Source organism: Bradyrhizobium sp. PUT101 (assembly GCF_052043945.1).
Taxonomy (GTDB): Bacteria; Pseudomonadota; Alphaproteobacteria; order Rhizobiales; family Xanthobacteraceae; genus Bradyrhizobium.
The window spans coordinates 4,131,529-4,243,921 of record NZ_CP197207.1 but is presented as its reverse complement, the minus strand read 5'-3'; the positions used below and the strand labels follow the sequence as shown (position 1 = coordinate 4,243,921).

The window sequence follows — 112,393 nt, the reverse complement described above, 5'->3', positions numbered from 1 at the left end:
CGGAGGGCATCCTGAAGCGCGAACTCGCCACCGGTGTGCCGATCATCTACCGGCTCAATGCGGATTCGACGGTGGCCTCGAAGCTGGATCTGGCGGGCTGATAGACGTTGTCATTCCGGGGCGCCCGAAGGGCGAACCCGGAATCTCGGGCTTCCCAGGTGCGCAATGGCGCACCATAGTTCGATGCTTCGCACCGCCGGGAACGACATCAGAAAGTCACTGCAGCCCCAGCTGTCCCGCTTCCCAGCCCAGCATCGCCTGCTTGCGGGTGATGCCCCAATGATAGCCGGTGAGCGTGCCGCTCTTGCCGAGCGCGCGGTGGCACGGCACGACGAAGGAGACCGGGTTCTTGCCGACCGCAGCGCCGACGGCGCGCGAGGCCTTCGGACTCCTGATGTTGCAGGCGATGTCGGAATAGGACACCGCGCGTCCCATCGGAATTTTCAGCAGCGTCTCCCACACCCGCACCTCGAAATCGGTGCCGATCAGGACCACGCGCAGCGGCTGGTCCGGTCGCCACAGCTTTGGGTCGAAGACGCGCGCTGCGAACGGCGCGGTGCCTTCGTGATCTTCCACATAGGTGGCCTTCGGCCAGCGCCGCGTCATGTCGGCGAGCGCCACCTTCTCCTCGCCGTGATCGGCGAAAGCGAGGCCGGTCAGGCCGCGATCGGTGGCGATCACGATCGCGGTACCGAATGGCGAGGGATGGAAGCCGTAGCGCAGGGTGAGGCCGGCACCGCCATTCTTCCATTCGCCCGGCGACATCGCTTCGTGGGTGACGAAGAGATCGTGCAACCGGCCCGGGCCCGACAGGCCGGAGTCGAGCGCCGCGTCAAGGATGCTGGCGGAATCCCTGAGCAGGTTCTTGGCGTGGTCGAGGGTGAGCGCCTGCATGAAGGCCTTCGGTGTGATCGAGGCCCAGCGGCGGAACAGATGGTGCAGCTCGTCCGGCGTGACGCCGGCGGCATCCGCCATCGCCTCGATGGTCGGCTGCGCGCGCCAGTTCGCCGAGATGAAGGCGATCGCCCGGCGCACCGAATCGTAGTCGCGCAACGCGGCGTTCTGGGTGCCCGGCTTGGTCAGGCGCTGGTCATGTATCGCGAGGGTCATCATGACCGGAATGTAGGAGAAGGGGTGGCTCGAAACCACCCGATTTCCGACTGTGCTCAGGTCACCGGATTATAGGTCGGGCCACGCCGAGCGGCGTTCAGGGCTCCGACCAACGCATTGTAAAAGCTTGCTTTTTCCTCAGGCCCGAGAAAGCCGGCGATGAGCAGCCGGCGGCCGCGCGAGATCAGATAGAGGTGCTCGATGCCGTATTCCTCGTCGATCTCCTGGTCGAGCCGGACCCAGAGCGGATTGAAGGTCCATTCCGCAACCTGGCCACGATGGCTGACGCGCCGCACGCGCAGTTCCGACGGCGTCACCACGATCTCCTCGCTGGCCCGCGCCGCGCGGAAATTGACCTTGAAGGCCCACCAGATCACCAGCACGTCGAGGCCGAAAAAGCCGAACACCGGCCAGGCGCCCATCATCAGGAAGGCGAGGCCGGTGACGAAGCTGACGACGCTCAGGAACAGCATCACGGCGAGAAAGCCTGTGCGGTTCAGCGAGCGGTGCGGCGTCAGCAGCGCGGAGAAGATCTGAGGCTCGTCCTCGCTTTCAGATCGCGCGCACTCAATTTCGTTGCCTGTGCTCATCGTCCATCAGTATATCCCGATCATGGCGAAAATCACCCGCAAGCCGGCCCCGCGTAAAGCGGCGGTGCTGAAGAAAAAGGCAAAACCGGTCGCGACCAAACCGAAGGCGCCCGCGAAAAAATCGCTCAGAGCCGCAAGACCCTGGACGCCGGCTGAGGTCCACGAGGTCTTCAGCCGTTTCCGCAAGGCCAATCCGGAGCCGAAGGGCGAGCTCGAGCACGTCAATCCGTTCACGCTGCTGGTTGCCGTTGTGCTGTCGGCGCAGGCGACCGATGCCGGCGTCAACAAGGCGACGCGCGCATTGTTCGAGGTCGCCGACACCCCGCAGAAGATGCTCGAGCTCGGCGAGGAGCGCCTGCGCGAGTACATCAAGACCATCGGCCTCTACCGCACCAAGGCGAAGAACGTGATCGCGCTGTCGGCGAAGCTGCTCAGCGAATTCGGCGGCCAAGTGCCGCGCACGCGTGCCGGGATCGAATCGCTGCCCGGCGCCGGACGCAAGACCGCGAACGTCGTGCTCAACATGGCCTTCGGCGAGCACACCATGGCGGTCGACACACATGTCTTCCGCGTCGGCAACCGCACCGGACTTGCGCCCGGCAAGACGCCGCTCGAGGTCGAGCTCGGTCTCGAAAAGGTCATCCCGGCAGAGTTCATGCTGCATGCCCATCATTGGTTGATCCTGCACGGGCGCTATACTTGCATCGCGCGCAAGCCGCGCTGCGAGGTGTGCCTGATCAACGATCTCTGCCGGTGGCCGGAGAAGACGGTGTGATTTAATGACCGTCATTCCGGGACTGTCCGAAGGACCGGGTCCGGAATCTCGAGATTCCAGGTTCGATGCTACGCATCGCCCCGGAATGACAAGGCGGGATTTGTGTTTTAGCGGCGCCGGGTTGAGGTGATCTCGTGAGTCAACAAGAACAGAACGCACCACCCGCACCGCCAGCCTCAGCGCCGAAGCCGACACAGCGGCCGGCCACGCCGCTCTGGGGCCGGCTCGCGATCCCGCTGTTTGCGGTCATCGTCGCGCTCGCCTTCGTGGCGCTGGCGACGCTGCGCTTCGACGAGTGGGTCGGCAATGCGGTGATCCAGACCACCAATGACGCCTATGTGCGCGCCGAGCTGACGCGTCTGTCGAGCCGTGTCTCGGGCGAAGTGCTCAGCGTGGGGATCACCGATTTCCAGCGCGTCAAGGCCGGTGACCTCCTGATCCAGATCGATCCTGCCGATTACGAGGCGCAAGTCGCGCAGGCCGAAGCTGCGGTCGCCGCGGCGCAAGCCGCGCTCGACAATCTCGCCAACCAGATCGAGCTGCAATATGCAACGATCGCGCAGGCGCAGGCCGCGCGGCTGTCTGCGGAGGCCTTGGAGGTCGAGGCACGGCAGGAGCAGGAGCGTCAGCAATCGCTGTCGCAGACCGAGTCCGGCACGCGCCAGCGCCTCGAGCAGGCGGTCGCCGCTTACGCCAAGGCACAGGCCGACGTGCGCGCGAGCCGCGCCGTGATCGCCGCCCAGCAGCACCAGCTCGAAGTCCTGCAAGGTACCAGGAAGCAGCGCGCCGCCGATGTCGAGGCGGCGAAGGCGACGCTGGCGGGTACGAAGCTCAAGCTTGGTTACACGAAGATCACCGCGCCGTTCGACGGCGTTGTCGGCGAGCGCCAGGTGCAGCCCGGCGATTACGTCAATATCGGCACCAACCTCATCAACGTGGTGCCGCTGCCCAAGGTCTATGTGATCGCGAACTACAAGGAGACCCAGCTCACACACGTGGTACCGGGCCAGCCGGTCGAGATCACCGTCGACAGTTTCCCGCGCGAGAAGCTGCGCGGCAGGGTCGAGCGCATTGCGCCGGCGACGGGTGCACAGGTGGCGCTGCTGCCGCCCGACAACGCAACAGGCAATTTCACAAAGGTCGTGCAGCGCATTCCCGTGCGCATTCAGTTCGATGATAACCAGCCGCTGCTGGCGCGGCTGGTACCGGGCATGTCGGTGGTCACCAGCATCGATACGAAGGCCGCGAATGGCCGAAAATGACGATGCCGGCCGCGAGCCGCTCTCGCGCGGCGGCGTCGCGCCGCAACCCCTGTTCGCCGTCGCGGCGGTGCTGCTCGGCTCGTTCCTCGCCAATTTCGACAGCCGGCTGACCACGGTCGGCCTGCCGGACCTGCGCGGCGCGTTCTCGCTCGGCTTCGACGAGGGCGCCTGGCTCTCGACCGCCGGCATCGGCTCGCAGATCTTCATCGCGCCTGCGGTGGCCTGGCTTGCCACGGTGTTCGGCCTGCGCCGCGTGCTCGGCATCCCCAGCCTCGTCTATGCCGCCGTCTCGTTCATCATTCCGTTCGTGCACGACTATCCGACATTGCTCGCGCTCAGCGTAGTGCATGGTCTCTTGCTCGGCACCTTCGTGCCGGCGACGCTGATGATCGTGTTCCGCAATCTGCCGATCCGCTGGTGGCTGCCGGCGATCTCGATCTATGCGATCCGCGTCGGCTTCGCGTTGGACACCTCGACCTCGCTCGTCGGCTTCTATGTCGACCATCTCGGCTGGCAATGGCTGTACTGGCAAGGCGTGGTGATCGCGCCCTTGATGGGCCTGATGGTCTATCTGGGCACGCCGAACGAGCCGGTGAACCGCGCGCTGCTGCGCGAGGCCGATTGGGGCGGCATGCTGCTGCTCGGCGCCTCGGTGTCGATGATCTATGCGGGGCTCGACCAGGGCAACCGGCTGGACTGGCTCGGTTCCGGCACGGTGATGGCACTGCTGGCTGGTGGCGCGGTGCTGTTTCTGGCCTTCCTCGTCAACGAGTCCCTGGTGCGGCAGCCCTGGGCACATGTCAACGTGCTGTTCTCGCGCAACATCGGCCTGGGACTGGTCCTGATCCTGCTCTACACGCTGACCAGCCTGTCCAATGCGTCGCTGGTGCCGAACTTCCTCGCCACCATCGCGCTGCTCAGGCCCGAGCAGAGCGGCCTCTTGCTGCTCACCTGTGGCGCGTTGCCGATGTTCGTGCTGGTGCCGGTCTCGATCTGGCTGCTGCGGCATTTCGATACGCGGACGGTGATCGTCGTGGGCTTTGCCTGCTTCGCCGCGGCGAATCTCTGGGGCACCCGGCTCAGCCACGACTGGGCGCGCGAGGACTTCGTCGGCATCGTGCTGCTCCAGGCGATCGGGCAGTCGCTCACCTTGCTGCCGTTGATCATCACGCTGCTCTCCAACTCCGATCCCAGCCGGGCCACATCCTTTGCCGCCTATATCCAGATCATGCGTCTCGGCGGCGCCGAGATCGGCGTGGCGCTGATGGGCACCTGGCTGCGCGTGCGGGAGCAGGTCCATTCTTTCTATCTCGGCCAGAACCTTGCGGTCGGCGATGTCGATGTAGTGGAGAGGCTGAAGCAGCTCGCCGATCACTTCGCCGCCCATGGCACAGGAACGGCGCAGGCGCGCGCGGTCGGCACGCTGGCGGGCATCGTGCAGCGCGAGGCCAATGTGCTCGCCTATATCGACGGCTTCTGGCTGTGTTTCTGGCTCGCGGTGATCGCACTCGGCATCGTCGCGCTGGTCTCCCGCGCGCCGACGGGTCCCTTCGCGCCGGCGCCGTTCGGCTTCGCCAGGATGCTGCTGCGAAAGTGTGGGGTGCAGGTGAGCTGAGTGCTATTCGTTGTCAAACGGGGTGTCTCCCCGTCGGGGAGAGGGTGAGGAGTTCACCGCACCTGCCGCGCCGGCTCGATCAGCTCGGGCCGCGGGCCTGATAGCCGCTTGTGCATGTGGACCATGAAGGCCATGCCGAAGATCGGCGTCGCCAGGTTGACGATCGGGATCGAGACGAAGGCGGCGATGAACAGGCCGGCGGTGAAGATGGTTGCGGCATGGTCGCGCCGCATCGCCTTGGCTTCCTCCGGGGTGCGGAAGCGCATCGCGGCGAGTTCGAAATATTCGCGGCCGAGCAGCCAGGCCGCGGCGAGGAAGAAGATCAGGAAACCCGCGCCGGCGAACAACACCAGCGGCAAGGCGACGAGATAGATCACAATCGTCAAGAGCGCGGTCTTGATGCCCTCGAGGATCGCCTGGCTGAACGGCAGCGCCACGCCGGGCCGCTCGGCCGGATAGTGCTCGCGCTCGACGATGTCGGCGACGTCGTCGACGAACAGGCTCGCCACCAGCGAGGTGATCGCGGGCATCAGGAAGATGCCGCCGAACACGACTCCCAGGCCCGCCGCGATCGAGACGATCCAGGACAGGACTTCGATCGATGAATGCCAGCCCGGTCCGAGCAGGCCTTCCAGCCAGACCTCGCCATTGGTCGCAAACCAGCTGAGGAGCCGCTGCAGGCCGATCGCCAGTACGGTGATCAGCACCAGCGCCAAGCCGACCGATCGCCACAGGATCGAGCGCATCGGCGGCGAGATCATTTGCGACAGCGCCTTGATGGCGGCATCCAGCATGGGGCATCCTCTCAGGTAGACTATCTGCGAGAAGTAGAGATGCAGGGCGGCTTCGGCAAGGCTGACTTTCCCGCCTGCGGCTTAACGCGCGGCCCGGACCCAGGCGCTTGCGGCGAGATGGCCCCGGCTCTGCGGCAGCACCGCTGAAGAAGCGCTGCGCCGCGTCCGGGGCACGAGAGCTACTGTCTACCCGTGCCTGTGCTTGCGCGCCTTCGCCTGCTTCCCTTCGCCGGTCGGAATCATCACCACCCGGCCGTAGCGCACGCCGCGTTCGGCGATGATGTGGTCGGCGAAGTGCCTGACTTCGGAGGCGCTGCCGCGCAACGCCGTCATCTCCATGCAGTTGTTATCGTCGAGATGGACGTGCAGCGTCGCCAGCGCGAGGTCGTGATGGCCGTGGAATTCCTGCACCAGGCGCTTTGAGAGATCGCGCGCGGCGTGGTCGTAGACATAGACGAGACCGGCCACGCATTGGCCGGTCTGTGCCGTGTCCTCCGTGCTCTGTTGCAGGCCGGCGCGGGCGAGATCGCGAATGATCTCGGAGCGGTTCTGGTAGCCGCGCGCCTCCGCCGCGGCGTCGATCTCCGCCAGGAGATCGTCCTCGATCGTGATCGTTATCCGCTGCATCGGGTCCTCTCCATCGGGCTACCGGGCTTTTGTAGCCTTTCCACCAAGGGGAGGCGAGGGAGTGTGCCAGTAGCTCACAGCCGCGTCGTGCGCAGGCGCAGCGCATTGCCGACCACGCTCACCGAGGACAGCGCCATCGCCGCTGCGGCGATGATCGGCGAAAGCAGCACGCCAAAGGTGGGATAGAGCACCCCGGCGGCGATCGGAATGCCGGCGGCGTTGTAGATGAAGGCGAAAAACAGGTTCTGGCGGATGTTGCTCATCGTCGCCTGCGACAGTTTTCGCGCCCGCACGATGCCGACGAGATCGCCCTTGAGCAGCGTGACGCCGGCGCTCTCCATCGCCACGTCTGTGCCGGTGCCCATGGCGATGCCGACCTCGGCGGCCGCCAGCGCCGGCGCGTCGTTGACGCCGTCGCCGGCCATCGCGACGCTGCGGCCGGCCTTCTGCAGCTTGGTGACCACCGCGCTCTTCTGGTCCGGCAGCACCTCGGCCTCGACATCGGCGATGCCGAGCCGGCGCGCCACGGCCTCGGCCGTGGTGCGGTTGTCGCCGGTCAGCATGATGACCCTGATGCCTTCCGCGGCGAGCGCCTTCAGCGCCTCCGGGGTCGAGGCCTTGACCGGATCGGCGATCGCGAACAGGCCGGCCAGCCGGCCGTCGACGGCCATGTTGATCACGGTGGCGCCGTCGCCACGGAGCCGTTCGGCCTCGGTGTCGAGCGTCTTGGTCTCGATGCCGATCGACGTCAGGTATTTTGCATTGCCGAGCACGATGGTCTTGCCGTCGACCCTGCCGGTCGCGCCCTTGCCCGTCGGCGAATCGAATTGCTCGACCTGGCCAAGCGTGAGCTGCTTCTCCTTGGCCGCGCGCACGATGGCGTCAGCCAAAGGATGCTCGCTGGCGCGCTCGACGCTGGCCGCAAGTCGAAGGATGTCGTCTTCCGCAAAGCCAGCCGCCGGCACGATCGCGACCACCTTGGGCTTGCCCTCGGTCAGCGTGCCGGTCTTGTCGACCACCAGCGTGTCGATCTTCTCCATGCGCTCCAGCGCCTCGGCGTTCTTGATCAGGACGCCGCCCTGCGCACCGCGGCCGACGCCGACCATGATCGACATGGGGGTCGCGAGGCCGAGCGCACAGGGGCAAGCGATGATCAGCACGCTGACGGCAGCGACCAGACCGAAGGCCAGCCGCGGCTCCGGTCCGAACCAGGCCCAGGCGCCGAAGGCAGCGAGTGCGACGACGATCACCATCGGCACGAACCAGCCGGAGACCTGGTCGGCCAGGCGCTGGATCGGCGCGCGCGAGCGCTGCGCGTCCGCGACCATCTGCACGATCTGCGACAGCAGCGTCTCGCGCCCGACCTTGTCCGCGCGCATCACGAAGCTGCCAGACTGGTTCAGCGTGCCGGCAATGACCTTGGCGCCGGTCTCCTTGGTAACCGGCATGGATTCGCCGGTGACCAGGGATTCGTCGAGCGAGGAGCGGCCCTCCAGGATGATGCCGTCAACCGGCACCTTCTCGCCGGGACGAACGCGCAAGGAGTCGCCGGCATGAAGCGTGTCGATCTCGACCTCGTGCTCGCTGCCGTCAGCATCGACGCGGCGTGCCGTCTTCGGTGCAAGCTGGAGCAGCGCCTTGATCGCACCCGAGGTCGCGTCGCGGGCGCGCAGCTCCAGCACCTGGCCGAGCAGCACCAGCACGGTGATGACGGCAGCCGCCTCGAAATAGACCGCGACCGCGCCCTCATGGCCGCGGAAGGTGGCGGGGAAAATCTGCGGCGTGACGGTGCCGAGGACGCTGTAGACATAGGCTACCCCGGTGCCCATCGCGATCAGCGTGAACATGTTGAGGTTGCGCGTCAGCAGCGACTGCCAGCCGCGAACGAAGAACGGCCAACCCGCCCACAGCACCACCGGCGTGGCGAAGACGAGCTGGATCCAGTTCGACAGCGTCGGATCGATCCAGCTGTGGGGGCCTGCGAGATGGCCGCCCATCTCCAGCACCACCGGCGGCAGCGACAGCACGCCGCCGATCCAGAATCGCCGAGTCATGTCGGCGAGTTCCGGATTGGGGCCGGTCTCCAGGCTCGCGACTTCAGGCTCCAGCGCCATGCCGCAGATCGGACAGCTGCCGGGACCGACCTGGCGGATCTCGGGGTGCATCGGACAGGTGTAGATGGTGCCCGCGGGCATCTCGGGCTCGGGTGCCTTCTCCTTCGCAAGATACTTGGCGGGATCGGCGGCGAACTTGGTGCGGCAGCCGGCCGAGCAGAAATGGAAGGTCTCGCCGTGATGTGTGAAGTGGTGCTTCGAGGTCGCTGGATCGACCGTCATGCCGCAGACGGGGTCTTTCACCTTAGTCTCACCGTGGTCATGGCCGTGATGATGGGCATGGCTGGAATGATTGCCGTGGCCGCCGCAGCATGAGGATGCCGCGGGCTTCGCCGCCGGCAGTGCAGCTTTCGTGAAACAGCCCCAGCCGGAATGGGTTTCGGCGTCGTGACGATGCTCGCTGCTGTTCATTGCCATGCTCCGGTCTTGTACCCTGGTCTTGCAACCCATACCCGGTAGGGGTATATAGACCTCATGCGCAAGGACATCAAGGCATCTGTCGGAAAACGTCTCGGCCGGATCGAAGGCCAGGTTCGCGGCCTGTCGAAAATGGTAGAGGAAGACCGCTACTGCATCGACATCGTGACGCAGATCTCGGCGGTGCGTGCCGCACTGCGCCGGGTCGAGGAGGAGATCCTGAAGGACCACGTCGCCCACTGCGTCGAGCATGCCATTGCGAGCGGCGACAAGGCCGACCAGCGCGAGAAGATCGCGGAGCTGATGGCGGTGATCGGGCGGGCGGAACGGTAATTCTCGTCGTCGCCAAAGCTCCCCGCAATCACGGGCGGGGTTGATACCTACGCAACTTTCTCACGTGCGCGACCTCGCCGTCGCGGGCGGTAGATCGCAAGCCTCTTCAGCAACGGGACATGGTCGGAGACCTTGGGGCGTTAAGCTGCCTTTGCGGACATGTCGCACACGGTCACTTCTTCAGCCGGAATCTCAGCCGGCGCCTCTTCGTCAATCGCCTCAGGAACGAGCGGCGGCGCCATGACCGTTTCTGGAAACACACCGAACGAGCCCGCTACCTCCTCGAGCGGCTTCTGCTTGTCGGCCCAGTGCAGGGCGGTGTAGTCGAACCCGTGCACGATGGTGGGTTTGACGACTTCGAAATAGGGCGAGATGTCGAAGTCGCGGGGCATGTAGAGCGAGGAATCGCGGATGTGCAGGATCTCGCGGCGGGCGGCGCGGCTGCCGGCCTTGGTGATCTTCGGCAGGATCGGATAGCGCACGGCATCGAAGGCCTGCGCGATCAACGCCGAGCAGATGATCTTGGTCGGGTCGCCCGAGCCGATCGCGATCATGCGCCGACGCCAGCGCTGCGGAATCGGCATCGGGAACAGATAGCGCATGAGGTCGACGATGTTCTTGGTGTCGTAGCCGAAGCCGATGCGGTTGATCGCATAGCGGCAGACCGTGGTGCGGTCCTCGTAGGACAGCCCGACCGGGCGGCAGAGACGGGTGTGATAGGGGAAATATTTCGACAGCGGCGCCGAGGTGACGCCTTCGCCGATATTGGCCTCGATCAGCACATGCGGCTCGCCGTCCGCCTCCTCCGCACCCGCGACCGGGCCAACATAGAGCGCGGCATGCGACCACGTCGACTGCGTCAGATATTTGATGATGCCGGAGATGCGGTTGTTGCCCTCGACCAGCAGCACGTCGCCGGGCTCGATGACGCCGCGCAGATGCTCCGGGTCGCTCGGCGTGAACGGCTCATAGCCCGGCACCTCCTTCGAGAGGTACGCGGCAATCAGCTTGCCGACTGAATCCAGGACCGTCCCCATGTCAAACTCCCCCCACGGCCTTTTCCGGCCGTCTTTTTCCCTTCTCTATCATGGTCGAAACGTGTTGCAATTCGGTTCATCACTCTGTGAGATCAAGCACGATTGATTCACCATGATGGTTGCCGTGCAACATCAGATACGGCAAGGTTCGCGGGCTGTTCCTGTACGCCGCAAGTCCCCGGAAACCATGACATGACAATCACGCGCCGCGGTTTCCTTTCGGCGTCGGCGGCCTTTGCGGCGATCCCGGTCCTGCGCGCATCCGCCGCGCCCCTGCCGCGCGAGGCCGACATCGTCGTGATCGGGGCGGGAACTGCTGGAATCGCCGCGGCGCGGCGCATCATGGCGACCGGCCGCAAGGTCATCGTGGTGGAAGCGGCATCGCAAGTTGGCGGCCGCTGCATCACCGACAGCACGACCTTCGACACGCCGTTCGATCGCGGCGCGCGCTGGATGTACAATCCAGACACCAATCCGATGATCCGGCTGGCGCGCAGTGTCGGGCTGGACGCGCTGCCGGCGCCATCGGGCCAGAAGATGCGCATCGGCCGCCGCAACGCACGCGCAGGCGAGACCGAGCAGTTCCTGGCCGCGCTGGTGCGCGCCAACCGCGCCATCGACGAGGCCGCGCGCGGCAAGCTGGATACCTCCTGCGCATCCGTGCTGCCGAAGGATCTCGGCGACTGGGCCGGCGCGGCCGAGTTCATGCTGGGTGCGAGCTTCGCCGGCAAGGACCTGAAGGAGCTGTCCGCGATCGACAAGGGACGCGCGCAGGACCGCAATGCGGCGATCGCCTGCCGTCAGGGCCTCGGCACTCTGATCGCCAAACTCGGCGAGCAGGCGCCGGTGGCGCTGTCGACGCCGGCAAGCCGGATCGCCTGGAGCAACCGCGCCGTCAGCGTGGAGACGCAAGCCGGCAAGATCGCCGCACGCGCCGCCATCCTCACGGTCTCGACCAATGTGCTGACGTCGGGCGCGATCAAGTTCGCACCCGACATTCCCAAGCGCACGCTGGACGCGGCCTCGAAGCTCACCCTGGGCAGCTACGATCGCATCGTGCTGCAACTGCCGGGCAATCCGCTCGGCTTGTCGCGCGACGATACCCTCATCGAGCAGAGCAATTCGACGCGCACGGCGCTCATGTTCGCCAATATCGGCGGCTCCTCGTTGTGCTCGATCGATGTCGGCGGCTCCTTCGGCCGCGATCTCTCCGAGCAGGGCGAGAAGGCCATGGCCGCCTTCGCGAAGGAGTGGATCACAAAACTGTTCGGTCGCGAGGCCGCTTCGGCCGTGCAGAAGACCAGCGCCACGCGCTGGAATGCCTCGCCCTATGTGATGGGCGCAATGTCGGCATCCGCGCCCGGCGGCCAGTTTTCGCGAAAGACCCTGGGCGAGCCGATCGGCAACATGTTCCTCGCCGGCGAAGCCACGCACGAGACGCTCTGGGGCACCGTCGACGGCGCCTGGGAAAGCGGCGAGCGCGCTGCGGATGCCGCCTTGCGCAAGATCGGCGCGCTCAAGGCCGAGCCGGCCGAAGTGCCGACGCAATCGACGAAGAAGCGGCGCGCGCCGCGGCAATAGGCAACAAAGTCGCAACACTTCGCGGGAACGACCCGCGGAGAGAGCTCAGCGCAACACCCCGTCCAGCACCGGCAGCCCGGCAATCACCGCCATCGCGATCAGCGCATAGCAAATGCCGCGAAACACCTTCTCGCTCGCACGGCCGAACAGAGAGGCGCCGAAGGCGACGCCGATCGCATAGACGGGACCGACGACCAGCGAGAGCGCCAGCGATTCGCGCGAAATCAGGCCTGTCGTCGCATAACTGACCATTGAGAAGAAATCCGACGCGCCGAAGAACAGCACGATGTTGGCGCGTGCGACGATCGGTGCGATCGGGCGGCCAAGCCAGTAGCCGACGATCGGCGGGCCGCCGGTCTGCGCGAGGCCACTACAGAAGCCGGAGAGGCCGCCGATACCGACCGAAAGCCAGGCGTGGTCCTTGCCCCGATAGCGCCAGCCCGACAGCAGCAGAAGCAGGAGCGCCGCGACGAAGCAGGAGATGATCCAGCGCGTGGTGACGGGCTGCAGCACGCTCAGGAAATACGTGCCGACGGGCACGCCGATCAGCGCGCCGAGCACGATGACCGCGGTGGCCCTGCGGTCGGCCTTCCGCCATGCGTCAGGCAGCAGCGGCGCGGCTGCGACGAAGTCGATGATGAGCAGCAAGGCCGCAACGAGCCGCGGCGCAGCGATGCTGCTCGCCAGCGGCATGAAGATCAGCGCCGAGCCGAAGCCGGAGAAGCCGCGCGCGGTGCCCGAAACGAAAGCGACGGCGCAGAGCGCCATCGCAACGGTGAGGCTGACATCCCTCGGGAGAAAGTCGGCGAGGCTCATGCTCCGTGCTTCTGGGGCATGAGGTTGTCCGAAAGCCGCTTCACACTTTTCGGCATCATGCTCGCAAAGTGCCGCCGGTCTTCTTCGTGACTTCGGCCACGATCTTGGCGGCGACAGCCTCGATCTCCTGGTCGGTCAGGGTCTTCTCGCGCGGCTGGATCGTCACCGCGATCGCGATCGACTTCTTGCCGTCATCTATGCCCTTGCCCTCGTAGACGTCGAAAACGTTCACGCCGGTGATCAGCTTCTTGTCGACGGCTTGCGCGGCGCGGACGATATCGCCGGCCTTCACGGCGCGGTCGACGATGAAGGCGAAGTCGCGCGACACCGGCTGGAAGGCGGAGAGCTCGATCGGCGGCTTGGCGCGGGTCGGCTTCTTCTTCGCCTCGGGGATGCGGTCGAGAATCACCTCGAACACCATCAACGGACCGTCGACGCCGAGCGCCTCGAGCGCGCGGGGATGCATCTCGCCGAAATGGCCGAGCACGTTCTGCGGGCCGATCTGGATCGTGCCGGAACGTCCCGGATGCAGCCAGCCAGGACCACCCGCCACGACCTGAAGCGCCTGCATCGGCGCACCGGCCGCAGCCAGCACCGCCAGCGCATCGGCTTTCGCGTCGAACACGTCAGCCTGCGCCGAGCCGGTCCAGTGCCGTCCGAGACCTTCCGAGGAAGCAAAGCCGCGGCGCACGCCGCTTGCCGCCATGAACTGGTCCTGCGGGCGATCGCCCTTGAAGATCTGGCCGACCTCGAACAGCGCGACATCGCCAAAGCCGCGATCGGCATTGGCCTGCGCGGCCGCGATCAGGCCAGCAAGCAAGGTCGGGCGCATGTCGGAGAGATCGGACGCGATCGGGTTCGCCACTTCGAGCTCGCGCTGGCCGCCGCCGAATAATTTCGCCGCGGGTTTTGCGATGAACGACCAGGTCACGGCCTCGACCATGCCGCGGCTCGCGAGCGCGCGCCGCGCGCGGCGGGTGCGCAGCTGCAGCGAGGTCAAAACGGATCTGCGCGCGTCCTCGCCGCGTTCGAACGGCGTCTCCGGCACCTTGTCGACGCCGAAGATGCGGACGATTTCCTCGACGATGTCGGCCTTGCCGTGCACGTCAGTGCGCCAGGACGGCACCGCCACCTTCACGACCGGGCCGGGGCCCGCCATCATGAAGCCGAGATGGGTCAGGATGCGCTTCATCTCGGCTTGCGGCACCTCGATGCCGGAGAGCCGCTTGACCTCGGTGACCGGAAACTCGATCAAGCGGTCATCGCCAAAGGCCTTGCCGACCACGACGGTCTCGGACGGCGTGCCGCCGCACATCTCCATCACCAGCTTGGTCGCGAGCTCCAGCCCCGGCACCATGAAGGCCGGATCGACGCCGCGCTCGAAGCGGTAGCGCGCATCGGAATTGATGCCGAGCTTGCGGCCGGTCTGGGCGATGTTGATCTCGTTCCACAGCGCCGATTCGATCAGCACGTCGGTGGTCTCATCATCGCAGCCCGAGGCCTCGCCGCCCATGATGCCGGCAAGCGATTCGACGCCGTGCTCGTCCGCGATGACGCAAATCGCGGGATCGAGATTGTAGGTGCGGCCGTCGAGCGCCAGCAGGCTCTCGCCGTCGCGGGCGCGACGCACCACGAGATTGCCCTTCACCTTCCTGGCGTCGAACACATGCAGCGGCCGCGCGCGGTCGAACGTCATGAAGTTGGTGATGTCGACCAGCGCGTTGATCGGGCGCAGTCCGATCGCGGTCAGCCGCTTCTGCAGCCATTCCGGCGACGGTCCGTTCCTGACGCCGCGCACGAGGCGAAGCGCGAAGCCCGGGCACAACGTGGCATCCTCGACCGTGACCTTCACCGGACAAGGGAATTCGCCCTTGATAGGCTTGATGGTCGGATCCTTGAACTTGCCCATGTCGGCGGCGGCGAGGTCGCGCGCGATGCCGTGCACGCCCGTGCAGTCCTGCCGGTTCGGCGTCAGATTGATCTCGACCACGGGATCGCCGAGCCCGGCCCATTCGGCGTAGGCAGCGCCGATCGGCGCATCGGCCGGCAATTCCATGATGCCGTCATGGTCGTTGGAGATCTGCAGCTCGGCCGCCGAGCACAGCATGCCGCGGCTCTCGACGCCGCGGATGGTGCCGACCCCGAGCGTGATGTCCTTGCCGGGAATGTAGGTGCCGGGCGGCGAGAACACGCTGACGAGCCCGGCGCGCGCATTCGGCGCGCCGCACACCACCTGCACCGGCGCGCCGCCGTCGCCGGTGTCGACCATGCAGACCCGTAAGCGATCCGCATTCGGATGCTGCTCGGCCGAGATCACCTTCGCGATGGTGAAAGGCTTCAGCGCCTTCGCCTTGTCCTCGATGTTCTCGACCTCGAGCCCGATCATGGTGAGCTTCTCAGCGAGCCTGTCGAGCGGCTCGTCGGTCTCGAGATGATCCTTCAGCCAGGAGAGGGTGAATTTCATGGCTGTGTGCCTCGGTTCTTATCGGTGGAGTTACTTTGGTCGGTGCTAATGTTCCCTCCCCCCTTGTGGGCGAGGGTTAGGGAGGGGGGTGAGCCGCGGGCCCCGGCAGAAGCTGCCTGGCGGATTGCCTCAACAACTCCTTCAAGGTTCGTCATCACCTGATCGTTGGTGAAGCGCAGAACCTGAAAGCCCTCGGCTGCGAAGAAAGCGTCGCGACGCTCATCCTTCTTCTGGCGTTCTTCGAAATCGTGGGATTCTCCATCGAGTTCGATGATGAGCTTAGAGGAGAAACACACGAAGTCGGCGATGTAGTTTCCGATTGGCGTCTGGCGACGGATGCCAACACCATCCATGCGGTTGGCCTTCAGGCAGCGCCACAGCAGTGTTTCGGCGCGCGTCATCGCTCGGCGAAGCTGTTTCGCCCGACTGCGCTGACGTTCGCTCACAACTGCATGCGGCATCCGCGGCTACCCCCCTCCCTGACCCTCCCCCACAAGGGGGGAGGGAACGGAGAGAGTCATTGTGTGGCCGGGCATCGCCATCACGAGCTCAGCCCTCCCGCAAGCGTTGGCACTTCCAGCGGCTTGAAGCCGTAATGGGACAGCCAGCGGACGTCGCTGTCGAACAGCTGGCGCAGGTCGGCGATGCCGTATTTCAGCATGGCGATGCGGTCGATGCCCATGCCCCAGGCAAAGCCCTGGTACTCGTCGGGATCGATGCCGCAGGCGCGCAGCACGTTGGGATGCACCATGCCGCAGCCGAGAATCTCCAGCCAGTCCTCGCCCTCGCCGAAGCGGATCTCGCCTTTGTCGCGGCGGCACTGGATGTCGACTTCCAGCGACGGCTCGGTGAACGGGAAGAACGACGGGCGGAAGCGCATGTTGATGTGATCGACTTCGAAGAACGCCTTGCAGAACTCGTGCAGGATCCATTTGAGGTGACCGAGATGCGAGGTCTTGTCGATGACGAGGCCTTCGACCTGATGGAATTGCGGCGTGTGGGTCGCGTCCGAATCGATGCGGTAGGTGCGGCCCGGGCAGATCACGCGGATCGGCGGCTTCTGGCTCAGCATGGTGCGCACCTGCACCGGCGAGGTGTGGGTCCGCAGCAGCATGCGCGAGCCGTCCTCCTTCGGATGGAAGAAGAACGTGTCGTGCATCTCGCGCGCGGGATGGCCTTCCGGGAAATTCAGCTTGGTGAAGTTGTAGTCGTCGGTCTCGATATCGGGACCTTCGGCGACCGAGAATCCCATGTCGGCGAAGATCGTGGTCAGCTCGTCCCAGACCTGGCTCAGCGGATGGATGCGGCCGGTCTCGACCGGTGCGTCGCGCAGCGGCAGGGTGACGTCGACGGTCTCGGACACGAGTCGCGCATCGAGCGCCGCGGACTTCAGCACGTCGCGCCGTGCGGCAAGTGCCTCGGTGACCTTGTCCTTGGCCTGGTTGATCGCGGCGCCTTGCGTCTTGCGCTCGTCCGGCGACATCTTGCCGAGCGTCGCGAGGAGCGCCGAGATCGAGCCCTTCTTGCCGAGGGCTGCAACACGCACGGCTTCCAACGCAGCCTCGTCGGCGGCGGCGGCGATGTCGGCGATGATCTGGGCTTGGAGCTGGGCAAGATCGGTCATGGCAATCCCTTTTGGCCAGGATGCTGAGCCGATGATCCTAGCCCGTCACACCCGGCATCGTGCCGGGCATCCACGTCGGAGAAGTGTGTTTGCGCGCCGGACGACGGCCGGGGCGGTAAAGCGCGAGACGCGCCTCCGCCCGGGCCATCACAAGCTGAATGCTGCGCAGAGCACGGTGGAAGACGGCTTACGCCGCCAGCGCAGCCTTGGCCTTCTCGGCGATCGCCTGGAACGCGGCGGGCTCGCTGATCGCGAGATCCGACAGCACCTTGCGGTCCACGGTGATCCCGGACTTGGCCATGCCGTCGATAAACCGGCTGTAGGTCAGGCCGAACGGACGGACCGCAGCGTTGATGCGCTGGATCCAGAGCGCGCGGAACGTCCGCTTCTTACGCTTGCGGTCGCGGAAGGCGTATTGCTGCGCCTTCTCCACGGCCGGCTTGGCGGCGCGGATGGTGTTCTTGCGGCGGCCATAGAAGCCCTTGGCGGCCTTGTAGACTTTCTTGTGCTTGGCGTGGGCGGTCACACCGCGTTTGACGCGAGACATGACAAAATTCCTTCAGAGATGACTTGGTTTTCGGATCGCCGCGGGATGCGCGGCGCGGCTGGCGGTGATCGTGGACGCGATCAGGCGTTCGGCAAGAAGTACTTCTTGACGTTGTCGCCGTCGGTCTTGAACAGCACGCGGGTGCCGCGGAGCTGACGGATCTGCTTCTTCGTCCGCTTGATCATGCCGTGACGCTTGCCGCGCTGGGCGTGCATCACTTTGCCGGTGGCAGTCACCTTGAAGCGCTTTTTGGCGCCCGATTTGGTCTTCAGCTTGGGCATTTGGCTCTCCTATGGCCGCAACAGAAATCCGCCCGTGAAGGCGGCTGGCCGTCTATAATGCTCGTTAGAGCGTTGATTGTGCTCAGGTTTTTGCGAACGAGCGCGAAACCCACACGAAACACCGCCACGGCAGCCCTTAATCAGCCGGGCGATGAAGGCTGGGCTTATGACAGAGCGGGAGCCAAATGGCAACGATGAACCGGCGGAACAGGCCCGGAGACTATCCGGTGTTGCCACCCTTTACGTCCCCAGCCGAGCCGCCTGGAGCAGGACCAAAATGGCCCATTTTTCCCGATCGCCGTCGTCTTTGACTGGTCTCGTCCGCCGGCGTCAACTGGCGGTGTTGGCCGTGCTCGCCGCCGCCATGCTGCCGTCGGCTGCCGATGCCCGCGTCGGCGGCTATGACGGCATCTGGAACGTCACCTTCGCCACCACGAGGGGCAATTGCAGCTCAGGCTACAGCGTCCCCTTCACCGTGACGGGCAGCCGCGTCTCGTCCGCCGGCGGCGGCCGGGTCTCGGGCAGGGTCAACCGCTCCGGCACTGTGGCGGTCCAGGTTTCCGTCGGCGCCTCTCATGCCAGCGGCGGCGGTCGGCTCGCCGGCAGGAACGGTGTCGGCTCGTGGAGGGGCATCATTTCCGGAGACCGGTGCAGCGGCACCTGGCAGGCGACGAGGACTTAAAGCGAGATGCGATTAGGATGAATCGTCATCGCGCTTTAGGTTGTTGTTTAAGCATGATCTTTTCGGAAAACCGCTACGCACTTTTCCGGATCATGCTTTAGCTGTCGCGAAGCGGACGGTGCGTTCCCTCCCCCCTTGTGGGGGAGGGCTAGGGAGGGGGGTAGCCCAGCAAGAGGTGCTCGTTTGTGACGATGCACCGCGGGCCGATCCGCGATGGAAAGAGTCCCCGTGTGGCACCCCCCTCCCTGCCCCTCCCCCACAAGGGGGGAGGGGAACGGCGAGAGCGGTGCTTTCGATCGCGATTCGACTTCGCGCCATCTTGCTCTGCACGCTAGCGCTCTCCACCTCGGAAAAACAAAACGGCCCGCCGGAGATCCGGACGGGCCGTTGAATTCTCAGTCCTAAAGCGCTTCGCGTCAGCGGGGCGCCAGCACCATCACGACCTGGCGACCTTCGAACCGCGCGTCCTGCTCGACTTTGGCGAGCTCGGCGACGTCGGTCTTGATCTTGTCCAGCAGCTTGGTGCCGATTTCCTGGTGCGCCATTTCGCGGCCACGATAGCGCAGCGTGATCTTGACCTTGTCGCCCTCTTCGAAGAACCGCTGCATCGCGCGCATCTTCACGTCGTAATCATGGTCGTCGATCATCGGGCGGAGCTTGATCTCCTTGATCTCGACGGTCTTCTGCCGCTTGCGGGCTTCCGCGGCTTTTTTCTGAGCGGAATACTTGTACTTCCCGTAGTCCATGATCTTGCAGACGGGAGGGCTGGCATTCGGCGAAATCTCGACCAGATCCATGCCGGCTTCCTGGGCCATCCGGATAGCGACGACTGTCTCGACCGTGCCCTTGTTGTCACCGGTCTGGTCGATCAGCTGGATCTGCGCATTGCGGATATCATCATTGATGCGCGGCCCGTCTTTGCTGGCAGCGGGCGGAGCTTTATTAGGACGGCGAATGGGTGGTTCTCCAAAGTTGTGAAAGAAGCGGCTATCTTGAAGGAAGATGCGTTTGCCGGCAAGCAAGTCGCTCATGCGGCGTGCGAAAAACCCTCAAATGCGAGGCATTTTGGTCACGCCTGAGCACGCAGACGACATAGACACCTTGCTTCTGTTCCGCAAGCGTCCCAAAGGGCGGCCAATGCAGCCAACGGGTTGCATCGCGGGACGCGCCCGGACAGCTCAAACCGCACAGCCAGAGTAAATGTTCCATGACCGATATAATTCCTGATGCCGTGCTCGACTTCGTCAATGTGGGTGAAGGCCTGTCCGCACGCCGGATCGCGGTACGCAGTCGGCGTGGACAGGGACCGGGGCTGGTCTGGCTGGGCGGATTCAACTCGGACATGAAGGGCAGCAAGGCCTTGGCGCTGGACGCCTGGGCCCGGGATCACAGCCGCTCAATGGTCCGGTTCGACTATTCCGGCCACGGCGAGTCCGGCGGCGACTTCGCTGACGGAACCATTGGACGCTGGCTGGAGGAGAGCGTCGCGGTGTTCGAGCGGTTTTGCGACGGCCCGCAAATCCTGATCGGCTCATCCATGGGCGGCTGGATCGCGCTGCTGCTCGCGCGCGAGATCAAGAAGCGTTCCGGCAAGGCGTCGCTGGCCGGTCTCGTCCTGATCGCACCGGCGCCCGACTTCACCGAGGAGCTGATGTGGAAGAATTTTTCGCCCGCGGTGAAGAAGGAGATCGAGACCGGGGGCGTCTGGATGCGGCCGTCGGAATACGGCGACGGCTCACCCTATCCGATCACGCGGAACCTGATCGAGGAGGGCCGCAAACACCTCGTGCTCGGCAGCGCCATCGATCTCGGCTGTCCCGTCCGAATCCTGCAAGGCGCGAAAGATCCTGATGTGCCGTGGCAGCACGCGTTCGCGCTGACGCACCGCCTGCCGGCCGACGACGTCGTGCTGACCATGATCCAGGACGGCGATCACCGTCTCTCCCGCCCGCAGGACATCGCGCGCATCCTTGCCGCGGTCGCCGAGATCGGGTGAAATCATCACCCAGCATTCGGTGTCATCGCCCGACTTGATCGGGCGATCCAGTATCCCAGAGACGGCTGTGCTTGAGTCGAGAAGCCGCGGCGTACCGGATGCCCCGGTCAAGCCGGGGCATGACAGAGAACGGGGAAGGAGAAACGCCAATGACCACAACCGCCATGCTGCGCGCCTTCTGCGACGCGGTCGAGCAGCGCAACGGCCGCGCCTTTGCCGAACTGTTCACCGAGGACGGCGTCTATCACGACGTCTTCTATGGCGCCTTCGAAGGCCGCGAAAAAATCGCGGCGATGATCGACGACTGGTTCTATCGGACGGCGACGGATTTCCGCTGGGACATGCACGATCCCGTCACCGACGGCACCACGCTCTATGCGCGCTACACCTTCAGCTACAAATCGACCCTGCCGGAAGCCAATGGCGTGCGGGCGATGTTCGAGGGCGTCGCGATCATGACGCTGCAGGATGGAAAGATCGCGAGCTATCACGAGGTCGCCAACACCGCGCCGGCGTTCGTCGATCTGAAGTTTGCGCCTGAAAGAATTGCGAAGATCGTCGGCAAGCAGGGCGCCGAGCTGAAGGCGCGGCCGGAGATGCAGCGGCATCTCACCTGATCGTCATTCCGGGGCGCGCGAAGCGCGAACCCGGAATCCATTTCGCCTTTTGGCCTGCGGTCCAATGGATTCCGGGTCTGCGCCTGACGGCGCATCCAGGAATGACGACCGGAGAGAGGCGCACGCTCCTACCGCTTCGACGGATTCGCCATCGGCTTGCGCTGCGCCAGCGCTGCCACGGTCGCGGTGCCGATCGGGCCATCTTCGTCATAGAGCCAGCATTCGCCGATCGCGACGCCGTCGGTGGCGTGGTGGTTCACGACTTCGAAGCCGATCCACTCCGTAACCGGCAGGCGGTGCAGATAGATCGTGACGTCGCTGTTGATGTAGCCGAGCCCCTTGTCGCCGGCATTGGCAAACGGGCTGGCGAAATCGGCGCCGGTTGCGACATGGACGAACGGCGTCATCGGCACGCCCGCAACGAGCTCGCGCACCTCGCTCATCCACAACCGGCGCGGCCCGAGCGAGCCCATCTGGCCGACGATCGGCCGCGTCGTCCATTTGCCGTTCATGCCGAGCCTGGGATCCGTGGGCTTGGGAATGTCGGCCGGCTTCGGCGCGTCCCAGTTCGGCGGCGACCAGACATTGCCATCAGGATTCTGCGTCTTGCGCAGCAGCTGACACGACGCGCGCGCCATGCTGACCCCGCCGGAAACGAACTCCGCTTCCACCACGCGGATGCGCATCCCATCGCGTACCAGCCGCGTCGTCACTTCAATCGGCTTGTCGATGGTCGGCAGCCGAAACATGTCGACGGTGAGCCGCGCCGGCACGAACTCAGGCCCGGAATGGCGTTCCTCGATGACGAAGCCGAGCAGGCCGACGATGACGCGCCCGTGCAGCGACTTCGGATCCCAGGGACCGTTGGCAACTTCCGTCGGGTGGAATGTCTCGCCGTCGCGGGTGAAGAAAGGCATGTTTGTCATGACGTGCGAGATTGCGGGAATGGATGAGGAAATCAAGGTCCTCAATCCTCATCCCGAGGAGGCGCGAAGCGCCGTCTCGAAGGATGCAGGCCCCCGCTGCTGCATCTCGGCCTCCATCCTTCGAGACGCGCGCAAGCGCGCTCCTCAGGATGAGGGTTACAGAGCGACTTGCCACTCGTCCCGCACGCTGTCGTCGTGCTCGTTGCTCGCCGCAGCAGACTTCATCGCATCAAACTCGGTGCGTTCCACCAATTGCCCCAGCGCCCACACCGCAGCACCACGTACCAGCGGACTCGCGTCATCCAGCAATCGCCGCGCCTCCTCCGCCAACGCCACCTCGCCCGAGTTGCCGATCGCAATCAGCACGTTCCGCAAGAAGCGGTCGCGGCCGATGCGCTTCACCGGCGACTTCGTGAACAGCGCGCGAAACGCCGCGTCGTCGAGCCGTGCCAGCTCGGCGAGCGCAGGCGCGCGCAATTCATCACGCGCCGCAAGCCTGGCCTCGCGTCCCTCCTGCGCAAACTTGTTCCAGGGGCAGGCCGCAAGACAATCATCGCAGCCATAGATGCGATTGCCGATGGCCTTGCGAAATTCGCGCGGGATCGGTCCCTTGTTCTCGATGGTAAGGTACGAGATGCAGCGTCGCGCATCGAGCTTGTAGGGCGCGGGGAACGCCGCGGTCGGGCAGATGTCGAGACAGGCCCGGCACGAGCCGCAATGATCGATCTCGGCGACATCGCGCGGCAGCTCCAGCGTGGTGTAGATCGCGCCGAGAAAAAGCCATGAGCCGAACTCGCGCGAGACGAGGTTGGTGTGCTTGCCCTGCCAGCCCAGATGCGCCGCCTGCGCCAGCGGCTTCTCCATCACCGCCGCGGTGTCGACGAACACTTTCACGTCCGACGGAACGGTCGCGACCAGCCAGCGCGCCAGCGCCTTCAGGCGCTTCTTGATGAGGTCGTGATAGTCGTCGCCCTGCGCATAGACCGAGATCGCCGCGCGCGTGGGCTGCTCGAGAATCGCCAGCGGATCGGAGTCGGGACCGTAATTGACGCCGAGCATGATCACGCTGCGAACGTCCTGCCACAGCCCGCGCGGATCGACGCGGCGCTCGGGGCTTGCGGCGAGCCAGTCCATGTCGCCATGGCCGCCCGATGCGATGAATTCGAGGAAGTGTTTGCCGGCACTCTCGATCGTGCCCGGCGCGGTGATGCCGATGCAGTCGAAGCCGAGCCCGCGCGCTTCATGCGTGAGCGCAGTACGGAGCTCATCAATGTCGATGCTGGATTTAATCACCGATGCATCCACACTCGTCATGGCCGGGCTCGTCCCGGCCATCCACGTCCTTGTGTAGCATTCACGAGAAGAGAAAGAACGTGGATGCCCGGGACGAGCCCGGGCATGACGATCCTCGTCAGAAATCCAGGTCCACGTAGGTCCGCGACGCCGGCACGCCGGCGAGCCATTCGCTGAGGAGCGGACGGAACGATGGGCGGGATTTCACCCGCGCGTACCACGCCTTTGCTGCGTCGTCCTCGCTCCATGGCACGTCGCCCAGATAGTCGATCGCCGAGAGATGGGCCGCGGCGGCGAGATCCGCGTAAGTGAGCCGGTCGCCGGCGAGGAAATTGCGCGTCTGCGCCAGCCAGCCGATATAGGCCAGATGATAGCGCACATTTGCCTTCGCCGCGCGCATCACGTCGGCCGAAGGCGGGCCGCCGCCGTTCTCCTCGCTCATGAAGCGCTTGTAGATGCGCTCGGTGACGAGCGGGTGCGAAGCCTCCTCGAAGAACTTTTCGTTGAACCAGGCCATCAGCCGGCGCACCTCGACACGTTCGCCGATCGTCTGCGGCATCAAGCGTTTCGGCCCCATCTCGGCACCATAGGCCTCGTCGACATATTCGGCGATGATGGCTGCGCCGGGGATCGGCGGCTGCTCCTCGTCGACGAGCACCGGCGTGGTGCCGGCCGCATTGAGCAGCAGAAACGCCTCGCGCCGCTCCCAGCTGCGCTCTTCGATCAGCTTCAGGTCAAGCCCGTATTCGCCCGCGATCAGGCGGATGAAGCGCGAATGCGGACAGAACGGATGATGGAACAGCGTAAACATGAAGCCTTTGACTATTTGATGGTGCTTAAGAATCCATCAATGTTTGTGCGGCGCCACACTAGGCCCTCAAAACCGCGAAGCAAGGTCGTGATTTCGTATTTTGCGATTGCGGCATGGGAACGAATAGGCGAGAAGAGCCCCGCTTTTCCAGCCGAAATGGACCGTAAATATGTCAGACGCAATACGGGCAGTGATCCTCGGCATCATCGAGGGTGTGACCGAGTTCCTTCCCGTGTCCTCGACTGGTCACCTCTTGCTCGCGGAGCGCTTCTTCCATCTCGGCGAAGGCGCGTTCTGGGATTCGTTTACGGTTCTGATCCAGTTGGGCGCGATCCTCGCGATCGTCGGGCTGTATTTCAGGAAGTTGTGGGACGTCGTGATCGGCCTGTTCACGGGCGATGCCGATGCGCGGCGCTTCGTGATCGGCGTGCTGGTGGCATTCCTGCCGGCCGTGGTCGTCGGCCTCGTCGCCGGCAAGTACATCAAGAGCCTGCTGTTCAATCCCTGGGTCATCTGCTTCACGCTGATCGTCGGCGGCGCTATCCTGCTCTGGGTCGACAAGCTCGATCTCAAGCCGCGCGAGCATGACGCCACCAGATTTCCGCTGCTGATGTATCTCTATATCGGCATGGCGCAGTGCGTGGCGATGATCCCCGGCGTGTCACGCTCCGGTGCCAGCATCGTCGCGGCGATGCTCCTGGGGGCCGACAAGCGCGCGGCGGCGGAGTTCTCGTTCTTCCTTGCCATTCCCACCATGATCGGTGCGTTCGCTTACGACTTCTACAAGAGCAGCGCCGAGATGACGATGGACCACATGAACATCGTCGCGATCGGATTCGTGGTGTCGTTCATCACCGCCATCATCGTGGTGAAGACGTTCCTGACCTATGTCACCCGGCACGGCTTCGTGGTGTTCGCCTGGTGGCGTGTCATCGTCGGCACGCTCGGCCTGATTGCGCTGGCATTGGGCCACTAGAGCATGATCCGGAAAAGTGCGCAGCGGTTTTCCGAAAAGATCATGCTTAAACAACAACCTAAAGCGCGATGACGATTCATCCTGATCGCATCGCGCTTTAGAGCAACAACTCGGTTGGTGCGCTCCCTCGGCTGCTTGCGGGAAAGGGCCGGGGAGAGGGGTGTCTCCGCAGAGAGACTGCCAATGAGGCGAAAGTCCTCATCGCCGCGACGCCATTGCCGAAGCTAAGCGTCGGCGTATTCGAGCACGGCCGCCAGAGGCGGCCTACGCCGTCCCGCAAGCAAGCGAGAGAAGCAAACCAGCCTCACACGCTCATGCGCTGGAACTGACCGGCGGCGCGGAAACGCCAGAGATATTGCGGGGCGATCGCTTCCAGCGAATCGGGGGTGATCCCGAGGCCTTCCAGCGTCAGGCCGGCCGCCTTCGCCGCCTCCGAGACGACATTGTCGCGCTCGAGCAGCGTGACCTGGTCCGGCGTCAGCTTGAACGCGCCCGGCGCGAATTGCAGGAAGGCGGCCTGGAAGCGGGCGAGGCCGAACGGCAGCGGGATCAGCATCCGCTTGCGGTCGGTGATCTCCAGGATGGTCTCGATGATCTCGCGCATGGTCAGCACTTCCGGCCCGCCGAGCTCGTAGGTCGCGCCGGCCTTGGCCTTGCCGTCGACGGCATCCGCGATCGCGGTGGCGACGTCGCCGACATAGACCGGCTGCATCTTCGTGTCGCCGCCGATCAGCGGCAGCACCGGCGACATCCGGGCCAGCGCGGCAAAGCGGTTGGTGAACTGGTCCTCGGGGCCGAACATCACGGAGGGGCGGAAGATCGTGGCGGAGGGCACTGCGGCCAGGACGGCGGCTTCGCCGGCCGCCTTGGCCCTGGCATAGCGCGACGGCGATTCCGCGTCGGCGCCGATCGCGGAGACATGCACCAGGCCGGCATCGGCCGCGGCCGCCGCCTTGGCGACGGTTTCGGCGCCCTTGGCCTGGACGGCGTCGAAGGTCTGCGCGCCACCCTCGGTGAGGACGCCCACGAGGTTGATCGCGACATGCGAATCACGCAGCGCCGCCTCGACCGAGGCCGGATAGCGCAAATTCGCCTGCACGGTGTGGACCTGTCCGACCTTGCCGGAGGGCTGCAGGTATCCGGCGAGTTCCGGCCGCCGTACCGCAACCCGGACCCGGTAATCGCGCTTGCACAGGGCCCGGACGACATTCCGGCCCAAAAACCCCGATCCGCCGAAAACCGTGACGAGCGTGTCCAGATTCGATGCCATGGGGGTGTCCGTTCCTGCGGAAAAGAGTGCGTCTTGTCAGGCTTTTATCGGGCCGGTTTGCGATGCGCAATCGGCATCCCGAACCGGGCCTCACGCATGAATTGACAACAGCGTCACCGAACCGTAGTAACCGCCTCCGTGCCCCAAACGGCATGCCCAGGTGGTGGAATTGGTAGACGCGCTGGCTTCAGGTGCCAGTGGCTTAACGGCCGTGAAGGTTCGAGTCCTTTCCTGGGCACCATTCTTTTGTGGATCGCAAACAGATCCAGATAGATAAGCCCTTTCAGAGTGTTGCGTTGGCATTGGGCCATGAGCCGAGAAAGTGCAGTGCGCGGCGTCTTGGGATCGTGCGTCTTGGGCCTTTGCCTCCTCATCGGTCCGTGTGCTTCTGCGAACGCCGCCGCAAGAGGGCATCACAAGTCGCGACATGTTATCGTTCGGCCGGGCCAGGCCGTGGTTCCAGTCTACGTCACTCCGAATGGTACGCGGATCTATCGCGACGACTCCGTTCCCGGCGGTCTGCGGACCGACCACGATGATCCTCCCGCCTATGACGATCCATCCAAGTTCGGCGGCGGCTGATCTGGCAGCCGGGCTGCTGTTGCGGCAAGGTGCCCTTCACACCACCCGCTTCCCCATCCGCTCCGCCACCGCCTTCTGCACGAAGTACATCATCACCAGCGTGATGATCGTCGTCGCGACAACGACGTAGCCGATCCGATCGAAATGGATCAGCGAGCCATCGGGCGCTTGCGCGATGATCGCGCCGGCGAGCACCGAGCCGAGTCCGCCGGAGAGCTGCTGCAGCGAGGCGCTGACCGCGCTGAACGAGCCGCGCTGGCTCGCGTCCGGGATCGCCGACATCAGCGCCTGCGACGGGATCATCCGCGAGAAGATGCCGACGAACATCAGGACGTTGACGAGGATCGCGGTCGCGAGCGAGACGTGGCCGAGATGTGTGTAGATCAGCACCATGACCACGGTCATCGCGCAGCCGAACACGAAGGTCGGATATTTGCCGAACGTGTCGCTGGCACGGCCGACCAGCGGCCCCGTGACGATGCTGAACAGGCCGGAGACGAGATAGATCGTCGGCAGATGCGCGATGTCGATGCCGAGATTGTGCACGGTGAAGGCGCTGGAGAACGGCATCAGCATGTAACCGCCCGTCGCCAGCAGCGTCGTGACGGCGAAGGCGAGCGTATAGCGCGGCTCTCCAAGCGTCGCGATCAGATGGCGGAACGCGTTCCTGTCCTGCTTCAGTTTCAGATGCGCGTCGACCGGCTCCATGACCAGGGCGATGATTGCGATCGCTGCGATCGACACCACCACGATCGCCGCGAAGCAGACATGCCAGTTCCAGTGGTTGGCGAGAAACAGCCCGGCGGGAATGCCGAGCACCTGGCTCGCGGCGAACGCCGTCTGGAGGAAGCCCATGACGCGGCCGCGCAGGTGCAGTGGAAACAGGTCGGTGACGATGGCGAGCACCACCGCGCCGATCACGCCGCCGAACAATCCCGTGACGATCCGGCCGAGCAGCAGCACATGGTAGGTCTGCGCGGCCGCGCAGAGCGCAGTGCCGAGCGTGAAGCCGACATAGAAGAACAGCAGCAGGCGCTTGCGATCGAAGCGATCGGCGAAGCCGGCGGCGAGAATCCCCGATAGTCCCGCACTGAACGCGTAGGCCGACACCGCGATGCCGAATTGCCCCGCCGTGATGTCGAGCGAGGGCATCAGGATGGCGCCGAGCGGCGACATGATGATGAAATCGAGAATGATCGTGAACTGCGTGAACGTCAGCAGCGCGATGAGGAGCGCCTGGTAGCGCGAGAAGCCGCGCTGGCGTTTGCCTTGGTCGTCGATCGGCGCTGCGAGCGTCTGTTCGGTCATTGGCACTTCATTCGTCGTGAGCGGGCGAGGGCGGGGAGGCCGGCAAGAGATAGGGTGCGCCGGGGCGAATTGCAGCGGGCTGGCCTGCAAACCTGCTCCGCCGGGAAGAGCAGCGGCTCATCATCTCGCCCGCCGTGGAGGATGTGAATCACTTTGATTGCGTCGCGACTGGCGCGAGAGCGCAGGGCGAGCCGATCCCTCCAGTCGCGACCATGGGATCACCGACCTGCACGTCATCGCCGCGATCTGACCGCCCGTAAGGCCACGGCCGCCGCTTGCGTGACCTGTCGCCAGTGGCTACATCGCGGTCCATCCGTTTAGCCTATGATATCGATGCACCGATTCGACCCGAGGTTTTGATACGCCATGACCGTACGTCTGCACCGCGGCGACCTGCCCGACCTGTCCCGCTACACCGGAGCGGTGGCGATCGACACCGAGACCATGGGGCTGAACCCGCACCGCGACCGGCTCTGCGTGGTGCAGCTCTCGCCCGGCGACGGCAGCGCCGACGTGGTGCAGATCCCCAAGGGGCACACCGATGCGCCGAACCTGAAGGCGCTCCTGGCCAATCCGGCCGTCACGAAAATCTTCCACTTCGCACGGTTCGATGTCGCGGTGCTGTACCAGACCTTCGGAATCATGACCGGGCCGATCTACTGCACCAAGATCGCCTCCCGCCTGACCCGCACCTATACCGACCGTCATGGCCTCAAGGACCTCGTGCGCGAGGTGCTCAACATCGACCTCTCCAAGCAGCAGCAATCGAGCGACTGGGGTTCCGACAGCCTGACCGAGCCGCAGCTCGCCTACGCCGCCTCCGACGTGCTGCATCTGCACGGCTTGCGCGAGCGGCTCGACGCCATGCTGGTCCGGGAAGGCCGCAGCCAGCTGGCACAGGCTTGCTTCGACTTCCTGCCGACTCGCGCCCTGCTCGACCTCCAGGGCTGGGCGGAAGAGGACATTTTCGCGCATTCCTGAGGCCCGGCGCGACGGTTAGCCTGAGGTTGCCGCCCCGTTTCGGACACTTTCGTAACGGCCTGTCGCCGGCTGCATATTCGGGCGGCGCCGGCTACAATGGCGCGCCCTCTGACCCGACAAGGCGAGCGATACTTCAGGAGCCCAGGCAAGTAGGAACCCAGGTGAATTCGGCCCAGAATCCCACCTACGACGCCGCGCTCGCGGCGAAGTTCGCCAGCGCGGCGCGCCACAGCCGCCTGGTGCGGATTCTGCGCGTCGCGGTGCCGGGCGCGGTGCTGTTGTCCATGGCTGCCATCGTCGGCGTCTCGATCTTCAATCCCTTCCGCATGCTGATGCCGAAGCTGCCGCTCGATTCCGGAAATTTGGTGGTGTCGGGTACCAAGATCACGATGGAATCTCCGCATCTGGCCGGCTTCACGCCGGACCAGCGGCCCTACGAGCTCTGGGCCAAGACCGCGACACAGGACATCACCGACCCCGACCATGTCGATCTGTCGGACCTGCGCGCGAAGGTGCTGATGGAGGATCAATCGACGCTGTTTCTCGATGCCCGCACCGGCCGTTTCGACAACAAGCAGCAGCAGCTCGATTTGCACAAGGACATCTTCCTGCGCACCTCGACCGGCTATGAGGCGCGGCTGAACTCGGCGTTCGTCGACATGGGCAAGGGCACGGTCTCCTCGGACGAGCGCGTCGACGTCACGCTGACCAATGGCACGCTGACTGCGGATCGCTTGCGAATTACCGAAGGTGGTGACGTCATCCGCTTCGAGGGCAATGTGGTGATGCATCTGGACAAGCTGGATGACCCGGCTACTGCTCAGCCCGCGCCGGTCGAGCCGACGCCGCCAGCGCCGCCGGTGAAGACACGTACGCCGCAAAACAAGTCCGCCAATTCAAAGTGATTTTCATGATCAGGTTTTTTCCGCGCAGCGAAGACAAGCGTGGCGCCATCCTCGGTGCGGCCGCGTTCGCCGCCGCTGTCGCGCTGGTCGCAACGGGCGCTGCCATCGCACAGAGCACGATGCAGGGCGTGCCCAACGCGATGCAGGGCTTCTCGCAGAACCGCGATCAGCCGATCCAGATCGAAGCCGCCTCGCTGGAGATGCGCGACAAGAAGAAGGAGGCGACCTTCGCCGGCAATGTGAAGGTCGTGCAGGGCGATACCACCATGACCTCGAAGACGCTGGTGGTGTTCTACGAATCGGGCGGCGACAAGCCCGCTGCGCCGCAGCCTGCTGCGAAGGGCACGAAATCGGCGCCGATGCAGTCGGCGACGCCGGGTCCGGGCGGCAGCTCCTCGATCAAGCGGCTGGAGGCGCGCGGCAATGTCGTGGTGACCCAGAAGGACCAGGTGGTGACCGGCGACACCGCCGTGTTCGACACCAGGACCAACCTCATCACCATGCTCGGCGGCTCGGGCCAGGTGGTTCTGACGCAGTGCAAGAACGTGCTGCGCGGCGACCGCCTGATGGTCGACATGACGACCGGCGTGTCACGTGTCGAAGCCGACAACGGCCGGGTGCAGGCGCTGCTGCCGCAGGGCGGCAGCAACGATTGCGGCCAAGGGGGACAAGCGGGACAAGGGGCCAAACCCGGCGGGGCGCCGCCTTTGCAATTGCCCGGCGCAAGTAAACAAAAGTAAATTCAATCACTTGTCTCGGATGCTCGCGATCCGAGGTTGAAGCTTGCCCGGCGAGACTGTATTTAGCGCGCAGGGCTTTCGAAGCGGGATCCGCCGCTTTTCGGGCGTGTTTCACTGGGCATGAGACATCCCTTCACTCATGCTGCAACGGCGAATCGAAAGGCCGGTGCGGCAGATCGCACGAATTCGCGCAGGATCGTCGCGAAAAGGCTGGAAGGCGGGATGGTCGATCTCTTCAGCATGTTCCGTCGGCGCCCCGCCAAACGCGGCCGGCCAGGATTTGCGCGTCAGGACATCACCGCGCTCGGTGACAGCGTCGGCGGCCTCGTGACCAGTCCTGTCAGGGACGCGCCGCCGATCGCCCGCGACCAGCCGAAGCGTGCGCCAGACCAGTTCCAGGGTGACTACCAGGCCGACTATCAAGTCGAGCCGCCGCGTCCGCAGGCCGTTCACCCGGTCAGGGCCGCCGCCAGGCCCAACGGCGCGGGTGGGCCGCAGCTGCTGAACCGGCCCGGTTTCCTGGCTGTGCATAGCGTGGAAAAGAGCTTCGGCAGCCGCCAGGTGGTGCGCGGCGTCAGCATTTATGTGCGCCGCGGCGAAGCGGTCGGCCTGCTCGGGCCGAATGGCGCCGGCAAGACCACCGTGTTCTACATGATCACCGGCCTGATCAAGGCCGACCGCGGTGCGATCGAGCTCGACGGCCACGACGTGACGAAGCTTCCGATGTATCAGCGCGCGCGGCTCGGCATCGGCTATCTGCCGCAGGAAGCCTCGATCTTCCGCGGCCTCACCGTCGAGCAGAACATCCGCGCGGTGCTCGAAGTGGTCGAGCCTTCGCGCAAGAAGCGCGAGCAGCAGCTCGATTCGTTGCTCGATGAGTTCAACATCACGCGCCTGCGCAAATCGCCGTCGATCGCGCTGTCCGGCGGCGAGCGCCGCCGCGTCGAGATTGCGCGCGCGCTGGCGACGCGGCCGAACTACATGCTGCTCGACGAGCCCTTCGCCGGCATCGACCCGATCGCGGTCGGCGACATCCAGGATCTCGTCCGCCATCTCACCAATCGTGGCATCGGCGTCCTGATCACGGATCACAACGTGCGGGAGACGCTCGGCCTGACCGACCGTGCCTATATCGTCTATGCCGGGGAAATCTTGACCGAGGGGACCCCGGATGAGATCGTTGCCGATCCGGACGTCCGCCGCCTTTACCTTGGTGAGGAATTCCGCCTCTAGCCCTTTTTTGCGTTTCGTCAAGACGTGTACATCGGGCTCGGACTAGGATAAGCAAAAATCGGACCAATTTTTTGGGAACGGTTCTTGCTTCATGGCGCTCACGCAGAGATTAGAGTTCCGGCAGTCGCAGTCGCTGGTGATGACGCCGCAGCTGATGCAGGCGATCAAGCTGCTGCAATTGTCCAATCTCGATCTCACGACGTTCGTGGAAGAGGAGCTCGAGCGCAATCCGCTGCTGGAACGGGCCAGTGACGAGGCCCCCGCGGGGGAGGGTTCTGCCGAGGCCGGGAGCTACGGCGATTCCGACGGTCAAGGCGAAGGTCAGGGCGAGGACGGCTTCGGCGGCAGCACTGAGGGCTTCGAGCCGGGCCAGGAAGAATGGATGAGCAAGGAGCTCGGCACCCGTGCCGAGATCGAGCAGACCCTGGATACGGGCCTGGACAACGTCTTCTCCGAGGAGCCCGCCGAGGCTGCGGCGCGCAACGCCCAGGACGCCGCGCCGACCACCTATACGGAATGGGGCGGCGGCGCCTCTGGTACCGAAGACTACAATCTCGAAGCTTTTGTCGCGGCCGAGACAACGTTGTCGGACCATCTCGCCGAGCAGCTCTCGGTCGCCTTCACCGCACCCGCCCAGCGCATGATCGGCCAGTACCTGATCGACCTCGTCGACGAGGCCGGCTATCTGCCGGCCGATCTCGGCCAGGCCGCCGAGCGTCTTGGCGCATCGCAGGCCGACGTCGAAGCCGTCCTCGCCGTGCTGCAAAAATTCGATCCGCCCGGCGTCTTCGCGCGCAATTTGAGCGAATGCCTGGCGATCCAGCTCCGCGAGCTCGACCGCTACGACCCCGCGATGCAGGCCCTGGTCGAGCATCTCGATCTGCTTGCCAAGCGCGACATCGTTGCCTTGCGCAAGATCTGCGGTGTCGATGACGAGGACATCGCCGACATGATCGGCGAGATCCGCCGCCTCAATCCCAAACCCGGCATGAAGTTCGGCTCGGCGCGCTTGCAGACCATGGTGCCCGATGTCTATGTCCGTCCGGGTCCCGACGGTGGCTGGCATGTCGAGCTCAACAGCGACACCTTGCCGCGCGTGCTGGTCAACCAGACCTACTATTCCGAGCTGTCGAAGAAGGTCGGCAAGGACGGCGACAAGTCCTATTTCACCGACGCGCTTCAGAACGCGACCTGGCTCGTGCGCGCGCTCGACCAGCGCGCCCGCACCATCCTGAAAGTTGCAACCGAGATCGTGCGCCAGCAGGACGGCTTCTTCACCCATGGCGTGGCGCACCTGCGGCCGCTCAATCTGAAGGCCGTCGCCGATGCCATTCAGATGCATGAATCAACGGTGTCGCGCGTCACCGCCAACAAATACATGGCGACCAATCGCGGCACGTTCGAGCTGAAATATTTCTTCACGGCCTCGATCGCCTCGGCCGACGGCGGCGAGGCGCATTCGGCCGAAGCCGTGCGTCACCACATCAAGCAGCTGATCGATTCGGAGGAGCCCTCCGCGATCCTGTCGGATGACACCATCGTGGAACGCTTGCGCGCTTCGGGCATTGATATTGCCCGCCGCACGGTCGCGAAGTACCGCGAAGCCATGCGCATACCCTCCTCGGTGCAACGCCGCCGCGACAAGCAGAGCGCCCTTGGTAACGTTCTCTCCACCGCATTGTCCGATCGCTCCCGCAACACCGAGCCGGCCTGATTGCGCCGACGCGAAATCGCGCTACTCTCGTCGTCCTTCGAGACCGATCCAGGCATGCGCATGATCCGGAAAAATGTGCAGCGGCTTTCCCTCGCGACAAACGCGGAGCGCGTTTGCGCGAAGATCATGCGCGAGGAGCAACTTCAGCGGCGATGACGAGTCATCGCAGCTGCTGCAACAAAGCAAGCGAGGCATCAAATGACTCTCCGGATTTCGGGAAAGAGCATCAGCGTCGGCGAGGCCCTGCGCGGCCGCGTTGCCGACCGCACCGACGAGGTGCTGCGCAAATATTTCGACGGCAACTATTCCGGCCACATCACGCTCAGCAAGGACGGCTTCGGCTTTCGTACCGATTGCGCCCTGCATCTCGATTCGGGAATCACGCTGGAGGCCGATTCGAACGCACCGGATGCCTATGCCAGCGCCGACCAGGCGCTGCTGATGATCGAGAGGCGGCTGCGTCGCTACAAGAACCGGCTCAAGGACCGCTCCGCGCGCAAGGCCCATGTCGCCTCCGAGGCGATGGCTGCGCTCGACGCCACCAGCTACGTGCTGGAAGCGCCCGGAGAGGGCGAAGAGGAAGTCACCGGCTACAGTCCCGTCATCATCGCGGAGCAGACCACGTCGCTGAAGCGGCTCTCGGTCAGCGAAGCGGTCATGGAACTCGACCTCAGCGGGGCACCCTGCATGGTGTTCCAGCATGGTTCGTCAGGCCGGGTGAACATCATTTACCGCCGGGCGGACGGCAATGTGGGCTGGATTGACCCGCCGGGGGCGAAGGCGGACGGCCAATCGCAAGGCTAGGCCCGGGATTCGGGCATGGTTCCCATCCAGGCCCTTAACAATGACGGGGGCAAAGCTGCACGCGGGAGTTGGCACCGGGATTGCGTTGGAGTAGAAGCCCCCCACATCTCGACCGGGGCTAAGTGCGCCTCCTGCTTCATGTTATTGACGCCGGCTCAGCTTGGTCTATCAAGCTGGCCAAATCGGAACCTGCGGTTTAATTCACCTCGGAAACCCTCCATGCCGATTACCGATCTGGTCGCACCCGAGGCGATTCTCCCGGCATTGAAGGTCAACAGCAAGAAGCAGGCCTTGCAGGAGCTCGCGGCCAGGGCCGCCGAGCTGACCGGGCAGAACGAGCGCTCGGTGTTCGAGGTGCTGCTGCAGCGGGAGAAGCTCGGCACCACCGCAGTCGGCTATGGCGTCGCCATTCCGCACGGCAAGCTGCCCAAGCTGGAAAAGATCTTCGGCCTGTTCGCGCGGCTCGATCGTCCGATCGATTTCGAGGCGATGGACGGCCAGCCGGTCGATCTCGTCTTCCTGCTGCTCGCCCCCGAAGGCGCCGGCGCCGATCATTTGAAGGCGCTCGCCCGCATCGCCCGCCTCTTGCGCGACCAGGACATCGCCAAGAAGCTCCGCGCCTCGCGCGATGCCCAGGCGATCTATTCCGTGCTCGCGCTGCCGCCGGCGACGGCGGCCTAGGCCACCGGGTCTCAGCATCGGATGAATCTCAGGCCCTGAGAACGCCGCCGGCGCGAAGGCGGTCGCGATGGGCATTAAGGAAAATATTAACCGTGCTTCTGGAAGGTCAGCTCATGGCCAGCCTGCACACCGTAGCTGATTCCGAGGCATACGACAGCGCGATCTGGAAAGCGCGCGGCGTCGGCGTGGAAACGCTTGCCAGAAACGTGATCCGCAGTTCGATCACCGTCAACGTGATCGCGTCGATGGGCGTCTTCAACCCCGCATTGCTTCCCGCAGAGTGGAGCTACGTGCAACAGGCCGTTGCGCTCCTGATGTGGATCATCCTGATCTACGCCAGTGCCTTCGTTCGCCCGCGCGTGAGAGTGCAGTGCAATCCCGATCTCATCGCGCTGGTCGCATTCTATGCTCTCGCCGTCGCTTCGGTTCTATGGACCAGCCTCGCCACCGCAGCGATCATGAAGAGCGCGGCACTTGCGGTGACGACCTTCGGTGCGTACTGCCTCATCACGCGCATCGACATCGACGAGATCGTCGGATCGACGGCGCTGGGGCTCTTCATACTGGTCGCCGCCTCGGCCCTGTGTGCGGTCTTCGTGCCCGAGATCGGCGTAGACCAGAGCTGGATGCACAAGGGTCAGTGGCAAGGAATATATGAATCGAAGCAGACGCTCGGCTTCATCAGCGCATATCTGATGTTCTTTGCCTGCTACCAGAAGATGACGGGGCAGGGATGGACCGCTTTTCTCGCGACGTTTCTCCTGGCATCGACGTGCGTCATCGCCTCGGAATCCCGTGGTGCCGGTGCCGTTGCCGTGGCCGCAGGTGCACTGCTCGTGACCTCGATGTGGTCGATCCGCTGCATGAGAGTTTACGCGGTTCTGCCCTTCATCATGTGCATCCTGGCCGCCCTGCTGATCCTGTATTTCTACGTGACGGGGTACGATTCCATCCATCTCGGCGAATCGACCGTCAATTTGACCGAACGGACCTTCATTTGGCAGTACGCCATCAACCATTTCGACGACGCGCCGCTGCTGGGCTTCGGCATCAACGGATTCTGGACGCGTCCTGCGATCTACGACTATTTCAACCAGAACCATGGCTGGGTGCTCGACAATTATCACAGCGGTTACATCGCGGTGGCGATTGAAACGGGATTCCTGGGATATCTGCTGTTCGCCGCCAGCGTTTATCTGTTTTCAGAGAAGGTCCAGTACTTGATCTCCACCCGGTCGATCGATCGCGGCCATTGCGCTCTCATCATCGGATTCGTCGTCCTGAGTTTCCAATCGAATTTCACGGAGACGATGTTCCTCCGCTCGACGATGTTCACGTCGGTGCTTCTCGTCGCGTTCTTCTTTGCGGTGTGCAGGCCGGTGCCGCAGCAATCCCTGTAGTGATGAAGGAGGAACGGATGAAGGCGATCTGCGCTCGCTGGCCGCTGGCGTTCGGTCTGGCTCTGGCGATCGCCGTGCTCGCAATCGGATCTCGGGCCGACGCAGCCGGCCAGGGCACCGCGCCGTCCCCCTCGAAATTGGGACGCGGCATCAACATCCTCGGTTACGACGGCATCTGGGAGGGAGGCCGGAACGCGCCATTTCGGCTGGACAACCTCACTGCGATCAGACGCGCCGGGTTCTCGCACGTTCGCATCAATTTCTTCGGCTTCAAGTTCATGAATCCCGGGAATCTGCTGGACGAAACCGTCTTGAGGCGGCTTGATGCCGTGATCGAGGAGGTGCTCGCCCGAAAGCTCATCCCCATCCTGGACGAGCACGATACCCATGTCTGCCAGCGCGACGTCTCCGAGTGCACCGAGAAGCTGAAGGCGTTCTGGACGCAGATCGCCGAGCGCTATGCCGGAAAATATCCGGCGCTTGTCTTCGAGGTCCTCAACGAGCCGGGCGGGCAGATGACGTCCGCCAGCTGGAACGCCCTTCTGAACGAGTGTCTCGGCATCATCCGCAGAACCAACCCCGGGCGGACGGTCATTGCCGCCGTTCTCAACGTCGATGACATGCCGGTCGAAGAACTGGTCCTGCCGTCGGAGGACAGAAACCTCATCGTGACGTTTCACTATTACGCGCCGATCCGTTTCACCCATCAGGGTGCGCCGTGGTCCGAAACGTTTTCGCGAGTAGGGCCGCTCGACTGGGGCACTCCGGAGGACGAACGAAAGGCGCGCGCCGATTTCGAGAAGGTGCGTATCTGGTCCGAACGGGAAAAGCGCCCGATTTATCTCGGCGAGTTCGGCGTGTACGAGGCCGCGCCAGCCGAAGCCCGGACGAGATATCTGTCGTTCGTGGCGCGAAGTGCGGAGCGGCTTGGCTGGGCATGGGCCTACTGGCAGTTCGACCATGATTTCGCAGCATTCGACAGCGCGCGTCAGACCTGGAAGCCTGACATCATGCGGGCGCTGATCCCGGCGGTGCGTTGATTATCGCCAGCGTCGGCTGCGCTGCTGACCAGGTCGGCACGCAAAGCAAAACGGGCACGCCTTCGCGTGAAGGCATGCCCGCTTGAAACTCTATTCGTGCGACGCTTGGAGCGCTCAGTGCACGCTCACCGCTTGCAGCTCGTTGCTCCAGGCATTGGCGACCGCGGCTTCGCGGCTGTCGGTCAGCATGATCGGCGTGCCGTCGGCGGCGTGGAGCGCGAACAGCTTGAGGCCCGGCGCAATCTTGGGTGCCTCGGGGAACAGGTCCGGCACGTCCTCGGATCGGATCTGTCTCACATAGGCGATATGGCCTTCGCCCAGGGTTGCCAGCGTCTCCGGAGAGACGTTCTTGGCTTCGTATTCGAACGCAACGTGACCTTCACTCATGGTCTCGACTCCTCTGGAACACTAAGCGGTCGAGTCCGCTACTCGTTCCATTATTCGTGCTCATTGATAGCGATTGTCTTAACGATCCTCTCCGGTTCTGGCCGGGCCAGATCGATCGACAGCAGCCCGTTCTTCAGATCCGCACCCAGCACCAGCATCCCCTCCGCCAGCACGAAGGTGCGCTGGAAGTGGCGCGCGGCGATGCCGCGATGGATGTATTGCCGGGTCTTGTCGTCCTGCTGCCGCCCGCGGATCACGAGCTGGTTTTCCTCAATGGTTACATCGAGTTGGTCGCGGGTGAAGCCGGCGACCGCCAGCGTGATGCGCAAACGCTCGGGCTGGCCGTCCGAACCGCCACACCTCTCGATGTTGTAGGGAGGGTAGCCGTCGGCGCCTTTGACGACGCGGTCGAGCACGCGCTCGATCTCGTCGAAGCCCAGCAGAAAGGGACTGGAGAGCGTTGGAACACGAGACATAGTTTACAAAGTCCTCGCAGAAGCGACTTTGGTGTTTCAGGGCCCGTCAAGGCACCCCTTGACCAGCAATATGGGAATATCCTCGTGGAGGTTCAAGGACGTAGCGGTGAGCTTGCACAGGTGTCATTCCCGCATGTGACGCAGTTTGCTTTCGCTCGATCGCTTCCACATCGTCGTGGCCGGGCCTGTCCCGGCCATCCACGACCGTTCTCTCGCGCGAGGAACGTGGATGCCCGGGACAAGCCAAGACCAGCCCGGGCATGGCGAGCTTCGCGGAGCGATTTATTCCAATGAAAACAAGCCCCCTTCTACTGTGCATGGGGTTGTTTTCGCGGTTTCGTCTGTCGGCCCCGCGGAACCGGTCAGGCCTCCAACCGCGTCCGCCCATCGCCGCTGAACAAATGCAGCTTCGCCCGCGTCGCGGCGACGCGGATTCTCGCGCCAATAGGTGGCGCCTCGGTCCCGGGGATGCGGACGATGATCTCGCCGGGCGGCAGCTCGCCGGGGGTGGCGGCGACGTGCTGCTCCTCGTGCTCGCGGGAGCCGTAGACGAAGGTTTCGGCGCCGACGCGCTCGATCGCTTCCACGGTGAGCGGCAGCGTGACGCCGCCGGCGGGCGTCTGATCGGTGATGACGAAGTCTTCCGGGCGGATGCCGAGGATGCCGGCGTCGGCCGCAGCGCTCCCGGCGAGCTGGGACCGGATCTCCTCGGGGCGCGTCGACATCAAATTCATCGGCGGCGCGCCGATGAAGGAAGCAACGAACGTGGTTGCCGGCTTCTCGTAGATTGCGAGGGGATTGCCGATCTGCTCGACCTGGCCGCCATTCATCACGACGAGAACATCGGCGAGCGTCATCGCCTCGAGCTGGTCGTGGGTGACGTAGATCGACGTCGTGTTGAGCCGGCGCTGCAATTTGCGGATCTCGACCCGCATCGCGATGCGCAGCTTGGCGTCGAGATTGGAGAGCGGCTCGTCGAACAGGAACACCTTCGGCTGGCGCACGATGGCGCGGCCCATGGCGACGCGCTGGCGCTGGCCGCCCGAGAGCTGGCGCGGCTTGCGCTCCAGCATCGACGTGAGCTCGAGGATGCGCGCGGCCTCGTCGACGCGGGTCCTGATCTCCGCCTCCGCCATGCCACGGTTGCGCAGGCCATAGGCCATGTTGTTGTAGACGCTCATATGCGGATAGAGCGCGTAGTTCTGGAACACCATCGCGATGTCGCGATCGGCGGGCTCGATTCCGTTGACGACGCGGCCGCCGATGTCGATCTCGCCGCCGGTGACCGTCTCCAGCCCCGCGACCATGCGCAGCAGCGTGGACTTGCCGCAGCCGCTAGGTCCGACCAGCACGCAGAACTGTCCGTCGCCGACATCGACGTCGACGCCTTTGATGGCCTCGAAGCCGCCGGGATAGGTCTTGCGGACGTTGCGCAGGGTGACGTTAGCCATGGATTGCACCGGCGAATAGCGAACAGGGAGTGGCGAATGGGGATTGGTCAAGACGCAAGGCGGACGCAGCGACCCCATTCGCTACGCGCCACTCACTATTCGCCATCTTCACTTTTCCGTCTCGACCAGTCCGCGCACGAACAGCTTCTGCATGACGACGACGACGAATACCGGCGGCAGCATGGCCAGCACGGCGGTCGCCATCACGATCGGCCATTCGGTCAGCGCGTCGGTGGTGGTGATCATCTTGCGGATGCCGATCTGGATGGTCTGCATGTCGTCGCGCGTGGTGATCAGCAGCGGCCAGAGATATTGATTCCAGCCGAGGATGAACAGGATCACGAACAGCGCCGCCATGTTGGTGCGCGACAGCGGCAGCAGCGTATCCCAGAAGAAGCGGAAGGGACCGGCGCCGTCGATGCGTGAGGCCTCCAGCAGCTCGTCCGGCACCGTCATGAAGAACTGGCGGAACAGCAGCGTCGCGGTGGCCGAGGCGATCAGCGGCAGCGACAGGCCGGCATAGCTGTCGAGCATGTGCAGATCGGCGACGATCTTGTAGGTCGGATAGATGCGGACCTCGACCGGCAGCATCAGGGTGATGAAGATCAGCCAGAAGATCGGCATCCGGAACGGAAAGCGGAAATAGACGATCGCATAGGCCGAGATGATCGAGATCGCGATCTTGCCGACGGCGATCAAAAGCGCCATCACCAGCGAGTTCAGCATCATGTTGCCGACCGGCTCGCGGGTCGAGCCGCTCGTGCCGACGAAGATCGTCTGGTAGTAAGTCTCGAAGAAATGACCGCCCGGCAGCAGCGACATCTGGCCGTTGGCGATCACCGCGTTGTCCTGCGTGGAGGCGACGAAGGCGAGATAGACCGGGAAGGCGACGATCGCGATCCCGATCCAGAGGATGATGTGGGCGACGTAGCGCCGGAAGCCCTCTTCCTCGACCATCAGTAGGTCACCTTGCGTTCGACGAAGCGGAACTGGATTCCCGTCAGCACGATGACCATGATCATCAGGATCACCGACTGTGCCGCCGAGCTGCCGAGATTGCCGCCGAGCAGGCCGTCTGTATAGACCTTGTAGACCAGCGTCTCGGTCGACTTGCCGGGGCCGCCCCGGGTCATGGTGTCGATGATGCCGAACGTGTCGAAGAATGCGTAGACGATGTTGACGACCAGGAGGAAGAAGATGGTCGGCGACAGCAGCGGGAAGGTCACGGTCCAGAACCGCCGCATCGGCCGCGCGCCGTCGATCGCGGCCGCCTCGAGCACGCTTCTGGGGATGCTCTGCAGGCCGGCGAGGAAGAACAGGAAATTGTAGGAGATCTGCTTCCAGGCGGCGGCGAGAATGATCAGGCTGGCGGCCTGGTCGCCGTCGAGCAGCGGATTCCAGTCGATGCCCAGGGCGCGCAGATAGCGTGAGAGCACGCCGAGCGAGGGATGCAGCATGAAGATCCAGAGCACGCCGACGACCGGCGGCGCCACCGCATAGGGCCAGATCAGAAGCGTGCGGTAGAGCATCGAGCCGCGCAGCGGCTTGTCGGCCATCACGGCGAGCAGCAGCGCAAACGACAGCGACGACACCGCGATGGCGAAGGAGAAGAAGAAGGTGCGCAGGATCGCCTCGAAATAGGCGGGGTCCTTGAACAGGTCGAGATAGTTCTCGAACCAGACGAAGCTCGTCGAGAGGCCGAAGGCGTCCTGGAGCAGGAAGGACTGGATCACCGCCTGCAAGGCAGGCCAGTAGAAGAAAATCAGGACGATCGCGAGCTGCGGCGCAACCAGCGCATATGGCAATAGCTTCGACTGGAAGATGGCTTGCTTTTGCATGATGCCCGCAGCAGCGGCAGGCCGGTTGTCCGGCCTGCCGCTTGTCGCCTTACTTCACGGCGGTCTTTTCGAACTGCCGCAGCATCGTGTTGCCGCGTTCGACGGCCGCGTCCAGCGCCTGCTTGGCGGTCTTCTTGCCGGCCAGCGCCTGCTCGATCTCTTCCGACCAGACGTCACGGAGCTGCACCATGTTGCCGAGGCGCAACCCGCGGGAGTTCTCCGTCGGCTCCTTGTTGGTCAGCTCGAGCAGCGGGGTCTCGAGATAAGGCTGGTCCTTGTAGAAGCCTTCGGCCTTGGCCTTCTCATAGGCCGCCTTGGTGATCGGCAGATAGCCCGACGATTTGTGGATATAGACCTGGCGATCCGTATCCGAGAGGAATGTCAGGAACTTCGCGACGCCCTTGTAATCGGCGGCCGGCTTGCCGCCCATGATCCAGAGCGAGGCACCGCCGATGATCGAGTTCTGCGGCGCGCCCTTCACGTCGGGATAATAGGGCATCGGCACCGCGGTGAAGTTGAACTTGGCCTGCGCCTTGACGTTGCCGAAGAAGGCCGACGAGGTCAGGTAGAGCGGGCATTCGCCTGACGTGAAGCGGCCTTCGCCGGTGTTGGTGCGGCCGGCATAGTCGTAGGTCTTGTCCTTCTGGAGCTCGACCAGCTTCTCGAGGTGCTTGACCTGGAGCGGGCCGTTGAACTGCAGCACGGTGTCGAAACCGTCGAGGCCGTTGGCCTTGCTGGCGAGCGGCACGTTGTGCCAGGCGGAGAGCTGCTCGAGATTGACCCAGGTGACCCAGGAGTTGGAGAAGCCGCAGGTGGGGTGACCGTTGTCGTGCAGCTTCTTGGCGGCGTCGAACACTTCAGGCCAGGTCTTCGGGATCGCGACATTCGCCTTCTTCAGCTCGTCGAGGTTGACCCACATGACGGTCGACGACGAGTTGAAGGGGAAGGACAGCATCTCGCCCTTCGAAGTCGAATAGTAGCCGGTGATCGCGGGCAGATAGGCCTTGGGATCGAACTTCTCGCCGGTCTCGGCCATCAGCTTGTAGACCGGCTTCACGGCGCCGGTCGCGGCCATCATGGTGGCGGTGCCGACCTCGAACACCTGCATGATGTGCGGCGCGTTGCCGGCGCGGAACGCCGCGATGCCAGCGTTCATCGTATCGGCGTAGTTGCCCTTGTAGGTCGGGATCACCTTGTAGTCGCTCTGCGCGGCGTTGAAGTCGTTGGCGAGCTTGACGATGACGTCGTTGTTGGCGCCGGTCATCGCGTGCCACCACTGGATTTCGGTCACAGCCAGCGCCGGCGAAGCCGACAAGCCGACCGTGAGTGCAAATGCGGCAGCCGCACTAATATGTCGAAGAGCCATCAAGAAACCTCCCTTGCCCGTCACTGAAGAAGCGCTTGCGCTAGCAGCACCATATGACGTTCACATGACTGTGTAAGCGGCCGAAACGAAAGCGGCAAGCGCTGGAAAAGGGAAGCCGTCAAATAGGCGAAGACGTGCGCGCGGCACGCGTGTGGTCGCGCCGCAGTGCGGCATCGTTGTGTGAGGCTGACGGTCAGGCCGCGGGCTCCAAACCTCTCGCGCTTGCGGGAGAGCTCGGCGCGCAGCGCCGGGTGAGGGCTTTATCCTCTGGGAGGCTGTCCCTTCGCGGAGACACCCTCTCCCCAGCCCTCCCCTCAAGCGCAGGGCCATCGCATGTGAGGAAACGCGGCGGGACACTCGCCTGCGGCCATCCTTCGAGACGCCCGCCTCCGGCGGGCCCTCAGGATGAGGGCGGAGTGTGCGGCAGCAGTTTCAACGGGCACTGATGCCACTTAGCCTCATCCTGAGGAGACCGCAAAGCGGTCGTCTCGAAGGACGAGGCGCTTGCTCAGGCCCGTCCGAAAGTCACATGCGATGGCCCTGACCGCAAGCGGGGGAGGGAGCGCACCTGCGGCGACGCCCGATCCCGGTCTTATCTCAGCGCTTCCGCTCGGGGCCGCAGACCGTGCCCTTCTCGACCATCGCGTCGATCTCGGCCTTGGAGTAGCCGAACTCGCCGAGCACCTCCGCCGCGTGCTGGCTGAATTTCGGCGGCAGGCGGCGCAGGCTCGGCTTTGAGCGATTGAGCCGGATCGGCGAGGCGACGCCCTTGTACCAGTCCTTCTCGATAATATCGCCGCGATAGATCGTGTGCGGGTTGGTTAACGCCTGGTCGATCTTCTGCACGGGGCCAGCGGGCAGGCCTGCCGCGAGCAGGCGATTGCACAGCGGCTCGGCTTCGTGCTGGCTGAACACCGCGGCAAGCTCGGCGCGCAGCAGCTCGCGATTGGCGATGCGGTCCTTGTTGCGGGCAAAGCGCGGGTCGGTGCCGAGTTCGGGCTTGCCGATCTCCTTGGCGAGCTTGCGGAAGGTGCCGTCATTGCCGACGCCGATGAAGATGTTGTCGGTCTTGGTCGGGAAGATCGCGTAGGGCACGAGGTTGGGGTGCTCGTTGCCGGTGAGGCTCGGCGGCTTGCCATGCATGAAATAGTTCGCGGTGTGCGGATGCATGATGGCAAGGCCGGTCTCGTACAGCGTCGTCTCCAGGAACTGGCCCTTGCCGGAGCGCTGCCGCTCCGACAGCGCCATCAGGATGCCGATCGCCGCATAGAGGCCGGTGGTGATGTCGACCAGCGGCACGCCGATGCGCATAGGGCCGCTTTCGGGAGAGCCGGTCGCCGCGATCATGCCGGTCATGGCCTGGATGATGGCGTCATAGCCGGGATTGCCGCCGCGCGGGCCGTCGGCGCCGAAGCCGCAGATCCGGCAATGCACGAGGCGCGGGAATTTCTCGCGCAAGCTCTCGTTGCCGATGCCCCACTTCTCCAGCGTGCCCGGCTTGAAATTCTCGATCAGGACGTCGGCCGTCTCCAGCATCTTGAGCAGCACCGCGCGGCCGCCCTCGGAGCCGAGGTCGAGACCGATCGAGCGCTTGTTGCGGTTGATGCCGACGAAATAGGCCGCGTCCTCCTCGTGGAAGGGAGGGCCCCATTCGCGCACCTCGTCGCCCGCGGGCGGCTCGACCTTGATCACGTCGGCGCCATGGTCGGCGAGGATCTGGGTGCAGTAGGGACCGCCGAGCACGCGCGTGAGATCGATGACGCGCAGTCCGCTCATGGCACCTAGGGCGGCTTCAGAACTCATGCCTTCGCTTCTCCTGTGTCGAGGTTCGGTCACAGGCCTAGCGAGGTTTGCCAGGAGCAGCAATGGCTCCTGGCGTAGGGCCGCATGCGCCGTCGCGCGTCAATGCCGCGGCGTGGCAAAACAGCGAAGCGGCCGGCCCGAGGCAGATCCCGGGGCCAGCCCATCCGCACGCCGGATCAGACGACCGTCAGGCGAACGTCGACATTGCCGCGCGTGGCATTGGAGTACGGGCACACCTGATGCGCCTTCGCGACCAGCGCCTCGGCCTCTGTGCGGGCAAGGCCCGGCAGCGAGACCGCCAGATCGATGTCGAGGCCGAAGCCGCCCTCGGAGCGCGGTCCGATGCCGACGGTCGAGGTGACGGAGGCGTCGGCCGGGACCTTCGGGCCGCCCTGCGAAGCCACGAACTTCATCGCGCCGATGAAGCAGGCGGCATAGCCGGCCGCAAACAGCTGCTCGGGATTGTTGCCGGCGCCGCCACCGCCGCCGAGCTCCTTCGGCGTGGTGAGCTTGACGTCGAGCGCGCCGTCGAGGGTCGCAGCATGGCCGTCGCGGCCGCCGGTGGCCTTGGCGCTGGTCTTGTAGAGGACGTTTACGGACATTGTGGTCTCCCTGGGTCTTGGGGTGGGGTGCGATCTTTATTGCAGGCAATTAGATTGCGCGCAATTGAAATCGCGATGCCTCACATTTAATTGTTCGCAATTGAATGTCCCGCCGACCGGCCCCACAATGCGACCGAACCTCGCGAGATTCTCAAATGGCCAGGAAACCATCGGCAGCGGACGCGCCGCTGCGGCTCGACAACCAGATCTGCTTTGCGGTCTATTCCGCCGCGCATGCCTTCAACCGCGTCTACAAGCCGCTGCTCGACGGGCTCGGCCTGACCTATCCGCAATATCTTGTCATGCTGGTGCTGTGGGAGCGCGACGACGTGCCGGTCAAGGACATCGGCGAGAAGCTGTTCCTGGATTCGGGCACGCTGACGCCGCTGCTCAAGCGGCTCGAGGCCGCCCATCTCGTCAAGCGCACCCGCTCGCGCGAGGACGAGCGCCAGGTGCTGATCGCGCTGACGCCGCAGGGATACACGCTCAAGGAAAAGGCCCGCGCCGTGCCGCAGTCGATTCTGGCGGCGTCGGACTGCTCGGTGTCGGAACTGGTCGCGATGAAGGACGAGATCGTCGCGCTACGCGACAGGCTCAATGCGGTGATTGGGGAGTAGGGCTAGCAGAGCCGCTTTTTCGAGAAGGCGCGGCCGGAGTGTGATTTGAGGTATTTCTCGAATGCCAAGGCCTTCAGCTTATCAGGGAAGGCGCAGTACCAGACCAGCTTCCACGGCACGAACTTGGCGGTGTGAGCGGATTTGCCGGCATTGTGCTCCGGAAGACGTCGCTTCAGATCTTCCGTGGCACCAATGTATTCCTGGTCGGGGAACTCGATGCTCCGGATGATGTAGACGTACCACATCGATGTCTCGCGGCTGGGTAGCCGGATGGGTAGCCGGATGGGAAGTAGAGGAAATCAGAATGTGAGACAGTCCGTCTTCGCCCTACGGGCTACGCCGGACACCACGCTTCACCCTTCGGGCTCCGCGCGGCTGCGCCACGCGTAGCCCGAAGGGTGAAGCGTGGTGGAGCCAGGCGGGATCGAACCGCCGACCTCTTGCATGCCATGCAAGCGCTCTCCCAGCTGAGCTATGGCCCCTTAGTCCTTCACCGGGGTGAACCTGGTTGATCACCCCAGAGCGGCGAGCCGAGCGACTCGCGCGGTGCACCCTTTTTCACAGATCAGGGCTGATCTCAAGTCTCTTCATCACCTCCGACGTCACCAATGATGTCGGTCACGTCCTCATCGCCCTCTTCCTCGTCGGCAATGAAGGTCGAATCATCGTCATCGTCGTCGTCGATGGTCTCGTCGACCTCGATATCGTCCTCGGATTCGGGCACGACGGCCTTGACCTTGCCGGTGTTCTCCTCGGCATCGGCCTCCTCGAGCGAGACCAACTCTTCGGTCTCTGCCGGCTCCGGCGCGGTGTCCTGGGCCATATTGCGGGCCTCGGCGCCGCGGGGCGCACGCGCAGGAGCGACCGGGGCGATCGGCACCACCTCGCCGGTATAGGGCGAGATCACCGGATTCTTGTTGAGGTCATAGAACTTCTTGCCCGTGGTCGGGCAAATACGTTTGGTTCCGAGTTCGGACTTGGCCACGGCAGGAATCCTGGGAATGTCTGAAAAAGCGGTGTTTCACTTGGCTAGTTGGCGGCCCGCTGTCAATAGCGCATTACAGGAGAAAGACATGCCCGTGACGAGGCGCGGACCATGTGGTACCTGCGCCGCAGCCCGGTGAGGGCGCATCCAAGGACACAATCTTGACCCATTCCGACCAACCGAGGCCGCTCAAGGCTCGCGCCAGCGGCCCCCTGACCGGGAAAGTACGGGTGCCCGGGGACAAGTCGATCTCCCACCGTGCCCTCATCCTGGGTGCGCTCGCGGTCGGCGAGACCAGGGTTTCGGGCCTGCTGGAGGGCGAGGACGTCCTCAACACAGCCAAATCCATGCAGGCGCTCGGCGCCAGGGTCGAGCGCATCGGCGATTTCGCCTGGAAGGTGCAGGGCGTCGGTGTCGCCGGCTTCGCCGAGCCCAAGGCGCCGCTTGATTTCGGCAATTCCGGCACCGGCTGCCGGCTGGTCATGGGCGCCGTCGCCGGCTGCCCGATCTCGGCGGTGTTCGACGGCGATGCCTCGCTGCGCAGCCGCCCCATGCGCCGGATCCTCGATCCGCTGGAAAAAATGGGCGCAAAAGTCGTCTCCGGCGGCGAGGGCGGCCGTCTGCCGCTGACCCTCCAGGGCGCGCGCGATCCGCTGCCGATCACCTACAAGACCCCGGTCGCCTCGGCCCAGATCAAATCGGCCGTGCTGCTGGCGGGCCTGGCTGCGCCGGGCACCACGACCGTGATCGAAAGCGAGGCCAGCCGCGACCACACCGAGCTGATGCTGAAGCATTTCGGCGCGGACATCACCTCGGTTCGGGAAGGCCAGCATGGCCGCCGGATCACGCTGGTGGGCCAGCCCGAGCTGCATGGTGCGACCGTCGTCGTACCTGCCGATCCCTCTTCGGCCGCCTTCCCCGTCGTCGCGGCGCTGATCACCGAGGGCTCCGATCTCGTGCTCTCCGACGTCATGACCAATCCGCTGCGCACCGGTCTGTTCACCACGCTGCGCGAAATGGGCGCCTCGATCGAGGAAAGCGAAGTGCGGGGCGATGCCGGCGAGCCGATGGCGCAGCTTCGCGTGCGCGCCTCGAAGCTGCGCGGCGTCGAGGTGCCGCCGGAGCGCGCGCCCTCGATGATCGACGAATATCTGGTGCTGGCGGTCGCAGCCTCCTTCGCCGAGGGCACGACGATCATGCGCGGCCTGCAGGAGCTGCGCGTCAAGGAATCCGACCGGTTGGAGGCGACCGCCGCCATGCTTCGCGTCAACGGCGTCAAGGTCGAGGTCTCGGGCGACGATCTGATCGTCGAGGGCCGCGGCCATGTCCCCGGTGGTGGCACCGTCGCCACCCACATGGACCATCGCATCGCGATGTCGGCCCTGGTGATGGGCTGCGCCTCCGACCAGCCGGTGACGGTCGACGACACCGCTTTCATCGCCACCAGTTTCCCGGATTTCATTCCGATGATGCGTTCGCTAGGGGCCGAGCTCTCATGATCATTGCCATCGACGGGCCGGCGGCCTCGGGCAAGGGGACGCTCGGCAAGCGTCTCGCCCACCATTACGGCTATCGCCACTTGGATACCGGCGTGATCTACCGCGCGGTGGCCTATTCTCTCATGCAATCCGGCCACGATCTTCGCGACGAGGCGGCTGCGGTGCAGGCCGCACTGGAGCTCGACCCCGAAAAGTTCGGCAATCCCGCGCTGAAGACCCAGAAGGCCGGCGAGGGCGCCTCGATCGTCTCGGCGATCCCAAGGGTCCGCGAGGTCCTGGTCAACTTCCAGCGGCAATTCGCCGCCGATCCGCCCGGGGCGGTGCTGGACGGCCGGGACATTGGAACCGTGATCTGCCCCCATGCCGACGTGAAGATCTTCGTCGTCGCAGACCCCAAGGTTCGCGCGCGCCGCCGCACCATGGAGGCCAGGGCGAGGGGCGAGGAGGCGGATGAGGCCGCCGTGCTCGCCGACATCATCCAGCGCGACGAACGCGACAAGAACCGGCCGATTGCGCCTTTAAAACCGGCCCCGGATGCTCACTTGCTAGATAACTCCCAACTGGATATAGAAGGCGGCGTCCGGGCCGCCATCGACATTATCGAGGCCGTCCGAGCGGGCCGGTCGCGGGGTTAAGCCGCAGCCGTCATTGGAGGAAGCGCCCGCTCCCGCCTCTTTGATGTCGATACCCTCGGTCCCTGCTTCAGGGGCCGGCGCGATCCAGGCTCCGGACAAAGATTCCACGTATCGAACGCGCGGGCCTCAGCCGGCCCGCTTCCGCCGTTCCGGTCGCAGGCCGGGGCAGCGAGCGGTCGCTCGAAGGTTTTGCGGACCTTCCGACACTGCGCGTGCGATGCGCCCACGAACCCAACGGCCGGCAAGACATCCGCAACTGGAGAACAAATGGCTTCGACTTCTGTTGATACCTATAGCCCCTCGCGTGACGATTTCGCCGCGATGCTCGACGAGTCCTTCGCAGGCGGCAACCTGCAGGAAAGCTCCGTCGTCAAGGGCAAGGTGGTTGCAATTGAAAAGGACATGGCCGTCATCGACGTCGGCCTGAAGACCGAGGGTCGCGTCGCGCTGCGCGAATTTTCCGGCCCCGGCCGTGAAAGCGATCTCAAGGTCGGCGACGAGGTGGAAGTATTCCTCGATCGCATCGAAAACGCCCTCGGCGAAGCCGTGCTGTCGCGCGACAAGGCGCGCCGCGAAGAGAGCTGGGGCAAGCTCGAGAAGGCGTTCCAGAACAACGAGAAGGTCAACGGCGTCATCTTCAACCAGGTCAAGGGCGGCTTCACGGTCGACCTCGACGGTGCGGTGGCGTTCCTGCCGCGCTCGCAGGTCGACATCCGTCCGATCCGCGACGTTGCGCCGCTGATGAACAACTCGCAGCCGTTCCAGATCCTCAAGATGGACCGCCGCCGCGGCAACATCGTCGTCTCCCGCCGCACGGTGCTGGAAGAGACCCGCGCCGAGCAGCGTCAGGAGCTGGTGCAGAACCTCGAAGAGGGTCAGGTCATCGACGGCGTGGTCAAGAACATCACCGATTACGGTGCGTTCGTCGACCTCGGCGGCATCGACGGTCTGCTGCACGTCACCGACATCGCGTGGCGTCGCGTCAACCACCCGACCGAGGTGCTTTCGATCGGTCAGACCGTGAAGGTCAAGATCATCAAGATCAACCACGAGACGCACCGCATCTCGCTGGGCATGAAGCAGCTCCTGGACGATCCGTGGCAGGGCATCGAAGCCAAGTACCCGCTGGGTGCCCGCTTCACCGGCCGCGTCACCAACATCACCGACTACGGTGCGTTCGTCGAGCTCGAGCCGGGCATCGAAGGCCTGATCCACGTCTCCGAGATGTCGTGGACCAAGAAGAACATGCATCCCGGCAAGATCGTCTCGACCTCGCAGGAAGTCGACGTGCAGGTGCTGGAAGTCGATTCCGTCAAGCGCCGCATCTCGCTCGGCCTCAAGCAGACCATGCGCAATCCGTGGGAGGTCTTCGTCGAAAGCCACCCGACCGGTTCGGTGGTCGAGGGCGAGGTCAAGAACAAGACCGAGTTCGGCCTGTTCCTCGGCCTCGAGGGCGACGTCGACGGCATGGTCCACCTCTCCGACCTCGACTGGAAGCTTCCGGGCGAGCAGGTGATCGACAACTACAAGAAGGGTGACATGGTGAAGGCCGTGGTGCTCGATGTGGACGTCGAGAAGGAGCGTATCTCGCTCGGCATCAAGCAGCTCGAAGGCGACCCCTTCGCCGAGCCGGGCGATGTCAAGAAGGGCGCGGTCGTGACCTGCGAAGTGCTCGAAGTGAAGGAGAGCGGTATCGAGGTGAAGATCGCCGGTACCGATTTCTCCACCTTCATCAAGCGCTCCGAGCTCGCGCGTGATCGCAACGACCAGCGCGCCGAACGCTTCGCCGTCGGCGAGAAGGTCGACGCCCGCGTGATCCAGTTCGACAAGAAGGCCCGCAAGGTCCAGGTGTCGATCAAGGCGCTCGAAGTTGCCGAAGAGAAGGAAGCCATCGCGCAATACGGCTCTTCCGATTCGGGCGCGACGCTCGGCGACATCCTGGGCACCGCGCTCAAGAACCGCGACAGCAAGTAAGCGAAACGTCCGTTTTGCTGCATCGAAGCCCCGGCTCGCGCCGGGGCTTCTTTGTTGCGGTCTCCACAAACTCTGCTGTCGCCCCGGACAAGCGCAGCTCCTGACAATGCGCAGCGTTGTCGGGAGCGGAGCGCAGATCCGGGACGGATACCCACAGGAAGTGGTTTGGCGAAGACTCCGAGTGGGCGTCTCGCGTCACACGCCTCCCTGGGGTTTTGGATCCCCGCGTTCGCGGGGAGGACGACGGAGTTTTGTGGCGACTTGCTTGCCCTCACGAAGCCTTGTTTTCTTCAAATTGCACCGCAATTGATGTATCCAGATAAGCCAATGGTCACGCTGTGACGGCACAACGCGCCCGGCCTTTCATTTGGAGATATTCCGATGTCGCTCGATTCGGACATCATCGTCGATCGCCGCAGGATCCGCCGCAAGCTGACGTTCTGGCGTGTGATGGCCGCGCTAATCGTGATCGCGGCGATTGCGAGCTTTGCGCTGATCGCGACGCCCGGAGCGCGCGGCACCTTCGCGTCCGCCGGCTCGATCGCACGCGTTCACATCGATGGATTGATCCGCAGCGATTCCGAGCGCACGCAGGCGCTGGAGCGGCTTGAGAATTCGCGGGCCGCCGCCGTCATCGTTCACATCAACTCGCCGGGCGGCACCACGGCCGGCTCCGAGCAGCTCTACGACTCGCTCACCCGGCTGAAGGCGAAGAAGCCGCTGGTCGTCGTCGTCGAGGGCCTCGCCGCATCGGGCGGCTACATCACGGCGATCGCGAGCGACCACATCATCGCCCAGCAGAGCTCGCTGGTCGGCTCGATCGGCGTGTTGTTCCAGTATCCCAACGTCTCCGAGCTGCTGAAGACCATCGGCGTCAGGGTCGAGGAGGTGAAATCCTCGCCGCTGAAGGCAGCTCCCAACGGTTTTGAGCCGACCAGTCCCGAGGCGCGCGCCGCGCTCGATGCGCTGGTCAAGGATTCCTACGCCTGGTTCAAGGGAATGGTGAAGGAGCGGCGTGGCATGGATGACACGCAGCTCGAAAAAGTCGCCGACGGCCGTGTCTTTACCGGGCGCCAGGCGATCGATCTCAAGCTGATCGACCAGATCGGCGACGAGAAGACGGCGGTGACCTGGCTGATCGAGCACAAGGGCGTCAAGAAGGGGCTTCCGGTACGCGATTACAAGCTTCAGCCGCGCTTTGGCGATCTTACTTTCCTCAAGACGGCCGCCGCCGTGACGCTGGAAGCGCTCGGTTTGGGCTCGATTGCGCATCAGATCGGCCAAACCGGCGTCGCGCAGGCGGTCGACCGGCTTGGAATGGATGGAATGCTGGCCCTGTGGCAGCCGGCCGCATCAAACTGACTGGAGCAGGCGAGTTCCGCGAGGTTTTCTCGTGTGGCGAGTGCCGGCGCAGCACGCTTTTTCGGCATTTGTCACGTATTTTCGCGACGCTCAGCCTTGATTTAGCGTCTTGACAGATCACGGTATTTTCACGGAAATGGTCATCCGCACGCTTCCGGGTCCTATCTCTCGATGATCAAATCCGAACTTGTTCAGCGTATCGCCGAGCACAACCCGCATCTGTACCAGCGGGATGTCGAGAACATTGTGAATGCGATTCTCGAAGAGATCGTAGCGGCCCTCGCGCGCGGTGATCGCGTCGAGTTGCGCGGCTTCGGTGCCTTCTCGGTCAAGCACCGCCCTGCCCGGGCAGGGCGCAATCCACGCACCGGCGCCCATGTGCCCGTCGATCAGAAGAGCGTTCCATTCTTCAAGACCGGCAAGGAAATGCGCGAGCGGCTGAACCGCGACCATCCGGATCCGGGCGCGGCAGACTAAAGCGCGATGTGATCGCGCTTTAGTTTATTGTTTGAGTATGATCTTTTCGGAAAACCGCGGCACACTTTTCCGGATCATGCTCCAGGGCCGGCATCAGGGTTTTTCGCGGTCGCGAGCGATGCGGCCGCAAGCTTGATTCAAGGCGAGCGAAGCGAGATGCGAAAGTTCCTAACCGCGCTGATCGTGATTCCGCTGGGCTTGATCCTGGTGGCGTTTGCCGTCGCCAACCGGCATTTCGTCACGGTCTCCTTCGATCCCTTCATTTCCGACGACCCGTCACTATCGATTACCTTGCCGCTGTTCCTGCTCCTGATCCTGGCGGCCGCGCTGGGCGTCGTGGTCGGCGGCTCAGCCGTCTGGTTCGGCCAGTGGCACTGGCGGCGCGCGGCGCGCCGGAATGATGCGGAGGCCCGGGCCGCCCGGGCCGAACTGGCTGATCTGCGGGCCCAGGCGGCCGCGGCCAGGCCCGAGCCCCAGCGCCTATCCGCTCCCTCCGGGGTGGGCCTGTACGGGCCCATCGGGCGAGACAAGCAGCGCGCGACGTTGTAGAAGCGGCCCCGACCGAAAGCCCCGTTTTCCGGCCGCGGACCCGCGGCCTCCATCTGCTTGAGACCATGTCCCTGCTCGTCAAAATCTGCGGCCTGTCCACGCGCGAGACGCTTCAAACGGCGCTCGACGTCGGCGCCGACATGGTGGGGTTCGTGTTCTTTCCGCCGTCGCCGCGGCATCTCTCTCTGGAGGCGGGGCGCGAACTCGGCCGCCAGGTGAAGCAGCGCGCGCTCAAGGTCGCGCTCACGGTCGATGCCGACGACGCCACGCTCGACAACATCGTGGACGCGCTGTCGCCGGATATTCTCCAGCTCCATGGCAACGAGAGCGTGGCGCGGCTGCGCGACATCAAGCAGCGGTTCGGCCGCCCCGTGATGAAGGCGGTGCCGGTCGCAACATCAGCCGATCTCGCCGTGCTGCCGGGCTATGCCGCCGTCGCCGACAGCATTTTGTTCGACGCACGCGCGCCGAAGGATGCGACGCGGCCCGGTGGCTTAGGGGAGCCCTTCGACTGGCACCTGCTGGAAAACCTCGATCTGAAACTGCCCTACATGGTCTCGGGCGGACTTCACGCTGACAACGTCACTGAAGCCCTCCGTGTCACCCGCGCCGGCGGCGTCGACGTGTCCTCCGGCGTCGAAAGCGCCCCCGGCGTCAAGGATCCCGAGATGATCAAGGCCTTCATTCGCGCCGCGCGCGCCAGCCAAGATACAAGTCAAGAGTTGAGTGTCCGATGAACGTCGCCAAACCCAATTCCTACCGCAGCGGCCCCGATGAGCGCGGCCATTTCGGCATCTTCGGGGGCCGCTTCGTCGCCGAAACCCTGATGCCGCTGATCCTCGATCTGGAAAAGGCCTACACCGCCGCCAAGGCCGATCCGGCCTTCCAGGCCGAGATGAACGGCTATCTCAAGAACTATGTCGGCCGGCCCTCGCCGCTCTATTTCGCCGAACGCCTGACCGAGCATCTCGGCGGCGCCAAGATCTACCTGAAGCGCGAAGAGCTCAACCACACCGGGTCGCACAAGGTGAACAATGTGCTCGGCCAGATCATGCTGGCGCGGCGCATGGGCAAGAAGCGCATCATTGCCGAGACCGGCGCCGGCCAGCACGGTGTCGCCACTGCAACGTTGTGCGCTCGCTTTGGTCTGGAATGCGTGGTCTATATGGGCGCCGTCGACGTCGAGCGGCAGCAGCCCAACGTCATCCGCATGGAAATGCTGGGCGCGAAGGTGTTCCCGGTGCAGTCGGGCACGCGCACGCTCAAGGATGCCATGAACGAGGCGCTGCGCGACTGGGTCACCAATGTGCACAATACCTTCTATTGCATCGGCACGGTCGCAGGTCCGCATCCCTATCCGACGCTGGTGCGCGACTTCCAGTCGATCATCGGCAACGAGACCAGGGCGCAGATGCAGGAGGTCGAAGGCCGCCTGCCGGATTCGCTGGTCGCCTGCATCGGCGGCGGCTCGAACGCGATGGGCCTGTTCCATCCCTTCCTCGATGATCCCACGGTCGAGATCTTCGGAGTCGAAGCGGCAGGCCATGGGCTCACGCAACTGCATGCGGCCTCGATCGCGGGCGGCCGTCCCGGCGTGCTGCACGGCAACCGCACCTATCTCTTGATGGATGCGGACGGCCAGATCCAGGACGCGCATTCGATCTCGGCCGGCCTCGACTATCCCGGCATCGGGCCCGAGCATTCCTGGCTGCACGAGGTCGGCCGCGTGAACTATCTCTCCGCGACGGACGACGAGGCGCTCGCCGCGTTCCAGCTGCTGTCGAAGCTCGAAGGCATCATCCCCGCGCTCGAACCCGCGCACGCCATCGCCAAGGTGATGGAGCTCGCGCCGAAGCGCGCAAGAGATCACCTGATGGTCGTCAATCTCTCCGGCCGCGGCGACAAGGACGTCCCGCAGGTCGGCGACATCCTGAGGGGCAAGAGCAAGTGAGGCGGGTATCGCACTCTCTTCACCTCTCCCCGTCGGGGAGAGGTCGGCTGCGCAGCAGCCGGGTGAGGGGTCTGCCCGTTCACTCGAACCTCAGTGATGTCTCGATAAGCTCCAGGACGCCTTCGAGATTCTCGTACACATCGGTGTTCGAGACGCGCAGGACCAGGAAACCACAGGACTCGAGCAGCTTGGTTCTGGCATCATCGCGCTCAATCTCGGATGGGCTGGAATGCGTCACGCCGTCGACTTCAATGATGAGCTTCCTGTCCAAGGTCACGAAGTCGACGACATATCTGTCGATCGGATGCTGGCGGCGAAACTTCCAGCGGGCGAGCTGCCGGTTGCGCAGCGCTTGCCAAAGCTTCGCTTCGGCGCTCGTCTGCGACTCGCGGAGCCTTCGCGCTCTGGACTTGAACCGCTCCATCCCCCTCACCCGGCTGCTTCGCAGCCGACCTCTCCCCGGAGGGGAGAGGTATAGCACAGCGGCCGCGAAATCATGACCACGCGTATCGACACCCGTTTTGCCGAGCTTGCGAAGCAGGGCCGCTCGGCCTTCGTGACCTTCCTGATGGCCGGCGATCCTGATCCCGCGACCTCGCTCGAGATCATCAAGGCGTTGCCGAAGTCCGGCGCCGACGTGATCGAGATCGGCATGCCGTTCACCGATCCGATGGCCGACGGCCCGTCGATCCAGGCTGCGGGCCTGCGCGCGCTCAAGGCCGGCATGACGCTGAAGAAGACGCTCGAACTCGTGCGCGGCTTCCGCAAGGACGACAACGCGACGCCGATCGTGCTGATGGGCTATTACAACCCGATTTACATCTATGGCGTCGACAAGTTCCTGGTCGATGCGAAGAGCGCGGGCGTTGATGGTCTCATCATCGTCGACCTGCCGCCGGAAGAGGACGACGAGCTCTGCCTGCCCGCGATGAAGGCCGGCCTCAATTTCATCCGCCTGGCGACGCCGACGACCGACGACAAGCGCCTGCCGGCGGTGCTCGCCAACACCTCGGGCTTTGTCTATTACGTCTCCATCACCGGCATTACCGGTGCGGCGGCCGCGGACTCCACAGCCGTGAGCGAGGCGGTCGCCCGCATCAAGCGGCATACAAAACTGCCGGTCTGCGTCGGCTTCGGCATCCGTACGCCGGAGACGGCGCGCGCCATTGCCTCGCATGCCAATGGCGCGGTTGTCGGCACGGCACTGGTCGATGCGCTCAAGAACAGCCTCGATGCCGAAGGGCGGGCCACGGCCAAAACCGTCAACGCCGTGGCTGAGCTGACGGCGGCCCTGGCCCAGGGCGTCAAGGGTGCGCAACAGGCGGCCGAATAGGTCATAATTCCGCTGCCAAGGCGGACGACACGGCGGCTTGCCGGGCAGAGGCCGGGCCGCCATATATCTCTTCAGGCGATCCGCGAGGCGGGTTCGCACATCGGAGCAAACCATGAACTGGCTTACCAATGTGGTCCGGCCGAAGATCCGCAACATGCTGCGGCGGGAGACGCCGGAGAATCTGTGGATCAAGTGTCCGGATTCCGGGCAGCTCGTGTTCTACAAGGACGTCGAGGCCAACCAGTTCGTCATTCCCGGCTCGAACTACCACATGCGCATGGGCGCGGTGGCGCGTCTGAAGTCGATCTTCGACAACGAGACCTGGTTCGACGTCGCGTTGCCCGATGTCACGCCCGACCCGCTCAAGTTCCGTGACGAGAAGAAATATGTCGACCGCATCAAGGATGCGCGGGCGCGGACCAATCTGAACGATGCGATCAAGGTCGGCTATGGCAAGCTCGAAGGCTCCGCCGTCGTCGTCGCAGTGCAGGATTTCGACTTCATGGGCGGTTCGCTCGGCATGGCCGCGGGCGAAGCCATCGTGCGCGGGATGGAGCTCGCGGTCGAGAAGAAATCGCCGTTCATCGTGTTCGCCGCATCGGGCGGCGCGCGCATGCAGGAGGGCATCCTGTCGCTGATGCAGATGCCGCGCACCACCGTTGCGGTGCAGATGCTGCGCGAGGCAAAACTGCCCTACATCGTCGTGCTGACCAATCCGACCACCGGTGGCGTCACCGCGTCCTATGCGATGCTGGGCGACGTGCAGATCGCCGAGCCCGGTGCGCTGATCGGCTTTGCCGGTGCGCGCGTGATCGAGCAGACCATTCGTGAGAAGCTGCCGGAAGGGTTCCAGCGTGCCGAGTACCTCAAGGAGCACGGCATGGTCGACATGGTCGTGCATCGTCACGAGTTGCGTCCCACCTTGGCGCGGCTCTGCCGGCTGCTGACCAAGGCGCCGGCGCTGGAAGGCGCATCGAAATCAGTGCAGCCGGTCGCGAGCCCGGCGCAGATCGTATCGGCCGTCGAGACGGCGCCGGCTGCGCCCCACGCGTGAACGCCTCCTCTGACAGTGCAAAGACACCGCTCGGCGAATTGATCGGGCGGTTGTCGGCCCTGCATCAGAAGCGCATCGATCTCGGGCTCGAGCGGATGCACCGCCTGCTCGAACGGCTCGGTCACCCCGAACGCAAGCTGCCGCCGGTGATCCATATCGCCGGCACCAACGGCAAGGGTTCGACGCTGGCTTATCTGCGCGCGACGCTGGAAGCTTCAGGTCTGAGCGTCCACGCCTATACCTCGCCCTATCTCGTCCGCATCAACGAATGCTTCCGGCTCGGCCGCGTGGGCGGCGGCGTGCTCGTCGGTGACGACGAGTTGCGCACCGCGCTTGAAGAGGTCGAGCGCGTCAATGCCGGCGAGGCCGCGACCGTGTTCGAGTTGAAGACGGCTGCCGCCTTGGTTCTGTTCGCGCAGAACCCGGCCGATGTGGTGCTGCTCGAAGTCGGCCTCGGCGGCCGGCTCGATTCGACCAATGTGGTCGATGCGCCGGCGGCCTGCGTGATCGCACCTGTCAGCATGGATCACATGGATTTCCTCGGCGATACATTGACGTCGATCGCCGGCGAGAAGGCCGCGATCGTCAAGCGCGGCGTGCCGGTGATTTGCGCCGAGCAGATGCCGGAGGCGATGGCCGTGATCGAAGCACAGGCCAAACGCATGCGCGCGCCGCTGTTTGCCGCGAACGAGAGCTGGCACGTCAATGTCGAGCGCGGGCGTCTGGTCTATTCCGATGATCGCGGCTTGATGGATCTCCCGGCGCCGCGTCTGTTCGGCCGCCACCAATTTGCCAATGCCGGCCTCGCGATCGCGACGTTGCGAGCGGTCCCGGCTTTCAAGGTCAACCACGCCGCGTTCGAAGCCGGCATCGTCGGTGCCGAATGGCCGGCGCGGATGCAGCGCCTCACCTCGGGCGAACTGCTGTCCTGGGGTCCGCAGGGTTCCGAGATCTGGCTCGATGGCGGTCACAATGCGGAGGGCGGGCGTGTCGCTGCGGCGGCGCTCGGCGATCTCGAGGAGCGAGTGTCGCGGCCGCTGGTGGTGATCGCGGGCATGATGGCCAACAAGGACGCGCAGGGCTTTCTCGCCAATTTCGCCGGCCTCACCCGTCATATCATCGCCGTGCCCATTCCCGACACCGAGAACGCAATGCCGGTCGATCGCCTCGCGGATGCCGCGCGCAGCTTCGGCATGCGAGTCGAGACCGTTTCCGGCGTCGAAGCCGCGCTGCGCGCCTTGGCGAAGCTCGCCTACGAGGTGCCGCCGCGCATCCTGATCACCGGCTCGCTGTATCTCGCCGGCCACGTGCTGGCGATCAACGGCACGCCTCCTGCATGAGTTTCGGTGTCCCGGACAGCGCAGCGAAGCGGAGCGCTGACCGGGACCCAGCGGCACATGGGCCCGGCTCTGTAGCGCACCGCGGACGACGCGCTGCGCTGCGTCCGGGGCACGAGAGTGAGGATGATCATGCGTTTCGCCGCGATCGCCGACGTCCACGGAAATTACCTCGCACTGGAGGCCGTGCTCGCCGACATCCGCGCGCATGGCATCACGGACATTCTCAATCTCGGCGACATGCTGAGCGGCCCGCTCGATGCGCGCCGGACGATCGAGATCCTGATGCTGCTCGATGCCGTACATGTGCTCGGCAATCACGACCGCTATCTGCTTGACCGTCCGCCGGAGAAGATGGGTTCGTGGGATCGTCCCGCCCATGCACAGCTCGATGCCGTGCAGCTCGACTGGCTGCGTGCGCAGCCGATGACGCGCGTGTTCCGTGAGCGGGTGTTTCTTTGCCACGCGACGCCCGGCAGCGATGAAATCTATTGGCTCGACACCGTGCATCCCGACGGCGCGGTCGCGCTGTCACCGCTCGATCGCATCGAACAATTTGCACAAGGGATCACGCAGTCGCTGATCCTGTGCGCCCACACCCATCTCGCCCGTGCCGTGCGCTTGCGCGACGGCCGGCTGATCGTCAATCCCGGCAGCGTCGGCAGCCCTGGTTATCGCGACAAGCATCCATTCCCGCATGTCGTCGAGGCAGGCACTCCCCACGCGCGCTATGCGATCCTCGAGCTCGTCGACGGTGGCTGGCAGGTCACCTTCCGCCATGTCGCCTACGATCACGAGGCGATGGCCGCGCTGGCGCGGCGCAATGGTCAGCCGGAGCTCGCGAACGCGCTTGCGACGGGATGGATTGGATAGTCACGCTCGTGTCCCGGACGCGACGCAGAGCCCGGGCATGAGCGAACATCACTTCAACAGCTTCATCGGGTCGGCCAACTTCTGCTTCAACTGCTCGAAGCGGCATTGCCGCGGCGCCTTGTCGGGGCGCCAGCGCAGGATCGAGGTGCCGTGGCGGAAGCGGTCGCCACTGAAATGGTCGTAGCAGACCTCGATGACGAGCTTCGGCTTCAGCGGACACCATTTCGCCGAACGCTCTGTCGACCAGCGGCTCGGCCCGCCCGGCGCATTGCCGGTGAAGCCGGGCTCGCCGATCAGCGCCTCCAGCCGGTCGGTCAGGGCAGGCTTCTCCTCCGCCTTGATGGCCGAGGTGAAGCCGACATGGTGCAGCAGGCCCTCATCGTCGTAGAGCCCGAGCAGCAGCGAGCCGACCACGTTGCGTCCGGCGATCTTGTTGGTGGCGTAGCGGAAGCCTCCGACCACGCAATCGGCGCTGCGGAATTTCTTGATCTTCTGCATACCGTCGCGATTTCCCGCCTGATAGGCCAGGTCGATGCGCTTGGCGATGACGCCATCCGAGCCGCCGCCGGATTGCGCGAGCCATTTCCTGGCCGTGGCGTAGCTTGCCGTCGCAGGCGAAAGCCGGAAGATGCTGCCCTTGAGATGGGACTTCGCAAAAGCTTCCAGTGCCGGCCGTCGCTCGCGAAGCGGCGCCTTGGCAAGCTGCTCGTCCCCGGCCGTCGCGAGCAGATCGAAAACGAGGTAGAGCGCGGGCGTCTCTGGGCGAGCTTCTTCACCCGGCTTGCGGCAGGATGAATCCGCTGCAGCAGTGCGTCGAACGAAAAACCCTTGCCCTGCGGCACCACGATCTCACCGTCGAGCGTGAAGCGATCGGCCTTCAGCTTCAGCGCGGCGGCAACGATCTCGGGGAAATAGCGCGCCAGATCCTCGCCGGATTTCGAACGCAGATCAACGTTGCCGCCCTCGCGCGACAGCAGGCAGCGGAAGCCGTCCCACTTGGGGTCATATTGCCATTCCCTGCCGCGCGGAATCTCGTCGACCGAACGCGCCTCCATTGCGACGAGAGAGCTCGATCTTCGGACGCGCTTCGCGGGAGGAGCTGGCAAGGGCGGGGCTCGTCATACGCTGAACACGTCCCATCAACGCAAAACGGCCGGCTTTCGCCGGCCGTTTCCGAAAATAAACCTGGAGGTGGATCAGACCGCGGAGGTGATCCACTGCTGCAGCTTCGCCTTGGGCGCCGCGCCGACCTGGCGGGAGGCCATCTCGCCACCCTTGAAGATCATCAGGGTCGGGATCGACATCACGCCGTACTTGGAGGCGGTCTTCGGGCTCTCGTCGACGTTGAGCTTCACGATCTTGACCTTGTCGCCCATCGCGCCGGCGATTTCGTCGAGGGCGGGCGCGATCATGCGGCAGGGGCCGCACCATTCGGCCCAGAAATCGACGACCACCGGGCCGTTCGCCTTGAGCACTTCGGCTTCGAAATCGGCGTCGGAAACCTTGCTAACGGCCATTGGGAGTACCTCACTCGGTTGAAAGAGAATCGGCGCGACCTGGAATCGCGCCCCGGATCATGTGGTCAACCTATGAACGGCTCCTTGCCGGGTCAAGGACGCTCACACCGAGATGAAGGGATGCCAGCGCCGCGTCCAGCGCGGGGGCCGAAATCTCCATATATTCAAGGGCCTCAGTCCAAAGCAGGACGGCCCTGACAGGCTTTCTGGGATAGAGCCGCGACAGCACCGCCCGGTACAGCGCAAGCTGGCGGACATAGGCCGCCGGCGCCTCCGCGGCGCTTCTGGGGGCCGCTTGGTTGGTCTTGAAATCGACGATCAGGACCTCGTCGGGTCGAACGACCAGCCGGTCGATCTGCCCCGACACCAGCGCCGGGGTGCGGCCCGGTCGTCCGAGTCGGCCGGCGATGGCAACCTCCGCCCGGCTTCCGGCGGCAAAGACCGGGGCGAAACGCGGGTCAGTGATCAAGGCGAGCACTTTGTCGGCCAGCGTAATGCGGTCGGCCTCCGGCCAGTCCGAGGCATTGCGTGCCATGAAGCCGAGCGCCGCCTCGCGACGGCGCTCAATGGGGATGTCGGGCAGCGATTGCAGCAGACGGTGCACCAGCGTGCCGCGCTGCAGCGCCAGGGCGCGCGACTGGATTGATTCGCCGGTCCGCACGCTGCGGCCTTCCTCGGCAGACTGGCCCGAGGGGCGCACGGGATCGTCGTCGATGGTCTCGCACCGTGCCGGCGTCCGCAGCCAGTCCGGCAGCACGACCGATTGGTCCCGGGTCGCCGCCGGCGTGCCCAGCACCGCGACATCCTCCGGGCGGGCGAATCGGGTGACCTTGCCGAGCGGCGTCTCGATGATCTGCCTGTCCAGGCCAGAGCCGCCGAGACCGGTGTCGACCAGATCGTACCAGCTCAGCTTGCGGACCGTCTTCATATTGCCGGGCATGCAGCCGCCGACGATCAGCCGGTCGGCCGCGCGCGTCATCGCGACGTAGAGCAGGCGGCGATATTCGTCCTCGGTCTCCTCGAGCATCGCCTTGCGCGCCTCGACGACAGGCTTGGGATCATCGGCCTTGCGCCCGGCCCAGACCACCACCTCGCCGCCATTGCCGCGCGGCACATGGATCAATCGCAGCCGCTGCGAGTCCGAGGGCGAGGACGTGGTGTCGACCATGAACACGACTGACGACTCGAGCCCCTTGGCGCCGTGCACCGTCATCACCCGCACCTCGTCGCGCGAGATCTCCATGTCGCGCTTCACCTCGGTGTCGGCCGAACGCAGCCAGGCCATGAAGCCCTGCAGTGAGGCCGGCGCCTTGCGCTCGTAGTTCAGCGCCAGCTCCAGGAATTCGTCCAGCGCATCGTTGGCCTCAAAGCCGAGACGGCGCAGGATGCGCGCCCGCCCGCCGTCGCCGCCGAGCAGCCAGGCATAGAAGGCGAACGGCGTCTCCTCGCGCGCACGAATCTCGCAGGATTCCAGGCGTCGCAATGCCGTGGCGAATTTCTCGCTTGCGGCTGCATGCTCGCCGAGCGCGCGGCGCAGCGATCCCTTACGATCATGGGCCAGCTGAAACAGGTCGTCGTCATCGAGCCCGAACAGCGGGCTCTTCAACGCCACCGCGAGCGCGAGATCGTCCTGCGGCAACAGCAGCGCGTCGGCGAGGTTCATCAAATCGATGATGGCGATATGCTCGGTGAGCTTGAGCCGGTCGGCGCCGGCGACCGGGATGTTGGCGTGCTTCAGCGCCTGGATCACGGCGTCGAATGCGTTGCCGCGCCGCCGCACCAGGATCAGCATGTCGCCATAGCGCAGGGGGCGGCGCTCGCCTTCGTGCCCCGTCAGCGTACCGCTCTCGACCAGCCGCTTGATCTCGGCCTGGATGCGGCGGGCGAGCTTGACCTCGGGACTGGTGACGGCGACACCGTCGAATGGCGCACGCCAGCCCTCGATGTTCTGCTTGTCGTCCGCGACTGCTAAGTCCCAAAGCTCGATTACGCTCGGGCCTGCATCGGCGAGCGCATTGTGTACAGGATAGGCTTTCTCCGCATGGATGCTGCGATAGATAGTCTCTTCGCGAAAGACATGATCGACCGCATGCAAGATCGCTGCGCCCGATCTGAAAGAGTAATTGAAAGAAACCGGATCGAACTTCAGCTTGGCAGCCTCAAACTTCCTTCTGAGATCATAACGGCGTCGATCGAACTCTCGAGGTTGTGCGCCCTGGAATGAGAAGATCGATTGCTTCTCGTCGCCAACCGCAAAGACGGTGCGGTTCAGCCCCTCGCGCGCGCCTTCGCCGGCGGTGAATTCGGAGATGATGTGCGCGACGATGTCCCATTGGCGCGGGCTGGTATCCTGCGCCTCGTCGATCAGCACGTGATCGACGCCGCGGTCGAGCTTGTAGTGCACCCAGCCCGAGGAAATGCGGTCGAGCATCGCCAGCGTCTTGTCGATGAGGTCGTCATAATCGAGCAGACCGCGCTCCTGCTTCTCGCGGCGGTAGTTTGCAGCAGCGGCGGTCGCAATTCGCAGCAGCGCCGCCGTGCGGTCGCGCACGGCTAACGCGCGGCGTTTCTCGATCAGTCTGTCGAGTCGCCGTGCCTCACTGTCGAAGAGATGAGCAACGGAAGGATGATCTTTGCAAAATTGCTTCGTCAACAACGTCTTGCGCGGTTGCTTCTTTTCATCGGTTAGGAACACGCTGAGATAGGCATCAACTTGCGCACTCCCCGACAACGCCTTCGCCAACCGTAAGCAATCGGCTTGATCCTTTTCAGTCTTGTTCCCATCGCCAAGCGCAAAGGCGATCTCGTCCCAGCGCGCGCGCGGCAGAAACGGGCCGTCCAGAATCTCCGTCTCGACATCCTCGATGCGATCGCTCGTGTCGACGCCCAGCACCGCAGCCATCTGCGCGGCAGCGGCTTCCGCGTTGCCGGCCTCGTCGGTCCAGGCCATGAAATGATCGCGGCTGAGGCACGCTTCGCGCACGACCTCCTTGAAGGTGACATCGGCGGCGCTCGCCATCGCGGTCAGGAGCGCGCGTCCGGTCACGCTCTCGGGGTCGCGCGCTGCCTCCAGCAGCACCTTCAGATTGGCGCGCTCCATCATGTCGGTCTGGTCGCGCTCGTCGATCACGGCGAAGCGCGCCGGCACGTTGGCCTCGAACGGAAACTGCTGGAGCAGGCGGGTGCACAGCGCGTGGATGGTCTGCACCTTCAGCCCGCCCGGGGTCTCCAGCGCGCAGGCGAATAGCTTCCGTGCCTCGCGCCGCAGCTTTGCGCTCGGATGCGGGATGCCGACGGCGCGGATCGCGGCATCGAGCCCGGCATCATCCAGCGTCACCCAATGCCCGAGCGTGGTGAATACGCGCTCGGCCATGTTGGCCGCAGCGGCCTTGGTGAAGGTGATGCAGAGGATCTTTTCCGGCGGCACGCCCGACAGCAACAGGCGGATCACGCGCTGCACCAGCACATGGGTCTTGCCCGAGCCGGCATTGGCCGAGACGAAGGCCGATGCAGTCGGATCGGACGCACGCGCCTGCCGCGCGCGCACCTCGTCAGGGATGGGACGCGGCGCCTTCACCATTCCTCGATCCCCAATCCTCCGGCGGCGGACCATTCCTTGATCCGGGCGAGATCGTCATAGGTGCCGTAGCGGTTCGCCCACATCGGCAGGTTCAGCGAGGTATAGGCCTGGTTCTCGTCCTCGAAGGCACGGATCAGCGCTTCCAGCTTGGCTCGCGCTTCGGCTGCCGCGGTGTCGGGCGGCTGCGGCTCGTCGCCTTTATTGACCTTGAGCTGGAGGATGCGCTCTTCCCCGGCCGGATTGTTGCCGCTCAGGCGGACATAGACGAGCTGGCTGACCGACGAACCGGCATCGATGTCAGGGAAGCCGCCTTCGCGCAGGATCGCGGCTTCCAGCGTGAGCTGCGGTGACAGGCCCATGCGAACCTGCTTATCGCTTGGCGGCTGGCCGGTCTTGTAGTCGAGAATGGCGTAGCTGCCGCCCTGGCGGCGCTCGATGCGGTCGGCCCGCGCGGAAAGATAGAAAGTGCGCGCGTTGTCGAGCGGGATCGAGATCTCGCCCCGGGTCTCGGCCGTGATGGCCTCGATCGCGTCGCGCCGCGCCGTCTCCCATTCGCCGAACCAGCGCGCGATACGCTGGAAGCGTGGCCACCACAGCGCCCGCGCCTCGGGGCGCTCCATCAGCGGCGCAAAATGTTTCTCGCCGATCGCACGCAGCACGCGCGCGGGATCGTCGGGCAGATGTGCGGCATAGGTCTCGGTGAACTCGCCGAGCGCATCGTGAATCGCCGAACCGCGGTCGGCAGCCGAGAGCGGCATGTCGACGGGATCGAGCGCATCGAGCCGCAAGATGCGTTTGGCGTAGATCGTATAGGGATCGCGCAGCCAGTCCTCGATTTCGGTGACGGACATCTTGAGCGGCCGCGTCGCGCGCGGCGGCCGCGGCTCCGGCTGCTTGATCGGTCTGACCTCGTCGGGCTGGTCCAGTGCGGCCGCGAATCGCACAAACTTCTCGCCGGCGCGGATCGCCGTCTTCCAGAGATCATCGCCCGCGACCGCCTCCAGCCGGTGCAGGAAGCGCGAGGCCACCGCCGGTGCGCCGCCGGCCTTGGCGGAATGGGTGAGGATCACCTCGTCGCCGCCGAGCAGCTGCGCGAAGTCGTGGGCGGAGAGGCCGATGCGTCGCTCCGGCAGGTCGAGACCCAGCTCGTGCCGCATCGGCCGGCTGAGCCAGGGATCGATGCGCGGCGCCGGCGGCCAGACGCCTTCGATCAGGCCGCCCACAATGATGCGGTCGGCCTGCATCAGCCGCGATTCCAGCGGGCCGTAGATCTGCAAGCGGGCGCCGGGTCTGTCGCGCCGCCGCACCGCGCGATCGCCGAACGCCGTCTGGAAGACGTCGGGATAGTCGGGCAGCGGCACCATCAGCCCGCTGGCCGTACCGCTGCGCAGGAGATCGTCAAAGGCGCTGGCCAGCGCGAGACCATCGCGATCCTCGAAGGCGAGCGGGATGCCCTGCTCGTCGCGCGACAGCTCGATCATAGTCTCGCGATGGCGGTGCGCGAGCTCGGCGAAGTCATACGGTTTTGAAGAGGCCAGGCTCTCGATCGGCGCCAATGCACCTTGCAGGACGTCGACCAGCGCCTGGATACGATCGAGATCCTCTGGCTTCAACCGCGCACGCGGCTCCGCGCGATGCAGCGCGGAGACCTCGCCGCGCCCCAGCTTTGCCAGCTCGTCGCGAAAGCGGATGAATTCGCGCAAGAGGCCGGCGGTCCGCGCCGGCGGGCGCGTGCCGCGCAGCACCGCAAGCTCCAGGCCTTCGATCGCCATTTTCCACGCGCCGGGCGCGCGGCCGAGCCGGCATAGCGGATGTTTCAGCATCGCCAGCAATGTCGGCGGCTCCAGGCCCTTGGTCGCCGCCTCTGCCGCGAGACGAGCAAAGGTGCCGGCCGAGGTCTCCATCAGGACATCGCCGCCGGAATCGTCGAAGGCGAGGTCCCATCGGGTCAGCGCCGCCATCACCCGCCGCGCGAGCGCGCGGTCGGGCGTCACCAGCGCCGCCGATTTGTCGAGATGTCGCGCCTCCCGCATCGCAATGGCAATCGCGAGCGCTTCCATTTCAGGGTTGGGGGCCTCGACGACTGCGAGATTCTTCATGCCGCCGGCGATCTTCGCGGCGATGTCGGGCTGCTTCAGCCGGTCGTGCCAGACTTCCGTGCTGGCGGAGGGCCGCATCGATTCGGACGCGAGCAGATCGCGGCCGCTGTCCGCCGGGGGCTGGAGAATGTCGACGTCGCTGCGCTTGATGCCGAAACGATCCAGCAGCGCGTGCATGGCATATTGCGGATGGTTCGAGGCCGGATGCTCCGCGAACTTTCCGAGCGAATCGCGCACGCCGCCGATGGTGCGCCAGGCGTCGTCGTCGAGATCGGTGTCGAGGCCCGGCAGCACCACCGCGCCATGCGGCAGCGACGCGACTGCGTGCAAGAACTTCGCGGTGGCCGGCATCGAGCCGGTCGAACCCGCCGCGATCACCGGCCCGTTCGGATGCGCGGTCAGCCGTCTGGCTTCCGCCGCGATCAGGAGATCGCGCCGCGCGGCCGGCTCGATCCGGTTGATCTCGGCGAGATGCCCTGGCCAGGCCATGCGCGCGATGCGCAGGAATTCGAGCGAGTGCTGCCAGTAGCGATCGAGTTGGTCGGGCACCAGCCCGTCGAGCGCGCTCCAGTCCACGCCGCGCGTGACCATGTCGTCGATCAGGCGCGCGAGATCGGATGCAAGCGCCAGCGTCGAGGCTGGCCCGCCGACCACCAGCGGCGACAGCACCGGGCCCTTGGCCCAGGCGGCGACGAGCTGCGCCAGTGTGAGCCGTCGTTCGAGCTCGCCCAGCCGCGGCGGAATGTCGAGCGGCGCCGCACCGGAAAACTGCTCGCTCTCGCCGGCGAAAGCGAGCTCGTCCTCGTCGATGTCGCCGAGCGCGACGATGCGCGGCAGCACCACTGCGTCCGCCTTCATCTCGTCAAGGAAGATCTCACGCACGACGCGCATCGCGCGCCTGGTCGGCAAATACAGCGTGGCATCGGCCAGCCGCGCCGGTTCCTCGCGCGCTTCGAAGCCGTCCACGAGCCGGCCGTCGAGCAGGGCCGTGACGACCGTGCGCAGAAACGGAACTGAGATGGGAACGCTGAAAACGCGCATGAGCCGCCTGATTCGAGAATCAGGGCAATATAGGGAGGCAGCGTCAAATGGTCATGCGTTGGTGCGGGGTCTTCCCCGCTGTTCGCCAGGCTGGACAGGTGTCATCATCCGCGAAGGCGGATGATCCAGTATTCCAGAGGCGATGGAGGTTGACCCGAGAGGCCGCGGCGTACTGGATGCCCCGCCTTCGCGGGGCATGACAGCATGGCCCTACGCCACGCTCTCCAGAAACGCCTCTTCCGCGGCGTGCACGGCATCCGGCGTGCCGACATGCATCCAGACACCGTCGAGCCGCAGGCCGAACAGCCGTTCCTGCTCGTTGGCGCGATCGAACATTCTGGTCAAAGAGAACTCACCCTTCGGCGCGTCGGCGAAGATCGACGGCGACATGATCGCGGCGCCGGCATAGACGAACGGAACGACCTCTTTTTCCTTGCGCTTGCGCAGGGCGCCGTCGGGCAGCATGCCGTAATCGCCGCGGCCGCCATAGCCGATGCTGGTCGCGGTCGGCGCCATCAGCAGCAGGATATCCATGCGTGCCGGGTCGAAATTTTCAGCGAGCCGCGTCAGGTTCGAGCGCACACCGTCGATCCACAGCGTGTCGGAATTGACGTGGAAGAACGGCGCGTCGCCGAGCAGCGGCAGTGCCTTGACCACGCCGCCGCCGGTGCCGAGCACCTGGTCGCGCTCGTCAGAGATGGTCACGCGCGGATGCTGGCGCGAAGCGACGTGATTGATGATCTGGTCGGGCAGGTAATGCACGTTGACCACCGCCTCGGTCACGCCGGCCTGGCCGAGCTTGTCGAGCACGTGGTCGAGCAGCGGCTGGCCGGCCACCGGCACCATCGGCTTCGGCATCTTGTCCGTCAGCGGACGCATGCGCAGGCCAAACCCTGCGGCGAGCACCATGGCTTTGGTCGGTTTGGCGGGCATCCTTCGCTTTCTCAGACCATTCGCATTCGCAGCAATGCTACCACGAGGCTCGATCAGCCGCATCGCATCTCGACCGCCTTAACCACCCGCCGTGACGGTTGTACGACGGGTGTTGCCGTCACGCCCCAATGGTCGCGGAACGCGCCCTTTTCTTCTTGTCACCGAGCTTGAGGAAATTGACGCCGATCTGGTCGCCATTGACCCAGGCAAGTTCGCAACGCCGGTACGCCAGCCCGGTGGACGACAGCAGGAGAAAGAATTCCTTCAGATGGAGCCCTTCCACCGAGCCGTCGATGGTCAGCTTGGCGCCGCTCTCGGAGACGTCCTCCATGGTGCAGTCGCGCCGCCAGGTGCCGTCGATTCCCATCACCTGGGCCGGAAGCCCGCGTTCGAAAACAACCCGGCCGTTGCCGCGCTGGTCCGTCTGTACCGCCATCTGTCCTGCTCCAGCCCCGTAATCATCCGGCTGTCTCGCTGCCAGAATACCGACCTCTTGGCTAACGGCCGGTAAATCGGGCCCCAAATCAGGCTTGAGACGCCCCTTGGAGCGGTTCTTGGGACGGTTCTTGGGGCGGCGGGACGTTGGCGAGATACCAGTTGCGCAAGGCGCCGAGTGCGGGGTGCGCCAGCGAGCGCTGGAGATAGGTCCAGATCCGCGGCTGGTGGCGCAGATAATGCGGCTTGCCGTCACGGCGGTTGAGGCGGGCGAAGGTGCCGAGCAGGCGCGTGTTCCGCTGCGCCGACATGATGGCGTAGAGCTCGGCAAAGCCGGCCGCATCGAAGCTCGTGTCCTGCGCGCGCCGCGCCTTGATGTAGCGCGACAGCAGCGTCAGCTCGATGTTCTCGGGCACGTCGATGCGGGCGTCCTGGAGCAGCGACACCACGTCGTAGGATTGCGGCCCCAGTACGGTGTCCTGGAAGTCGATCACGCCGACGCGCGCGATGCCCGTGCGGTCCGCAAGCCAAATCAGGTTTGGCGAATGATAATCGCGGATGATCCACGTCTTCGGCGCGGCCAGCGGCTTCTTCAGCAGCTCGCGCCACATCGCGAAGAATTCCGCTCGCTTGTCGTCGTTCAAGGGCGCGTTGCGATCGGGCAGGTACCATTCCGGCATCAATCCGATTTCGATCAGCATCGCCTCAACGTCGAAGACGGGGATCTCGTAGGTTTTCCTGTCCAGCGGCAGCGTCTCCGGCAGCGCCTTGCCATGCAGCATCGCCAGCGCGTCCGTGGCGGCTTCGTAGCGCTCGGCAATCGGCCGTGGCGGATCGCCCTCGATCACGCCTTCGCTGCCAAAGTCCTCGGTAATCAGGAAGCCATGATCGAGATCGGAGTGATGGATCGCGGGCGCGGAGATTCCCTGCGCGCGCAGGCCTTCGGCGATCGCGACGAAGGGTTTGACGTTCTCCGCGAGATGCACCGCGGCGCTGTAGGACTTTCCGTTGTAGAGAGCCGCGCCGTCCGGCCGCTGCGGAAAGTTCATGAGGATGACGATGCCGTCGTCGCGCAGCAGTCGCGCATAGGAGCGGGTCGAAGCATCGCCGGCCATGCGCTTGCGCGTCGCATCCATGTAACCGGATGCGTCGAGGAATTCCCGCAGCGCTTTCAGCCGTGCGACTTGCGCGGCGCCCTTGCCATGGCCGGTGACGTCGGCGGCGCGTGCGTTCGATCCCAGCGCCGGCCGGTGCGTCAGCGCGATGTCGATGCGGTCTTCAGGCATTGCCGACGGAGCGCGTTCGGGCCATTCGATCAGGACGAGCGTGGCATCCGGAAGCGGCGACAGCCCGATCTCCTCGAGCTCGCTCTCGTCCTCGACGCGGTAGAGATCGGCATGCACCACCGGGAACGGCGGCAGCTCGTAGCCCTGCACCAGCGTGAAGGTCGGGCTCGGCACCTCCAGCGTCTCGTCGCCGGCGAGGTAGCGGATCAGGCTGCGTGCTGCCGCAGTCTTGCCGGCACCGAGATCGCCGGTGAGGGTGATGACGTCACCGGGGCCGACCAGCAGCGCGAGGTCGGCCATCAGTTGCGCAGTGGCCGTCTCGTTGTGGAGCGCGACGGAGAATGTGGTTGGTTCCGTCATTCGGCGGCGTCGCGATGCGCCGCCTGGTCGGTCGGGAAATCACAGATCACGACCGTGCCCCGGCCGACGATCGAATCCACCCGCACCTTGCCGCCATGCAGCTCGACGAAGGAGCGCACCAGCGACAGGCCGAGGCCGGCGCCGCGGTGACGCGAGCCCTGTGAGCGGCTTTCGAACCAGTTGAACACCTTGTCCTTCATGTCGGCAGGTATTCCAGGTCCCGAATCTGTCACGGTGAAGACCACGCTGCGTTCGGTACGCCGTGCGCTGATCCCGACGGTGGAATCCTGTGGAGAAAACCCGACGGCGTTGGCCAGGAGGTTATAGAGCACCTGCACCACGCGCTTCTCGTCGCCGGTGAAGTTGCCGACATCCGGCGCGATCTCGACCTTGAGGCGGATGCGGTCGGTGGCGAGCCGGTCCTGGATGCCCTCGGCGGCGAGCTCGATGGCCTTGCTGACGTCGACTTGCCCGAGTTCCAGCTTCATCGCGCCGGCGTCGATCGTGGCGAGATCCAGGATGTTGTTGGTGAGCGCGAGCAGCGCGTTGGTCGATTTGGTGACGTAGTCGAGATATTCGGCCTGCTTCGGCGTCAGCGGCCCGGTCGAGGGATCGCTGAGGAAATGCGCAAAGCCGATGATGGTGGTGAGCGGCGAGCGCAGCTCGTAGGAGACGTGGTGGACGAAATCCACCTTCATCTGGTCGGCGGCCTCCAGCGCCTCGTTGCGCTCGCGCAGCGCGCGCTCGACATTCTCGGTATCGGTGATGTCCTGGAACGTCAGCATGGTGGCGCCGTCGGGCAGCGGCCGGATCATGCCGTCGAGCACGCTGCCGTCCTTGCGCTCCAGCTTCAGCGGCACGTCGGCGCGGTTCTCGATCGAGGTGATGGCCTCGCGGATCTGGCGCCAGACCACGGGATCGTCGTAGAGCTGATGGCACCAGCCTTCCACCGTCTGGATGTGCGGCTCGTCGCGCATGGCATCGCTGGAGAGCTTCCACATCCGGACGAAGGCCGGATTGAACAGCTGCGCCTTGCCGTTGCTGCCGAACACCGCGACGCCCTCGGCGAGGCTGTCCAGCGTCTCGCGCTGAACGCGGATCAGGCCGTCGAAGCGGCGGGCGAGGTCGAGGCTTTCGGTGACGTCGTCGAACAGGTAAGTGACGCCACCCTCGGGGTTCGGCGTGGTGACGACCGAGAGCGCGCGGCCGTCAGGCAGGAACCAGGTGTCCTTGGCGGTCTCGACCGCGCGATAGGCTTCGTGCAGCTTGGCTTTCCAGGCGCGGAAATCCGGCTGCTCCGGCAGCTTGCGCGCGGCGCGAAGCTGGTCGAGCACGCTGGATTCGTCAGGGTTGGCGTCGAGGAAGGTGCGGTCGAGGTCCCACAGCCGCCGATAGGAATCGTTGTAGAAGGCGAGGCGGCGCTGGCCGTCGAACACGGCAACCCCGGAGGAGAGCTGGTCGAGCGTGCGGCGGTGCGCCTCTGCCATTCGCACCAGCGCCGACCTCAGCGCATCCGCCTCGCTGGCATCGATCGCGACGCCGACGCTGCCGCCGCCCACATTGATGGCGCGCACGTCGTACATGCGCCGCTCGCCGCCGATCACGATCGGCAGCCGCGAACTGAAATTAGTCGCGTCCTTCAGTCCCCGTTCCATCGCGGTGCGGTTGGCACTGTCGAGCAGCTCGAGCTTGCGCTCCTGGGCGTCGGTGACACTGTTGGCCTCGGTGGCGCGCACATAGGCCGGATTGGCGTAGGTCAGCGCCCCGTTCTCGCCCTTGGCCCAGATCGGCCAGGGTGCGGCGGCGGCAAGGCCGCGCAGCATCTCGGTCTCGTCGGAGAGCGCCTTGTAGCGCAGATTGGTCTCGGCCAGATCGCGGCGCAGTCCCGAGAGCTCGCGAATCCGGACTATGGCCTGGCCGCCGATGGCGCGGCCGATCGCTTCCAGCGTATGGCCGTGCGCAGTGGTCAACGTCAGCTGGAACCCGTCGCCGCGATCGCGCAGGGCGTCGACCGCATGGTCCATCTGGAGCGCGGGCTCCGGGGGCAGCCAGGTTCCGAACGCCAGCACGCGCTGCGGGGAGGAGTCGCGCGGCAGCACCATGGAGATGTCGCCGGAAATCTGAACGCGGTTATCGCCGGCCGGCCAGGAGATCAGGATTTGCGGTTCGGCGAACAGCAGCGCGCCGAAGCGGTCGGCCTGGAGCTGAAGTTCCCCGATCCGTGCGCGCAGCCGCGCCTCGTTCTTCACCAGGCGCACCCGCGTGCGCATCAACAGGATCGCGGCCACGACCGAGAAGCCGAGCAAAGCCAGCGCGGTGGCGAGCACCGCGAGTTCCTGCCGGTTGAAATCCAGCAGGTTGGAGAGAGTGTCGATGAGATCGGCGGCCCTGGCCGGGGCAGCCGGCAGCAGCGCCGCAAGAGCGCTCCCAATCAAGCCGCTGCGCGCCAGCGACGTGCACGACAGCAGCGTCCGACGCATCGACACGATCACGCCTGACATACCTGCCCCAAGACCGCACGAATTTGCGCGCGGCGACCCCCGTCGCGCGCGAATCAAAAGACAATACCCCCACCGTGACTCCGCCGGTAAGAGTCCAGATCGTGAACGCAAAGGCGGCCAGACAAAAATGCCGTGCGCGCGGTTCCGGGGTCACGTGGTTCCTCGCGATGATTCGGCTGGGATTGCCGTGCGTTAGCGCGTCAGGCGAATTTTCCTGCCGCGATGAACATGTGCTCCCTCTCCCGCAAGCATGCGGGAGAGGTCAACTAGCGGCCGGTCGAGCCGAAGCCGCCGGCGCCGCGATCGGTCGCCGACAAGGTCGCCACCGGAACCAGCGCAGCCTGCACCACGGGCGCGATCACCATCTGGGCGATGCGCTCGCCGCGCTTGACCACGAACGGCGCCGCGCCGTGGTTGATCAGGATCACCTTGATCTCGCCGCGATAGTCCGCGTCGATCGTGCCCGGCGAGTTCAGCACGGTGACGCCGTGCTTGGCCGCAAGCCCCGAGCGCGGCCGCACCTGCGCCTCGTGCCCGGCGGGCAGCGCGATCGCAAGGCCCGTCGGCACCAGCGCATATTGGCCGGGCGCGAGCGTCATCGGCTCGTTGTCCGGAACGGCTGCCATCAGGTCGAGGCCGGCGGCCTCCGCCGTCTGATAGGCCGGCAACGGCAGGCCGTCGGCATGGGCGAGGCGTTGCAGTTCGACCGTGACCTTCGTGCTCAAGGTGCCGTCTCCAGGGATTTGTCGGTCGCGTGTCTGGCAATGTGTGCGACCAGTTCGATGGCGACCTGTTCCTTGGTCATCACCGGCCAGGAATCAACTGCAATCTCGCCGTCCTTGGCACCGTTCTTGCGGCTGAGGAGGTGGACGGTGTTGCGGTCGCCGCCCATCACGCCGGTGGCCGGCGACACGTCGTTGGCGACGATCCAGTCGCAGCCCTTGCGCGCGAGTTTTGCTTTGGCGTTGTCGATGAGATGTTCGGTTTCGGCGGCAAAGCCGATGACTAGCGGCGGGCGCTTGTCGGTCAGCTTCGAGATCGTGGCGAGAATGTCGGGATTCTCGACCAGTTGAAGCGGCGGCATGCCGGCCGAGGTTTTCTTCAGCTTCTGCTCGCCTTCGTTGGCGACGCGCCAGTCGGCGACCGCGGCAGCGAAGATCGCGATATCGGCGGGAAGCGCGGCCTGCACCTGCTCCAGCATCTGCCGCGCCGATTCGACGTGCTTCACCGTCACTCCGGGTGGATCGTCGAGGTCGACCGGGCCGCTCACCAGGATCACCTCGGCGCCCGCGGCCTGCGCGGCAGCGGCGATGGCAAAGCCCTGCTTGCCGGAGGAGCGGTTGGCGATGTAGCGCACGGGGTCGATCGGCTCGTGCGTGGGACCTGCGGTGATCAGCACGCGCTTGCCGGCGAGCGGCCGCGGCACTGGCGGCCGCAGCAGCCGTTCGGCGGCATTGGCGATCTCGATGGCTTCCGACATGCGACCGATTCCGGCTTCACCCGCTTCGGCCATTTCGCCCGAGTTCGGGCCGATCAGCACCGCGCCGTCGCGCTGGAGCGAGGCAACGTTGCGGCGTGTCGCCGCGTTGCTCCACATCAGCGGGTTCATCGCCGGCGCCAGCAGCACCTTGCGGTTGGTGGCGAGCAGGATGGCGCTGGCGAGATCATCGGCATGACCGTTCGCCATCTTCGCCATCAGGTCGGCGGTCGCTGGCGCCACCACGATCAGGTCGCAGTCGCGCGCGAGGCGAATATGACCGGCGTCGAACTCGCTCTGAGAGTCGAACAGGTCGGTATAGACGCGCTCATGTGAAAGCGCGCTGACGGCGAGCGGTGTGACGAATTGCTGCGCCGCCTTGGTCAGCACGCAGCGGACCTCGATGCGGCGCTCCTTGAGCCTTCGGATCAGGTCGAGCGACTTGTAGGCCGCGATGCCGCCCCCGATGATCAGGGTAACGCTGGCCTCGGGGAGGGCGCCGGTGCGCTGCGACGCCGGGACGGCGGAGGGCGCAGGCGGCACCGCAAACGGCGTCAGCGGCTCCTCGCGGCCCTCGATCAGCTCCCGCAGGATGACCCGGACCTCCTCCTCGACCGACCTGCGGTTCCTGGCCGAGCGCAGCCGCAGATAGGTTTTGACGGCATCGTCGAGCTTGCGGATGGTCAGGCTTGCCATGACGCCCCTCCAACACGGAATGATAGCGATGCTATCACTCGCGTGATTGCAGTGCAATCATAGATTCCGGACGGCGATCAGGATGCCGATGAAGGTCGCGGCGATGATCCACAGCGCCACGGTGCGCCAGCGGTTCTTGCGGCCTTCGCTGCGCCCCATGGCCACGATGCTCTCCGGCGACAGCTTTATGCCCTCGCGGGTCATGGTCTCGAGCTGCTCGAGGACCTTCACTGATCGCTCCGCGATCTCCGGCAGGCGCATCAGCACGCGCGCGATATCGCCGGTCCCGGCGAGCGCACCCTGCACCCGGCCGATAGGGCCGAGATTGCGCTCGATCCATTCGCGCACCACGGGGTCGGCGATCTTCCAGATGTCGAGCTTGGGATCGAAGCCGCGGGCCACGCCCTCGACCACCACCATGGTCTTCTGCAGCAGGATCAGCTCCGGCCGCGTCGTCATGTCGAACAGGCCGGTGACCTCGAGCAGCAGCGTCAGCAGCCGCGCCATCGAGATCTCCTCGGCGGTGCGGTTGTGGATCGGCTCGCCGATGGCGCGGATGGCTTGGGCGAAATTCTCGACCGAATGGTGCGCGGGCACATAGCCCGCCTCGAAATGCACCTCCGCCACGCGGCGATAGTCACGCGTGATGAAGCCGAGCAGGATCTCGGCCAGGAAGCGCCGCTCCCTCATCCCGAGCCGGCCCATGATGCCGAAATCGACCGCGACCAGGCGGCCGGCGTCATCCAGGAACAGATTGCCCGGATGCATGTCGGCGTGGAAGAAGCCGTCGCGCAGCGCGTGCCGCAGGAAGCTCTGGATCACCTTGCGGCCGAGGTCGGGCAGATCGACCTGCGACTCAGCAAGGCGCTTGTGGTCGTTCAGCGCGATGCCGTCGATCCACTCCATCGTCAGCACGTTGTGCGTGGTGCGGTCCCAATCGACGGTCGGCACGCGAAAATCGGGATCGTCGCGTGTGTTCTCCGCCATCTCGGACAGCGCAGCCGCCTCCAGCCGCAGGTCCATCTCCATCGCGACCGAGCGCGACATGGTGTTGATGACCTCGATCAGGCGCAGGCGCCGCGCCTCGGCCGAGTAGGCCTCGGCCTTGTCCGCGACGAAGAAGAAATCCGAAAGGTCGCGGCGGAAGCGCGCGGCGACGTTGGGCCGCAGTATCTTCACGGCGACCGACTTGCGGATACCGTTGCGCAACACCTCGCCGCGATGCACCTGCGCGATCGAGGCGGCCGCGACCGGCGGGCCGAAGCTCGCGAAAATGTCCTTCAACGGCCGCTCCAGCGACGTCACGATGGCGGCCTCGGCCTCGGCCTGCGGAAACGGCGGCAGGCGGTCCTGGAGGCTTTCGAGGTCGCGCGCCATGATGACGCCGACCACGTCGGGACGCGTGGCCAGGAATTGTCCGAGCTTGAGATAGGCCGGGCCCATCCGCGTCAGCGCACGCGCAATCCGCGGGCCGTGCTTGGTGCCGCGGCGTTCGACGAGGCGCGCCAGCTTCAGCGCGAGCTGTCCCGGGGGCGGCACCAGGCTCGGATCGACCGAGCCGAACACGCCCTCACGCGCGAACACGAACGCAGCGCGGATCAGGCGCGCAATGTGGGTGAAGGCAGAGATCACAAACGCCAGCCCGAATGCAGTGCCACGATGCCGCCGGAGAGTGTCTGCCAGCTGACGCGGGAAAAGCCGGCCTCGCGGATCATGTCGGCGAAGGCGGCAGGCTTCGGAAACTTGCGGATCGATTCGACGAGATATTGGTAGGATTCGGCGTCGCCCGTGACCATGCGGCCGAGCGGCGGGATCACCTTGAACGAGAACAGATCATAGAGCTTGTCGAGGCCGGGCATCTCGACGGTGGAGAACTCCAGGCAGAGGAAGCGGCTGCCGGGCTTGAGCACGCGATAGGCCTCGCGCAGCGCCAGGTCGATCTGCGGCACGTTGCGAATGCCGAAAGCGATCGTATATGCGTCGAAGCTGCGATCGGCGAAGGCGAGCGCTTCGGCATTGCCTTCGACGAAATCGACCCGGGTGTCGAGATGCCGCTTGGCGGCGCGTTCGCGGCCCACGGCCAGCATGTCGGTGTTGATGTCGCAGACGGTGGCATGGAAACCCGCACCCGCGGCCTTGGCGGCGCGGAACGCGATGTCGCCGGTGCCACCGGCAACGTCGAGCAGCGCGAACGGCCGGTCGCCCCTGGGCGGGTCGAGCGCCGTGATCATGATGTCCTTCCAGACCCGGTGCAGGCCGCCGGACATCAGGTCGTTCATCAAGTCATAGCGCGACGCCACGCTGTGAAACACATCGTTCACCAGCGTCTGCTTGTCCCCCAGGGGAACGTCCTTGAAGCCAAAATGCGTGGTTTCGCCCGGCCGATCCATTACTCTACTCCACGAGGCGGACCATAGCGCGCCCGCCGCAATGGCGCTATCACACCGCCCTCATAAGGTGAATGCCTGACCATGCCTGAATTGCCAGAAGTCGAGACCGTCCGCCGCGGGCTTCAGCCGGTGATGGAGGGCGCGAAAATCCTTGTCGCGGAGGCCCGCCGGCCGGACTTGCGCTTCCCGTTCCAGCCGGACTTCGTGGCCCGGCTCAAGGGCCAGGTCGTCACGGGCCTCGGCCGCCGTGCAAAATATCTCATGGCCGATCTCGCCTCCGGCGACGTTCTGCTGATGCATCTCGGCATGTCGGGCTCGTTCCGTGTCATCAAGCCGGGCAACGACACTCAGCCCGGCGAGTTTCATTATCCGCGGGCCAAGGATTCCACGCACGACCACGTGATGTTTCGGATGTCCTCCGGCGCCGACATCGTGTTCAACGATCCGCGCCGCTTCGGCTACATGAAGGTGATCGCGCGCAATGCGCTCGAAGACGAGCCGCTGCTCCGCGGGCTCGGACCCGAGCCGCTCGGCAACGAATTCGACGCCGCGATGCTGGCGCGCTCCTGCGCCGGCAAGACCACGAGCCTGAAGGCTGCGCTGCTCGACCAGCGCGTCGTGGCAGGGCTCGGCAACATCTATGTCTGCGAGGCGCTGCATCGCTCGCATCTGTCGCCGCGTCGGATCGCCGCGACCTTGTCGACGAAGAAGGGCGAGCCAGCGGACCATGCCAAGCGATTGGTCGGCGCGATTCACACCGTATTGAACGATGCGATCAAGGCCGGCGGCTCCAGCCTGCGCGACCATCGTCAGACGTCAGGCGAACTCGGCTACTTCCAGCACTCGTTCAAGGTCTACGACCGCGAAGGCGAGAAATGCACGACGCCGCGCTGCGGTGGCACGGTGAAGCGCTTCACGCAGAACGGCCGGTCGACCTTCTGGTGTCCGAAATGTCAGAAGTGACGTTGTCACCGCAGATGAGCGCAAAGCCGCAGCAGGAACTACTCCTCCATTGCGAGCACAGCGAAGCAATCCGACCGGCCTGATGGCCGGATTGCTTCGGCGTTTGGACGCTTTCTCCGGATGGCGATGAAGCCCGTCTGGCGGCTGAGCGATCGCTCCGCTCAGGACGCCAATGTGGTGGTCTCGTCCGCGGCAAGGCCAGCGGCGACGTGCAACATGCCGTCGGCGGCCGACATCACCTGGTCAATCAGGACATTGGTCGGGCCTTCGAGCTCCAGCCGGGTCTCGATCCAGCGCCAGAGGCCGCGGATTTCGTCCGCCGACTTGCCGTTCGGCGCAAATTCGCTCACGGCAAGACCATTCGCCAGCGCGTCCTGATGATCGTTGCGCATTGCGATCAGCGGACGTGCGAGCACGTCAGCGAGGTCGAGCGCGGCTTCCTCGGCGAGGGTGCTGGCGGCGTTGTCGATGCGCTGGCGACGGATCGGCGTCTGGTTCAGCACGAAGCTGTACGGCCGCTTCCAGGCGCGTGCGACGCTGAGCGTCGAGGCGGTCGCCTCGATGTCGGCGACGCTCGGGCGGGCCGGGATCAGGCAGAGGTCGGAATGGCGGATCGCGGCGGTGGTCGCGGCGCTGAGACCGGCCGCGGTGTCGACGATCGCGAGCTGGAGGCCGCTGTCGGCGAGCATCTTCAGGCGCGGCTCGATGTCGGCGGCGTGATAGACCGGTTCGACGACGAGATCGTCCGTGGTGCGGCGGCGTTGCCAGTTGGACAGGGTGCCCTGCGGGTCGGTCTCGATCAGGCGAACGGTGAAGCCGGCCTGCTTGGCCGCCAGTGCGAGGCCGGCGGCGAGGGTGCTCTTGCCACTGCCGCCCTTTTGGGTGGCCAGTACGATCGTGTGCATTGAAGTTCTATCCTTTGGAGTGTTGGGTCAGGAATGCGCCACGCGAACGTGCATCGCTTCGCGATGCTGAGCTCTTCTCGCTCAGGACGTGCCGGCCCGATCCAAAGGGGGATCGCGGAGGTCCGAATCAACAATTGTGATGGTGGCAGAATTGGGAATGTCAGCTAATCCGTACCAATACTGGACCCGTAGTCGTGCGTATGATGTGCTCGCCGCCGTAAACAAGGACGAGCGGCATGAGCGGAAACTGGCGCGATCGGACGGTAACGACCTTTGAATGCCAGAAGATGCCGGCGGTCTCGAGCCGTGGCATGGTGGTCAGCAACCACCCGCTCGCCTCCAGCGCCGGTGCCGAGATGCTGGCGGCCGGCGGCAACGCCATCGATGCTGCGATCGCGACCCTGTTCACACTGACGGTGGTCGAGCCGATGATGGTCGGCATCATCGGCGGCGGCATGGCGCATGTCCGTCTCGCCGATGGGAGTCACCGTTTCATCGACGGCCAGAGCACCGTGCCCGCCACGGTACGCGACACGACCTACACGTCCAAGCCTGGCTCGGCTCATGACGTGTTCGACACCGTCGGAGACGAGAACCTGAACGGCTCGAAGGCGGTCGCGGTGCCGGGCGCGCTGAAGGCCTGGTGCGAGACGCTGCGCCGGTTCGGCACTATGAGCCTCGCCGACGTCATGCAACCCGCGATCAAGCACGCCTCGCGTGGCTATGCAGTGACGCCTTACTTGCACGAATGCATCAGCGAGAGCGCCGCCGAGATGCGCAAGGACAGGCCGATCGCGGCCATTTTTCTGCCGGATGGCGAGCCCCTCAAAGTCGGCGAGCGCGTGGTGCAAGCCCAATATGCGGACACGCTGCAGTACATCGCCGATCACGGCGAGGCCGCGCTCTACGAGGGGCCGCTGGGAGACATCCTCGTCGACTACATGGAGAAGACCGGCGGCTTCATCCGCCGCAACGATCTCATCAGTTACAAGACCGTCGAGCGGCAGCCAATCCGCGCCGACTATCGTGGCTGGACGATCTTTGGTCCGCCGCCGCCCGCCGCCTCAGGCGTGCACATCGCGCAGATGCTGAACATCCTGGAGGGCTACGATATCGGCGGCCTCGGCTTCGGCACGCCCGAGACCATCCATTATCTCGCCGAGGTCCTGAAGATCGCTTTCGCCGACCGCGCCGCAGCCAGCGGCGACCCCGACTATGTCGGTGTCCCCGTGGAGAAGCTGACTTCGAAGGCCTATGCCGAGGAACGCCGCCGCGCCATCGATTCAGGTCGGGCGCAAGCCTGGGGCGCCGGCGTCTCGCAGCTCGAAGGCGCTGACACCACGCACATGACCGCGGCAGACGCGTTCGGCAATGTGGTCGCGACCACGCAGACCATCAACAATCTGTTCGGCGCCAAGATCATGATCCCGGGGCTGGGCGCCATCGCCAACAACTATATGAACCTGTTCGACCCGCGTCCGGGCCATGCGCTGTCGCTGGCGCCGGGTAAGCGCGTGACGACATCGATGTCGCCGGTGATGGCGCTCAATGGCGGCAAGCTGCGCTATGCGCTCGGCCTACCCGGAGGAAAACGCATCTTCCCGAGCGCGATGCAGGCGCTGGTCAATTTGATCGACCACGGCATGAGCCTGCAGGAGGCGGTCGAGGCACCGCGGGTGTGGACCGAGGGCAATGCGCTCGAGGTCGAGCAGACCGTGCCGGAGAGCGTCCGCGTGAAACTTGCCGACATGGGCCACCGGGTCCAGCCTGTCGCGACGGTCGCCGGCGGCATGAACGGCATCGCCTTCCACGACGATGGAACCATGAGCGGCGCCGCCTGTTGGCGCGCGGACGGCACGCCGGTCGGAATTTCGGGCGGGCTTGCGCGGAGCGGCATCAGGTTCAGGTTGGGCTAACCGAGCAGTCACGAGGACGGTGCGCTCGGACGTCGGATGCAATTGACGTCGTCAATCGCCCGCGGGGTCGCGACCATGAAGGCAACGGTTGGCCGTTTTCGAGCCGCCGCGCATTTTTCGAATAATTGCGTCTGCCGGTGCAAGGTCGCTGTCGCATATGCAGCCCGATCCACCGCGGATGACGACATGAGCCCGGCAATGTATGCTGCGGAAGGCTGGCAGGGGGCGTCGATCAACGTCTCAGTAAGGCTGTGCGTATGGGCAGGGATATAGGCAGCGACTTCTTGGCCGGCGGAGGCGAGTTGGGCGCTTTGACGCGAGCGTTTGACTGGTCGAGCACATCCCTGGGCCCTCCCGAAACCTGGCCCCAAAGTCTTCGAGTTACGGTGCGGCTCGTTCTGACCTCGCGGCACCCGATGTTCATCTGGTGGGGGCCGGAACTCATCCAGTTCTACAACGATGCATATCGCGAGACGATGGGGCCGGAAAGGCACCCAAGCGCTCTGGGGGCCCGCGGCCGCGAGTGTTGGGCTGAGATCTGGGACATCATTGGTCCTCAGATCGAGTACGTCATGTCCGGCAAGGGAGCGACCTGGAATGAGGACCAGCTGGTGCCGGTCACTCGTCACGGGCGTCGCGAGGACGTTTGGTGGACGTATAGCTTTGGCCCAATTGATCTTGAAGGCAAGGTGGGCGGCGTGCTTGTCGTCTGCAGGGATGTCACGTCCGAGCATATGGCGAGGGAAGGGCTGAACCTCATCAACGAGGAGCTGAAGCACCGCGTCAAAAATACGCTTGCAGTGTTGAGCGCGGTAGCCGCCCAGACCTTTCGCGACCCGACGAGCAAGGCGGCTCTCGAAAAGTACCAGGCACGGCTGGGCGCCTTTGGACGCGCGCAGGACCTGCTGACCGCGTCAAATTGGGCGGCCGCGCCGCTCCACGATGTGATCCGCACCGCTCTTGCACCTTACCGGACAGGCGAAGGCCGCTTTACGGTCTCGGGTCCTCCACTCGTCGTGAAATCTCGGCAGGCGCTTGCTCTGTCCTTGGCGCTCCATGAGCTTGCGACCAACGCTTTGAAGTATGGCGCTCTGACCGTAGCGGGAGGCCGCGTGTCAATCACATGGACGGTCGAGCATCAGGATGGCGGGTCAAAGTTTGTTTTCGTCTGGGAGGAGATTGACGGTCCGTCCGTGTCGAAACCCGTCGGCGTAGGTTTTGGCTCCAGGCTTATTGCCCGGGTGTTGGAAGACGATTTCAGCGGTTCCGTTGACGTTTCGTATGGCTCGGCCGGATTTATATGCCGTCTGACGGCCCCCCTCGAAAATCTCGAACCTTCGCCAAAAAGCAAGTGAAAGCTTTCATGAGGTGCGTGGCTCGACAAAGGCCTTGCGTGCCACGCCGCGTCCGGATACGCGCCTACTTCCTCACGCAGATCACGCGGACGACGGCGGCCTTTGCATCCGTCGACGTGCCGTTTGGGGTGACGGCGTTCGCCTTGAGAAAATTGTGCAGGGTCTCCGCCGAGACCATGAAGGCCTGCGACGCCGGTATCGACGTCGCGGGGCCCGCGACCATCGCCGGTTTCAGCAGCACGATGCCCGCGAACTTGCCGTCGGCGTCGATGGCCGGGCTGCCGGAGAATCCGACCGCGGGCGAAGGCGACAGCGCGAAATTGCTGCTTGTCGCCGGCGTCAGCGCAGCCTTGACGCTCGACACGCCGGCCGCGCCGCCCTGGCTCTGCGGATCGGCGATGCCGACGATGTCGACATTCGCCTTCGCTGCGCCGCCGGCGAGGCTGAGCGGCTTCAGGGCGCGGGCGCCGTAGATGTGCAGGAGCGCGAGATCATGCTCCTTGTCCTCGGCGAGGCGGTCGGCGTTGCCATGACCGGCGATCGTGATCGCGAGGCAGCCATCGGTGACGAGGCGGTCGGTGACGATCGCACCGTCGTCGCTGACGACGATGCCGGTGCCATATTCGACGGTCTTGCGCGGCGGCGGCCCGGCTTGCGGTCCGGACGGAAATGCATCGAATGCGCTCGACATCGCGATCACCACCGGCTCGACCGTGTTCTCGGTCGCCTGGTCGTAGAGGATCGTCATGGTGCGGACCTCGTCGCCCTTGAAGGTGCCACGCACGTAAAATTTCTTCAGGCCCTGCAATCCCGACAGCACGAAGAAGTCGGGCTTCACCACGGTGTAATCGACCTTGCGCCCGGACGGCTCCTTCTCCAGGTCGGCGAGCTTTGCCGAGGTCGGGTTCACCTCCTTGCGCCGGCTGAGCAGCACCTGCACGGTTCCGGTCGGGGAGGTCCATTTCGAGCCGTTGGCGTCGCTTGCCTGCTGCGGCACCAGCCTGGTGGGAATGCCGAGCCGGGCGCCGCTGGTCGGCTCCGTCACGATCTTCCAGCCAACGCTGTCCTGCTTCTTTCGCGCCGCCTCGGCGAGCGCGGCGCGCTCCTGCGGATTGAGCACGCCGGTCGGCTTGCCGCCCTTGGCCTTCTGGTACTCCTTGATGGCGTTGACCATGCGCTCGCTGACGTCGCCGGTGATGGCGCCGTTATATTGGCCGACCCAGGCGAGGTCGGACTGGAGCGACAGCCGCTGCGCTTTTGCCATGGCATCGGCCGTCGCCGACGGCGTCTGCATTGCGGGAGGCCGGACCGGAACGGTCTGAACCGTCTTCGGGTTGGTGCCGGGGACCCGTGGCGCCGTCATCTGGGCGTGCGCGCCTGTTGCGGCCGCGAACATCAGTGTTGCCGCAAGCATCGATCTCATGACAAATCCAGCCAGCCCATTGAACGCCATGCCATTGAAGCACATCTCGTTGGTCGCGAACAATGTTGGGCTGGTTCAGGTTTGACAGGAGCCACGAACCCAAGTCCTCATCCTGAGGAGCGGCCTCGAGGCCGCGTCTCGAAGGATGGCCACGGGCGAGATCGGGGCCTTCATGGTTCGAGACGCGCGTTCCGCGCTCCTCACCATGAGGAGTGAGAGGAATGTAGGACGATGCTGAGCACGGACGAACTCGAACGCTATGCCCGCCACATCGTGCTGCGCGATGTCGGCGGGCCGGGCCAGGCTGCGCTGAAGCGGGCCTCCGTGCTGGTGATCGGCGCCGGCGGGCTCGGCGCGCCCGCGCTGATGTATCTGGCTGCCGCCGGCATCGGCACGCTCGGCGTGGTCGACGACGACGTCGTGTCGTTGTCCAATCTGCAGCGCCAAGTCATCCACACCACGCCCGACATCGGCCGCCACAAGGTCGAGAGCGCGGCAGAGCGGATCTCGGCGCTCAATCCGCATGTCCGCTTCGTCGGTCATGCCACCTGGCTCAACGCCGACAATGCGCTCAGCCTGATCGGCGGCTACGACCTCGTGCTCGACGGCTCCGACAATTTCTCGACGCGCTATCTCGTCTCCGACGCCTGCTTCTTCGCGAAGCGGCCGTTGATCACGGCGGCGCTCGGGACCTTCGACGGCTCGCTCACCACCATCCGCGCGCATGAGACGAATGAGCAGGGCGAATTCAATCCGACCTATCGCTGCCTGTTTCCCGAGGCGCCGCCGCCCGGCACGGTGCCCGCCTGTGCGGAGGCCGGCGTCATGGGGGCGCTGGCAGGCGTGCTCGGTTCGATGATGGCGCTGGAGGCGATCCGCGAGATCGTTGGCTTCGGCGACGGCCTCGTCGGCCGCCTCCTGATGATCGATGCACGCGCGATGCGCTTCGAGACGCTGCGCTACGGGCGCGATCCCGCCAATCCGCTCAACGGCGACGGGCCTGTGATCAGCGATCTCGGCGCCCATCGCACCTGATTGCCGTCGTTACCTCGTGGCCGGCTTCTCGCTGTCGAGATGCGCCATCTGCTCGGCCGTGTAACGCGTGCCGGCAGCGACATCGGGCGGGAAGGCTTTTGCCAGCGCTGCGAGATGCGTTTGCGTCAGCGTCACCCTGGTTGCGCCGAGCGCTTCGTCGAGACGGTTGCGGGTACGGGCGCCGACCAGTGGCACGATCTCCCGGCCCTGCGCCGCCACCCAGGCGATCGCGACTTGCGCCGGCGTTGCGCCGACTTCATTCGCGACCGCGCGTAGAGAATCCACCAGCGCGAGATTGGCGTCGAGGTTCGCGCCCTGGAAGCGCGGCGTCATCAGCCGGTAGTCCTTGCCGGTCTTGCCCGAATCCTTCGACCAGTGACCGCTGATCAGGCCGCGCGCCAGGACACCATAGGCGGTGATACCGATGCCGAGTTCGCGGCAGGTCTTGAGGATGTCGCGTTCGATGCCGCGCTCGATCAGCGAATATTCGACCTGGAGATCTGCGATCGGATGCACGGCATGCGCGCGGCGGATGGTGTCGGAGCCGACCTCGGACAGGCCGATATGCCTGACGTAGCCGGCCTTCACGAGATCGGCGAGGCCGCCGATGGTGTCTTCGATGGGAACGTTCGGATCGAGGCGCGCCGGACGATAGATGTCCACATAGTCGGTGCCGAGCCGCTGGAGCGAATAGGCGAGGAAATTCCTGGTTGCGGCCGGCCGGCAGTCCATGCCGGTGAAATCGCCGGCGGGGCCGCGTAGCGCGCCGAACTTGACGCTGATCTGCACCTTTTCGCGTGAGACGTTCTTGAGCGCCTCACGGATCAGCATCTCGTTATGGCCCATGGCGTAGAAATCGCCGGTGTCGAGCAGCGTGATGCCGGCATCGAGCGCCGCATGGATGGTGGCGATGCTCTCGCCGCGATCGGAAGGACCATAGGCGTCCGACATGGCCATGCAGCCGAGACCGAGGCTTGAGACGGTGGGGCCGGTTGAACCGAGTGTGCGTTGTTCCATGATGGCTTCCTCGAAAGGCGGCAAGCTGATTGCGCCGCGTGACGAGGCTGGATATGCGTCTGCTCGATTGGGCCGATAAGATGGACAATCCAGAATGGCTTGTTCACATTGGTGAACAATGGCCGAGCCTGACCTGCGCGATCTCGATATCTTCGTGGCGGTCGCCCGCACCCGCAATTTCCGGCGTGCGGCGGTCGAAATTCGCGTGTCCGTGTCGAGCCTTAGCCAGCGACTCCGAGGTCTGGAGGAGCGCCTCGGCGTCCGCCTGGTGAACCGCACCACTCGCAGCGTCGCCCTGACCGAGGCGGGCGAATTGCTGCTGTCGCGCGTTGCGCCGGCGTTGCGCGATGTCGGCGATGCCCTGGATCAGGTCCGCGGTCTGCGCGAGGTCGCCTCGGGCCGCCTGCGCATCAACGCACCGCCGCCGGCGGTCGATCTGGTGCTGGCGCCGATGGTCGGGTCGTTTCTCGCGGCGCATCCGCAGGTCGATCTCGACATCGTCTCCGAAAGCGGCTTCGTCGACATCGTCGGCGCCGGCTTTGATGCCGGCGTGCGCTATGGCGAACACCTCGCGCAGGACATGGTGGCGATTCCGCTGAGCGGTCCGCAGCACTATGCCGTCGTCGCCTCGCCTGCTTACCTCGCGCGCCGCGGCAAACCGAAGCATCCGAAGGATCTTCTCGATCATGACTGCATCCGCGCCCGCTACTCCAGCGGCGTCATGCACGATTGGGAGTTCGAGAAGAACGGCCAGATCGTGAAGGTCGATCCGCCGGCCAAGCTGATCTCGACCAATATGGGCCTTGCCATGCGCGCCGCGCTCGACGGCGCCGGCATATGGGCGACGCTCGACGGCTATGTCGGCGATGCCGTGAAATCGGGAACGCTCGTCAGGCTGATGGAAGATTGGTGCGAGCCGTTTCCCGGACCGTTCCTGTACTATCCGAGTCGACGCCAGGTGCCGCCTGCGCTTCGTGCGTTCATCGATTTCGTCGCGGACTGGCGCAAGCGCGAAGGGCGCAGGACGTAAACCTCAGAGCATGCTCGGCAGCACGCGGTCCGGCGGCTTGTGGGCGTCGAGGAAGGTGCGGATGTTGATGATCACCTTCTCGCCCATCTCGACGCGGCCCTCGATCGTGGCCGAGCCCATATGCGGCAACAGCGTCACCTTGCCGGCCCTGGCGAGCCGCACCAGCTTCGGGTTGACCGCGGGCTCGTGCTCGTAGACGTCGAGGCCGGCGCCGGCAATCTCGCCGCCTTCGATCAACTTGATCAGCGTGTCCTCGTCGGTCACCTCGCCGCGCGCGGTGTTGACGATGTAGGCGTCCTTGCGGATCAGCTTCAGCCGCCGCGCCGAGAGCAGATGATAGGTCGCCGGCGTGTGCGGACAGTTCACCGAGATGATGTCCATCCGCGCCAGCATCTGGTCGAGGCTTTCCCAATAGGTCGCGCCAAGCTCTTCGGCGATGACAGGAGCGACGGGACGGCGGTTGTGATAGTGGATCTGAAGGCCGAAAGCGCGCGCGCGGCGCGCCACCGCCTGGCCGATGCGGCCCATGCCGATGATGCCCAGACGCTTGCCGCCGATGCGGTGGCCGAGCATCCACGTCGGCGACCAGCCCGCCCAGGGCTTTCCTTCGGTCAGGATCGAGGCGCCTTCGATCATCCGCCTGGGCACTGCGAGGATCAGCGCCATGGTCATGTCCGCGGTGTCTTCGGTCAGAACCTTCGGCGTATTGGTGACGGTGATGCCGCGGGCATGGGCGGCCACGACGTCGATATTGTCGACGCCATTGCCGAAATTGGCGATCAGGCGGAGCTTGCAGTCGGGCTGGTTCACGATATCGGCGCTGATGTGATCGGTCACGGTCGGAACCAGCACGTCGGCGGTGCGCGCAGCTTCCGCGATCTGCTCGGCCGACATCGGCGCGTCCTCGAGATTGATCCGCGCGTCGAACAGCTCGCGCATTCGCGTTTCGATCGAATCCGGCAGCTTGCGCGTCACCACGACGAGGGGCTTTTTCTTCACCGACATGTCCTGCTCTCATGAGGCGTCGCGGGCCGCCTCTGTCGCCAAAGGCAGGTCGTTGAGGCCTCATTAACCCGGTTGTTCGACACTGCCCTTGCCGTGTCCGTCCCCGGCGCTTCCTCCAAGCTCTCCCGACATTTCCGGCCGGAAAATCGGGGCAAACTGGTTGTTCAAGTGCCCGTCCTCTCTAGCAGAAGGCCGGGCCAAGACAAGAACCACGGGCCAAGGGTTGGAACCCGCGTGGGGCGGGGAGAAGGGGCAGACGCGGCAGGGTTTTGGAGTTCGGGGTGAGGATCCGGTTTGGCCGGGTCTTCGACAGGAGACGGGTTGATGGCGTTGGGGCGTTTTTGTTCGGTGATGGCGCTCGTTTGCACCTGGTTGAGCGCCTCGGTCGGCCCCTCGCATTCGGCGAAGGATAATGGCCCGCAGACCGCCAGCGGTTTGCCCGTGCCGCGCTATGTCAGCCTCAAATCGGATCACGTGAATGTCCGCGCCGGCCCGACCAAGGACAACGACGTGGCCTGGGTCTACACCCGCGCCGGCCTGCCGGTCGAAATTACCGCCGAGTTCGAGAACTGGCGCCGGGTGCGCGATTCCGAGGGCGCCGAGGGCTGGGTCTATCACTCGCTCCTGTCAGGTCGCCGCACCGCCGTCGTCACCATGAAGCACAAGGACGACCTCGCTCCGATCTATGATCGGCCCGATCCCGACAGCGCGGTTGCAGCAAAGCTCCAGGCCGGCGTCGTCACGCAGGTGAAGAAGTGCGCCGCAAGCTGGTGCCGCGTCATCGGCAACGGCTTCGACGGCTGGATCCAGCAGGAGCGCCTCTGGGGCGTCTACTCGGACGAGCAGGTGAACTGACGCCGTAGGCAGAAGCGCAAGCTGCTGCCCCAGCCGTCATGCCCGGGCTTGACTAGGCTCGACCGGGCATCCACGCGCTTCTCGCCTGGTCCCAAAACGTCGATGGCCGGGACAAGCCCCGGCCATGACGATCAAATCAGCAATGTCGGGAATGCTTCAGCGCTTCTTGCGCAGGCGCACGACCATGTCGATGCGCGCGATCTCATAACCTTCGGGCACCTCCGGCATCTTGGACAGCACCAGATGCGGGTCCTCGATATCGACCAGCTCGTGGCTGTTCTCGAGGTAGTAGTGATGGTGGGTGGTGACGTTGGTGTCGAAATAGGTCTTGGTGCCGTCGACACTGACCTGGCGGAGCAGGCCGGCATCGGTGAGCTGGTTCAGCGTGTTGTAGACGGTCGCCAGCGACACCGGGACCTTGGCCAGCGTGGCTTCCTCGTAGAGCATTTCAGCCGTGAGGTGACGTGCACCCTTGCCGAACAGCAGCCAGCCGAGCGCCATGCGCTGGCGCGTCGGACGGAGCCCCGCGGACTGGAGCATTTCGTTGACGTCGTGCCACGGGCAGCCGGTCAGGGCCGGCTGGCGGCCGGACAGGAGGGCCGCAGCATGGGCGTCATCGTCGTGATGGGACGCGGTATTCTCGGTCATTTCCAGATTTCGGGCACGCGTGAACAATATCTCTCCGTAACATAAGAAGAGAAAGATGCAGATGCAAGTTTCTCGCAACTAGAGACGTTCTAATCAGGCTTGGAACCGGTGGTGGAGCGCGTCATTTTACCTTCATGGATGCGCTTTGCCACCCGAAATGGCCTGTGTTAGAGAGCGCGCGGTTCCGCCTTAGCCGATTTTGGTGCAGCCGGGCATGGAGGCTCGGTTCGCAGTCCATCCGGGGCTTGCGCGAGTCGCGGCCGACGGTGGCAATTGGCGTTGCTGTCCGATCGAGACGGGGCCCATTTTCGCCAAGGAACGCCGCTCAATCGGGATTGAACAGAGGCTCTTGAATGCTGAACAGGCGCAACGGTTACGACTACGAAGATCTGCTGGCCTGTGCCCGCGGCGAGATGTTCGGCCCGGGCAATGCCCAGCTGCCGCTGCCGCCGATGCTGATGTTCGACCGCATCACGGAAATCACCGACAATGGCGGCGAGTTCAGCAAGGGCCTGGTGCGCGCCGAGCTCGACGTGAAGCCTGACCTCTGGTTCTTCGGCTGCCATTTCAAGAACGACCCGGTGATGCCCGGTTGCCTCGGCCTGGATGCGCTGTGGCAAATGGTCGGCTTTTACCTCGGCTGGATCGGCGGCGAAGGCCGCGGCCGGGCGCTCGGCCTGAGCGAGCTGAAGTTCGGCGGCCAGGTGCTGACCGACGCCCGCAAGGTTGTGTACAACATCGATATCAAACGCGTGATGCGGGCAAAGCTGGTGCTCGGTATCGCCGACGGGTGGCTTTCGGTCGATGACCAGATTATTTATCGCGCCAAGGATCTGAAGGTTGGCCTGTTCAAGCAGGGCACGAGCCTGAGCTGAGCGCATCACCAAGAAGACAACGATTGAGGCGAGGCTGTCATGAGGCGGGTTGTGGTCACCGGAATGGGCATCGTCTCGTCCATCGGAAACAACACCCAGGAAGTGCTTGCGAGCCTTCACGAGGCGAAGTCGGGCATTTCGCGGGCTGAGAAATATGCCGAGCTCGGCTTCCGTTCGCAGGTGCAAGGCGAGCCCACGCTCGATCCTTCGACGGTGGTCGACCGCCGCGCGATGCGTTTCCTCGGCCAGGGTGCGGCGTGGAATCACGTCGCGATGGAGCAGGCGATCCAGGATTCCGGCCTGTCGCCCGACGAAGTCTCCAATATCCGCACCGGCATCATCATGGGCTCCGGCGGTCCCTCGGCGCGCACCATCGTCGAAGCCGCCGATATCACCCGCTCCAAGGGACCGAAGCGCGTCGGCCCGTTTGCGGTGCCCAAGGCGATGTCCTCCACGGCCTCCGCGACGCTTGCAACCTGGTTCAAGATCAAGGGCGTGAACTATTCGATCTCCTCGGCCTGCGCAACGTCGAACCATTGCGTCGGAAATGCCTACGAGACGATCCAGATCGGCAAGCAGGACATCATCTTCGCCGGTGGCTGCGAGGAGCTCGACTGGTCGCTGTCGGTGCTGTTCGACGCCATGGGCGCGATGTCCTCGAAGTACAACGACACGCCGGCCACGGCCTCGCGTCCCTACGACCTCAACCGCGATGGCTTCGTCATCGCCGGCGGCGCCGGCGTGCTGGTGCTGGAAGAGCTGGAGCATGCCAGGGCGCGCGGCGCGCGCATCTATGGCGAGATCGTCGGCTACGGCGCGACCTCGGACGGCCACGACATGGTCGCGCCGTCGGGCGAAGGCGCCGAGCGCTGCATGCGCATGGCGATGTCGACGGTGAAGACCAAGGTCGACTACATCAATCCGCACGCGACCTCGACACCTGCCGGCGATCCGCCGGAGATCGAGGCGATCCGAAAAGTGTTCGGCGTCGGTGAGAAGTGCCCGCCGATCTCGGCGACCAAGGCGCTGACCGGCCACTCGCTGGGCGCCACCGGCGTGCAGGAAGCGATCTATTCGCTGCTGATGATGAACAACGGCTTCATCTGCGAGAGCGCGCACATCCAGGAGCTCGATCCCGTGTTCGCCGACATGCCGATCGTGCGCAAGCGCATCGACAACGTCAAGATCGGCACCGTGCTGTCGAACTCCTTCGGCTTCGGCGGCACCAACGCCACGCTTGTGTTCAGCCGGCTGGATGCGTGACATCATTGTTGGCGCACTGTTGATTTTTTCGTCATGGCCGGGCTCGTCCCGGCCATCCACGTCTTGGCTTTAGGCGTCGAAGGCCGTGGATGGCCGGGACATAGGCGAGCGAAGCGACGCCGTCCTTCAGACGGCTATGCCCGGGCATGACGACAGCGGAAGGTGATCGTGAGATGGAAGGATTGATGAAAGGCAAGCGCGGTCTGATCATGGGCATCGCCAATGATCATTCCATAGCCTGGGGCATGGCGAGGACGCTGCATGCCCACGGCGCCGAGCTTGCCTTCACCTTCCAGGGCGAGGCTCTCGGCAAGCGCGTCAAGCCGCTGGCGGAGCAGCTTGGCGTGGATCTGGTGCTGCCTTGCGACGTCGAGGACATCGCCAGTGTCGATGCCACCTTCGCTACGCTCCGCGAGAAATGGGGCCGGCTCGACTTCGTGATCCACGCGATCGGCTTTGCCGACAAGAACGAGCTGAAGGGCCGCTACGCCGACACCAGCCGCGAGAATTTTTCGCGCACCATGGTGATCTCCTGCTTCTCGTTCACGGAGGTCGCAAAACGTGCCGCCGAGCTGATGACGGAAGGCGGCAGCATGATCACGCTGACGTTCGGCGCGTCGGAGCGCGCGATGCCGAACTACAACGTGATGGGCGTGGCCAAGGCGGCGCTGGAAGCCTCCGTGCGCTATCTCGCCGCCGATTTCGGACCGCGCGGCATCCGCGTCAACGCGATCTCCGCGGGCCCCATCCGCACGCTCGCCGGCTCCGGCATCGGCGAGGCGCGCGCGATGTTCGCCTTCATGCAGAAGCACGCGCCGCTTCGTCGCGGCGTCACGCTCGACGACCTCGGCGGCTCGGCGCTTTATCTGCTGTCGGATCTCTCCGGCGGCGTGACCGGCGAGATTCATTATGTGGATTCCGGCTACAACATCATCCTGATGCCGCGGCCGGACGATCTGAAGACGCCGGACTAACCCGCCGCGATCTTCTCCGCGCGCTGGAACGCCGGCCGCGCCATGCAGCGCGCCAGATAGGCGTCGAAGGCCGGGCGCGACGGCACCATCTTGAACAGGCGTACCGCGAAATTCAGGCCTGAGCCGACCGTGATGTCGGCGGCGGAAAATTCTTCGCCGAGAATCCACGGTCCTTTCTCAAGCGCGGCTTCCAGCACGTCGAACACCTGCGTCGCACTACCCCACGCCGCGGTCGAGGTCGGGATCTCGATCTTGGTGAAGATCTGGATGATGGCGGGCTCGATGCAGCCCGGCGAGAAGAACAGCCATTGCAGATAGCGCGCGCGGCGCGGGTCGGTCACCGCGGGCGCCAGTTTCGTCTCGGGATAGCGGTCGGCGATGTAAGCGCAGATGGCTGCGGCTTCCCCGAGCGCCGCGTCGCCGTCGGTCAGCGCCGGCACCTTGCCCATCGGATTGATCTTTAGAAAGACCGGCGTCTTCTGCGCGCCGGTCGAAATATCGGTCAGCACGCGCTCGTAGGGCAGGCCGCTCTCTTCCATCAGCCAAAGCGTCGTGAACGAGCGCGAGCGGGGAGACCAGTAGAGCTTGATCATGGCGAGGAGCCTCCTCAACGTGGAGCGCGACGAGGCTCATTCATCGCCTGTCCGCCGTGAATCCGCAACGTACATGTCGCAATGCATGGAGGTGATGCCTTGCGACATCTTGGTCGACTGGACCACGACGGCGAGTCGCTTAATCTTGCTTGAGGTAGCCGGGGAGAGTCCGGTCGAGCCTTGCCGCAACGAGTGCCCGGGTCCTTTCTCGCAATGTCGCATTGCTCGCTGCGGCGGCGGGAGGATCGGGAAACTGCGAATTGTCGAGCTTGGTGATCGGATCTTCCGTCAGCCTCATGCTCTCCGCGAGATTGGAGCCGAAATTCGCGAAATGCCGGTTGATCTGTTCATAGCTCCTGCCGTCAATCAGGTTGACCGCAACATTGGCGAACAAATGCGAATGTCTGGCGAAAGAGCCGAGGCCCCGGCTGTAGGCGCCGATGCCGTCCAGAACCAGGCTGGTGCCTTGCAATTCGGTCTTGTACCGCGTCACCACGAGATAGCGGTCGCAATTCGCATTGGAGGTGATGTTGCGAACGATGGCCGGTAAACGCTCGCTCGGATCAGGGAAGAGCCTGGATTTTGGATTGTAGAATGGCTCGAACGCTCCCTTGGGGTAGCTGATCTTCCTGATCGACGGATCGGCGCCGCTTGCGGCACGCACACGAGCCAGCGGGATGTCGTCAAGGCTCCAATCGTCGATCGGAATCTCGTTGAATTCGGTCTCGAACACCGTGAGGCCGAACTTCTCGACCGAGAACCGACCGCCGATCGCTGAAATGACGCCCAGGCGGCAAGGGCCGGTCTCGATCGCTGCCGGTTGCCTCGTGGCCGCATTGGCCTTCGCTGCATTTGGCTTGGAGGCGGGTTTCTTGACAGCCGGTTTGCCAGGCGCGGCAGGAGCCGCCGATGTGGGGACCTCGGCCCATCCAGTGGCAGTCAGGCACGATGAAGCGAGGATGCCGGCGACGATGAAACGACAGAACATGATCGGGGAATGAGCGGTCGATAGTGTGAGAGTTGCAAAACTAGAGCGTGTAAGCGGCGCCTGCAAGCGTGACGCGCGGCTTCAAGCTGCCCTCTTCCACCGGTAATATTTCATTATGAACCCATTCGACGGCTCGATCTCTTCCTTCTCGAATACAAAGCCCTCGCGCTCGTACCAGCGCCAGGCCTTTTCGTTCTCGCGCACGCAACGCAGGTACATTTCATCGGGCATTTGCGTCCGCGCAAACGCGAGCAGTCGCCGCCCGAGCGAACGCCCCTGATAGTCGGGCGCGACGAAGAGCATGTCGAGATAGAGCTTTGGCACATGCAGTGCCAGCATCGCAGCGATCGTGCCGTTGTCGTCGGCGACGAACAGGCTCCAGCCGTTCGCGATCTCGCGCCTGATGCGCGCACGCAGGTTGGCCAGCAGGAAGTCGCTTGTCTCGGCAAGCCCGGTCGAGGCCCAGCTCTCCATCCAGACGCGGCCGACCTCATCATACTCGTCTGCGCGGGCAGGGCGGATGACGGGATGCGGCATCGGAGCTAGGCCCGCTGGCTGCGCACGCTCTGACGCGCGCGCACCTTGCCGGCCGACAGGCAGACCACCTCGGAGATCTGCAGCAGCTGCCGTGCCAGCGGGCTGGTCTTGCGCCAGACCATGCCGATGGTGCGCGACGGCTCGGGGTCGCGGAAGCGCGCCACCGAGACCGAGGCCGATCGCGTCTCCACCGGCACCGCCATCTCCGGGATCAAGGTGACGCCGATGCCGGCGCTGACCATCTGGACCAGCGTCGAGAGTGAATTGGCGTCCAGCATCTCGCGCGGCGGCGCCGACTGCATGTTGCAGAAGGAGAGCGCCTGGTCGCGGAAGCAGTGCCCCTCCTCGAGCAGCAGGAGCCGCATCTCGCGCATCATCTCGCGCGACGGCACCGGTGTGCCCTCATCCACGCCAGGCCGCACCAGCAGGAACTTCTCCTCGAACAGAGCAACCTCGGTGAGCGAGGGCTCCGAGACCGGCAGCGCCACGATGGCGGTGTCGAGCCGGCCTTCCACCAGTTCCTGGATCAGCCGGGGAGTCATGGTCTCGCGCACGCGGATATCGAGCTCTGGATGCATGCGCGTGAGATTCTTGGTGATCTTGGGCAGCAGGTAAGGCGCGATCGTCGGGATCATGCCGATGCGCAGGCGGCCGGCAAAGCGGTCCTGCGAGGCCCGGGCGAAATCGCCGAGTTCGTCGACCGAGCGCAGGATCTCACGGACGCGCTGGGCGAGCTCCTCGCCGAACCGGGTCAGCGCGACCTGCCGCGCGCTGCGCTCCAGCAACAGCCCGCCGAGCGTCTCCTCCAGCTCCTTGATTTGCATCGACAGGGCCGGTTGCGAGATGGAACAGGATTCGGCGGCGCGGCCGAAATGGCCATGACGCGCCAGCGCATCGAAATACCGGAGCTGGCGCAGCGTCACATTTATCATAAGAAAATCCTATCGCAGCGATCACTAAAGTCAACTTCCCCTGATGGGACGCGGCGCTTAGAGTGGTTCTACCTGGTCAAGGGCGCGAGTTCGACGCCGCCAGAGGAGGTATTCATGGACGACACTTCGAAGTGCCCGTTTTCGGGCGGAAAACCCACGCGTACAAACCGCGACTGGTGGCCAACGCAGCTCAACGTCGAGGTCCTGCACAAGAACTCGGACAAGTCCGATCCGATGGACAAGGGCTTCGATTACGCCAAGGAGTTCAAGTCGCTCGACCTGAATGCGGTCATCAAGGACCTGACCGCTCTGATGACGGACTCGCAGGAATGGTGGCCCGCCGACTTCGGTCACTATGGCGGCCTCATGATCCGCATGGCCTGGCACAGCGCGGGCACCTACCGTATCACCGACGGCCGCGGTGGCGCCGGCGCCGGTCAGCAGCGCTTCGCGCCGCTCAACAGCTGGCCCGACAACGCCAATCTCGACAAGGCGCGCCGTCTGCTCTGGCCGATCAAGCAGAAATACGGCCGCAAGATTTCCTGGGCCGATCTGATGGTGCTCGCCGGCAACGTCGCGCTGGAATCGATGGGCTTCAAGACCTTCGGCTTCGCCGGCGGTCGCGTCGACGTCTGGGAGCCGGAAGAGCTCTATTGGGGTCCGGAAGGCACCTGGCTCGGCGATGAGCGCTACAGCGGTGAGCGTCAGCTCGCCGAGCCGCTCGGCGCGGTGCAGATGGGCCTCATCTACGTCAATCCGGAAGGGCCGAACGGCAAGCCGGATCCGGTCGCTGCGGCCAAGGACATCCGCGAGACGTTCGCCCGCATGGCGATGAACGACGAGGAAACCGTCGCGCTGATCGCCGGCGGCCATACCTTCGGCAAGACTCACGGCGCCGGCGATCCGTCGCTGGTCGGTCCGGAGCCGGAGGCGGGTGCAGTCGAGGATCAGGGTCTCGGCTGGAAGAGCAAGCACGGCACCGGCATGGGTGCCGATACAATCACCGGCGGTCCGGAAGTCACCTGGTCGCAGACGCCGACGAAGTGGAGCAACTACTTCTTCGAGAACCTCTTCAACTACGAATGGGAGCTGACGAAGAGCCCTGCCGGTGCCCAGCAGTGGAAGGCCAAGACTACCGAACCGGTCATTCCCGACGCCTTCGACAAGTCGAAGAAGCACGTACCGACCATGCTGACGACGGACCTCTCGCTGCGGTTCGATCCGGCCTATGAGAAGATCTCGCGCCGCTTCCTCGAGCATCCTGATCAGTTCGCGGATGCGTTTGCCCGCGCCTGGTTCAAGCTCACCCATCGCGACATGGGGCCTGTCCAGCGCTACCTCGGCCCGCTGGTGCCGAAGGAGACGCTGATCTGGCAGGATCCGATTCCGGCTGTGAACCACGAACTGGTCAGCGAGCAGGATATCGCCTCGCTGAAGACCAAGATCCTGGCTTCCGGTCTCTCGGTGTCCGAGCTGGTCTCGACCGCATGGGCGTCTGCCTCGACGTTCCGCGGCTCGGACAAGCGCGGTGGTGCCAACGGTGCGCGCATTCGTCTCGCGCCGCAGAAGGACTGGGAGGTGAACGAGCCGGCTCAGCTCTCCAAGGTGCTCGGCAAGCTCGAAGCGATCCAGAAGGACTTCAATGCGTCATCCGGCGCGAAGAAGGTCTCGCTGGCGGACCTGATCGTGCTCGGCGGCACCGCCGCGGTCGAGAAGGCCGCCAAGGATGCCGGCGTCGACGTGAAGGTCGGCTTCACGCCGGGCCGCATGGATGCCTCGCAGGAGCAGACGGATGTGACCTCCTTTGCACCGCTGGAGCCGCGCGCCGATGGCTTCCGCAACTACATCGGCAAGCGGCATCAGTTCATGCATCCTGAAGAGGCTCTCGTGGACCGCGCCCAGCTCCTGAGGCTCACCGGTCCCGAGATGACGGTGCTGGTCGGTGGCCTGCGTGTGCTCGGCGCCAATGCCGGCGGGTCGAAGCACGGCGTCTTCACCTCGAAGGTGGGTACGTTGACCAACGACTACTTCGTCAACCTGCTCGATATGAGCACGCAGTGGGCACCGCCCGGTGCCGACGGCGTCTACGAAGGGCATGACCGCAAGACCAACACCGTCAAGTGGACCGCCACGCGCGTCGACCTGATCTTCGGCTCGCACTCGCAGCTTCGCGCCTTCGCCGAGGTCTATGCCACCTCGGACTCCAAGGAGAAGTTCGTCAAGGACTTCGCCAAGGCATGGACCAAGGTGATGAACCTCGACCGATACGACATCGTGGCGTGAGGTCAGGTTCACCTCTCCCATAGGGAGAGGTCGGCGCGCAACGCCGGGTGGGGGGTTCTACTCTCTCGTGGGAGCAAACCCCTCACCCGATTTGCTTCGCAGCTCGACCTCTTCCCTCTGGGGAGAGTGAAAAGCAGCGCGCTGAAGGAACGAGGCGACAAAAGGATTTGCGCGTACTTCTGCAACGATCAGATACAGGCCCTGTTAGACTTCTGGCTCGGCGATGATCCGCGCCGCGCAATACTTGTACTCCGGGACCCGCGTGGTCGCGTCGAGTGCTGAATTCGTCAAGTCGTTGGCCGCGGCCTCGAAATAGGCGAATGGCATCCAGATCACGCCCGCCTGCAAACCGGTATCGAGGCGCGGCGCGACACTGACGCCGCCCCGTCGGGTTACGACGCGGACACGTGCGGCATGTTCGAGCCGAAGAGAATCGAACACGTCAGGCGCGACGTTGACGACCGGCCCCGGCGCGAGGGCTTCCAGCACCGGCGCGCGACGCGTCATCGAGCCCGTATGCCAGTGTTCGAGGAGCCGGCCGGTTACCAGGATCAGAGGATAGTCCGCATCGGGCTCTTCAGCAGGGCCTCGCCCATGGAGCGCGGCGAGACGGCCGCGCCCACTTGGCGTCGGAAAGCGTTCGGCGAACAGGCTTGGAGCGTGCCCAAGCGGCAGCGCGATTGCCTTCTCGCTTTCCAGCATCGACCAGCTCGTGCCCGCCAGCATCGGCACCACGGCCGCCATTTCGTCGAACAGCTCGGAGAGACCATCGTGGCGCCATGGCGCGCCGAGGCGCTTCGCCAGCGTGGAGGTGATCCACCAATCCGGACGTGCATCTCCGGGCGCTGGAACCGCGGGGGCAAGCAGTTGTACGACCCTGTCGGTGTTGGTGACCGAGCCGCTCCGCTCGGCGAGCGCCGTGGCCGGCAAGATCACGTCTGCGAACGCCGCCGTCTCGGTTGGGAAAATGTCCTGGACGACGAGATGGTCGAGCCGCGCCAGCGCCTCTCGCGTCCGTGTCAGATCGGGATTGGCCATGGCCGGATTGCCTCCGGCCACATAGAGCCCGCGGATCCTGCCGGCATGCGCCGCTTGCAGAATCTCGACCTGCGTGAGTCCCGGCGAGGCCGGCAGATCGGCGCCCCACAATGTCGACAGCCTCATCCGGGCCTGTGGATCGGCGACCGATGCATAGCCGGGAAATGACGACGGAATCAGGCCTGCGTCGCAAGACCCCTGAACGTTGTTCTGGCCCCGCAGCGGGTGCAAGCCGGAGCCGGGCTTGCCGACATGGCCGCAGATCAGCGCCAGCGCGATAACGCAGCGGATGTTGTCCGCACCGTGCACATGCTGCGACGCGCCCATGCCCCAGAAGCACATCGCGCGGTCGGCGGTCGCAAACAGACGTGCCGCCGCGGCGATCCGGTGAGCATCGACGCCGGTGAGCCGCTCGGCGAGGCTCGGTGTCATCCCGCGCACGCGCGCAGCCAGGTCGTCGAAGCCATCGATCCGGTCGCGGACGAAATCGCGGTCGTAGAGCCCTTCTGCAATCACCACGTGGAGCATTGCAGATAGGAGCGCGACGTCTGAGCCCGGTCGGAGGGCGAGGAAATGAGTGGCGTGGCGCGCGAACGGCTGGTGATACGGATCGACGAGGATCAACTTGGTGCCGCGATGCACGGCATTCTTCATGATGGTCGCGGCGACCGGATGGTTGACCTCCGGATTTGACCCGACCATCAGCGCGACATCGGCGTGTTCGATCTCATCGATCGGCACCGTCACCGCCGAATAGCCGATCGCCTCGCCGAGCGGCGGCACGGACGCGCACAGGCGCGTGCAATGATCGATATGCGGCGTGCCGAGCACCGAGCGCGCCATCTTTTGTAGAATATAGGCGTCCTCGTTGGAGGTCTTGGCAGAGCCAAGCACGGCGAGTGCATCGGCGCCGTACCGTTCGGCGACGGCTCTGAGCCCCGCTGCGGCGCGATCGAGCGCCTCGTCCCATGAAGCAGGGCGGAAGAATTCGCTCACCGCGGCGGGGCCAGGCACCGGCATCGCTCGCTTGGGTGCGTCGTCACGCCGGATCAGCGGCACTTTGAGACGATCGGGATGGTGCAGGAAGTCGAACCCGAAGCGACCCTTGACGCATAGCCGCCCATGGTTGGCCGGACCATCGGCGCCAGCCGCCTGCACGACGCGGCCACATGAGACCGTCAACTCCACGCGACAGCCGACGCTGCAGAAGGGACAGATCGTGTCCGCCGTTGTCGCCGGCACCGACCTCGCGACGGCCGGCTCGGACGAGACCGTCGCCAGCGCACCGGTCGGACAGACCTGGGCGCACTCTCCGCAAGCCACGCAGGAACTGGCGCTCAGAGGCACGTCGGCATCGAAAACGATACGGGCGTCGTTACCCCGGCCGCTCATCCCGATGACGCCGTTCATCTGAACATCCTGACATGCTGCGCGGCACAGGCCGCAGCGGATGCATGCGTCGAAGTTGACGACGATCGCTGGATGCGGTGGCACTGCCGGCTCGATCGTCGGCCGATGGCCAAACCGCGTCGCGCCGACACCAATCTGGGCGAGCGCCTCGGCGAGACGAGAGCCGGGCCGCAACGCACCCGCCCCTTGTTCAGACAGTGTCAGCTCCGCGACCACCCTGCGCGCCTGCAGCACGCGTTCGCTCGACGTACGCACGACGAGACCCTCGGCGACCTCGCGGCGGCAGGCGGGCGCGAGCTTGTTCTCGCCTTCGATTTCGACCAGGCAGAAGCGACAGGACGCCTCGGCCTCATAGCCTTCGTGGTCACACGCACAGACGGCCGGAATGATGATGCCGCGGCACCGCGCCGCCTCAAGCAAGCTCGTTCCAACGGAGACGTCGACCACGTGATCGTCGATGCGCAGCATCACGGTTGGCTCGGTCATGCCCAGGTATCCGCGGTCGGAATCAAAATGCGTAGAGCCGATCACGGACGTCACGTCCGAATTCGGAAGGCGGGCCATCGAAGAAAACCTGCCCCGCCTTGAGGGCAATGATGCGGTTGGCGTAGCGCACTGCCAGGTCGACCTGGTGAAGGCTGCACAGCACCGTGATTCCATGCTCCATGGCACTGTGCTGCATGATCTGCAGCACGTTCTCGGCCGATTCCGGATCGAGACTGGAGATCGGCTCATCGGCGAGGATGACGTCGCCTTGCTGGGCAAGCGCGCGCGCGAACGCCACCCGTTGCTGCTGGCCTCCCGACAGACGTTCGGCGCGCTGGTAGGCCTGGTCGAGCAGCCCGACACTGTCGAGACAGGCGAGCGCAAGCTGGCGATCCTCAGCGCTGAAGTGGCGGAGCAGAGCCCGCCACAAAGGTGTGGAAGCGAGCCGTGCGGCCAGCACATTGTCGATCGCCTTCAGCCGCTTCACCAGGTTGAATTGCTGAAACACGAAGCCGATCTGGCGGCGGAACTGAATAAGCTGCCGGCGCGTCAACGTCGTGACGTCGACACCGTCGATGAGAACGTGCCCCGAATCGGGTTCGATCAGCCGCGTCAGGCAGCGGAATAGGGTCGACTTGCCGCAACCGCTCGGACCAAGCAGCACCACGAATTCTCCCTCGCCGACGTCGAAGCTCACCTGATCCAAGATCTGGCGCTCGCCGAAACGCTTACATACGCTGTCGACGCGGATCGCCGGGCGTACCGGTGCGGTCGCGACCGGTCTCGCCGAAGCGTCGATCTTCACCAGGGTATTCATGATGCAGCCTCCTCAGGCCTGTTCGATGCGACGGGCGACCGGCAGCGGCCGGGCGCGGGCACTCTCGGGACTGAGCACCATGCGGCGCAGCCAGCCACTCAGGGTGTCGATGGCAACGACCATGATCAGGATCACACCGAGCACCGTGAGCAACTTCGGGAAATCGAGGAGATCGATCGAGTCTTTCAGGGTCTGGCCGATACCGCCGGCGCCGACGATGCCGAGCACCGTCGAGGCGCGGACGTTGAATTCCCAGATATAGAGGATCACCGCGACGATGTTCGGAAACACGTCGGGAAGGAGCGCATATCGGAACGTCTTGACCGGTCCAGCGCCCGTGAGCTTGATGGCCTCGATCGGTCCGGGATCAGCGGGCTCGATGACTTCGGTCAGCAGCTTGCCTAGCGCGCCCGTCATGTTGAAGGCGATGGCGAGGACGCCGGTGAACGGGCCGAAACCGACGGCAGCGACAAAGATCAAGGCGAATACTAGGATTTCGGTGCCACGGAGCAGCGAAAACACGGCGCGGACCGCGCGGTAGACGACAGGATGCGGCGTCGTGTTGCGGGCCGCGAGCGGCGCGAGCGCGCCGGCCACAACCAGTGCCAGGACCGTTCCGACGGTCGCCATCGCAAGCGTCTGGAATGCATCACGCAGAATGCGGTCGATCTCGCTGAAATCGGGGGGAAACATCTGGCCGAACCAGCCGGCAACCTTCGGCAGGCCGGTGATCAGCCTGGTGATATCGATGTCGACCGACATGAACGTCGCCGCCAGAAAGACAAGGAGCAACGTGAAACCCGCGGCGCGCGCCAAGCGCGATACGTCAAACGGCGACGGGTGCGGCTCGATATAGCGCCGGCCCGCCGTGTAGGAGGTCATCCTCACGGCTCTACTCCGATTGTTGTGGACAAAGGCGGGGCACGCGAAGGCGTGCCCCGCGCATGGATCAGACCTTGAGCTTGCCGGTGATCTGGCCAGCATCCTCAATGATCTTGTAGTCGGCATGGGTTGCGGCAACGAAGCCGTTGTATCCACTGCCCATCAACGATTGCGCCTTGTCCTCGCTTAGCCCGACCATGATGTCGCGAATGCGGGCCTTGAGGGCCGGATCGAAGCCCTTCGGCACGCAGATGGCGTCGTTCGGCAGCGGATCCGACGTCCAATAAACCTGCACCTTGTTCGGATCCATCTCGCCGGCCTCGATCATGCCGTAGCGGCCGCGGTCCATGTTGGAGCCGAGATCGACCAGACCTTGCTGGATCATCATCACGTTGTTGCCGAACGTCGCGCCTTCGCGCAGTTGGAAGAAGCTGCGCGGGTCCACGCCCTCTTTCAAGAGATGCGCATACGGGATGAGCCAACCCGACGTGTTGCCCTGGTCGCTCAACGAGAGCTTCAGGCCCTTGGCATCCTGCGGGAAGCGTTTGATCGGCAGGCCGGGACGACCTTCGACGATCGCGTGATAGATCGGTTTACCGCGGTACTTGGCGGTTGCGACGACTTCGACGCCGGCGCGGTGATGAGCGAGAACGTAGCCCCAGGGGCCAAGCCAGCCGAGATCGATATGGCCGTTCGACATCGCGACGGAGATTGCCGCCCAGCTCTCGGGTGAAACCAGTGAATAGGTGGCGCCGATCTCGTTCGCCACATGGGCGAAGACGGGCTCAAACTCCTTGACCGTGATGGCGGGTGTCGGCCGCAATGGCGCGATGGCGCAGCGCAGATGAATCTTGCCGCCGCGCCTCTCTTGGGCTCGTCCCGGCTGTGAAAGCCCGAAAGCGGCTGCGCCGACGCTTGCGGCAGCGAGCCCTCCGAAATAACGTCGCGTGATCATCGAACAGGTCCTCTTGTTGGGCAGCCCCTCTCATCCGCGAGTGGCGCAGGGAATTAATTAGCAAAGTCGATGACATCAGAATGACATTTGAAATAACAATATTAGGCCTTGGCGGCGGAGGCTGGCAGATAGTACCGAGTTTCCGCAATTTCTGGTAAGGATCGGCGGCAACGTGCAACATGCGATGTGCAACAACGCGCGAAATATGATCTATTCATTGTGTATTGGATAATTTTTTATAATGTATCCTTGGTCTCAAACCGTGAGCAAGATTCGCCATGCACACGCCTCCTCCGATCCGCACCGTCCTGATCACCGGAATGGTTCACGACGACACCCGCAATCTGCTGGCGTCGAGATTCGATCTGATCTGTAACGACCGGCCTGAGCCATGGACGCGTCAGGAGATCAGCACCCGGCTGCGATCGGCGGACGCCATGCTGGCCTTCATGACCGACACGATCGATGCCGAATTGCTCGATGCCGCGCCGAATCTGAGGATCGTGGCCGGCGCGCTGAAGGGATTCGATAATTTCGATGTCGAGGCCTGCACGCGCTGCGGCGTCTGGCTGGCGATCGTCCCCAATCACCTGACCGCGCCGAGCGCGGAGCTTGCCGTCGGCCTCGCCATCGGTCTCGTTCGCAAAGTCGCCGCGGGTGACCGGCTGATCCGAACCGGACATTTCTCCGGCTGGCGGCCGATCTTGTACGGCGGCACGCTCACCGGCGCGACGATCGGAATCGCAGGCATGGGCTTGGTCGGCCGCGCAATAGCGCAGCGCTTGTCAGGTTTTGATGCAACGATTCTCTACACTGACGCGACGCCTCTGACGGTGACGGAGGAACGAAGGCTCGGCTGCACTTTTGCTCCGCTCGATGCCATGGTCAGTCGCTCCGACATCGTGATGCTTGCATTGCCGCTAACGCCGACCACGCATCATCTGATCGACACGTCCCGTCTCGCCACCTTCAAACGCGGCGCTTGTCTGGTGAATATCGCGCGCGGGTCTCTCGTCTGCGAGCGGGACGTCGCAGAGGCGCTGAAGGCAGGCACGCTCGGAGGCTACGCGGCGGACGTATTCGAGCTTGAGGACTGGGCAATCCCGGACCGGCCGCGCGAGATCGATCCCGCGCTGCTAAGCCTGACGGACCTCACCTTGTTCACGCCGCATCTTGGTTCGGCGGTAGCCGATGTCCGTCGCGCCATCGAGTTGGAGGCCGCGCTCAACATCATTGAGTTCGCCGACGGCAGAACGCCGCGCGGCGCCATCAATCGTCCGGCGACGCGAGAATTTGCGATGGTGGAGCCATGCTAAACCTTTCCCAGGTCCAATCGTTCCTTGCGGTCGTCGACGAGGGCAGCTTCCAGACCGCGGCAGAACGGCTCGACTATTCGCAGCCGACGATCTCGTTGCAGGTCCGCAAGCTTGAAGAATTCCTTGGCGTGCAGCTGATCGCACGCAACAAATCGCGCTCGATTCTGACCCGCGACGGCGAGATGTTCCTGCCGCATGCGCGGGCACTCGTCGCTTCGGCAGGCCGCGCACGCGATCGCCTGCGGCAACGGCGGTTCACCGTGGCCGCGAGCAGCAACATCGGCGTGTATCTAGCCCCGCGCCTGCTGACCGGATTCAACACTATACACGCCGACGACGCCAAGATCGCATTGAAGATCGGCACCAACCGAGAGACCATCGATTCGCTGCTGAGCGGCGAGGCAGACGTGGCGTTGACTGAATGGTCGGAGCCGCACGGCAACGTGCGTTGGCATGCCTGGCGGCGCGAGAAGCTCGTCGTTATCGTCAGTCCCGATCATCCGCTCGCGAGCGAACGTCGGGTGCCACGGCAGAGACTGCTGGACTTTCCAATGTTGGGCGGAGAGACCGGTACCGGCACAGGTCGGATCATTCGCGACTTCCTCGGAAAGGACGCGGACCGGCTGATGAAGGGGATGCAGCTCGGTAGCACTGCTGCCGTCAAGGAGGCCGTGAAGGCCAACCTCGGCATTTCGATCGTCCTCGCCTATTCCGTCTCCGAGGATGTCGCGTTCGGCTCGCTCGTGAGCATCGAGCTCGAGGATGCCGAATTCTACAAGAGTCTGCAGGTCGGACTACAGGCGGAGGTTCCCGGGACGTCGCTCGCGCATGCCTTCGTGGCCTTCCTGTCGAGCCAGACGACATGATCATTGCGTGCTCCATCCGGCGCCCTCGGCCGCCGGCCGGGCAGTTCGCACTCATGTGAAGGCGCTGTCCTGGCAATCCCCTGGCCGCCACCATGCGCCGCAGATCCGCCATCGAGCCTGCCGTCGGCCATCTCAAGGCCGAGCATCGCATGGAACGCAACGACCTCCGGTTCAAGCACGGCGATGCCAACCACGCCGTGCTTGCCGCACTCTTCGTCCGGCCGCTGCTCAATCCGACCTGAAAACAGCAATCTTCACGGTCGGACAAATGGAAAGGGCGGCCTTTCGGCCGCCCTTCGTGTTTCTGGCTGTGGTGCGAGAGCCTACTCGCCCGCCGCTTCGCGCGGGGCCTTCTCGCCCTCGGCGGCCTTCTCCTTGGCCTCGAGGTCCTCGCCGGTGGTCTGGTCGACCACCTTCATCGACAGGCGGGTCTTGCCGCGATCGTCGAAGCCGAGCAGCTTGACCTTGACCTTGTCGCCTTCCTTGACGACGTCGGAGGTCTTCTGCACGCGGCTGGACGCGAGCTGGCTGATGTGGACGAGGCCGTCCTTGGAGCCGAAGAAGTTCACGAAGGCGCCGAACTCCATCACCTTGACGACGGTGCCGTCATAGATCTGGCCGACTTCCGGCTCGGAGGCGATCGACTTGATCCACTTGATCGCGGCCTTCATGGCCTCGCCGTCGCTGGAGGCGACCTTCACCGTGCCGTCGTCCTCGATGTTGACCTTGGCGCCGGTCTTCTCGACGATCTCGCGGATCACCTTGCCGCCGGTGCCGATCACTTCGCGGATCTTGTCGGTCGGGATCTTGAAGGTCTCGATGCGCGGCGCATATTCGCCGAGCTCGGCGCGGGCGTTGGTCAGCGCCTTGGCCATCTCGCCGAGGATGTGGATGCGGCCTTCCTTGGCCTGGCCAAGGGCGACGCGCATGATCTCTTCGGTGATGCCCTCGATCTTGATGTCCATCTGGAGCGAGGTGATGCCCTGCTCGGTACCGGCGACCTTGAAGTCCATGTCGCCGAGATGGTCCTCGTCACCGAGGATGTCGGAGAGAACCGCGAAGCGCTTGTCTTCGAGGATCAGGCCCATCGCGATGCCCGCAGTCGGCCGCTTCAACGGCACGCCCGCATCCATCAGCGCCAGCGAGGCGCCGCAGACCGACGCCATCGACGAAGAGCCGTTGGATTCGGTGATCTCCGACACCACGCGCACCGTGTAGGGGAACTCGTGGTGCGGCGGCAGCACCGGATGGATCGCGCGCCAAGCCAGCTTGCCGTGGCCGATCTCGCGGCGCTTGGTGCCGCCGAGGCGGCCGGTCTCGCCGACCGAGTAGGGCGGGAAGTTGTAGTGCAGCAGGAACGTTTCCTTGTACGTCCCGGACAGCGCGTCGATGTACTGCTCGTCCTCGCCGGTGCCGAGCGTGGTCACGACCATCGCCTGCGTCTCGCCGCGGGTGAACAGCGCCGAGCCATGGGCGCGGGGCAGCACGCCGACTTCGGCGACGATGTTGCGCACGGTCTTGGAATCGCGGCCGTCGATGCGCTTGCCGGTGTCGAGGATGTTCCAGCGAACGATCTTGGCTTCCAGCTCCTTGAACACGCCGGCGATACGGAGCTTGTCGTATTTCGGCTCCTGGCCCTCCGGGAAGTAGTGGGCGATCACCTTTTCCTTGACCTTGCCGACTGCGGCGTAGCGATCCTGCTTGACCGGAATGGCGTAGGCGGCGCGCAGCTCCTGCTCGACGACGCCGAGCATTTCCTTCTCGAGCGCGGCATTGTCGATCACGGTGACTTCGCGCGGCTCCTTCGCGGCCTTCTCGGCGAGCTCGATGATGGCGTTGATGACCGGCTGGAAGTGACGGTGACCGAACATCACTGCGCCGAGCATAATGTCTTCGTTCAGCTCCTTGGCCTCCGATTCCACCATCAGCACGGCGTCGGCGGTGCCGGCGACGACGAGGTCGAGCTGGGTGTCGACCATCTCGTCGAGCGTCGGGTTGAGCACATATTCGTCATTGACGAAGCCAACGCGAGCAGCGCCGATCGGGCCCTTGAACGGAGCGCCCGACAAGGTCAGCGCTGCCGACGAGGCCACCAGCGCAACGATGTCAGGGTCGTTTTCCATGTCGTGCGACAGCACCGTGGCGATCACCTGGGTCTCGTTGCGCCAACCGTCGACGAACAGCGGACGGATCGGACGGTCGATCAGGCGGGAGACCAGCGTCTCCTTCTCGGTCGGACGGCCCTCGCGCTTGAAATAGCCGCCGGGAATGCGGCCCGCGGCGTAGGTCTTTTCCTGGTAGTCGACGGTCAGGGGCAGGAAGTCGACGCCTTCGCGCGGCGCCTTCGCCGCGACGACGGTGGCGAGCACCACGGTCTCGCCATAGGTGGCGACGACGGCGCCGTCGGCCTGGCGCGCGATCTTGCCGGTTTCGAGCTTGAGTGGGCGTCCGCCCCAGTCGATCTCGACTGAATGCTTATTGAACATAGTGGTCTTCTTTCATGGGTTCTCGAAAGAAGGGATGCGCCGAAAAACAAAAACCATGCGCAAGATTGCGGGACGCTGATCGGAGCGGATGATCAGCGTCCTGCGATCCTGCCATGGTTTTTGGATTTCGGATGGCGTCCATCCTTTCGGGTCATACGGGCGCCTTGCCCGTTGTGCCCAGCCGCCGGATTGCTGCTGGACTGTCAGTCGGCACGAACGCGAACACCGAACCGCGGCCTTCACTCTTCATGCCCGGATGCGAATCCTCAAAGACTCGCATCCGACGCGCACGCAGCCTCGATCAAAAACCTTTAAGGAAGCGCTTTCGTTCGAAACAACGCGCGAAAACGCGCGCCAGTGGCGCGCGCAGGAACACTTAACGACGAATATTGTGCTTCTCAAGCAGCGCCTTGTACCGCGCCTCGTCCTTCTTCTTGAGATAGTCGAGGAGCGAGCGGCGGGTCGAGACCAGCTTCAAGAGGCCGCGACGCGAATGGTTGTCCTTCACGTGGGTCTTGAAATGGTTGGTGAGGTTGGTGATGCGTTCCGACAGGATCGCGACCTGAACCTCGGGCGAGCCGGTGTCGCCGGCCTTGGTGGCATTCGTCTTGATGACTTCCGCTTTGCGTTCTGCGGCAATCGACATCGTCAATTTCTCTCGTTGCGACCGGAGCTGGCAGTCAGGCCGGTCAGGTTGAACACACGCTTGGGGATGATTTCGCCATTGCCGACTTCGGCAAGCGCGAGAAGCCGGCCTGCCACCGTGACATAGACTGTGCCGCTACAAGTGGGCGCATCCCGTCCGCGCAACAAAACGGCCTGGCCCCGATGGAGCCTTGCCGCATCAGCCCGAGTGACGGCCAGTGCCGGGATGTCGTCCAGCGCGGTCTCAACGGGCAAAAGCGCGTCGGCGAGGCTGCCCTCGCCGGACGCGGCTCTATCGCACAAAGCCTCCAACTGATCCAGCGGAATCATGTCGTTCTCGCCAAATGGGCCGACCAAGGTCCGCCGCAGCGCGCAGATATGGCCGTAAGTGCCGAGAATCCGGCCCATATCGCGGGCCAGGGCGCGGACATAGGTGCCCTTGCCGCACTCGGCCTCGAATACGGCCCGGTCCTTATCCGGTTGATCCACAAGGGTTAAATGGTGAATCTCGACCGGCCGGGGGGCCAGTTCCACGACCTCGCCATCGCGCGCAAGGTCATAGGCGCGCTCGCCCTGGACCTTGATTGCGGAATAGCGCGGCGGGATCTGCTCGATCACCCCGGTGAAGCGGGGCAGGAGGGCCAGGATGGCGTCCCGGGTCGGGCGCTGGTCGGAGGTTGCAGTGACACGGCCCTCGATGTCGTCGGTGTCGCGCTCCTCGCCCCAGCAGACCGTGAACTGGTAGCGCTTGCGGCCATCCATCACGAAGGGGACGGTCTTGGTGGCTTCGCCGAGTGCGATCGGCAGCCCGCCCGAGGCGAGCGGATCGAGCGTACCGGCGTGGCCGGCGCGCTTGGCGTTGAACAGGCGCTTGAGCACGGCAACCGCCTGCGTCGAGGTCATTCCGATCGGCTTGTCGAGCACGACCCAGCCATGGACGTCGCGGCGGTCCCGGCGCGGCTGGTTGCCCTTCTGCTGCTTGGCGCGTGGATCGTTGTTGACGCGGCGCGGCTCCTGATGCGGCCGGGCATCGCTTCCCAACTCCGCGAAATTATTCTTCTGCACATCGCGCTGATCGGCATCGTTGCCGCCGATCGTGCCGTGAGCCGGGTCCGTGGTCATTGCTCTTCTTCCCGATCCGAAGCCGGATTCTGTTCCAGATCCTTGTCCAAGTCCTTCTGCACCGCAGGTGTTCGCAAAAGCTTCTCGATCCGTTCCGCTTCGTCGAATCGCTCGTCGACGCGGAAGCGAACGTCAGGTGCAAATTTCAGGTTAACGCGCCGCGCGATCTCGCCGCGCACGAATTTCTTGTTGCGCTCGAGCGCCGCGATGACGACCTCGGTGTCGCGGCCACCGAGCGGCATCACGTAGACCGTCGCGAGCTTCAGGTCGGGCGACATCCGCACCTCCGGCACGGTGATGATGTGACCTTCGAGATCCGCATCATGCACATTGCCTTGCGCCAGAATGTCGGCCATCGCGTGGCGAACCTGCTCGCCGACGCGCAACTGACGCTGCGAGCCCCCGCCGGGCGCGGAACTCTTCTTCTGATGATGGCGTGGCATTCTCGAAAATCACCTCGTCATGCCCGTACTTGGGACACGGGCATTGTCGTTTTCCTGTTGAAACGAAGAGGGGTGGATGGCCGGAAAAATCCGGCCATCGCACTCCCGCAATTTCAGTTCAAAAAGATCCGAACGCTTCGGTAAGATTTGGACTTACAGGGAGCGCTGGATCGTCTCCACGCGATAACACTCGATCACGTCGCCGGCACGCATGTCGTGATAGCTCTCGAAGGCCATGCCGCATTCCTGACCGGACTGGACTTCCTTCACTTCGTCCTTGAAGCGCTTCAGCGTCGACAGCTTGCCTTCGTGCACCACGACGTTGTCGCGGATCAGGCGCACATTGGCGCCGCGTTCCACGGTGCCGTCGGTGACGCGGCAGCCGGCGACCTTGCCGACCTTGGAGATGTTGAAGATCTCCAGGATCTCGGCATTGCCCAGCATGGTTTCGCGCAAGGTCGGCGCGAGCAGGCCGCTCATCGCCTTCTTCACGTCGTCCA

At 64.7% G+C, this 112,393-nt stretch carries 103 protein-coding genes, 2 tRNA genes and 1 pseudogene (2 of these 106 running past the window's edge); 46 read left to right on the top strand and 60 right to left on the bottom strand.

Features of this window, described 5'->3' with window-relative positions; all coding sequences use genetic code 11:
* Positions 1–101: the end of a 2,3-bisphosphoglycerate-dependent phosphoglycerate mutase gene (locus ACSHT2_RS20550; protein ID WP_131870569.1), read on the top strand. It extends 523 nt beyond the left edge of the window; the window shows 101 of its 624 coding nt (coding positions 524–624); its start codon lies off the left edge, out of view; its stop codon occupies positions 99–101.
* Between the two features lie 115 nt (positions 102–216).
* On the opposite strand, the gene ACSHT2_RS20545 is transcribed toward ACSHT2_RS20550, so the two are convergent.
* Both ACSHT2_RS20545 and ACSHT2_RS20540 read right to left on the bottom strand, forming a co-directional pair.
* Positions 217–1,113, bottom strand: coding sequence for a methylated-DNA--[protein]-cysteine S-methyltransferase (locus ACSHT2_RS20545; RefSeq protein WP_440642882.1), 897 nt, complete (start codon positions 1,111–1,113; stop codon positions 217–219).
* A 53-nt stretch (positions 1,114–1,166) separates the two neighbouring features.
* The gene (locus tag ACSHT2_RS20540; protein WP_440636131.1) at positions 1,167–1,700 is read right to left on the bottom strand and encodes a DUF2244 domain-containing protein; all 534 of its coding nucleotides are present in this window, start codon (positions 1,698–1,700) and stop codon (positions 1,167–1,169) included.
* A 22-nt stretch (positions 1,701–1,722) separates the two neighbouring features.
* Between ACSHT2_RS20540 and nth the strand changes: the two genes are divergently transcribed.
* The 3 genes from nth (at position 1,723) to ACSHT2_RS20525 (ending at position 5,352) form a co-directional block, all read left to right on the top strand.
* Positions 1,723–2,475: an endonuclease III gene (gene nth, locus ACSHT2_RS20535; RefSeq protein ID WP_440636129.1), complete on the top strand. Its 753-nt coding sequence runs from the start codon at positions 1,723–1,725 to the stop codon at positions 2,473–2,475.
* Between the two features lie 134 nt (positions 2,476–2,609).
* Positions 2,610–3,737 carry an HlyD family secretion protein gene (locus ACSHT2_RS20530; protein ID WP_440636128.1) on the top strand — a complete coding sequence of 376 codons (1,128 nt, stop codon included), beginning with the start codon at positions 2,610–2,612 and terminating at the stop codon, positions 3,735–3,737.
* On the top strand, positions 3,724–5,352 hold the full coding sequence (locus ACSHT2_RS20525; protein WP_440636127.1) for an MFS transporter: 1,629 nt from the start codon (positions 3,724–3,726) through the stop codon (positions 5,350–5,352). Before ACSHT2_RS20530 ends, ACSHT2_RS20525 begins: the two co-directional genes overlap by 14 nt.
* A 53-nt stretch (positions 5,353–5,405) precedes the next feature.
* Here ACSHT2_RS20525 and ACSHT2_RS20520 read toward each other — a convergent pair whose 3' ends face one another.
* The 3 genes from ACSHT2_RS20520 to ACSHT2_RS20510 form a co-directional block, all read right to left on the bottom strand.
* On the bottom strand, positions 5,406–6,146 hold the full coding sequence (locus tag ACSHT2_RS20520; protein ID WP_440636126.1) for a sulfate transporter family protein: 741 nt from the start codon (positions 6,144–6,146) through the stop codon (positions 5,406–5,408).
* A 186-nt stretch (positions 6,147–6,332) separates the two neighbouring features.
* Positions 6,333–6,773 (bottom strand): nickel-responsive transcriptional regulator NikR, encoded by a 441-nt coding sequence (gene nikR, locus ACSHT2_RS20515; protein ID WP_440636125.1) that lies wholly within the window; start codon positions 6,771–6,773, stop codon positions 6,333–6,335.
* Between the two features lie 74 nt (positions 6,774–6,847).
* Positions 6,848–9,298, bottom strand: a complete 2,451-nt coding sequence (locus ACSHT2_RS20510) for a heavy metal translocating P-type ATPase (protein ID WP_440636123.1) — start codon at positions 9,296–9,298, stop codon at positions 6,848–6,850.
* Between the two features lie 63 nt (positions 9,299–9,361).
* Here ACSHT2_RS20510 and ACSHT2_RS20505 point away from each other — a divergent pair, with 63 nt between their 5' ends.
* Positions 9,362–9,637 (top strand): metal-sensitive transcriptional regulator, encoded by a 276-nt coding sequence (locus tag ACSHT2_RS20505; protein WP_024338640.1) that lies wholly within the window; start codon positions 9,362–9,364, stop codon positions 9,635–9,637.
* A gap of 140 nt (positions 9,638–9,777) precedes the next feature.
* Here the strand turns inward: ACSHT2_RS20505 and ACSHT2_RS20500 are convergent, their stop codons facing one another.
* Positions 9,778–10,674, bottom strand: a complete 897-nt coding sequence (locus ACSHT2_RS20500; RefSeq protein WP_440636122.1) for a YiiX/YebB-like N1pC/P60 family cysteine hydrolase — start codon at positions 10,672–10,674, stop codon at positions 9,778–9,780.
* Positions 10,675–10,866: 192 nt separating this feature from the next.
* Between ACSHT2_RS20500 and ACSHT2_RS20495 the strand changes: the two genes are divergently transcribed.
* A complete protein-coding gene (locus ACSHT2_RS20495) occupies positions 10,867–12,255 on the top strand; it encodes a flavin monoamine oxidase family protein (protein WP_440636121.1) in 1,389 nt (462 codons plus the stop codon).
* Positions 12,256–12,300: 45 nt separating this feature from the next.
* Here the strand turns inward: ACSHT2_RS20495 and ACSHT2_RS20490 are convergent, their stop codons facing one another.
* From ACSHT2_RS20490 to rpmI, 6 genes are all read right to left on the bottom strand, one after another.
* Positions 12,301–13,071: a sulfite exporter TauE/SafE family protein gene (locus tag ACSHT2_RS20490; protein ID WP_440636120.1), complete on the bottom strand. Its 771-nt coding sequence runs from the start codon at positions 13,069–13,071 to the stop codon at positions 12,301–12,303.
* Between the two features lie 55 nt (positions 13,072–13,126).
* Complete coding sequence (gene pheT / locus ACSHT2_RS20485) at positions 13,127–15,535, bottom strand: phenylalanine--tRNA ligase subunit beta (RefSeq protein ID WP_440636118.1); 2,409 nt, start codon at positions 15,533–15,535, stop codon at positions 13,127–13,129.
* Positions 15,532–15,996, bottom strand: coding sequence for an endonuclease domain-containing protein (locus tag ACSHT2_RS20480; RefSeq protein ID WP_440636117.1), 465 nt, complete (start codon positions 15,994–15,996; stop codon positions 15,532–15,534). The genes pheT and ACSHT2_RS20480 overlap by 4 nt, the downstream gene beginning before the upstream one ends.
* Before the next feature lie 80 nt (positions 15,997–16,076).
* The gene (gene pheS, locus ACSHT2_RS20475) at positions 16,077–17,159 is read right to left on the bottom strand and encodes a phenylalanine--tRNA ligase subunit alpha (protein ID WP_440636116.1); all 1,083 of its coding nucleotides are present in this window, start codon (positions 17,157–17,159) and stop codon (positions 16,077–16,079) included.
* A 187-nt stretch (positions 17,160–17,346) separates the two neighbouring features.
* The gene (rplT, locus tag ACSHT2_RS20470) at positions 17,347–17,706 is read right to left on the bottom strand and encodes a 50S ribosomal protein L20 (RefSeq protein ID WP_027561620.1); all 360 of its coding nucleotides are present in this window, start codon (positions 17,704–17,706) and stop codon (positions 17,347–17,349) included.
* 80 nt (positions 17,707–17,786) lie between these two features.
* Entirely contained in the window at positions 17,787–17,987 is a 201-nt protein-coding gene (gene rpmI / locus ACSHT2_RS20465; RefSeq protein ID WP_008539890.1) for a 50S ribosomal protein L35, read from the bottom strand.
* Between the two features lie 277 nt (positions 17,988–18,264).
* Between rpmI and ACSHT2_RS20460 the strand changes: the two genes are divergently transcribed.
* Complete coding sequence (locus ACSHT2_RS20460) at positions 18,265–18,669, top strand: hypothetical protein (RefSeq protein ID WP_440636115.1); 405 nt, start codon at positions 18,265–18,267, stop codon at positions 18,667–18,669.
* A 416-nt stretch (positions 18,670–19,085) separates the two neighbouring features.
* Here the strand turns inward: ACSHT2_RS20460 and infC are convergent, their stop codons facing one another.
* Complete coding sequence (infC, locus tag ACSHT2_RS20455) at positions 19,086–19,625, bottom strand: translation initiation factor IF-3 (protein ID WP_080659921.1); 540 nt, start codon at positions 19,623–19,625, stop codon at positions 19,086–19,088.
* Between the two features lie 251 nt (positions 19,626–19,876).
* On the opposite strand from infC, the gene ACSHT2_RS20450 reads away from it, so the two are divergent.
* Entirely contained in the window at positions 19,877–20,665 is a 789-nt protein-coding gene (locus tag ACSHT2_RS20450) for an alpha/beta hydrolase (RefSeq protein ID WP_440636113.1), read from the top strand.
* Between the two features lie 149 nt (positions 20,666–20,814).
* Positions 20,815–21,282 (top strand): nuclear transport factor 2 family protein, encoded by a 468-nt coding sequence (locus tag ACSHT2_RS20445; protein ID WP_440636112.1) that lies wholly within the window; start codon positions 20,815–20,817, stop codon positions 21,280–21,282.
* A gap of 128 nt (positions 21,283–21,410) precedes the next feature.
* On the opposite strand, the gene ACSHT2_RS20440 is transcribed toward ACSHT2_RS20445, so the two are convergent.
* The 3 genes from ACSHT2_RS20440 to ACSHT2_RS20430 form a co-directional block, all read right to left on the bottom strand.
* Complete coding sequence (locus ACSHT2_RS20440; protein ID WP_440636111.1) at positions 21,411–22,208, bottom strand: acyl-CoA thioesterase domain-containing protein; 798 nt, start codon at positions 22,206–22,208, stop codon at positions 21,411–21,413.
* 156 nt (positions 22,209–22,364) lie between these two features.
* A complete protein-coding gene (gene queG, locus ACSHT2_RS20435; protein ID WP_440636109.1) occupies positions 22,365–23,522 on the bottom strand; it encodes a tRNA epoxyqueuosine(34) reductase QueG in 1,158 nt (385 codons plus the stop codon).
* Positions 23,523–23,619: 97 nt separating this feature from the next.
* Positions 23,620–24,312: a glutathione S-transferase family protein gene (locus ACSHT2_RS20430; RefSeq protein ID WP_440636108.1), complete on the bottom strand. Its 693-nt coding sequence runs from the start codon at positions 24,310–24,312 to the stop codon at positions 23,620–23,622.
* A gap of 169 nt (positions 24,313–24,481) precedes the next feature.
* Here ACSHT2_RS20430 and ACSHT2_RS20425 point away from each other — a divergent pair, with 169 nt between their 5' ends.
* Positions 24,482–25,288, top strand: coding sequence for an undecaprenyl-diphosphate phosphatase (locus tag ACSHT2_RS20425; RefSeq protein WP_440636106.1), 807 nt, complete (start codon positions 24,482–24,484; stop codon positions 25,286–25,288).
* 304 nt (positions 25,289–25,592) lie between these two features.
* Here the strand turns inward: ACSHT2_RS20425 and ACSHT2_RS20420 are convergent, their stop codons facing one another.
* On the bottom strand, positions 25,593–26,558 hold the full coding sequence (locus tag ACSHT2_RS20420) for a complex I NDUFA9 subunit family protein (protein ID WP_440636104.1): 966 nt from the start codon (positions 26,556–26,558) through the stop codon (positions 25,593–25,595).
* Between the two features lie 154 nt (positions 26,559–26,712).
* Here ACSHT2_RS20420 and ACSHT2_RS20415 point away from each other — a divergent pair.
* Positions 26,713–26,799, top strand: a tRNA-Leu gene (locus ACSHT2_RS20415).
* A 377-nt stretch (positions 26,800–27,176) separates the two neighbouring features.
* On the opposite strand, the gene ACSHT2_RS20410 is transcribed toward ACSHT2_RS20415, so the two are convergent.
* Positions 27,177–28,448 carry an MFS transporter gene (locus ACSHT2_RS20410; protein ID WP_440636103.1) on the bottom strand — a complete coding sequence of 424 codons (1,272 nt, stop codon included), beginning with the start codon at positions 28,446–28,448 and terminating at the stop codon, positions 27,177–27,179.
* A gap of 366 nt (positions 28,449–28,814) precedes the next feature.
* On the opposite strand from ACSHT2_RS20410, the gene ACSHT2_RS20405 reads away from it, so the two are divergent.
* The 9 genes from ACSHT2_RS20405 to ACSHT2_RS20365 all read left to right on the top strand — a co-directional run bounded on the left by ACSHT2_RS20405 (position 28,815) and on the right by ACSHT2_RS20365 (position 37,946).
* Positions 28,815–29,429, top strand: coding sequence for a ribonuclease D (locus ACSHT2_RS20405; RefSeq protein WP_440636101.1), 615 nt, complete (start codon positions 28,815–28,817; stop codon positions 29,427–29,429).
* Between the two features lie 161 nt (positions 29,430–29,590).
* The gene (gene lptC, locus ACSHT2_RS20400; protein ID WP_440636099.1) at positions 29,591–30,334 is read left to right on the top strand and encodes an LPS export ABC transporter periplasmic protein LptC; all 744 of its coding nucleotides are present in this window, start codon (positions 29,591–29,593) and stop codon (positions 30,332–30,334) included.
* 5 nt (positions 30,335–30,339) lie between these two features.
* A complete protein-coding gene (locus ACSHT2_RS20395) occupies positions 30,340–31,074 on the top strand; it encodes an LptA/OstA family protein (RefSeq protein ID WP_440636098.1) in 735 nt (244 codons plus the stop codon).
* Positions 31,075–31,296: 222 nt separating this feature from the next.
* Positions 31,297–32,307, top strand: a complete 1,011-nt coding sequence (gene lptB / locus ACSHT2_RS20390) for an LPS export ABC transporter ATP-binding protein (RefSeq protein WP_440636096.1) — start codon at positions 31,297–31,299, stop codon at positions 32,305–32,307.
* Positions 32,308–32,398: 91 nt separating this feature from the next.
* Entirely contained in the window at positions 32,399–34,021 is a 1,623-nt protein-coding gene (rpoN, locus tag ACSHT2_RS20385; protein ID WP_440636094.1) for an RNA polymerase factor sigma-54, read from the top strand.
* 198 nt (positions 34,022–34,219) lie between these two features.
* Positions 34,220–34,825 (top strand): ribosome hibernation-promoting factor, HPF/YfiA family, encoded by a 606-nt coding sequence (gene hpf / locus ACSHT2_RS20380; protein ID WP_440636093.1) that lies wholly within the window; start codon positions 34,220–34,222, stop codon positions 34,823–34,825.
* 219 nt (positions 34,826–35,044) lie between these two features.
* Positions 35,045–35,506 carry a PTS IIA-like nitrogen regulatory protein PtsN gene (gene ptsN, locus ACSHT2_RS20375; protein WP_014438750.1) on the top strand — a complete coding sequence of 154 codons (462 nt, stop codon included), beginning with the start codon at positions 35,045–35,047 and terminating at the stop codon, positions 35,504–35,506.
* 113 nt (positions 35,507–35,619) lie between these two features.
* On the top strand, positions 35,620–36,906 hold the full coding sequence (locus tag ACSHT2_RS20370; protein ID WP_440636091.1) for an O-antigen ligase family protein: 1,287 nt from the start codon (positions 35,620–35,622) through the stop codon (positions 36,904–36,906).
* Between the two features lie 17 nt (positions 36,907–36,923).
* On the top strand, positions 36,924–37,946 hold the full coding sequence (locus ACSHT2_RS20365) for a glycoside hydrolase family 5 protein (RefSeq protein WP_440636090.1): 1,023 nt from the start codon (positions 36,924–36,926) through the stop codon (positions 37,944–37,946).
* 114 nt (positions 37,947–38,060) lie between these two features.
* Here the strand turns inward: ACSHT2_RS20365 and ACSHT2_RS20360 are convergent, their stop codons facing one another.
* From ACSHT2_RS20360 to ACSHT2_RS20325, 8 genes are all read right to left on the bottom strand, one after another.
* Entirely contained in the window at positions 38,061–38,333 is a 273-nt protein-coding gene (locus ACSHT2_RS20360) for a DUF1150 family protein (protein ID WP_440636088.1), read from the bottom strand.
* Positions 38,334–38,383: 50 nt separating this feature from the next.
* Positions 38,384–38,809: an Hsp20 family protein gene (locus ACSHT2_RS20355; protein ID WP_035704151.1), complete on the bottom strand. Its 426-nt coding sequence runs from the start codon at positions 38,807–38,809 to the stop codon at positions 38,384–38,386.
* A 362-nt stretch (positions 38,810–39,171) separates the two neighbouring features.
* Positions 39,172–40,260, bottom strand: a complete 1,089-nt coding sequence (locus ACSHT2_RS20350; protein WP_440636086.1) for a sn-glycerol-3-phosphate import ATP-binding protein UgpC — start codon at positions 40,258–40,260, stop codon at positions 39,172–39,174.
* Between the two features lie 108 nt (positions 40,261–40,368).
* Complete coding sequence (gene ugpE, locus ACSHT2_RS20345) at positions 40,369–41,217, bottom strand: sn-glycerol-3-phosphate ABC transporter permease UgpE (protein WP_440636084.1); 849 nt, start codon at positions 41,215–41,217, stop codon at positions 40,369–40,371.
* Entirely contained in the window at positions 41,217–42,098 is an 882-nt protein-coding gene (ugpA, locus tag ACSHT2_RS20340) for a sn-glycerol-3-phosphate ABC transporter permease UgpA (RefSeq protein WP_440636082.1), read from the bottom strand. Before ugpA ends, ugpE begins: the two co-directional genes overlap by 1 nt.
* 49 nt (positions 42,099–42,147) lie before the next feature.
* Positions 42,148–43,464 (bottom strand): sn-glycerol-3-phosphate ABC transporter substrate-binding protein UgpB, encoded by a 1,317-nt coding sequence (ugpB, locus tag ACSHT2_RS20335; RefSeq protein ID WP_440636081.1) that lies wholly within the window; start codon positions 43,462–43,464, stop codon positions 42,148–42,150.
* A 597-nt stretch (positions 43,465–44,061) separates the two neighbouring features.
* Complete coding sequence (locus tag ACSHT2_RS20330; protein WP_440636080.1) at positions 44,062–45,267, bottom strand: CaiB/BaiF CoA transferase family protein; 1,206 nt, start codon at positions 45,265–45,267, stop codon at positions 44,062–44,064.
* A 176-nt stretch (positions 45,268–45,443) separates the two neighbouring features.
* Complete coding sequence (locus ACSHT2_RS20325) at positions 45,444–45,869, bottom strand: organic hydroperoxide resistance protein (protein WP_194390598.1); 426 nt, start codon at positions 45,867–45,869, stop codon at positions 45,444–45,446.
* Between the two features lie 155 nt (positions 45,870–46,024).
* Between ACSHT2_RS20325 and ACSHT2_RS20320 the strand changes: the two genes are divergently transcribed.
* Entirely contained in the window at positions 46,025–46,486 is a 462-nt protein-coding gene (locus ACSHT2_RS20320; protein WP_440636078.1) for a MarR family winged helix-turn-helix transcriptional regulator, read from the top strand.
* Positions 46,487–46,488: 2 nt separating this feature from the next.
* Here ACSHT2_RS20320 and ACSHT2_RS20315 read toward each other — a convergent pair whose 3' ends face one another.
* The 3 genes from ACSHT2_RS20315 to ACSHT2_RS20305 form a co-directional block, all read right to left on the bottom strand.
* Entirely contained in the window at positions 46,489–46,731 is a 243-nt protein-coding gene (locus ACSHT2_RS20315) for a GIY-YIG nuclease family protein (RefSeq protein ID WP_028180118.1), read from the bottom strand.
* A gap of 161 nt (positions 46,732–46,892) precedes the next feature.
* Positions 46,893–46,968: transfer RNA gene (locus ACSHT2_RS20310), tRNA-Ala, on the bottom strand.
* Positions 46,969–47,063: 95 nt separating this feature from the next.
* Positions 47,064–47,471: a TIGR02300 family protein gene (locus tag ACSHT2_RS20305; RefSeq protein ID WP_440636077.1), complete on the bottom strand. Its 408-nt coding sequence runs from the start codon at positions 47,469–47,471 to the stop codon at positions 47,064–47,066.
* A 161-nt stretch (positions 47,472–47,632) separates the two neighbouring features.
* Here ACSHT2_RS20305 and aroA point away from each other — a divergent pair, with 161 nt between their 5' ends.
* The 8 genes from aroA to trpB all read left to right on the top strand — a co-directional run bounded on the left by aroA (position 47,633) and on the right by trpB (position 55,918).
* A complete protein-coding gene (gene aroA, locus ACSHT2_RS20300) occupies positions 47,633–48,970 on the top strand; it encodes a 3-phosphoshikimate 1-carboxyvinyltransferase (RefSeq protein ID WP_440636076.1) in 1,338 nt (445 codons plus the stop codon).
* A complete protein-coding gene (cmk, locus tag ACSHT2_RS20295) occupies positions 48,967–49,605 on the top strand; it encodes a (d)CMP kinase (protein WP_319333243.1) in 639 nt (212 codons plus the stop codon). Before aroA ends, cmk begins: the two co-directional genes overlap by 4 nt.
* Before the next feature lie 267 nt (positions 49,606–49,872).
* Positions 49,873–51,579: a 30S ribosomal protein S1 gene (rpsA, locus tag ACSHT2_RS20290; RefSeq protein ID WP_440636074.1), complete on the top strand. Its 1,707-nt coding sequence runs from the start codon at positions 49,873–49,875 to the stop codon at positions 51,577–51,579.
* Between the two features lie 381 nt (positions 51,580–51,960).
* Entirely contained in the window at positions 51,961–52,941 is a 981-nt protein-coding gene (sppA, locus tag ACSHT2_RS20285) for a signal peptide peptidase SppA (RefSeq protein WP_440636073.1), read from the top strand.
* A 171-nt stretch (positions 52,942–53,112) separates the two neighbouring features.
* Positions 53,113–53,418, top strand: a complete 306-nt coding sequence (locus tag ACSHT2_RS20280) for an integration host factor subunit beta (RefSeq protein WP_008539997.1) — start codon at positions 53,113–53,115, stop codon at positions 53,416–53,418.
* A gap of 156 nt (positions 53,419–53,574) precedes the next feature.
* A complete protein-coding gene (locus ACSHT2_RS20275) occupies positions 53,575–53,967 on the top strand; it encodes a lipopolysaccharide assembly protein LapA domain-containing protein (RefSeq protein ID WP_440636072.1) in 393 nt (130 codons plus the stop codon).
* 65 nt (positions 53,968–54,032) lie between these two features.
* A complete protein-coding gene (locus ACSHT2_RS20270; protein ID WP_440636071.1) occupies positions 54,033–54,704 on the top strand; it encodes a phosphoribosylanthranilate isomerase in 672 nt (223 codons plus the stop codon).
* The gene (gene trpB, locus ACSHT2_RS20265) at positions 54,701–55,918 is read left to right on the top strand and encodes a tryptophan synthase subunit beta (protein WP_319333235.1); all 1,218 of its coding nucleotides are present in this window, start codon (positions 54,701–54,703) and stop codon (positions 55,916–55,918) included. Before ACSHT2_RS20270 ends, trpB begins: the two co-directional genes overlap by 4 nt.
* A gap of 79 nt (positions 55,919–55,997) precedes the next feature.
* Here trpB and ACSHT2_RS20260 read toward each other — a convergent pair whose 3' ends face one another.
* The gene (locus ACSHT2_RS20260) at positions 55,998–56,342 is read right to left on the bottom strand and encodes an endonuclease domain-containing protein (protein WP_440636070.1); all 345 of its coding nucleotides are present in this window, start codon (positions 56,340–56,342) and stop codon (positions 55,998–56,000) included.
* Between the two features lie 72 nt (positions 56,343–56,414).
* Between ACSHT2_RS20260 and trpA the strand changes: the two genes are divergently transcribed.
* The 4 genes from trpA (at position 56,415) to ACSHT2_RS20240 (ending at position 60,515) form a co-directional block, all read left to right on the top strand.
* On the top strand, positions 56,415–57,251 hold the full coding sequence (gene trpA, locus ACSHT2_RS20255) for a tryptophan synthase subunit alpha (RefSeq protein ID WP_440636069.1): 837 nt from the start codon (positions 56,415–56,417) through the stop codon (positions 57,249–57,251).
* A 112-nt stretch (positions 57,252–57,363) separates the two neighbouring features.
* Positions 57,364–58,305, top strand: a complete 942-nt coding sequence (gene accD, locus ACSHT2_RS20250) for an acetyl-CoA carboxylase, carboxyltransferase subunit beta (RefSeq protein ID WP_440636067.1) — start codon at positions 57,364–57,366, stop codon at positions 58,303–58,305.
* Positions 58,302–59,645 (top strand): bifunctional folylpolyglutamate synthase/dihydrofolate synthase, encoded by a 1,344-nt coding sequence (locus ACSHT2_RS20245; RefSeq protein WP_440636066.1) that lies wholly within the window; start codon positions 58,302–58,304, stop codon positions 59,643–59,645. The genes accD and ACSHT2_RS20245 overlap by 4 nt, the downstream gene beginning before the upstream one ends.
* Before the next feature lie 129 nt (positions 59,646–59,774).
* Positions 59,775–60,515: a metallophosphoesterase family protein gene (locus tag ACSHT2_RS20240; RefSeq protein ID WP_440642881.1), complete on the top strand. Its 741-nt coding sequence runs from the start codon at positions 59,775–59,777 to the stop codon at positions 60,513–60,515.
* Between the two features lie 48 nt (positions 60,516–60,563).
* Here the strand turns inward: ACSHT2_RS20240 and ACSHT2_RS20235 are convergent.
* The 12 genes and pseudogenes from ACSHT2_RS20235 to ubiE all read right to left on the bottom strand — a co-directional run bounded on the left by ACSHT2_RS20235 (position 60,564) and on the right by ubiE (position 78,830).
* Positions 60,564–61,570 (bottom strand): annotated as a pseudogene (locus ACSHT2_RS20235) (ATP-dependent DNA ligase).
* Positions 61,571–61,711: 141 nt separating this feature from the next.
* Entirely contained in the window at positions 61,712–62,032 is a 321-nt protein-coding gene (trxA, locus tag ACSHT2_RS20230) for a thioredoxin (protein WP_008540017.1), read from the bottom strand.
* 70 nt (positions 62,033–62,102) lie between these two features.
* Positions 62,103–65,612, bottom strand: a complete 3,510-nt coding sequence (gene addA, locus ACSHT2_RS20225; RefSeq protein WP_440636064.1) for a double-strand break repair helicase AddA — start codon at positions 65,610–65,612, stop codon at positions 62,103–62,105.
* Positions 65,606–68,752 carry a double-strand break repair protein AddB gene (gene addB / locus ACSHT2_RS20220; RefSeq protein ID WP_440636062.1) on the bottom strand — a complete coding sequence of 1,049 codons (3,147 nt, stop codon included), beginning with the start codon at positions 68,750–68,752 and terminating at the stop codon, positions 65,606–65,608. Before addB ends, addA begins: the two co-directional genes overlap by 7 nt.
* 210 nt (positions 68,753–68,962) lie before the next feature.
* Entirely contained in the window at positions 68,963–69,685 is a 723-nt protein-coding gene (locus tag ACSHT2_RS20215) for a nucleotidyltransferase family protein (protein WP_440636061.1), read from the bottom strand.
* Between the two features lie 118 nt (positions 69,686–69,803).
* Positions 69,804–70,121: a PilZ domain-containing protein gene (locus ACSHT2_RS20210; protein ID WP_440636060.1), complete on the bottom strand. Its 318-nt coding sequence runs from the start codon at positions 70,119–70,121 to the stop codon at positions 69,804–69,806.
* Positions 70,122–70,209: 88 nt separating this feature from the next.
* Positions 70,210–71,766 (bottom strand): tRNA (adenosine(37)-N6)-threonylcarbamoyltransferase complex ATPase subunit type 1 TsaE, encoded by a 1,557-nt coding sequence (tsaE, locus tag ACSHT2_RS20205; protein ID WP_440636059.1) that lies wholly within the window; start codon positions 71,764–71,766, stop codon positions 70,210–70,212.
* Positions 71,763–74,267, bottom strand: a complete 2,505-nt coding sequence (locus tag ACSHT2_RS20200) for an ATP-binding protein (RefSeq protein WP_440636057.1) — start codon at positions 74,265–74,267, stop codon at positions 71,763–71,765. The genes tsaE and ACSHT2_RS20200 overlap by 4 nt, the downstream gene beginning before the upstream one ends.
* A gap of 266 nt (positions 74,268–74,533) precedes the next feature.
* The gene (gene dut / locus ACSHT2_RS20195; RefSeq protein ID WP_440636055.1) at positions 74,534–74,992 is read right to left on the bottom strand and encodes a dUTP diphosphatase; all 459 of its coding nucleotides are present in this window, start codon (positions 74,990–74,992) and stop codon (positions 74,534–74,536) included.
* Complete coding sequence (gene coaBC / locus ACSHT2_RS20190; protein WP_440636054.1) at positions 74,989–76,440, bottom strand: bifunctional phosphopantothenoylcysteine decarboxylase/phosphopantothenate--cysteine ligase CoaBC; 1,452 nt, start codon at positions 76,438–76,440, stop codon at positions 74,989–74,991. The genes dut and coaBC overlap by 4 nt, the downstream gene beginning before the upstream one ends.
* 57 nt (positions 76,441–76,497) lie before the next feature.
* A complete protein-coding gene (ubiB, locus tag ACSHT2_RS20185) occupies positions 76,498–78,072 on the bottom strand; it encodes a 2-polyprenylphenol 6-hydroxylase (protein WP_440636052.1) in 1,575 nt (524 codons plus the stop codon).
* A complete protein-coding gene (gene ubiE / locus ACSHT2_RS20180) occupies positions 78,069–78,830 on the bottom strand; it encodes a bifunctional demethylmenaquinone methyltransferase/2-methoxy-6-polyprenyl-1,4-benzoquinol methylase UbiE (protein ID WP_440636051.1) in 762 nt (253 codons plus the stop codon). The genes ubiB and ubiE overlap by 4 nt, the downstream gene beginning before the upstream one ends.
* 81 nt (positions 78,831–78,911) lie before the next feature.
* Here ubiE and mutM point away from each other — a divergent pair, with 81 nt between their 5' ends.
* Complete coding sequence (gene mutM, locus ACSHT2_RS20175) at positions 78,912–79,793, top strand: bifunctional DNA-formamidopyrimidine glycosylase/DNA-(apurinic or apyrimidinic site) lyase (protein WP_440636049.1); 882 nt, start codon at positions 78,912–78,914, stop codon at positions 79,791–79,793.
* A 161-nt stretch (positions 79,794–79,954) separates the two neighbouring features.
* On the opposite strand, the gene ACSHT2_RS20170 is transcribed toward mutM, so the two are convergent.
* Positions 79,955–80,698, bottom strand: a complete 744-nt coding sequence (locus ACSHT2_RS20170) for a nucleotide-binding protein (protein WP_440636048.1) — start codon at positions 80,696–80,698, stop codon at positions 79,955–79,957.
* Between the two features lie 236 nt (positions 80,699–80,934).
* Between ACSHT2_RS20170 and ggt the strand changes: the two genes are divergently transcribed.
* Positions 80,935–82,614 carry a gamma-glutamyltransferase gene (gene ggt / locus ACSHT2_RS20165; RefSeq protein WP_440636047.1) on the top strand — a complete coding sequence of 560 codons (1,680 nt, stop codon included), beginning with the start codon at positions 80,935–80,937 and terminating at the stop codon, positions 82,612–82,614.
* A 386-nt stretch (positions 82,615–83,000) separates the two neighbouring features.
* Complete coding sequence (locus tag ACSHT2_RS20160; protein WP_440636046.1) at positions 83,001–83,969, top strand: sensor histidine kinase; 969 nt, start codon at positions 83,001–83,003, stop codon at positions 83,967–83,969.
* A 64-nt stretch (positions 83,970–84,033) separates the two neighbouring features.
* Here ACSHT2_RS20160 and ACSHT2_RS20155 read toward each other — a convergent pair whose 3' ends face one another.
* Complete coding sequence (locus ACSHT2_RS20155; protein ID WP_440636044.1) at positions 84,034–85,392, bottom strand: serine protease; 1,359 nt, start codon at positions 85,390–85,392, stop codon at positions 84,034–84,036.
* A 231-nt stretch (positions 85,393–85,623) separates the two neighbouring features.
* Between ACSHT2_RS20155 and ACSHT2_RS20150 the strand changes: the two genes are divergently transcribed.
* Positions 85,624–86,427: a HesA/MoeB/ThiF family protein gene (locus tag ACSHT2_RS20150; RefSeq protein ID WP_440636042.1), complete on the top strand. Its 804-nt coding sequence runs from the start codon at positions 85,624–85,626 to the stop codon at positions 86,425–86,427.
* A 9-nt stretch (positions 86,428–86,436) separates the two neighbouring features.
* Here the strand turns inward: ACSHT2_RS20150 and ACSHT2_RS20145 are convergent, their stop codons facing one another.
* Positions 86,437–87,444 (bottom strand): aldo/keto reductase, encoded by a 1,008-nt coding sequence (locus tag ACSHT2_RS20145; protein ID WP_440636040.1) that lies wholly within the window; start codon positions 87,442–87,444, stop codon positions 86,437–86,439.
* A gap of 118 nt (positions 87,445–87,562) precedes the next feature.
* Here ACSHT2_RS20145 and ACSHT2_RS20140 point away from each other — a divergent pair, with 118 nt between their 5' ends.
* Positions 87,563–88,474 carry a LysR family transcriptional regulator gene (locus ACSHT2_RS20140; protein WP_440636038.1) on the top strand — a complete coding sequence of 304 codons (912 nt, stop codon included), beginning with the start codon at positions 87,563–87,565 and terminating at the stop codon, positions 88,472–88,474.
* Between the two features lie 3 nt (positions 88,475–88,477).
* On the opposite strand, the gene ACSHT2_RS20135 is transcribed toward ACSHT2_RS20140, so the two are convergent.
* Positions 88,478–89,479 carry a 2-hydroxyacid dehydrogenase gene (locus tag ACSHT2_RS20135; protein WP_440636037.1) on the bottom strand — a complete coding sequence of 334 codons (1,002 nt, stop codon included), beginning with the start codon at positions 89,477–89,479 and terminating at the stop codon, positions 88,478–88,480.
* Between the two features lie 324 nt (positions 89,480–89,803).
* On the opposite strand from ACSHT2_RS20135, the gene ACSHT2_RS20130 reads away from it, so the two are divergent.
* Positions 89,804–90,334 (top strand): SH3 domain-containing protein, encoded by a 531-nt coding sequence (locus ACSHT2_RS20130; protein WP_440636036.1) that lies wholly within the window; start codon positions 89,804–89,806, stop codon positions 90,332–90,334.
* A 156-nt stretch (positions 90,335–90,490) separates the two neighbouring features.
* Here the strand turns inward: ACSHT2_RS20130 and irrA are convergent, their stop codons facing one another.
* Entirely contained in the window at positions 90,491–90,982 is a 492-nt protein-coding gene (gene irrA, locus ACSHT2_RS20125; RefSeq protein ID WP_440636034.1) for an iron response transcriptional regulator IrrA, read from the bottom strand.
* 353 nt (positions 90,983–91,335) lie between these two features.
* On the opposite strand from irrA, the gene fabA reads away from it, so the two are divergent.
* The 3 genes from fabA (at position 91,336) to fabI (ending at position 94,094) form a co-directional block, all read left to right on the top strand.
* Positions 91,336–91,857 (top strand): 3-hydroxyacyl-[acyl-carrier-protein] dehydratase FabA, encoded by a 522-nt coding sequence (fabA, locus tag ACSHT2_RS20120; protein WP_440636033.1) that lies wholly within the window; start codon positions 91,336–91,338, stop codon positions 91,855–91,857.
* Positions 91,858–91,896: 39 nt separating this feature from the next.
* Entirely contained in the window at positions 91,897–93,120 is a 1,224-nt protein-coding gene (gene fabB, locus ACSHT2_RS20115; protein ID WP_440636031.1) for a beta-ketoacyl-ACP synthase I, read from the top strand.
* Positions 93,121–93,293: 173 nt separating this feature from the next.
* Positions 93,294–94,094, top strand: a complete 801-nt coding sequence (gene fabI, locus ACSHT2_RS20110; protein ID WP_440636030.1) for an enoyl-ACP reductase FabI — start codon at positions 93,294–93,296, stop codon at positions 94,092–94,094.
* Here fabI and ACSHT2_RS20105 read toward each other — a convergent pair.
* The 4 genes from ACSHT2_RS20105 to ACSHT2_RS20090 form a co-directional block, all read right to left on the bottom strand.
* Entirely contained in the window at positions 94,091–94,687 is a 597-nt protein-coding gene (locus tag ACSHT2_RS20105; protein WP_440636028.1) for a glutathione S-transferase family protein, read from the bottom strand. The two genes, fabI and ACSHT2_RS20105, sit on opposite strands and share 4 nt — an antisense overlap.
* A gap of 139 nt (positions 94,688–94,826) precedes the next feature.
* On the bottom strand, positions 94,827–95,675 hold the full coding sequence (locus ACSHT2_RS20100) for a hypothetical protein (protein WP_440636027.1): 849 nt from the start codon (positions 95,673–95,675) through the stop codon (positions 94,827–94,829).
* An 81-nt stretch (positions 95,676–95,756) separates the two neighbouring features.
* A complete protein-coding gene (locus ACSHT2_RS20095; protein ID WP_440636026.1) occupies positions 95,757–96,212 on the bottom strand; it encodes a GNAT family N-acetyltransferase in 456 nt (151 codons plus the stop codon).
* Positions 96,213–96,217: 5 nt separating this feature from the next.
* A complete protein-coding gene (locus tag ACSHT2_RS20090; protein WP_440636025.1) occupies positions 96,218–97,144 on the bottom strand; it encodes a LysR substrate-binding domain-containing protein in 927 nt (308 codons plus the stop codon).
* Between the two features lie 114 nt (positions 97,145–97,258).
* Between ACSHT2_RS20090 and katG the strand changes: the two genes are divergently transcribed.
* Complete coding sequence (gene katG / locus ACSHT2_RS20085) at positions 97,259–99,427, top strand: catalase/peroxidase HPI (RefSeq protein ID WP_440636024.1); 2,169 nt, start codon at positions 97,259–97,261, stop codon at positions 99,425–99,427.
* Between the two features lie 204 nt (positions 99,428–99,631).
* Here the strand turns inward: katG and fdhF are convergent, their stop codons facing one another.
* From fdhF to ACSHT2_RS20065, 4 genes are all read right to left on the bottom strand, one after another.
* The gene (gene fdhF, locus ACSHT2_RS20080; RefSeq protein ID WP_440636023.1) at positions 99,632–102,361 is read right to left on the bottom strand and encodes a formate dehydrogenase subunit alpha; all 2,730 of its coding nucleotides are present in this window, start codon (positions 102,359–102,361) and stop codon (positions 99,632–99,634) included.
* 22 nt (positions 102,362–102,383) lie between these two features.
* Positions 102,384–103,178 (bottom strand): phosphonate ABC transporter ATP-binding protein, encoded by a 795-nt coding sequence (gene phnC / locus ACSHT2_RS20075; protein WP_440636022.1) that lies wholly within the window; start codon positions 103,176–103,178, stop codon positions 102,384–102,386.
* 12 nt (positions 103,179–103,190) lie between these two features.
* A complete protein-coding gene (gene phnE / locus ACSHT2_RS20070; protein ID WP_440636020.1) occupies positions 103,191–104,060 on the bottom strand; it encodes a phosphonate ABC transporter, permease protein PhnE in 870 nt (289 codons plus the stop codon).
* Between the two features lie 67 nt (positions 104,061–104,127).
* Positions 104,128–105,015, bottom strand: coding sequence for a phosphate/phosphite/phosphonate ABC transporter substrate-binding protein (locus ACSHT2_RS20065; RefSeq protein ID WP_440636018.1), 888 nt, complete (start codon positions 105,013–105,015; stop codon positions 104,128–104,130).
* A 278-nt stretch (positions 105,016–105,293) separates the two neighbouring features.
* Here ACSHT2_RS20065 and ACSHT2_RS20060 point away from each other — a divergent pair, with 278 nt between their 5' ends.
* The 3 genes from ACSHT2_RS20060 (at position 105,294) to ACSHT2_RS20050 (ending at position 107,439) form a co-directional block, all read left to right on the top strand.
* The gene (locus ACSHT2_RS20060) at positions 105,294–106,331 is read left to right on the top strand and encodes an NAD(P)-dependent oxidoreductase (protein WP_440636017.1); all 1,038 of its coding nucleotides are present in this window, start codon (positions 105,294–105,296) and stop codon (positions 106,329–106,331) included.
* Complete coding sequence (locus ACSHT2_RS20055; RefSeq protein WP_440636016.1) at positions 106,325–107,197, top strand: LysR family transcriptional regulator; 873 nt, start codon at positions 106,325–106,327, stop codon at positions 107,195–107,197. Before ACSHT2_RS20060 ends, ACSHT2_RS20055 begins: the two co-directional genes overlap by 7 nt.
* A gap of 92 nt (positions 107,198–107,289) precedes the next feature.
* Positions 107,290–107,439: a hypothetical protein gene (locus ACSHT2_RS20050; RefSeq protein ID WP_440643044.1), complete on the top strand. Its 150-nt coding sequence runs from the start codon at positions 107,290–107,292 to the stop codon at positions 107,437–107,439.
* 81 nt (positions 107,440–107,520) lie between these two features.
* On the opposite strand, the gene pnp is transcribed toward ACSHT2_RS20050, so the two are convergent.
* From pnp to infB, 5 genes are all read right to left on the bottom strand, one after another.
* Positions 107,521–109,683, bottom strand: a complete 2,163-nt coding sequence (pnp, locus tag ACSHT2_RS20045; RefSeq protein ID WP_440636014.1) for a polyribonucleotide nucleotidyltransferase — start codon at positions 109,681–109,683, stop codon at positions 107,521–107,523.
* 376 nt (positions 109,684–110,059) lie between these two features.
* Positions 110,060–110,329: a 30S ribosomal protein S15 gene (rpsO, locus tag ACSHT2_RS20040; protein ID WP_124162439.1), complete on the bottom strand. Its 270-nt coding sequence runs from the start codon at positions 110,327–110,329 to the stop codon at positions 110,060–110,062.
* Positions 110,330–110,331: 2 nt separating this feature from the next.
* A complete protein-coding gene (gene truB, locus ACSHT2_RS20035) occupies positions 110,332–111,450 on the bottom strand; it encodes a tRNA pseudouridine(55) synthase TruB (protein ID WP_440636012.1) in 1,119 nt (372 codons plus the stop codon).
* Positions 111,447–111,893, bottom strand: coding sequence for a 30S ribosome-binding factor RbfA (gene rbfA / locus ACSHT2_RS20030; RefSeq protein ID WP_440636011.1), 447 nt, complete (start codon positions 111,891–111,893; stop codon positions 111,447–111,449). The genes truB and rbfA overlap by 4 nt, the downstream gene beginning before the upstream one ends.
* Positions 111,894–112,046: 153 nt before the next feature.
* On the bottom strand, positions 112,047–112,393 hold the 3' portion of the coding sequence (gene infB / locus ACSHT2_RS20025; RefSeq protein WP_440636009.1) for a translation initiation factor IF-2. Its footprint extends 2,362 nt past the window's final position; the window shows 347 of its 2,709 coding nt (coding positions 2,363–2,709); its start codon lies beyond the right edge, outside the window; its stop codon occupies positions 112,047–112,049.

Coding starts and splice junctions, on each gene's coding strand:
- ACSHT2_RS20545 (WP_440642882.1), bottom strand. CDS start 1,113: ATGATGACCCTCGCGATACATGACCAGCGCCTGACCAAGCCGGGCACC.
- ACSHT2_RS20540 (WP_440636131.1), bottom strand. CDS start 1,700: ATGAGCACAGGCAACGAAATTGAGTGCGCGCGATCTGAAAGCGAGGAC.
- nth (WP_440636129.1), top strand. CDS start 1,723: ATGGCGAAAATCACCCGCAAGCCGGCCCCGCGTAAAGCGGCGGTGCTG.
- ACSHT2_RS20525 (WP_440636127.1), top strand. CDS start 3,724: ATGGCCGAAAATGACGATGCCGGCCGCGAGCCGCTCTCGCGCGGCGGC.
- ACSHT2_RS20520 (WP_440636126.1), bottom strand. CDS start 6,146: ATGCTGGATGCCGCCATCAAGGCGCTGTCGCAAATGATCTCGCCGCCG.
- nikR (WP_440636125.1), bottom strand. CDS start 6,773: ATGCAGCGGATAACGATCACGATCGAGGACGATCTCCTGGCGGAGATC.
- ACSHT2_RS20510 (WP_440636123.1), bottom strand. CDS start 9,298: ATGAACAGCAGCGAGCATCGTCACGACGCCGAAACCCATTCCGGCTGG.
- ACSHT2_RS20505 (WP_024338640.1), top strand. CDS start 9,362: ATGCGCAAGGACATCAAGGCATCTGTCGGAAAACGTCTCGGCCGGATC.
- ACSHT2_RS20500 (WP_440636122.1), bottom strand. CDS start 10,674: ATGGGGACGGTCCTGGATTCAGTCGGCAAGCTGATTGCCGCGTACCTC.
- ACSHT2_RS20495 (WP_440636121.1), top strand. CDS start 10,867: ATGACAATCACGCGCCGCGGTTTCCTTTCGGCGTCGGCGGCCTTTGCG.
- ACSHT2_RS20490 (WP_440636120.1), bottom strand. CDS start 13,071: ATGAGCCTCGCCGACTTTCTCCCGAGGGATGTCAGCCTCACCGTTGCG.
- pheT (WP_440636118.1), bottom strand. CDS start 15,535: ATGAAATTCACCCTCTCCTGGCTGAAGGATCATCTCGAGACCGACGAG.
- ACSHT2_RS20480 (WP_440636117.1), bottom strand. CDS start 15,996: ATGCCGCATGCAGTTGTGAGCGAACGTCAGCGCAGTCGGGCGAAACAG.
- pheS (WP_440636116.1), bottom strand. CDS start 17,159: ATGACCGATCTTGCCCAGCTCCAAGCCCAGATCATCGCCGACATCGCC.
- rplT (WP_027561620.1), bottom strand. CDS start 17,706: ATGTCTCGCGTCAAACGCGGTGTGACCGCCCACGCCAAGCACAAGAAA.
- rpmI (WP_008539890.1), bottom strand. CDS start 17,987: ATGCCCAAGCTGAAGACCAAATCGGGCGCCAAAAAGCGCTTCAAGGTG.
- ACSHT2_RS20460 (WP_440636115.1), top strand. CDS start 18,265: ATGGCCCATTTTTCCCGATCGCCGTCGTCTTTGACTGGTCTCGTCCGC.
- ACSHT2_RS20450 (WP_440636113.1), top strand. CDS start 19,877: ATGACCGATATAATTCCTGATGCCGTGCTCGACTTCGTCAATGTGGGT.
- ACSHT2_RS20445 (WP_440636112.1), top strand. CDS start 20,815: ATGACCACAACCGCCATGCTGCGCGCCTTCTGCGACGCGGTCGAGCAG.
- ACSHT2_RS20440 (WP_440636111.1), bottom strand. CDS start 22,208: ATGACAAACATGCCTTTCTTCACCCGCGACGGCGAGACATTCCACCCG.
- queG (WP_440636109.1), bottom strand. CDS start 23,522: ATGACGAGTGTGGATGCATCGGTGATTAAATCCAGCATCGACATTGAT.
- ACSHT2_RS20430 (WP_440636108.1), bottom strand. CDS start 24,312: ATGTTTACGCTGTTCCATCATCCGTTCTGTCCGCATTCGCGCTTCATC.
- ACSHT2_RS20425 (WP_440636106.1), top strand. CDS start 24,482: ATGTCAGACGCAATACGGGCAGTGATCCTCGGCATCATCGAGGGTGTG.
- ACSHT2_RS20420 (WP_440636104.1), bottom strand. CDS start 26,558: ATGGCATCGAATCTGGACACGCTCGTCACGGTTTTCGGCGGATCGGGG.
- ACSHT2_RS20410 (WP_440636103.1), bottom strand. CDS start 28,448: ATGACCGAACAGACGCTCGCAGCGCCGATCGACGACCAAGGCAAACGC.
- ACSHT2_RS20405 (WP_440636101.1), top strand. CDS start 28,815: ATGACCGTACGTCTGCACCGCGGCGACCTGCCCGACCTGTCCCGCTAC.
- ACSHT2_RS20395 (WP_440636098.1), top strand. CDS start 30,340: ATGATCAGGTTTTTTCCGCGCAGCGAAGACAAGCGTGGCGCCATCCTC.
- lptB (WP_440636096.1), top strand. CDS start 31,297: ATGGTCGATCTCTTCAGCATGTTCCGTCGGCGCCCCGCCAAACGCGGC.
- rpoN (WP_440636094.1), top strand. CDS start 32,399: ATGGCGCTCACGCAGAGATTAGAGTTCCGGCAGTCGCAGTCGCTGGTG.
- hpf (WP_440636093.1), top strand. CDS start 34,220: ATGACTCTCCGGATTTCGGGAAAGAGCATCAGCGTCGGCGAGGCCCTG.
- ptsN (WP_014438750.1), top strand. CDS start 35,045: ATGCCGATTACCGATCTGGTCGCACCCGAGGCGATTCTCCCGGCATTG.
- ACSHT2_RS20370 (WP_440636091.1), top strand. CDS start 35,620: ATGGCCAGCCTGCACACCGTAGCTGATTCCGAGGCATACGACAGCGCG.
- ACSHT2_RS20365 (WP_440636090.1), top strand. CDS start 36,924: ATGAAGGCGATCTGCGCTCGCTGGCCGCTGGCGTTCGGTCTGGCTCTG.
- ACSHT2_RS20360 (WP_440636088.1), bottom strand. CDS start 38,333: ATGAGTGAAGGTCACGTTGCGTTCGAATACGAAGCCAAGAACGTCTCT.
- ACSHT2_RS20355 (WP_035704151.1), bottom strand. CDS start 38,809: ATGTCTCGTGTTCCAACGCTCTCCAGTCCCTTTCTGCTGGGCTTCGAC.
- ACSHT2_RS20350 (WP_440636086.1), bottom strand. CDS start 40,260: ATGGCTAACGTCACCCTGCGCAACGTCCGCAAGACCTATCCCGGCGGC.
- ugpE (WP_440636084.1), bottom strand. CDS start 41,217: ATGGTCGAGGAAGAGGGCTTCCGGCGCTACGTCGCCCACATCATCCTC.
- ugpA (WP_440636082.1), bottom strand. CDS start 42,098: ATGCAAAAGCAAGCCATCTTCCAGTCGAAGCTATTGCCATATGCGCTG.
- ugpB (WP_440636081.1), bottom strand. CDS start 43,464: ATGGCTCTTCGACATATTAGTGCGGCTGCCGCATTTGCACTCACGGTC.
- ACSHT2_RS20330 (WP_440636080.1), bottom strand. CDS start 45,267: ATGAGTTCTGAAGCCGCCCTAGGTGCCATGAGCGGACTGCGCGTCATC.
- ACSHT2_RS20325 (WP_194390598.1), bottom strand. CDS start 45,869: ATGTCCGTAAACGTCCTCTACAAGACCAGCGCCAAGGCCACCGGCGGC.
- ACSHT2_RS20320 (WP_440636078.1), top strand. CDS start 46,025: ATGGCCAGGAAACCATCGGCAGCGGACGCGCCGCTGCGGCTCGACAAC.
- ACSHT2_RS20315 (WP_028180118.1), bottom strand. CDS start 46,731: ATGTGGTACGTCTACATCATCCGGAGCATCGAGTTCCCCGACCAGGAA.
- cmk (WP_319333243.1), top strand. CDS start 48,967: ATGATCATTGCCATCGACGGGCCGGCGGCCTCGGGCAAGGGGACGCTC.
- rpsA (WP_440636074.1), top strand. CDS start 49,873: ATGGCTTCGACTTCTGTTGATACCTATAGCCCCTCGCGTGACGATTTC.
- sppA (WP_440636073.1), top strand. CDS start 51,961: ATGTCGCTCGATTCGGACATCATCGTCGATCGCCGCAGGATCCGCCGC.
- ACSHT2_RS20280 (WP_008539997.1), top strand. CDS start 53,113: ATGATCAAATCCGAACTTGTTCAGCGTATCGCCGAGCACAACCCGCAT.
- ACSHT2_RS20275 (WP_440636072.1), top strand. CDS start 53,575: ATGCGAAAGTTCCTAACCGCGCTGATCGTGATTCCGCTGGGCTTGATC.
- ACSHT2_RS20270 (WP_440636071.1), top strand. CDS start 54,033: ATGTCCCTGCTCGTCAAAATCTGCGGCCTGTCCACGCGCGAGACGCTT.
- trpB (WP_319333235.1), top strand. CDS start 54,701: ATGAACGTCGCCAAACCCAATTCCTACCGCAGCGGCCCCGATGAGCGC.
- ACSHT2_RS20260 (WP_440636070.1), bottom strand. CDS start 56,342: ATGGAGCGGTTCAAGTCCAGAGCGCGAAGGCTCCGCGAGTCGCAGACG.
- trpA (WP_440636069.1), top strand. CDS start 56,415: ATGACCACGCGTATCGACACCCGTTTTGCCGAGCTTGCGAAGCAGGGC.
- accD (WP_440636067.1), top strand. CDS start 57,364: ATGAACTGGCTTACCAATGTGGTCCGGCCGAAGATCCGCAACATGCTG.
- ACSHT2_RS20240 (WP_440642881.1), top strand. CDS start 59,775: ATGCGTTTCGCCGCGATCGCCGACGTCCACGGAAATTACCTCGCACTG.
- trxA (WP_008540017.1), bottom strand. CDS start 62,032: ATGGCCGTTAGCAAGGTTTCCGACGCCGATTTCGAAGCCGAAGTGCTC.
- addA (WP_440636064.1), bottom strand. CDS start 65,612: ATGGTGAAGGCGCCGCGTCCCATCCCTGACGAGGTGCGCGCGCGGCAG.
- addB (WP_440636062.1), bottom strand. CDS start 68,752: ATGCGCGTTTTCAGCGTTCCCATCTCAGTTCCGTTTCTGCGCACGGTC.
- ACSHT2_RS20215 (WP_440636061.1), bottom strand. CDS start 69,685: ATGCCCGCCAAACCGACCAAAGCCATGGTGCTCGCCGCAGGGTTTGGC.
- ACSHT2_RS20210 (WP_440636060.1), bottom strand. CDS start 70,121: ATGGCGGTACAGACGGACCAGCGCGGCAACGGCCGGGTTGTTTTCGAA.
- tsaE (WP_440636059.1), bottom strand. CDS start 71,766: ATGACGGAACCAACCACATTCTCCGTCGCGCTCCACAACGAGACGGCC.
- ACSHT2_RS20200 (WP_440636057.1), bottom strand. CDS start 74,267: ATGTCAGGCGTGATCGTGTCGATGCGTCGGACGCTGCTGTCGTGCACG.
- coaBC (WP_440636054.1), bottom strand. CDS start 76,440: ATGGCAAGCCTGACCATCCGCAAGCTCGACGATGCCGTCAAAACCTAT.
- ubiE (WP_440636051.1), bottom strand. CDS start 78,830: ATGGATCGGCCGGGCGAAACCACGCATTTTGGCTTCAAGGACGTTCCC.
- mutM (WP_440636049.1), top strand. CDS start 78,912: ATGCCTGAATTGCCAGAAGTCGAGACCGTCCGCCGCGGGCTTCAGCCG.
- ACSHT2_RS20170 (WP_440636048.1), bottom strand. CDS start 80,698: ATGCACACGATCGTACTGGCCACCCAAAAGGGCGGCAGTGGCAAGAGC.
- ggt (WP_440636047.1), top strand. CDS start 80,935: ATGAGCGGAAACTGGCGCGATCGGACGGTAACGACCTTTGAATGCCAG.
- ACSHT2_RS20155 (WP_440636044.1), bottom strand. CDS start 85,392: ATGAGATCGATGCTTGCGGCAACACTGATGTTCGCGGCCGCAACAGGC.
- ACSHT2_RS20150 (WP_440636042.1), top strand. CDS start 85,624: ATGCTGAGCACGGACGAACTCGAACGCTATGCCCGCCACATCGTGCTG.
- ACSHT2_RS20145 (WP_440636040.1), bottom strand. CDS start 87,444: ATGGAACAACGCACACTCGGTTCAACCGGCCCCACCGTCTCAAGCCTC.
- ACSHT2_RS20140 (WP_440636038.1), top strand. CDS start 87,563: ATGGCCGAGCCTGACCTGCGCGATCTCGATATCTTCGTGGCGGTCGCC.
- ACSHT2_RS20135 (WP_440636037.1), bottom strand. CDS start 89,479: ATGTCGGTGAAGAAAAAGCCCCTCGTCGTGGTGACGCGCAAGCTGCCG.
- ACSHT2_RS20130 (WP_440636036.1), top strand. CDS start 89,804: ATGGCGTTGGGGCGTTTTTGTTCGGTGATGGCGCTCGTTTGCACCTGG.
- irrA (WP_440636034.1), bottom strand. CDS start 90,982: ATGACCGAGAATACCGCGTCCCATCACGACGATGACGCCCATGCTGCG.
- fabA (WP_440636033.1), top strand. CDS start 91,336: ATGCTGAACAGGCGCAACGGTTACGACTACGAAGATCTGCTGGCCTGT.
- fabB (WP_440636031.1), top strand. CDS start 91,897: ATGAGGCGGGTTGTGGTCACCGGAATGGGCATCGTCTCGTCCATCGGA.
- fabI (WP_440636030.1), top strand. CDS start 93,294: ATGGAAGGATTGATGAAAGGCAAGCGCGGTCTGATCATGGGCATCGCC.
- ACSHT2_RS20105 (WP_440636028.1), bottom strand. CDS start 94,687: ATGATCAAGCTCTACTGGTCTCCCCGCTCGCGCTCGTTCACGACGCTT.
- ACSHT2_RS20100 (WP_440636027.1), bottom strand. CDS start 95,675: ATGTTCTGTCGTTTCATCGTCGCCGGCATCCTCGCTTCATCGTGCCTG.
- ACSHT2_RS20095 (WP_440636026.1), bottom strand. CDS start 96,212: ATGCCGCATCCCGTCATCCGCCCTGCCCGCGCAGACGAGTATGATGAG.
- ACSHT2_RS20090 (WP_440636025.1), bottom strand. CDS start 97,144: ATGATAAATGTGACGCTGCGCCAGCTCCGGTATTTCGATGCGCTGGCG.
- katG (WP_440636024.1), top strand. CDS start 97,259: ATGGACGACACTTCGAAGTGCCCGTTTTCGGGCGGAAAACCCACGCGT.
- fdhF (WP_440636023.1), bottom strand. CDS start 102,361: ATGACCGAGCCAACCGTGATGCTGCGCATCGACGATCACGTGGTCGAC.
- phnC (WP_440636022.1), bottom strand. CDS start 103,178: ATGAATACCCTGGTGAAGATCGACGCTTCGGCGAGACCGGTCGCGACC.
- phnE (WP_440636020.1), bottom strand. CDS start 104,060: ATGACCTCCTACACGGCGGGCCGGCGCTATATCGAGCCGCACCCGTCG.
- ACSHT2_RS20065 (WP_440636018.1), bottom strand. CDS start 105,015: ATGATCACGCGACGTTATTTCGGAGGGCTCGCTGCCGCAAGCGTCGGC.
- ACSHT2_RS20060 (WP_440636017.1), top strand. CDS start 105,294: ATGCACACGCCTCCTCCGATCCGCACCGTCCTGATCACCGGAATGGTT.
- ACSHT2_RS20055 (WP_440636016.1), top strand. CDS start 106,325: ATGCTAAACCTTTCCCAGGTCCAATCGTTCCTTGCGGTCGTCGACGAG.
- ACSHT2_RS20050 (WP_440643044.1), top strand. CDS start 107,290: ATGCGCCGCAGATCCGCCATCGAGCCTGCCGTCGGCCATCTCAAGGCC.
- pnp (WP_440636014.1), bottom strand. CDS start 109,683: ATGTTCAATAAGCATTCAGTCGAGATCGACTGGGGCGGACGCCCACTC.
- rpsO (WP_124162439.1), bottom strand. CDS start 110,329: ATGTCGATTGCCGCAGAACGCAAAGCGGAAGTCATCAAGACGAATGCC.
- truB (WP_440636012.1), bottom strand. CDS start 111,450: ATGACCACGGACCCGGCTCACGGCACGATCGGCGGCAACGATGCCGAT.
- rbfA (WP_440636011.1), bottom strand. CDS start 111,893: ATGCCACGCCATCATCAGAAGAAGAGTTCCGCGCCCGGCGGGGGCTCG.